Source organism: Novosphingobium sp. YAF33 (assembly GCF_052113265.1).
Classification (GTDB): domain Bacteria; phylum Pseudomonadota; class Alphaproteobacteria; order Sphingomonadales; family Sphingomonadaceae; genus Novosphingobium.
The window spans coordinates 1-115343 of the sequence record NZ_JBFRCW010000012.1 but is presented as its reverse complement, the minus strand read 5'-3'; the positions used below and the strand labels follow the sequence as shown (position 1 = coordinate 115343).

Here is a 115343-nt window from a genome sequence, read left to right as displayed (position 1 = left end):
ACTGACCGCGTTGGCAACGCTACGCAGTCCTCCACCGGGTATGCAGACGATGTCGCGTGTATGCCGTCAGCGCCAATGTTTGGCTTTGTACGGTAGCGCGGCGAACCACATTTCGTTAGGCCGATAACATCGGCACTCGCAGCCTAGATGGAATTTTCTTAGTTGCTCCACTTATTGTGAGCTTCGTGCGCGTCCGAAGTGGCTGCTCGCTTCTATGCTGCCAGCGCCGTGATCCCGCCACGTTGTTGATGCGCATCCCCGCAGACTTCTCATCTTCGTCGTGCTGTCTCCAATGGAGAACTGCTGCTTTTTCCAATTAGAGGAGGCTATGCTTCCCCCGCTTCGGCGCCCTCGAGGGATCGTGTCTCCAGTGGAGACAAACGGCGCGCACGAGGAAATCCTGCAAGATGAGAGCACGAAAATCTGGCCCAACTCGGCTGTCTCCAGTGGAGACGGAATTCGCGCGCGTCCAGATAAAATGGTGAGTCGCCGCAGCGCTGCGTTTTCTGGCCTGAAATCTTTGTCACGATTAGAATTGACCTGAGCGCGCAGGCGTCGCTGTCTCCACTGGAGACGGGCCTTTCTGAACAAGCGCCCGGCACGCGTACTTGCCTCTTGCACTCCCGCCATTTCGCAAAATTCCGTGCAATTTGGCAGTTCGTCGCACCCATCGATGTCAAGGTTTCGAGGCGATCTCCGGAGCGAACACCGGCTCGGCTGCCATTTGCCTAAACCGGGAAAGCAGTCGCACCGCGACGAAGTGCAGTCAGTGGTGACGAGGCTTCCAACCCCATGTTCCATGAATGGGAGAAATTCAGTCGCGGGCGGCGAACTGAATGAAACGGCTTTTTTGCCCGCGCGTCGCGTTTACTCAGCGCCGCAACTGAGAAGCGGAAAGTCGGAACGGATGCGCAGGACCCCCTCAGTGCGCAGTCTCCCGTTTCAGCATTCAATGGTGAAAGGACCTGCTCAGTTTGATTGCAAGATCTTGGAGCGTGAGACCCCTTGCGATGCGGCAGGGTCGCGAAGGATCATGTGACCTCACTTAGGCGTGCAGGTTCAAAACGGCCCCGGTCTAATATGAAGAACCGGAGTGACAAGCGACGCGCCAGTTGTAGACATGGGAGTGGTAATTTGATCCGGAAGACCCATTTGGCGGGCTAAGCGGAGCAGGGTAGGGTAGGGTAGGGTAGGGTAGGGTAGGGTAGGGTAGGGTAGGGTAGGGGTCTAAGCTTGGCCCTTCGACCTTGAGCTAAGCTGGGCTGGGCTGGGCTGGGCTGGGCCCGTTCAACCAGGTTATGCAAACACGCTTCCCTGTTGTGGCGCCAACAAACTATTTTCTTCGGCTCACCATCATACATTCGAAAAGGCGAGGGCGAGATACGAAAAAGGCCCCGATCCAAGATCGGGGCCATTCTAATCCTTACGCCGAACAAGATCGACCTTAGGCTTCGTCTTGCTTCGACGGCCACAGCTTTTTGATATTTAGCTCGAGCTCGCGACCCAGGGTATTAAGCTGGTTGAGGCAGCGGGTCCTGACGGCATGATTGGTCGTCGAGGAGGTCATGTCGAACACCGTTTTCAGTTGACTTGCCGCGTTATTAAACTCAGCCGAGCTCTTCAACTCCTGAGCGAACACACTACGCCCGAAAACGGTATTGGTAATATCGACAATTTGGCGTTGGGATTCGATATTCGCGTCGCTCTTAGATATCACCATGCCGACGAACCCATATTCGGGCTGGATATTGTGCTCATTGAGAGCGCCCATTGTTTCGTCGAGCATGCTCAAGAAAGCCGTAGTCGAGGCAAAATCGACAATGCTGGGCGGTACCGGTATGAGCAAGGCGTTGGCCGCGTACATGACCGAGAGAGAGACCATCCCGAGTGCCGGAGGCGGGTCCATGATGATCACGTCATAATTGTCCGCGATCTTATGGATGTCGCGCGCCAAGGTGGTCAAAACGCTGAACCCGTGAACACTGATCCTCGCGGCGACTTCGTACTCAGCATTATACAACTTCAGATTTGCTGGGATCAAATCGAGGTTGTGGAAATGGGTCTTGCGAATGATTTGCGCGATTCCTCGTTCCGGCTTTCCCTGGAGGAGCGCATAGATGCTGTCGAACTCGTCGAGGTCCTGGTCAGGGATATAGCCAAACTGCATGGTAGCCGAAGCCTGCGCGTCCGCGTCTACAAGTAGAACGCGATACCCGTGAATGGCAAGGTATTGCGCCATGTGAACGGCAATCGTCGATTTTCCCACGCCGCCTTTGAAATTCTGACAAGCAATCACGGCCGGCGGGTCACCATCTCCGCGCCAGGGCCTGGTATCGAAGACCTGACGCATGGTGTCGAGATCCTTTAACGTATAGCCCTTTCGCCGGCCTGCCAGGTTCCGTTCCTGATGAGGAAGGCGCCCTTCCGCTTCTGCAATCCGGATCGCCGACGCGGAACGACCAACCAGACCTGCCGCCTGCGATATAGTAAACATCGGCCCAGTACGCGGCGGCGTATGCTGGATGTTGCGTTCCTGAAGCTTACGCAAAACCATGCTCGCCATCTGATAATAGCGAGTGATCAGGTCCTTGGTGCTGCTGCCAAGATCGGAGGGGAGGGACGCCATGATAGTCCTCGTTTTGTCGAATTTGTACGCGAGGCCGCTCGCTTGTCACTTTTCCTTAGGATGATCCTGGAAATGCGACAATGGAAATCTGGCCGGGCAGGGCTACCTTCGAAGCTCCGCGCTCTTTTCCTGTCGGTTCTACCCTAAGCAGCGAGCCGTTGTCACTTTTTCCGGTCACCGTCAGGCAAAAGTGAGAGCCCTGTCAAGCGCCGATATCGCTGATTAAGGTACGCACGCTCATGTAACCTTCGGCGCAGGTGAAACTTGAGGAAGAGCCCACCCGCCCCGGTCTTAGCAGATATACCGCAATCAGCGAGCGATTTGCGCTTTTCGTCCCTATTGGAGCACAAATATGCCAAGCCTTCCGGAACTCCGACCCCAGCGCTAGCTGCACTAAGAGAGGACGGAACGGGGCGCTGGTTAAAGTACGTTAGATCGCTGGCAACGGTACGATTGGTCGCTGGCAACGGTACGTTTGCTCGCTGTTTAAGGTAGGCGATCTAACCTACTAAAGATCCTACTCCCTCCGGGAGATCCTTCCTCCGGTAAATCTGGAGGTTTGAATTAGAAATTTTTTCAGAAAAGGAGTTGGCGCAATATACCTTAAGCAGCGAGCTCTTGGCACTTCCAACGCCCGAATTGCGAAAAAAGCGCCAATGTCTTGCTTTCCCGACAAAACCCGCCACAATTCGGCATCGATCGAATTTATCAGGGGTGATTCTGTGGCTAGGCGAAAAACAGGAGCGGACGACGCGCAGATCGCGTTGCCTCTTGGCGCCCGTTTTGTCGATGCGCTGACAGCCAGTCCGGCAGACGAAGTTCGAGCGCTCGCGGAAACGCCCGAGGCTAAACGAATTTTTGACGCAGTGCGCTACGTCATGGAAGAAGAATCGCTTCCTAATTTCATGCACTCCGCGCTTTGTGCGATGTCTTTGCCGGTAAAATCTCCCAAAGATCCGACAGCGCCTGTTATTCGCCGCGACGGTAATATTTCTCTCATCATCCAGCCTATGGAGCGACAGGAGCCAAACGGGCCAAATGGCGAGTTTGTCTCTGTGAACCGAGGCGTGCCGTATGGACGACATGCCCGCTTGATCATGATCTACATCATGACGGAGGCTGTTCGCACAAGGACCCGAGAAATCTACCTGGGAAGTTCGTTTTCGAACTGGTTGCGACGAATGGGAATCACAAACACGTCGTCCGGAGGCAAAAGAGGCACTCGCACAAGTGTCCAGGATCAGATCGACAGGATTCTGAACTGCCAGTGGACCATTCGCTGGGACGATGACGTGGTGGCGGCCGGTAAAATTAAGCGCACGGATAGCCGGAAGCTCGCTGTGCCTCAGCAATCCATGCGTGCTTTTGCCGTAAACGACATGCGAATCGTCAATCAGTATGCAGGTTTGAGAACAGGGGAGGGCACCTTCGTGTCCCATTTTGTTCTGTCGGAAGAATTCTACAACGAGTTGTTGAAACATTCAGTCCCGTTCAACGAACGCGCCATTGTCGCGCTGAAGGACAGTGCAACCAAGCTCGATCTATACACATGGCTGGCTTACCGCCTGCCCCGTATTCCCCAAGGTACCGAAGTTCGTCTTAGCTGGCACGACCTGGCAAAGCACCTGGGTAATCAGTCGAGCACGATGACAAAATTCCGGCAATCCGTACGCGCTGCGTGGGAGGAAGTTTCTGGCGTGTACCAACAGGCTCGCCATTCCGTAGATCTGAGCGATCTTATCATCAAGCTTCGACATGCAGAAAAGCCCATCAAGGGTATGCTTCTGGTTCAAGCAAATGAAAAGAAAGCCCGAAACGAGGCAATTAGTCTAGTGGAAGAGGCCGGGATGCTACGCTTGTATAGCTCGGAGAAGCCAGCTCCCGACATCAAGAGTTTGAAATTCCCAAAAAGCGGCTCACTCGAGTTTGCCGAACCTGAGCTGTATCGCATCGGGCGCGATTTCGGATCCAATAATTCGGTGAGTATAATGGCTGATGCCTTCCGCCGAGCTTTGGGAGAGCAAATCGATACGCTTGAGGGTGAAGAATTGAAGGATCGCTGGAAAAAGTACGTTCAGCGATGGAAGGCACCCGCATAGACGGGACGTTAAAAGCGAGTCTCCAGTGGAGATTCGTGCGCTTCCGCATTTTCGTGTCCACCCAAGCGATAACCGGTGTCATCGCCGGTTTGAACAACCGTACCTTTACCAGCGACACCGTTCCGGCCGTTTTGACAGCTATTAGCAGCCAGCGCCTGGTACGAGACGACCGTCCTTCAGCAGCTCGGGCTAATCATTTTCGAGCAGGTATCCCGCATGCTGTCGTCATAGGTCAGTGGATGCATGGCTCTGCGACAACCTCGCTGTTTAAGGTACACTGCAGTAGGCGGTAGCAGCTAGCGAGTTCACCGCATCGCTGCTTGCGGTACTCCTATCAGCCTGATCATACCTTAACCAGCGAGACCAGAGGCAGGCGCTGATTAAGGTACGACGTCCGATCACCGGCGCGAAGCTTGCCATAGCCCGCGGAAGTTCACTGAGCAGAAAGCCGTCGATCGGTCCTCCAAATTTGATAACGAGAACGTCCGAAACTTGCGCTGTGAATGCGGTTGGCGTCCGCCATCCCGATGTCTTGCAAGAGAGCTGCGCAACAGCAGAAACGAGCGGACGGCAGGTTCCCGGGGACACCACAGTCCCCGGCCGGTCCATCACAAGATGGATATCGTGACGAAGGAGCGACTGAATTTCTTGCAGGAAGGTAAGAAACTTGCGACGAGACCGGGAAGGGCGGTTCCACAAGGCGCCGAAGCGGGATCTTAGCTTCACAGCATCGCCCGCTGCCTGCCCGGGCGAGACAATCCCCGCACGGGTCCGACGGTTTCGGGCTATTCCGGTTCTGGGCCGAACCACTCACAAGCGCTTCACCAATCCGGCTGATGGGAACCATTACCCTCTGCAACGTCATTAAGCCTTTATGAAACGAAAATACGCCCACCGCCCACGCGCCATCGTAATCGCCGATACGTTCCGCGATGCCGCCCCCCATCTCGAAGATTTGAAGGAGCGGGGATATGAGGTCGAGCTGTTCCTTGACCCGCTCGATGCTCTAGCGGTGTTCGCTCGCTCAATGCCTAAACTCGCCGTAGTCGCCAAGTCATCAAGTAGCCCGGCTCACGATCTTCTGATGGAAGATATGATGACCTATGAAGTAGCGATCGACTTGGCTCTCGACTCTGAACCTCACGCCAATAGGGCCGGAAGTTGCTGAGCACCGGACCATCAACTTCACGCGCAGCAAGGTCAAATCGTTTATGGGGCAGTAGCGTCGGATGACGGGAACGAGGGATAACGAGCTCCGCTCATCATCCGTCTTTCTCAAGAACCGAACCGCTTTTCAGGAGGCCGAGCGTGCTTCTTTTGCATGGCTTGAAGCTCGATTTGATCATGTGAACAAAAAATATCGACGTTGTGGCCGTGCTCCTGTTTGAGGCTGCGCAAACGCCGCTGGTTAGCAAACCTCAAGTTTCGATCCACTTCCATCAGGTTTTGGTAGAACCGCAGGCCCGGGGTGCATTTGCGACGCTCGATGTCCAGTTCGCCGCGGTAGAAATAGGCATCGCCGGCATTTAAAACCCATCCCTCCTGCGTATCTATGGCAACGCCTGCATGTCCCCATGTATGGCCTGGCAATGGGACCATCAGAATTTCTGGCGGCAGTCCGTCCAAGGCAGAAACCCGTTCAAAGCCGAACCAGCGTTCGCCGCCCTTCGCATATGTGCGCCAGTCTACAACCCTGTCCCACTGAACCGGACGGTAACGCCTGCGGGTTATGAAACCGCGCCGCTTATGCTCAGCTGCGGCTCGTTCAGCTTCCATGACATGAACGCGCGCCTGCGGAAAATCCTCGAGGCCGCCGGCATGGTCGAAATCGAGGTGAGTGAGTATAATGTGGCGAACATCTGACGGGGAGAAACCAAGCGCCCGGATTTGGTGGACAGCAGTCTCCTCCATGCGGAAACGTATATTGAGCAAGCCGTGAAAAAATTTGCTCAGTCTTGGATGGGGGCGACGAACATCTTCGGTACCATAGCCGGTATCGATAAGTACAAGTCCCTCGCTCGTTTCGACAAGCTGAACCGCACACGGAATATTGCCGAAAAGGCTTTTACTGAAGCCATCGAACAGTGGCCCGCCAAGTGGGCAGTCGGTTCCACATTTAAGATAATGAATATGCATTCATGATCAACAGCCAGAAGCATTGCTGGTTCCTGGAACGAGGCGTTTTCTAAGCTACTGGTGATATTCAGAGAAGAAGATGATTGAAGTTAGGTCTCTAAGGTAACGAACTTGGCGCAAAGAACGGGCGGGCTCGAAGCGAAAACAAGTGGATCCCTGCTCTCACCTCAACGCTCGCCGCATGGGGGAAAGGAGAAATTCCATGGCCCGGATCGTTGAAGGCTGGCGATCCGACATCCGCCGAAGAGGAATGCCGCCGAAAATAGCCTGCGATGTAAAACGTCTACGATCCAGATATCAAACGATCCCTATTTGCGCCCGGGCCCGTATGTTCGACAAACGGTTCTCTCTGACTGTGACAGGGGCTGCCCGGTAACTCGACAGGCCATCGTTCATCCGGGCTTTGAGCACTCGCCCCAGATTTGTGTCTTCATCTTCCAAAAATTATAGATCGGCATCAATAAGATTAGTATAAAACGTAATAAGACCCAGTTTAAGGAACTTGCCGGGACCGGAAGGAATTACAGTTTAGAGGCGGGCTGTTTCGGCCAGTGAGCAGGCCGGCGGCGCCTTCAGGTAAAAACGATACCGGATTCCAGGAGAGACTGATGTCCTTCATTGACCGAATAGCCGCCGCCGTAGCACCTGCCGCCAGTGATGAGGCCCGCGCGGATGCGCGCCGAAAAATCTGGCTGATCGCTGATGAGGAACCTTGGATCGCCGCAATAGTAGAGCAGCATCAGCTCATTGAGAACTTGATCACAGAGGCGCTTAACGCGTCGGATGTGGCTGCTCGCGAAACTTGCACACGTGATCTCGTTCTACTGCTTACTGCGCACAGTAGCGCAGAAGAGACAGTCGTTTATCCTGATGTTTCTCAATTAGATTCAAAGAGCCATGCCGCGTTGGCCTATGAAGAGCATGCGATGACGAAAATACAGCTTTCTGCGTTGGAAAAGTTGAATCCGGCTGAAAACGAGTGGCGTGAAAAGCTCCTGCATATCAAAAGCGCGCTTCAGCAGCATATTCATCAAGAGGAAAACAGCTGGCTGCCTCGCCTCAGCGAGGTAATGTCCCCTGACGAAAAGCACCGAGTGACAAGCCGCTTCTACGAGGAGTTCGAGCGTTATCATGGCGGGGCAAGGCGGGCCAAGGATGATGAAGAACGATATTCGGAAAATTCCGATGACGCAGACCAGCAGCCGAATACAATGAAGCTGCAAGCCATGCCTAGAGACGGCAGGCCGGGGGCCGCTGATGGCGTGAATACACAGGCAGAATGGGGAACCAGCGGAGGTAGCGACGCTGCCGCGCCTTATCCAAACCCTCACACCGGCAAGGCTGACTCCGAAAAGGACAATATCGCTAGCGGACTTATGGGGCATGGAGGACAGTCCGGCATGGAATACCATGGGGGCGGGCAGCTCGGAAAACGCAACGTCAAGCGCGGCGGCAACATAAACTCCGGCAGCCAAGGCAGCTAAGCACGCCGGCATCGCTGCTAAGTCACTTCGCAAGGCGTAGACACGGGTCGGCTCGCGTGCTTCCGAAGCGTTACGGTAAGGCTTGGCAGTCAATAAACCACCTTGTTTTCTGCTTCGCAAAAGGAAACGTAAGTTTGCTCACGCGGCAAAACCGGCTCGAATTAGGAGGACATAATGGAGCGAGACAAAAATCCCAGCGCCGCAGGGGCGGGGCGGCATGAAGATGAGGAAGATCGCGACGAAAGGCTTAATCCTGGCCAAAACGCTGCGGGTACCAGCGGCGTGGGTGGGACCGCCGGCACACACGGGGGCGAGGCGGCGAAGAAATATCCGCTAACCCGACAAGATAAGGTGCAAGCCGGTTCATGGCGCGACCCGAAATTCGCTCCGCAGGTTCAGGTGGGGCGGGACGATCAAACCCCTCCTGATCCAAGGAACAGCGACCAGAACTAGGGTAGCTAACGGCTAGATTCGGCAACCAGCACGCTGACGGTTTGTGCGCGGTTGTGGGCGGAAAGGCCTAGCTGGGCTTTTCGAAAGCTAAGGACATACCCGGAGCCGATGCGAATGCGAAACCCGGCGAACTGAGAGTTCTTTACCGCGAATGCCGTGCCGGCTCCCATCGCGCCTCTGGTTGCCGATAAGGGCACTCCCGGCTACCATTTCAATATCCGTCTTCGATATCGCCGCCCTGAGCCCGGATAAACCGGGGTCGATCCGACACCGCGAAAAGCAGAGGCGCTTGTGCGCAGCCTCACTGATAGGATTGGCCTGCCGAATCTGGAAGATCCACAAAAAGGTAACTTGCGTCAAAATTAGCATGCGATGCCAAACGGTTCCAATCTTGGATGCCCACTCGGCCCTTTTCGATCAAAAGTCCGCAAGCGACTCTCAGGGCGGCGATGGTCCGGTTGATGTGAACTGTCGTTAAGCCGAGCGCATCGGCGAGTTGCGCCTGTGTGAATGCAACGGGGAAGTTCGTCCTGCTCGCAAGGCCTTGAGCTTCCATCCGAACTCCAAGCTCGCATAAAAGGTGGGCGGTCCGCGTCATAGCATCGGCCCGGCCGATGTTGGCGGTCCATTTAGCCAGCACGGATGCATCGACCACGGTGTCGCGCCAAAACGCCAATGTGAGGTTGGGAAAGGCAGATAACAGTCGTTCAAGACTCGAATGCGGGACCTGGAGAACGGTCGAGGGTACAAGTGCTTGAATGCCCCATGCAGGCATGGGGCTAGGAAGCGAATGCAGATCGGCCATGTCGCCTGGGATGTGAAGAGCTGTGATCTGACGTTTGCCGTCGGCCATTTGATCGAAACGGGCAAGCAATCCGCGAACGACAAGCGTGGAATATGTGACGGCGTGCCCTGGTAAAACCAAGTCGTCCCCACGCGGCGCCACGACCATGCGGCCGCTGAGTGTCGATAAGGCATCGATTTCTTGCTCGGTGAGCAAGGATCTCGAGCATATTCGACGTATGAACAGTTCGACGGCGGATTGTGTCTGCATGTGCGGTCCCGGGCTGGAGTGTTGTCAGCCTAGCAGGGGCCCGGCCGGACCCTTAAAGCGGTTAAGAAGTATCAACGAGGAGACTAATGAGCTGTTTTCTCTCTATGCAACGTTGGTGCAGCTTTCCTCCTTTATGATAAGCCGCCTGCTGCAAAAAAGATCCTCATCGAGGAGCCGAACGGCGGGCACGGACCTGTGCAACTCCACATCCTCGGCGCACCGAAAGTAGCCGCCAATCCCGGTGCCCGTTGAAAAAAAGCGCTGCAGCATACGCAAATTTTTGTCCTTGCAAACAAAGCAAGGCTTCCCACCCGAAGCTGATACACGGGTATCTCGCGGATAAGGTTCACGCAAAGAATCAGACCAGCGAACGGGGGCGGTGCCCGCTGATCTGATCCACCTTGGCAGGCTTGGACACGATGTGCGATTGGTAGACAGAAGAGCAAAGGCAAAATCGGCCAGGTAAGACGATCTTGCTGTGATAAGATGAGTAGGCCTACCTCGGACGAGATGGTGCGTTCTCTTCAAGATTACGCCGTTTCGTTCGTAAAACGACTGCTGGGAGAGCGGCGCTGCTATAAGCTCGACGCGAAAATATGAAGATCGGTGGGCGGCTTCGACATTTCCAGACAATTTCTACGGACAGCATGTCGAGAAGTGGGGCTTGCTCGTTCGGCTTGCGAGCGGCACGGGTTTTGATGAAATAAAACCTAATCTGCGCGAGGGCGAAGTGGCGATCATCCTGGGAAGATGTAGGCTAAGAACGGGAACAATTCCGGTGACGGCAACAAACACGGTGCAGCACTCCATGCCGCCTCCAAGCCAACTTTGCTGACAGCGCGGGATTGCTTCGTAAAGATATGCAAGCGGCCATACCGCAAACCGCAGCAATTGATGCTTGTGAAGGTCCTAACCGTCACGTGCCCGCGCCGCACTGCCTATATACCAACCGCGGGAGCTTTTCCTTGGCAGAGGAATCCGACCTTCATTGGCCGCATTCGCGGTTCCTCGCAGTAGAGTTTCACAGTGGCTGATATGTACTGTTCCGATGTATAGCGGGGTTGCGTGCGTGATTGCGGCCAACACGTTGGCTGCATCATTTAAGTTAATGCACGTCCAGCTATCTTGACCCATGATACTGGATGGTAATGTTGATCAAGCTGATCCTAGTTGGTAAAATCACCCTGATCTGCCGGCCGGTGGTTAGCGCCATAAAGGATGATGCGCATGGTGCAGCAAAAAGACCAGCGAAGCGGCAGCGGGGCGGCTCTGCTCATCATCGACATGGTCAATAAGTTCGATTTTGAAGGGGCCGAAGCGATAATACCGAAGGCGCAGAAAGCCGCGGAAGTCATTACTGTCATTAAAAAGGAGGTGTCCGCCGCAAATTCTCCGGTGATCTACGTGAACGACAATTTCGGGGAATGGCACTCCGACCGCGACCGGCTGATTAGGCATGCCTACGAAGGCGCCAACCCGCTTCATGGAATGATCAGGCCAGAAAAAGACGATTTTTTCATTATCAAGCCGCAGTTCTCAGGCTTCTATGCAACCAACTTGCCAGTTATTCTACCGAAATTGGGCGTTCGAAGGTTGATTTTGGCCGGGGTTGCTACCGATATCTGCATCTTGTTCACTGCTGCAGATGCTCATATGCGAGGTTACGATCTGTGGATACCCGCCAATGCCGTCGCAGCAGAGAATGACCGTAGATCTTGCTGGGCTCTCGACATCATGGCGAACAGCATGGGCGCCGCGATAAACGCTGCCACAGATCGGACAGTTCGTGATTGGATTGCATCCGAGAGAAGCTGATTGAGCCTTTGAAACTCCGCGAGAGACGCAGGTTATATGGAAGGCTCGTTGCTTGAGTAAGCGCTAACTCTCAGTAATACCGGCTAACCGCCCGCACTGATCAGTATTCGCACAAGCATCAGCTGCGATGAGCGCCTCTAATTTGGGAAATATCAACAGTCGCGGGTCTCAGGCTTTCCCTGTCTTCCTCGGCGACCCGGGCGTGTCGATCAGGTCGAAAATGGTCTTCTGCACGAGTCTTGCCATCAGGATGTTCATCTCCGTTCAGGTCCGTTGTCAGATGTCCCGGTAACGAAACGGTCCTGGCGCCGCCTGGGCTGCCGGACAAAGCTCGGGATCGTGAGAATGCCCGTGCCACGAACACAACAAACCCTACTAACGCTAGCTTTTTGAGCATTGCCAAAACCTTTCTAGAGTGCCGTTGCACAGCCCAGCATCAACGCAGCGCAAGTGCTAAGTCTTGAATGCACTCGTGCACTGTGGTGTTTCCATCGATCAGCCGGTTTCGACAAGGACGCAAACTGGGCCATCGGCTAAAGGGCCCGCTGAATATGTAGGCAGGCACGCATGGAACTTACGAACCATCACGAGGCAGGCGGCCGCAGGAGCGGACGGGATGTCTGGATTTTCCGGCCTGAATAAGGAGGCGCAGTGCTGGACAGCGCTGGAAACTGCACAAATCTCCTGCGTCGGGCGGTTCCCTCCTCTTCATGTCAAAGCCATCGGGCCGCCAAACTATCTTGAACAACGCGGATGCGGCGATGGGCAGCAAAAGCGTGCTCTAGCAAGCCGGTGGGCGACATCATAACAGGCACGCCTTCCCGAACTTTTGCTGTATTCAGATGCGCTGCGCTGAGGAGCACGCTGCCGCCGCGCAGCGCATTCCAGCGCCCTTGTTCTCATGGTCTTTGGTTCTCGTATCATATGAACCGGTGAATTGCTGATTGGCGCCCCGAGGCTACAAGCGGCGCCGGAAATTTGTTTGCTTCTCCTTTGCCCCGCCGCCGTCTGATCCTCATCGATAACTCCCGCACGCAGGTCGCCGCCTCCCCATCAGACATCGTGTTACTGCTGTAGGCGACACGCACGCTTGCGCAGCGTCGAGGAGATCAAAATACTGCGTCAGCTCCGGAAGCTTCTAATCACCTTGTCCGTTCGCCAAACCGATCATGCCACTAATTGCGCCGCCGCATCTGATCGCGTTGGAGGTTGTAGGTGATCAGGCTTTGCACCTTGGCGAGTGACGAGTGTCGGGATGCAGAAGAAGCACCTTCGCCGGCGTTCGGCCAAAAGTACGGCGAGGCGCGGCGCTGCCGGGGCACGGCGCACGAGTTACCGGCCATGACTAGTCAGGTCGACGTCCATTCGACAGGACTGCGCCGCGTAGTGGTTCGACAAGAATGTTTGTGACTGAGAGCAAGCAAGATCGGTGGAGAATCGGCGCCGCCTGGAACGCCGCGCCGCTGGGCAGGGCGCCGATCGCGTTTCGCGGTCTGCCGATCAGATCCGCGGCAACCGAAAGCGTCTTTTCGCTGTTACGATCGCAAAGATTTAGAGGATAGACAATGGCGACCCGTTTCAAGCAGTATACCGATGTATCCCAGTTTCTTTCCGACAGTTTTCAGAGGGGGCTCGCCCACTGGAACAAAGAACGCCTTGCCCCTGGACTCGGCCAAGGCGATTGGCAGCGCACGCTTGAGCGTGATCACCGGATGCTACGGCTCGAGGCGGCTTTTCTGGAGGAGTTGCGCTCTGAGATCTGCGCAGAAGCCGCCGCAGTGCCAACCGACCCCGCGGCCTTTCTGAACTGGTTCGAAGAACTTAAAATATCAGGACCGGGTCAGAACGACGATCTATTCCCGTGGCTTGCTCAGCATGCTTCTCCAGACCAGCTAAAGTGGTTCTTTGAACAGGAAGCAGCAGGCGAAGCTGGCTTCGACGACCTTGTCGCCATGACACAGGTCAAGCTACCTGTTGGCCCGAAACTCGAACTTGCACGAAACTACTGGGACGAGATGGGGCGGGGTAACGTTCGCGGAATGCACGGCCCGATGTTGATCGCCCTTTCCGAGACTTTGGAAGTCGAGCCGCTTATCGAAAATACGGTTTGGGAAAGCTTGGCCTTGGCGAACGCTATGACAGCGATGGCGTCGTCTAGACGTCTGGCATGGCATTCGGTCGGGGCGTTGGGTGTTGTCGAACTCACTGCGCCGGGTCGATCGGCAATGGTGGCGCAAGGGCTTAGAAGAATTGGGCTTTCCGATCGGGAACGCCGATATTTCGACCTGCACGCGGTTTTGGACGTAAAGCACAGCGAGGACTGGAACCGGGAGGCACTCTTGCCAGCGGTCGTAGAGGATCCCCGACGTGCCACTGCAATTGCCGAAGGCGCGCTGATTCGTCTGCGCTGCGGCGAGCGATGCTTCGAACGTTACCGCGCCCGCCTTTGGTAGTAACCGCGGGTAGCTACTGGAATTCATCATGCTCATATCGCTGGCAAGGAGCGAGTTCCACAGAGCTGGCTCCTGGTGCCCCGGCGTTCTGTCGCCATGGCCACTGCGAGCAATCAGCGACGACAATCAATGGCATATCCTGACACGCGTTTGTGGGTCCCGATGGGTCGCTCGGGAAAAAATTTGGAGCTTCGCGCTCCTGACAGGCGAAACGAAGGGATTTCGCCGGGCTGACTTGCGCACCCTGTGAGACCCGATCGGTACGAACGGAAAAATATCAATTCGCGCGAGGAAGATCACCGCCAATCCCAGGAGACCCGCGCAAGGGGGACTGGGCTGTCGTTAGCGGCGGCATTGCTCAGCTACAGAGTGGATAGGCAAGGTGTTTCGCGTCAGGCGCCGGCTTCGCAGGCGGCGCTTTGCGGACTGAACAGGATCGCCTCGCTACGCCTCTCCTTTGTCTCTTGCGAGCTTATATCCGCGATCGCAGGACCTAACTGTGCTTCAAAGCCATTTTCACGCAGGCAGCAAACTTCGATCTGGCCCTGTATCGCCGTTTTTTTTCTAAGCCGATCAGCTCGCGGGCGAACTGACCTACGGCCGCAGAGCTGATGGTTTAGGGCGTACGGCCAGCCCGTATATGATCTCGATCGAACAGGCTCGCTGTGAAGGATTGTTGAGCGCGGTCCTTAATCTCGTCAGGGTACCTTTTCCGTCGCGGCGCGTTCACTTTGATAGAAGGAGACGAACCATGTCCAACCCCGATGCACCGAAACAGCCTCCCGCAAACAATCCCGTGGATTCGGCTGACGAAAATAACGGGAATATCCGTAAGACACAGGTTACCGAGCGCAACATGCGAGAAAAGGATCTGCCGCGCGGCAGCGAACCGGAAACCCGGGGATCGAGTGGCGCGCGCTGATCAAATTCATTCGTTTTGTTGCTTGCCATTGGCAAAGAGCTTGCCGGCCGCGGCACATAACCCAGCCCCCTGCTCCCCAGGATGCGGTGAGATGCTCAGATCTCCTGAGGAGCAGGGCCAGGTCCCGATGCTAGATCGCTCCGGGCAGGTTGTCGTGGGCTGATCAGAAGTGCATGATTACACCCGCCATCGGGCGAATGCTGTCGAAATCATAAGTGTCGACTTCGAGGCGTAGCCGAACGCCGCTGTTGCCGGTGACCCCGCCAAGGCCGATGTCCTTCGGACCGACCTCCACGCCGACGCCGTAGATCCAGTCACTGTGGTCAGCATAGGCGCGACGTCCGTTTACCCATTCGTAGCCTGCGGAGGCGTAGACCATTCCGCTATCACCGGCGCGCGCTCCTAGGCGCCCCTTGACTCCGTATTCCCAGTCTATGTCGCTGAAGCCCTTGGCAACATTACCTTCTGCGCCGACGAAAACCGGACCAAGAGGTATGTTGACGCCTGCAACGCCTTGGATCAGCCCGCCGTTCATTTTACCTCCCCGGGGTGAGCCAAATTCGCTACGCCGATCATAGCTGTCGTATCCGCCCATAACCCCAATGTATGGTTCGATGCCAAATGCGGGCGTCCCATCAGGGGCAGTGGCAGTATCCGAGGCTGCGCCAGTGTCTTGAGCATTGACAGTCGCGGGAAGGGCTGCCGCAATAACAGCGGCGAGAAATGCTGCTTTGATCATACTCTACTCCTCGAGGTCCTAGAAGCCGGTTTAAAAATTGACGCGCACAGATTTGATATCCACCAGCGATAGGCTCATCATCGCTTGACGACTGCTGAGAAACTCGCTCGCTTGCTGGATCTGTCTATCGATGAGAGGAAGCGATTTGCTCGCTCTATAGTTCCGGGGGTGTTGCTCATGCCTTCTTCACTGTGGCATTGATGTGACATAGCCGCGCAGAGCTGGCGAGAGCTTCTAAACAGTAGCAGAACGCGGCCGCGGATAATGTCGAGCGCTGTAACCACCTCCGCCGAGCGAGGTAGCAGCGTTCCTGAAGAATGAATAAGGCTTGCCGGACAAAACGGCGTTTAGGGTTAAACCCTCTTTGCTTGGCTCCGCGCTTGAAGCGCTCCTAACGGCCCGAAGTCATATTCCTCGGGAAATTCTGGCAGAGACAGAAAGCGAGGAAGGGGCCGCCTGAGGGTTAGGGAGCTCCGACAACCCCTTCCTTGCTTAGCCGAGAGGCGATGCTGGGCAACCGTTACCTCGTCAACGTTCCTTTGCAAATGCAATAAGCCAGAGAAGGGTTCCAGTACCTGATGCAGGTTATCGAAGATATCCCCAAAGCATTTGACCGAGAAATTCAGTACGACTTTTGTCGGGAAGGTTCCGACTAAATACTTTCCGATGAAACGACCGGCTCAACGAAAACAGCCGGCGATTGCGAAGCAGGCATCAATTTGTATCTAGCGAGATATACGTCGCGTGTCCCGCAAGTTATCTGATGCCCCTCGGTATATGGCATGGATCCGGCGCCGGCTGCGCGGATCACAAGAGAATACGTGAGCCGCCGGCGAATGGTTGTTCGCCGCTACGGTCTCGCCATTTAGAGTTTCATGCCGATTAATCGGCGGCAAATTCATGCAGGGCCTGCCCTCAAAGCAATGCAGCGCAAGTGCCTTTCGAGCTGCGTCGGGGCGTCTTCCGACTTGCCACGTCAGATCCGTCGTATTTCAATCACCGTTCAGGCCTTTGCGCTGTGCCACGCCAGTCTTTTCATTGTCCATTTCATTTACGTGGGATACGTTGTAACCAACAAATATGGCCACTATGATCGCGATGATTGCAGCGGCGACGAATATCCCAGCCTTTCCTTTGCGCTTGGAGCTGGGCTCGTCCGGTCCTTTTCTCCTGTTCGACATTGTATTTCCTTTTGAGTAAATAATTCCGGCCACGACAATTTATCGGGTCCGCCTATCCTGAAGTTTGCGCTGTGGCGATGGTTCCCCGCTGGAGAGCATAACGAGGGTAAACCGCGGTGGAACTGGAGCGGGCCGATCCCCGCCTGCCTAGCGAGCAGGTATGTTTAGATTGTCCAGCTGCGTGCTGAAAAGCGCGGGCAAGGGCGAGGTGAGCCTCAGGAGCCTATCGTTCAGAAAGGAACGCGAGACGTTGGGCAATTGCATCATAGAGGCTGTAGGTTCTCGGCCGCTGGCATGAGCGATGCAAGATCCTATAATCGCTCGTTCGTAACGAGACATTAACCTGGAATCTGTTAATGCCTGATGATCCGCACTACGGACCACGTTTGCTTGTAAGTAGAAGTAATACCGATGATTGAACTGGAAGAACTATCCCGACCCGCCTGTGTTATCGGCCCGGTCGGCGAACCTCTTACGCTCGAGACCCTTCCTCCGCAAAATACGCGCTGGGTTGCCCGTCGCAAGGCGGAAGTGGTCGCTGCTGTGGATGGGGRACTTCTCACAATTGCGGAGGCGTGCGAACGATACCTTCTGACCGCAGAGGAGTTTTCATCCTGGCAGCGCGACGTGGGCCGATCAGGTTTGAAAGGTCTGCACGTTTCGCGCATCCAGTTCTATCGGCAAAAATATGAAAGCGCGGGCAGGGCGGTCGCCAAGCCTGCTGGACGAAATCGTCCGCTGCGAACAGATTGAAGAGCCCCGCCTATCTCTTCAGCTGCGCATCAGCGAGCCAGTCAATTCGCTCTATTCGCAGCAGTAGGTCTGTAAGAGAAAGCTGGCCGCCCGAAATGTGAGGGATGTCGCTGCTCTTTACGAAGCAGCGACATCGATTGGCTAACGCGACAGCGAAGACGTCGCGGTTCAACTTAAGCGCGCTGATCTTCCACATTCTCAGCCCCCGGCATGTCAGGCGACGGGCGCGGCTGCGCTGCATCGATTAGATTGTCCTTCATTTCACGCGCAGCATTCTTTGCATGGTCGACCTGGTCAGACGCGGCAGACCGGGCCTTCTCTCCTATTTGCCCGAGCGCGCGCTGTTCGGCCTCTGTTTCGGGCAGCAGGCTGCCTAGGATTGCTCCGGCAGCAGCTGCTATCAGGCCCCCGATGAGCGGATTGCTGTTGTAGAGGTCTTGGCTCTTGCGAACCGCCGATCCCACCGCTTCGCGGCTGCCACTTACAACCGCGTCGCTGGCTTGGCGGGTGCTATCGGCCCAAGCGCGGCGGCGGCTTCGAAATGCTTCAGCCGCTTCATCAAGCTTTTGTTGAAAGCTGTGCTCGTCCTCGTCATGGCGCCGTTCGAGCATGAAGTAATTGGCCCGCGCAGCGTCGCGCCGTCGTTGATAGTCCAGAGGATTTTCGCCATCGCGCATTTCGATGCGTTCCATATGGGAAATGTAGTCGCGGTGATGCAGGTCGGGGTTATCTGCCGGGTCTGCTGGATTTCCGGAGCGCCGCGACCCAGGGATCTTGGCATCGTTGTCGCTTACAAGCCAAATTGCACCGCCTGCTATCATCGCCAGCGCCAGCGGGTTGCGCCGAGCACCGTCCAATAGCATTCGTGCATCGACATCATTGCTCTCGGCTTTGTCCAGCAAGGCGTTTAAAAAATTTCTTGGGGTGAGCTGATCTCCGATCGCATCGACTGTTCGGCTCATTTCTTCTTGAGTACGGCGAATGTCGCGCTCAATTTCTGCCGGCTCCTGGTGTGTGTGTTCGTTCATGGTCTATGCTCCGGGAGTAAGGTCGCCGCGCAGCGCGTCGGGTGTGCGCCCAAGCGTCCTTTGACTGCGTTCGGGTGACAGGCTCGCCGCATTCATCTTCTTGCGGGCAAGTAGATAGAGAATAGCGGCCAGAACGAGGGTCACGGCGCCAACAATCAGTGTAGCCAAAGCTTGATTGTGGATCGCGTCCGCCAGTAGATAGGCAAGCCCCATCAGTAGTACGCCAAGGCCGGCGACGCCGACTACGGCTGCGCCCAGCATGCCGGCGACCGCAACCTTAAGCTCGGTGACAGATTCCCGCACTTCAGCAAGGATAAGTTGCAATTGTTGTTCTGCGAGGTGAGAACCCTGGCTGGTGAGCCGGCGAACCAGATCCACGATGTTATTCGAACCTTGTGCTGAGCTCTCAGGCACCGCGTCACTCGCGATTGTGGCTGAATTGTCTGTCATAGGGAGGTCCCCACGGCTTGCGGCGATACCGCGCTGGGCGTGCCTCCCCCGTCGGTAACACTCATCAGCGGCGCGGCATTGGTACCCTCATAGAAAGACGGGTTGGGTCGTCCGGCCGCTAAACGGTCTCCCATTCCAGGACTTGGGGAGCCAGATGACCGACCAGCTCCGGCCTTAAAAACGCGCGACGCGGCAAAACCCAGAAGCGCACAGCCGGCAAGAAATCCTTCCGGACTCTGCCGGGCAAAGCGCTGCACATCGCGGAGCAGTTCGGCGGTATCCTTTTGCTCGGCAGCGCTCGCCAGATCGCCGACGGCTTTTGCCCCCTGCTCCAGAGCGGACTTCAACCAGGTCGGTGCGCGTTCTGGCAGCCCCCTGGCCGCGCCCTCAAGTGCGCCGGACGCCTCATGGGCCTGATCGACTAGCTCATCCTTGCGAATATCAGCTTCGGACTGTAATCGCTCGGTTGCCGCTTCGGCCACATGCTCGGCGCCCGCCCGGAGTTCGCCGCGCAAGTTGGCCGTGCCTCGCACATCTGGATCTTGCATGGTCGGTCCTCCTCATAAGTGTTACGGCACAAGATCAGCGCCAAGGCGTTTGTTCCGCCGCATTAACACGCATCAATTTGAGCCGATGCTGGCAGCTTCCGGAAGTTTGATAATTCGACGAGGCTTCGGTCGGGCTATCGGGATCGCTGACAGGCTTTATCCTGGGTCATGCATGCTTCCTCACGTTAAAAAGTAATTTTTTTGCTCATCCTCTGTAGGGCGCTTCATTGGTTGTGAGTTAGCCTTCGTGCGCCGCTTGCTGATGCGCTGGCTAATAGGCTGTCGGCCGGTCCGGGGCGCAGCGGTTCAGTTTCGTCCGGAGGTCAATTCACTGCATTCGCGAACGTCAAAGCCTTCCCGCACGTTGTCGGTGGACCACGCTGCCGGAGCTCAGGTCTCGGACGTTAAGGCTCTCTAGGCCATTTGGGCAAAACAGTAGCCCTCCCTGCAGGTCATCGTCGCTCATAACGTTCGTGCCATATTGTTTGCTAAAGCTTCAGAATACATCGCCCGCGGTTCGCGGGCCTTCCCGATCAGCGAATTGTCGGGAAGCACATTCTTTGGCTCGATCCACCGCATCCTGCTCGTCGCTGCGATCACAAGAGGGTTGAGGAATGTCCCTTTGATCCATTTTTGCTCATGGATCCGAGCAGCGCATTTCCTGGATAACGTGGTTGCCACAGCATCGAGCTGGGGGTGCCGCGAAGTTTCCGCCTTGGCAACCATCCGCATATATATGGGGCGTCGATGATGGTGCTTGGGCGCTTGGCACTGTGCAATGGCTACAAAGTTCAGTGCTGACCTTCATGGCGTTTTGCCGCTTGAGTGGAAGCTCGCCGGTTCGTTGCGCGCGGCTTGCCGATATGCTCGAGATAGGGATTTAATTCCCCGGATATGGGCGAGTACGCTGATAGTCTTGGACGATGACCGCGCGGATATTTATCCCACGAGGAACGCCTTGAAGGAAGACTAGGCCAAGCTCAGCCATTGGCCCGTGATGGACTTATAGTCTCGGGCACTGACAGTGCGGCATTCGCCCTATCAACCACCCGGGGATGATCCTCCGGACTGCAGGAAACGGTACTTGATCCGGATTGAAGAGCGCAAATGGGGGCCGGAACGAGCATACAAAGCAAGCCGAGCGAGCCTTGCGATTCCCTAGAGCGAACGGCCGAAGAAAAGTCTGGCATTTTCTGTTAGGAGATCGCGCCTATCGTTCCGGAGAACATTCATATGCATAACATGACCTATGGCGAACTGATCGAGCACGCGCGCCGTTTGCACGTCCTTGCATCTTCCAGAGCAGGCACTCACAATGATCTGGTGCAACTACGAGACCTCGTGCCGCGCTTGATTGAAGCAGTCCGCGAGCTGAGCGAGGATGACCAGGATGAAAAGGGATTTACCCCCCCAAGTGAGCCTGGCTGATTTTTTCACAGCCGAGAGGCACTTGATACATAAACGGGGCCGTGGCCGGTGGCGGAGATGGGCCCGCCGCCACCGGCARCTGAGCATAGCGGCATGCTCAGCTTCCACCCCCGTGGTATTAAAAAGTGTAACTATCAAATTGGCGCTTGCAAGTACCCAAAAGGATGATGCTTTGCAAGCGGCAGCAGGCCGGCAGATCTGCTGCTACCGCTTCAAGATATTCCCATGACGCTCGGTGATGTTCGCGGTGGCGCAAGCGGTTCTAGTCGCGCCCGCTGCCGCCGGACGCCTGCACCATTTGCTTAGTTCGAGCCGGGCCTAGCGCATTGGCTGGACGGGTTTGGTCGGTGATTTTAGTGTAATTGCGTCAGGCGCGCCCCGTATCGGGCGCAAAGCACGCTCCGTGGGCCTGACGCTTGGACCGGCAGAGACATCGCTGATAAAGGTACAGCTACTGGTTTCTGGGGTCGCGGTAAGGACATTGCCATGCCGGGCTTACGGAACGGCCGCTGTATTGCGCGGCTTCGCTGGTTTCTCCGTGACGCGCCAGCATGGGGTTCATGGATCCAGCAAGCTTTAAATCGCGATCAAGGATCGCAGCGCGCATCTTCTCGTACTTACCTTGCTCGCGCAGTTTGACGAATTGATCATGAAGATTGAACACCAGCACGGGGCAGTCGAAACGGCGAGCCGGACGACTAGCACCGGGGTGCATGCCGACAATGAAGAAGGCTTCGCCGCCGAAGCTGAGAGAAAAGTGTGGATTTTCCGGATCGCTGCTGACGCTTTCGTCATGCTGGACACCTAACCACGCGTCCTTATCAGCAAGCGATTGCACGCGCTCCCAAAGATGCTTCTCGAACTCTCGTTCAGCGAACACTTCCTTGTCCTGGAAAATGAAAGCGAGACTTCGGAATAGCGAGGGCTCCTCGCGGTAATCCTGCGACCAATCGAGCAGTCGCTCGTAGATTACCAGATCATCCCAGCTACTGGCTATCGACCGGCACACGGCAGTCGCCAGACTGCCTTTGGCCAAAGCAGACTTCGCTCCGACGCAGGGAAATTGGGGAGATTCGATAAAGGAACGGAAGCGCCGCTCAACGTCGCTGTCCTCTTCGGATTTGAACGCCACGCCATCCTCTCGCTTTTGTTATTCCGTATAAAAACATTGGCGAGCAAAGAGTTTCCACAAGTCAGCGTAAGTGAGGGTTCTATGATTGCAGRCATGTCGCAAAATGTCGGCGGCAGAAGGCGGCAGCAAAGCCGCTGCCCGGCGCGGCGGAAGGCGGCCTCTGTTCCGGGACTCTCTAAGGGCAAATGCGACGCCGTTCACTCGGATGACAGGCGCTCTGAAAGTACGAGGCAGTTGCTTGTTCGGTGGGAAGATGGCGTTGTGTCAAGTTGACAACGGCGGACGTGTAAACATAGATTAGCGAATCGACGCGCTACTGCCGCCGCGGCGGACTGCATACTGCTTTTACAGGTTTCATCGAACAGGGTGACGCCGGATTAAAGCTATATACAAAGCGGAACCAGTAGCGCGTGCGCTTTGATGATGCGAAGAGGATGCCGGACACTTTGCCAAAGGCCGCTTTTTGGCCGCTCGAAGCCGAGCGGCTGGGCTAAGGGGAACGTGACTCGCCTCGCGCTCTACTTAATTTAACGCGTTCTGCGATCATGCTCCGACATGTCCGGCGAAACGCATATTTTGCTTTCGGAGCGATGATGTATTTGATAACGAGACCAAGAGTACGGCGGGTCTTTTCAACGTTTTTGCGACCGTTTGCGGAACATCGCCGTACTCACATCATCGCGAACTCGTTGCAACGGCCGGTAAAGAGGGCTCGGTTAGCGATTTTCTCTATGATCTTATTGCGATATAGTCTTCGAGAGAGAGACGGCCGATCCAGTGTGCGCGTGAAGAAAAACGCAACGCTACAACGACGCTGTTCATGGGTCGCGTCGGCATTCCAGCTTCGCGTCGCTGGACCTGAAAACGGTGTAGGTCTTCCGTAGTCCCGCTGTTGGGAGGCCGCCCAAGCCAGGCTACGAAGCCTACGACGTCGCCGATATAATTGCGCTTTGTCTCGATTGAGAAGTGGCGCAGTTCCATCTCTTCGATCAGACGCTGGCGCAGCGGGATGATGAGGACGGCGCAGATAGACTCGGTCATCGTTCAACTCCTTGCTTGAAAGGAGCCGAACTGCTCGACCAACCGCCCGCGAAGCTCGGTTCCCAAACGACCCACGATCCGCGCAGGACCTCGCCGATTACGCTTTCCAGGAAGCGGTTCGTGAAACGGGCAGCGAAAAATTCCAGCCGAACGGCAAAGAGCCCAGTTTGGCCTGGCTGTATAGCGACAGATCGGTGCCTTCAGGGAAATACTGTCGAAGCAGGCGATTGGTGTTTTCGTTGGAGCCTCGTTGCCAAGGCGATTGTGGATCGCAGAAATAGACTTGGACATCGGTGGCGAGGGTAAGGCGCGGATGATCGGCCAGCTCCTTGCCGCGATCCCACGTGAGCGACTGGTAGAGTTCGCGCGGCAGGCGCTGCGTCTGCCGGATCGGTGCCGACACGACTCTCCTGGTGTCTTTGTTGGCAACTTTGACCAGCATCACGTCGCGCGAATGGCGTTCGACCAGCGTCGCGATGTAGCTGTTCTTCGTGCCTCCGATCAGATCGCCTTCCCGATGGCCGGGAACGGCGCGATCCTCGACCGACCCGGGGCGTTCGCTGATCGACACGGCATTCTTGATCTGGCCGAGGCCATCGCGCTTGAGGCCAGCGTGCCAGGATCTGCGGATGGCACGCCGGGCGCGCAGATGCTCCAGCAGTTCCTTCTTCAGAAACCCGCGAGCCTGAATGTACAGGCTTCTGTAGATGGTCTCGTGCGACGCCTGCCGATGCGGCTCCTCGGGAAAGCTGCGCCTGAGCCACCCCGCTATCTGTTCCGGAGACCATTTACGGCGCAGCTTGTCCGATACTGCCTGCGCCAGTTGCGGCGAACAAGCCAGCTTGCAGGGTTTGGGCCGCAAGGCACGATCCCATGCCCCCTGATCGAACACCGTGGCACCATACCGCGTGAAGCCGCCATTGCGACTGACTTCACGACCGATTGTGGAAGGTGCCCGGCCCAATCTCCGTGCTATTGCCCGCAAAGGCTCGCTGACACTCAGACCGCGCGATATTTCTTCCCCCTCCGGAAGGCTCAGGGTGCAACTGCCGCGCTTGCGATCGGCAGGCCGGATACCGCCGGTCGGCGAGATCACCGAGAATACCGACGATGAGACACCGCTCCGCTTAAGAGGGGGGCAAGTCAATGGCCGCTATTTGCAGAAGCGTCATCCAAGAGCAAAGGCGAACTACGTAGGTTGGTCGATAGCTTCGGAAAGCTGCCTTTCCGAACCTCGGGAACGAGGTGTCGCGGCTGAGTGGAGGCAAAGGGTCGTTATAGAGCGCTTGACGTCGCCCAGCGAGCGTCTCTTCCAAGTCGCCTAATTGCCGGCACCGTTCATTCAGGTCTATGCAAGGGAGCATGACCATTGATTGCAATTCAACAACCGCAACATGCCCCGCGTAGTAGACCATGACGAGCGACGTCTGCAGATCGCCCAGGTCGTGGACCAGCTGGTCTATGAACAGGGGGTTCAGGCCGTCACGATCCGCGAAGTCGCTTCCCGCGTCGGATACAGCACCACGGTCGTTTCCCACTACTTCAGCAGCAAGCTAGAAATGCTGGTCTTCACCCATCAGGTCGCGCGCCGGATGGCCGAAAAGCTGATCGACGAGGCCGTCCGGACCAATCGTCCCCTGATCGAAACGCTGGAAGAGCTGCTGCCAACCACGGAAGAGCGCTGGCGCAACTGGCACACCTGGTTCGCCTTCTGGGGCATGGCACCGGCCGAACCTAACGTGACGCGCGAATGGCGCGAAGGCACCAGCAATGCGCACTATCTATTCCTGCGTCTCATCGAGAGCGCTCAAGACGCCGGGCAATTCCCCGAAGCCGTCGATTGCGTACTGGCAGCGACCCGCATCCAGATTTTCGTCAACGGGATAGCCTCGCTCGTGTCGCAGGACCGTACCGGATGGCCGCCCGAGCGCCAGAAGCAAACGCTGCGCGACCTGCTCCAGAGCGTTTTCCCGCTCCACTGACGCCGCCTCTCTACAATCCGGTCTGAGCGCATTGCCGCGGCCGCCCCACCGTGCGTGGCCTCGCTAAAGTGCGAGGTGTCGACCGGCGATTCTTTATGCACATTCGTTGTACAACAAACCGACATAAAAATGCCTGCCATGTTTCGGTAGGGAAATGTGGAGAATTGAGGCGCGGCAAGAAGGCTCGAAAATCGGGAGCGCTTCAAAAGAGGGGGAGAGAATGGTCAGTTTCCTGTACACCTGCGCCGCTGCGCGCGCGACTGCCGTCTGCTTGGTCACTACCGTTGTGCTCACCGCCTCTCCCGCCGGTGCGCAGGACAGTTCCGCTGAAATTGCATCCCGCCAAGAACTTCAGGAGATCGTCGTGACCGCGCAGAAGCGGTCCGAGAATTTGCAGTCAGTGCCGATCGCGGTCACAGCCGTGACCGGCGAGGCGATCGAGAACCTCAAGGCGGTCGACCTCAAGGGCCTGCAGGGGACCATCCCGAACCTCCAGATCAACAATTTCACCAACACGCCCAACAGCGCGGTCTTCACGATCCGCGGCATCGGCGTGGTCGAGCCGGACCCGTTCGCGGGCAACACCGTCTCGATCGTGCAGGACGGCGTTCCGCAATACTTCTCGATGGGCGCCCTGCTCGATCTGTTCGACGTCGACCGGATCGAGGTGCTGCGCGGCCCGCAGGGCACGCTGTTCGGGGCGAACACCACAGGCGGCGTCGTCAACGTGATGACGCGCCAGCCTACCGGCGAATTCGGCGTTCGCGGCGAGGTGACATATGGCAACTGGAACCGGATGGACATCAAGGCCGCCGTGGATGCGCCGCTCATCGACGGCATCCTGGCGGGCAAGATTTCCGCGATGCACACGCAGCGCGACGGCTTCTACACCAACATCGTCGATGGCTCGGACATGGGGCACCGCAACGTCACCGTGCTGCGTGCATACTTGCGCTACACGCCCACCGGCGACGTCGACGTGACGCTCAGCGGCGAGTATGGGCGCGCGCGCAACGGGTCGCCAATCATTGTCAACGGCTCGACCGGGCCGGGCTATGCCATCTTCGTTCCCGCCGGGACGATGACGACCAACCAGGTCCTGCCGATGTACGCATCTCCCTGCGCATCGGATACCAAGCCGTGCAAGGCGCCCGTTAAGTACTATAGCGCGCGGGACTTTGGCCCGGACCTCAGCAACATGGACAATTACCGCGCCACGCTGACCGGCAACATCAGCAACACGCCGCTGGGCGATATCACCGCGATCACCGGCTACAAGAGCTTCCACCTTGAGGAGTTCACGGACAACGACGCCGTCGTGGGACTCGGCATCGATACCTTCCGGGGCACGCGGGGCTGGCAGTTCAGCCAGGAGCTGCGCACGGCGGCCGATCTCTCGGCCGCAATCAAGCTCCAGGCGGGCGGCTTCTACATGAAGACGCACTACGACCACTTCAACAGCGTCCGGCTCGAAGCCTTCGCGCCGGGGCTGCGCCAGAACCTGCCGCAGGATCAGGACAATTGGTCGGGCTCCCTGTTCGCGCAGACTTATGTGGACCTGACCAACCGGCTGCGCGTGCAGGCTGGCATCCGCTACACCCACGAGACGACCGAAATGGTCGCCGGCACGGACAACTACTTCAACCCCAACGGCATCGGTCTTTACTGCACGCACGAAGGCAGCTGCGGCGACGTCCTGCTCGGCGGCTTCCGCGCGCGCGGCAAGCGTTCGTGGGATAACATCGGCTGGAAGTTGGGCGTCGATTACAACGCCGCGCCCGACACACTGCTCTACGCCTCGTGGGCGCGTGGGTTCAAATCGGGCGGCTTCGTGGGCCGTCTGGGCCAGGCGTCGGACCTCGGCCCGTTCAACCCAGAAAAGGTCGATACGTTCGAAGCGGGCGTAAAGACCGACCTGTTCGATCGCCGTCTGCGGTTCAATCTGGCGGCCTTTTATACCAACTACCGCGACATGCAGGTGGCGCAGAACTACATCCTGCCCGATGGCAGGACGATTGGCACTTCGATCTTCAACGCCGCCAAGGCCGAGATCAAGGGCTTCGAACTGGAAGCGACCGCCCTGCCGGTCGATGGTCTCACCCTCACCGGCTCGCTCGCCTACCTCGACGCCAAGTACAAGTCGTTCGACTTCCTCGATCCCGCCGGCGCGATCGTTGATCTCAGCGGGCGACCGCTGCAAAACTCGCCCAAGTGGTCCGCGTCGGCCGGGGCAACGTACGAGACCGCCGTCGCCGGGGGCAAAGCGCGCGCCAACGTGCTGTACACCTACACCGACACCAAGCTGCTGCAGGGCCTGCAGGGGCAGCCACTCGTCCAGATCCAACCTACGCACTTCGCCAACGCGACACTGGGCTGGTCGCCCGACAACGGCGGCTGGATGCTGGAGCTGTGGGTGCGCAATCTGGCCAACAACCACTACATCGAGGCGGTCACGAACAACGTCGGACTGTTCAACCAGGTCTCGTACACCGCGCCGCGCGAATACGGCGTGACGTTCAAGTTCGACCTGTGATGCACCGGGCGATAAAGAAGGGCCTAACATGACGGTGTCCGCGCAATGGGACAACGTCATCGTCGGCGCCGGCTCGGCGGTTTCCGTGCGCCTGAACCGCAATCCCGCCGACCGGGTGCTTCTCGTGGAGGCCGGCGGCAAGAACGCGTCGCTGCTTTTCGACATGCCCACGGGCATCGCCAAGCTGGTCGACAGCCCCGACCATATCTGGGCCTACCGGATGCCCGACCGCCGCTACCCGGAAAGCCCAATGCCCGGAGCGTGGATTCGGGGCCGCGGCCTCGGCGGGTCGTCGGCGATCAACGGCATGATCTGGACCCGGGGCGAAGCCCATGACTACGACGACTGGGCCGACATGGGCTGCACAGCTTGGAACGCCGTTAGCATGACCGAGGCGTATCGGGCGCCGGAGGGCCACGCGCTGGGCGGCAGCGATCTGCGGGGCGCGGGCGGTCCGGTGCGGATTACGCCGCGCGACATGCGCACTCCGCTGACTGACGCGATCATCGCCGCCGGCTGGGCGATCAGCTCGACCGAAACCGAAGACCTCGCCGCAACGCCCGGCAACCGGATCGGCTACTACAGCCATAACATCCGCAAGGGCCGTCACGAAAGCCGCAGGCGCGCGTTTGTTTCACAGGCGCGCAAGCGCGAGAATTTCAAGCACAAGTTGCACACGCTGGTCCGGCGGGTGATTATCGAGAACGGCCGGGTAACGGGCGTAAAGCTGCAGCAAGACGGCCGACCGCGCTGGGTGGGGCCAGTCTGTGGCGAGGTCATCGTGTGCTCTGGCACGATTGAAAGCCCGCTGCTTCTCGAGCGTTCTGACATCGGCGGCGGCGCCCGCCCCACGCCCGCTGGCATCGCGCCGCTGCTCGAGAGTTCGGCTGTGGGCGAGAAGATGCGCGATCACCCGTCCTACGCGATGCCCTACCAGATGACGAAGCTGGGCGGTATCAGCCAGCGCTACCACGATCTCGGTTTGGTTGGCTCGGTGCTGCGCTATTTCTTCAGCCGCAGCGGTGTGATGGTGAACGGTCCGTGGGAACTGGGCGCGTACTGCAACGTGGCGCACCCACATGGGCGGACTGACCTGCAGCTCTACCTTGGCAGCTACGCTTTCGCGCTTTTCGAAGACAACCACCCCGTTCCTCTGGGCAAGGTCGATAGCCATCCTGAGATTCCGGTCAACGGCCAGGTGTTGCAGCCGACAAGCGAGGGCAGCGTCCACGCCATATCCGCCTATCCGCAGGGCAGCCCGGTGATCCACGCCAACTGGCTCAATGCCGATCACGACCACAAGGCCGCGATCGCCAGCGTGCGTCACATGGGCCGCTTCATGGCGCGGCCCGCCCTGTCCGGCAAGACGGACGCCGAACTGCTCCACGGAGACCACGTCCAGAGCGAGAAAGCCAATCTGGAAAGCTTCTGCCCCCCGTCCACTGGCAGCCTTCACGGCACTAGCACCGGCACCTGCCACATGGCGGCGACGCGGTTTCCGTTGGCGAAGCGCAAGCTGAGGGTGCGCTGCGTCGATGGCCTGCGCATCGCCGACTGCTCGATCATGCCCGCGCTCCTATCGTTCAACACCAATGCGCCGGCCATGGCGGAGGACTGGCGGGCAGCCGACAGCGTGTTTGCACAAAGACTAAGCCTCACGCCTGACAAGGAGAGACGAGATGATTGATGGCATCGAATACCTGATCGAGAAGAACGCTCTGGAGGAGGTTGTCACGAACTACTGCGTGGCGGTTGACAAGCTCGACGACCTCGACTTCATGATGACCAACTTCACTGAGGACGCAGTGCTCGATCTCACCGGCCTGCAGCTGCCGCGCTTCGAAGGCCATGAGCAGATCCGCGGCTTCTACGCTCAAGTTTTCGCGGACATGTCGCATCACATGCACGTTCTGACCAACTTCCGCGTCGTGGCGCTGAACGGGAACGACGCTACGATCTACGCCTACATCAACGGCCTTGGTCGCTCTAAGTCCGGCATCGATGTGCAGGTCTACGTCTATTACGATCTCGACTTGCGCAAGGAGAACGGCGCCTGGCGTATCAGCCGGTTTTACGAGGCGCCGCAGATGCCGATGTCGGACTCCGTCACGCAGGTTCACAAGAAGAACTGAGGAAGCGGCGAAGCGCCCTGCCCGGTGATCCTGGCACGGCGCCTCGCAAAGGCCGGAAAAAACGGCCGATAGAGGAAGCCTGGAGACGATCGATGGCAGATGTTTCGGAAGTGAAGACCAGTCTGGGCGAACGCGACGGATTTGCGGAGCGGTTCTTCCGCGACGGCCTCCTGATCGTGGAGAACGCCTTCTCGGAAGCGGACATGGCCCTGATCGAGGCTGCCTGGCAGGGCAACTTCGACAACCCCAGCGCGCTCGCACAGCACCTTTATGCCGAGAGCGGCGGCACATTCATCCAGTCGGTCGAGGATTCGAGCGGCAAACCGGCCTTCGCCGCGATGTTCCGTGATACGCCCGTGATCGACATTGCCCGCGACGCGTTCGGCTCAGGCGGCGTATGGTACTTCCACGATCAGCTGTTCTTCAAGCAGGGCGCCGTCGACAAGCCGGTGCGCCGCACGCCCTGGCACCAGGACACGCCGTACCACCCGATCGACGGCAGCAAGTTCGTGGTGTTCTGGATTCCCCTGCAGGACATCGCCCCGGAATACGCACTCGAAGTGGTGCGCGGCTCGCACACCGAGACGCTCTACAATGGCTCGTACTTCGACCCGAGCGATGACACCCTGCCGGTCTACGACGAGAAGGAAATGCCGCGCCTTCCCGATGTTGAAGCCAATCGCGACGCCTGGGACATCGTGACCTGCGGAATGCGTCGCGGCGACCCTGCTGATCTTCCATCCCAGCTGCCTGCACGGCGGCGGCTACACCGCGGCTGGCGCTACCCGCCGCAGCCTGTCGCTGCGGATGCTGGGCGACGACATCGTCCATGTCGCCCGCCCCGCCCCCGCCGCCGAATCGCCCACCGCGAACAACATCGGCGACGACGAGGAAGAACTGGTCGCCCGCATCAAGAAGTTACCGCTGGGAACCCCGGTAAGCGAGTTTGGGCTGACGCAGCTCGCCTAATACAAGATTCGGGCGAAGCTCTTAAAATAAGCCCTGGAGAGGGCCCGACAAGAAGGATATTTGGACTCCAGCAGTTTTAGAGGAGGGCACTTGTGATACAGCAACTCTGCATTCTGTATCGCAACCCCTTTTCAATAATCGGGCTTTCCCTTCAATTTCGAGTACATTATGATCTTGTCGCGTCTGCTGGGGCCGCACTATTTGCTCTTAGACAACCGGACCCGGCAGCTAAGTGTGCGTCCTATTAGGGTCCTCTGCTGAACGCCAATCGCCGGGTCTTTGGACAGAACCGTCATTTCGCGGTAACCTTACCGAATGGCTGATTATGCCATAACCTGCCGATGGTAGCTTGAGACGGAATCGGCGGGACGAATGTGCGGGCCTAGGTTAGCGATCTGCGCCTTGGGCTGGTCGAGATCAGCGGAAACGGGCCAGTCCGCTCGCGGCAGGCAGTCGTCGGAATCAGACTTGGCGAAGTGTTCATACCTCACTGCTGTGCGTGAGGATAATCAGGCCGCTTATAAGCCTTGCAGCATCATCGCTCACCCGACAGCGCCAAAGAGGCACCGCTCCATTATCTAGAACGAGCAGGAGAGTTGGCGGACGCGCCGCGATAAGCTAAGTCATCCCAAATAGTGTGAGAGAGGACCAAATGCTGGACAGAAGAACCGCATTGGCGGGAATTGCCACCGCCGCGATGGTTGCTGGCATTGATACGCCTGCAAAGGCGCAGAGCGCAGTACCTCCTCGCGCTGACGAGTTGTTACTGGCCACTCCTGCCTTTCGGATTGCCGTGGATCGCAGCACCGGGGCGCTTGGGTCCATCGTTCATCCGGACGATCCAGCCGGCATGAGCTGGATTGGCGGTTCGCACAACGCACCGTGGCAGCCTATCGGTTCCTCGTGGGGCCTCGGCTTTGCCGATCTCGGCACCGATCGCCTTCATCGCGGACGCTGGGGGGAGCCGGTCGCGATCGGTGAGGATGGCGCCGGCGGGATCGTTGTCTCCTACCGGGTTGGCGCGCTGGAGGTGGAGGTATCGCGCAGGCTGATGGGTGAAGTGTTCCAGGAGCTCTACACCTTCCGCAACATCGGCGAGGTTCCCATCCCGATGCGCGAACGCGGAACGGCCTCGTTGGCGATCTATACCCCGTGCAATGATCACTACACCAACGCGGCGGACGTACTGGAGAACCGCGCCCATGCTCATATCTGGGCTGGTGGCTCATCCTCGTGGATCGCGATGTTGCGGATGGGCGGGCGCGGACCACACTTGGGCCTGGTGGTGACGGCCGGTGCGCTGGTTGGCTACAGCATCGAAGATCGTGATCAGACCACCTTGTCCAACACGCGCGGCACGATCTTGGTTCATCCGGCGATCGATGCGCTTGCGCCGGGCCAGAGCGCGTCTCTGGGGTGGACGATGTTCTGGCACACGGGTTGGGACGATTTCTTCGTCAAGGCGCTGCGCTATTCGTCGCAGATGATCCGGGTCAGTGCGTCTGACTGGACCAGCTTTCTTGGCGAGACCACGACCCTGACCTTCGAGGGCCAGCTCGGCACAGCGCCAACGCTGACGATCGGCAAGGACGCCGTTCCGCTCGGCCGAGGTGGCCAGAGCTGGACGGCAAAGCTGCCGGCCGGCGCAGTAGGCGAGCGAACTGCTATCTTGCGCTACGGCGATGGGTGCACCACCCGCGTGGTGCTAAACACGGTGCCGGCGCTGCGCTCTACCCTTGCCGCCCGGACCGACTTCATCGCCCGGCGGCAGCAATGGGAGAAGGAAGGCGATCCATGGGACGGCGGCTTCATCGTATTCGACAACGAAGCGGACGTACCCGCCCGTTGGGAAAAATCGAGTGATCGCAACATCGGGCGCGAGCGGGTCGGGATGGGTGTGCTGCTCGCTCGCTGGCTCGCTACGACGGACGCCCCGGATGTTACGGTCCGTGCATCGCTGGACCGCTACTATCAGTTCGTACGCACTCGTTTGCAGCGCGAAGACGGGTATGTGTTTGACGATGCCGATGAACCGCGCAAGCGCCTCTATAACTGGCCATGGGTAATGCAGTTGCACCTCGCCGTGGCCGCGCTGACCACAGATATCGAACCGCTCCGCCGCTTCACCAGAACGGTCGAAAGCTTTTATCGCGAAGGGGGTACGGACTTCTACCCGATCGGCCTGCCGGTTGCAGATGGCCTTCACGCGCTGCATGCTACGGGGATGCGGAACGAACATGCGCGCGTGCTGTCGCTTTTCGTGCAGCACGGCGAGCGGTTGCTCAGCCGGGGCACGTTCTATCCCGCATCCGAGGTGAATTACGAACAATCGATCGTGGCCCCCGCGGCGCTGATCCTGCTCGAACTGCACGCAGCCACCGGTGACAGTCGCTGGTTACAGGGTGCACAATCACACGTAGAGTTGCTTGACCTGTTCGAGGGCAAGCAGCCCGACCATCATCTGCACGGAATTTCCATCCGGCACTGGGACGGGTACTGGTTCGGCAAGGCGCGGATGTGGGGCGACACCCTCCCACATTACTGGAGCAGCCTCAACGCACTAGCATGGCAGCTGTTCGGCCGGGCGACAGGTAACCGCGAGTGGCAGAAGCGGGCACGCACAACAATTCGCAACAATCTTAGCCTGTTCCGGGAAGAAGGCCGCGCGTCTGCCGCCTTTATCTACCCTACCACAGTCAATGGGCGGCCGGGACATTTCGCAGACGCCTATGCCAACGATCAGGACTGGGCGCTGGTGCACGCCTTGCAGTTGGAGGACAGCCTGCGTTTTTCGAGTTGAATCGGCAATCGTTTGACGAGCAGCTAACCTATACATGTAGCTGCCCGTCGGATATCGTCACCTTGCGCCGGATGGATGATCGATGATGAAGCGCCAGGTGGCGTCCTCCTGCCGCTGCAGGCGCCGTTCCGACGAAGCCCCGTGATCGTCAACACCTCTCCCATTTAGCTCTACCTCGGCTAGGCCCACATGACGATGAGCGCGGCGAAAGTTTGAAAGTTACGGCGTGGTCAACGGTCAGAAAGACGCCAACCAGTGCCAGAACTCGAGCGTTGCAATAGTTACGCCGCTTACAACGCTCCAGACTGGTTGAGGCGAGATATCGCCCTCTTTACCGCTGCTGGAGGTTCTACCTTTCACGAACCGTCGACATTGGCCCACACCAACAGCCGCCATGCAATTTCGCCCTGGCCTGCATTGTGGTGGTGATGGTTCTCCGGAGGGAACGCGTTGCCTTTAGAAAACGCGATTTCCCTTCGACAACCGCAACACCGATAAATTCCCGTCGCTGGAGCAATGGTATTCGGCCTATGTGACGAGCGCCAGATAGCCTCTGAGCCTTCGCACGATCTTACCGAGGATCCGGTGAGGTACCACGCCATTCTTGCTCCTTTGCGGCCACTGCGGCCAACTCCATTGGAGGCCTAACGCCCGAAACCCAAAATCGTTAGCGACGAAGAAGCAAGCCCGAGGGCCTGGCATCGGATATCAGTCATGGACCGCCCCGCACGGGGCGAATGAACCGTCCTACCGATTTCCGAAGCGGTTGCATCCATTAGCAACTGCAGCACAACTGCACTGAGCTTCGACGTAGAGAGCATCTGCTGAAAAGCGGAGCGGCGATTGGAGCGTGGCCGCCGCAACCGGCGCAGTGGAACCCTGAAGCGCGCCGCCTGGGCTGCCGTTTCAATGGCGCTGACAACCAACAGATCGCGGCAAGCGGGCGACATTATCGTCCCGAACCGCAATCCCGGCGTTTGCAGGGCATGATCAGGCTGATCAAACCGGGACGCGGCCGAAAGCCTAAAACTCCTCGCTTGGGTCCTTCATCTCGATCTGAAATTGCCAACCTTCGAAAGCCATCAGCATCGTTCCGGCCTCTTGCCAGCTTATCCTACGGCCATCGATGACCAACATCGGAAGCGGGCAGGGCGATTCCGCGTCGAAATCTATCCTCCCTCGCAGCTTCTGATCCGCAACCGTCCATCGTCCATTCGTCTGGACCAGATATTGCTGGGAAAGACCGCGCTTGATGCGCTCGATAAGCTTGGCCATCAGCTCGAAGGGATCGGCCTGCCAGTTTCCGACTATCTGGAACTCGTAGCCTCCCGGTATTGCGTTCTCAACTTCGAAGGCTTTCAGTACAGTCCGGTCCCCGAGGTGGATTAACTGAAACGAAAACCTGTGTCTCCTTCCTTCAATGTCCGAGATTTCGAGAGGCTCGAAGCCGACGTGCTCGAAGCCGGTTTTTCCAAGCCGTGCCGCTTCTAAGCTGAAGCAGCGGCTGCACAAATCGATGTACCCCGTTTCCTGCGAGCCGAAGCTGACTGCGTCATAGCTTGCAATGAGAGAACCGCAAATGCCGCATTCAATCTGATCCATCGGTTACCCCTTTTGCATAGCCGGCCTGCCACCTCGCTATATCACAATGCCGTGGAATGTAGCAGCCGCTGGTCGTTTACTCTGCTGCGACAGTTCGCGCAGGAATTGCCGCTACGCTGCGGCTGAAATCGATCGACAGACGTTGAACAATCGGGCGCTGAGCGCGGTACTTTGGCCGACCGTAACAGCCACTGATGCATTGGTATTTGCCGATCAAATACCATGGCGGGGCGCGCAGCGGTCGCTGACGGGTGCAGCGCTTCGTCTGCTAACGGTTCCGCGCAAGCCCCCGCCAGTCGCTGCTAGCCAAAAGCCAACCAGAATGCCGTCGCTTGCGGGTAGAGAGCTGGGAAAGTTTGCGCGTTAGAGCCTCGCAGGCTTCGCATCCAGGCAATCTCTGCGCCTGGGCCGGCGTCGAAGTGAGCTGGTGGAGCAGCGGCTATGGCATGAGCGCTTCCGAGGCCGGCGAGTACAGCAGCCGATAAACTCGCGCGGAAACAGCCAGGCCCCGCTAAGCTGCGATTGGACGGCTCTAGCTCAGCAAAATCTAAGGGTAAACATTAGCGCTCTCTGTGGCAATTAGCGCAGTCTTATAGAGCGTAGGCCTGTGCAGACGCACAAGCATGAACGAAGCCGGCGCCTTCGAGGCGCCCGCTGGTTAAGTTCGAATCGATCGGCGTCCGTCCGGTTGGCGTCGGCGAGCCGTCCGAGGCGTTGCAACGCTTGTTCGATTTCTCGACGAGTGCAGAACGTGCGCAAACCCGCCTCGGGCAGCTAAAGCGCGGGGGTATTCGGCAGTGCCCGCCCTTGGCCTCCAGATAGACGAACGGTCTGTCTTGCAGCCAATTTAGCTCGAAAGCGTAATTAGGATAGGACTCAGCTAAGCGATTTGATTGGCAAAGGTGTTATGACCAAGATCCAGGATGGCTTTACAAGTTCGGCATTGACCGGCGTGTCAGGGCTCGATGACATTCTCGCTGGCGGCTTTACGCGCGGACGGCTTTTCCTCCTCGAGGGCAGCCCTGGAACGGGAAAAACCACAATAGCAACGCAGTTCCTGATGGAAGGCGCCGCGAGGGGCGAGCAATGCCTTTATGTGACTTTGTCAGAAACAGAGGACGAACTTCGGGCAAGCGCGCAATCCCATAGCTGGGATCTCGCCGGCGTGAAATTATTCGAGCTAGTGCCGCCCGAGAGCCTCCTTGATGAGGATCAACAGCAAAGCCTCCTCTATTCGTCCGATCTCGAATTGGGCGAAACAACTCGCCGGATTTTCGATGCATTTGAGCGCGCAAGACCGGAGAGGGTGGTTCTGGACAGCTTGTCTGAAATCAGGTTACTGGCGCAAAGCTCACTGCGTTACAGACGTCAGATCCTGGCATTGAAGCATTTTTTCTCGCGGCAAAATACCACCGTTCTGATGCTCGATGATCTTACTGCGGAAGCGGCGGATAAGACCGTTCACAGCATTGCGCACGGCGTAATTCGCCTCGAAGAATTGGCTCCCGCTTACGGGCCAGAGCGCCGTCGCCTCAGGGTTACAAAATACCGGGGCAGACGATACCGCGGCGGTTTCCACGACTTCAAGATCGAGACAGGGGGCGTGGCCGTGTATCCTCGGCTCGTTTCAGCAGAGCATAAAAACACTTTTTCCCGCAGCGTGTTAACGAGTAGCCTGGCGGAACTAGACGCACTGCTTGGCGGCGGCATCAATCGCGGATCGAGCGTGCTACTGCTTGGACCTGCCGGGACAGGCAAATCGCTTCTAGCCTTGATCTTCCTGGCAGCGGCCGTTTCTCGAGGCGAACGCGCCGCCATGTACGTATTTGATGAAGAGATCGGTTCGCTATGCAATCGAGCTCTGGAGCTTGGTATCGATGTGCAATCGATGATCGACGGCGGCAAACTCTTTCTCGAGCAGGTCGATGCGGCGGAACTTTCGCCCGGAGAATTTTCCCAAAGGGTGCGTGGTAGGGTCGAACAGAACGGCGTCACCGCGGTCGTGATAGACAGTCTCAACGGCTTCCAGGCGGCCATGCCCGAAGAGAACGCGCTGATCCTGCACATGCACGAGCTGCTGCAGTACCTCAACCGCCAAGGCGCTACGACTTTTTTGACAGTCGCCCAGCATGGTCTGGTTGGTGACATGCAAGCACCTGTCGACGTTACATATCTGGCCGATACAGTTATCCTGCTTCGCTACTTTGAGGCATCGGGCCGGGTCCGGCGTGCAATCTCTGTCATAAAGAAGCGGACGGGCTCTCATGAGGACACGATCCGCGAGTACAGGATCGGAGGAAAGGGGTTGAGACTGGGCAAGCCGCTTACCCGCTTCCAAGGTGTATTGCGCGGCGTCCCAACGCTTGCAGACGGCGCAGAGTCCTCTGCTCTTTTGGGGGATGAGCTCGGGTGATGGGCCATCGTTCCGAACGGGGGATCATTCTAGCTCCGCAAGGACGGGATGCTGCGGTAGCAGCGGGCTTATTCAGAGACGCCGGCCTGCAGTCGGCGGAAACGAAGTCGGTAAGCGAGCTTGTAGCAGAGCTTGAGAAGGGCGCCGGTTTCGCCCTGCTGACGGAAGAGGCCTTACGGACCGCGGACCTCAACTCGTTGGCAACGTGGCTGCGAACCCAGCCCGAATGGTCCGACTTCCCCTTCGTACTGCTCACGACGAAGGGTGGTGGTCTGGAGCGAAATCCCCTTGCGAGGCGGCTCCTGGAAGTCCTCGGGAACGTGACCTTCTTGGAGCGCCCGTTTCACCCCACGACACTCATAAGCCTTGCCCGCTCTGCCCTTCGCGGGCGGATGCGGCAATATGATGCCCGCGCCAGGCTGGAAGAACTCAACCGCGGCGCGGAGCGATATCGTTCGTTGTTCGAATCGATCGACGCCGGTTTCTGCATCATAGAGATGATCTTCGATGAGTGCGGCAAGCCTCGTGACTACCGGTTTATCGAAGCGAACCCTGCCTTTGAGAAGCAGACCGGGCTGGTCGGGGTCACTGGCAGGACCATTAGGGAAATGCTTCCCGATCATGAAGAGGAATGGTTCAACATTTTTGGCGCTGTCGCCACGAGTGGAGAACAGGTACGGTTCGAGCAACATGCCGAGGCGCTCGGTAATGTCTGGTACGAAGTCTATGCCTTCCGGGCCGGAGATCCCAAGAGCGCCCGCGTGGCTGTGTTGTTCAACAACATATCGGCTCGCCGGGAAATGGAAGAAGCGCTGCGTGCAAGCGAAGATACGCTGCGCAGGCTAAATGAAACATTGGAAAAGCGTGTCACACAGCGGACGCACGCCCTCGAACAAGCCCAGGAGGCGCTGCGGCAGTCCCAGAAGCTGGAGGCCATGGGCCAGCTCACAGGCGGTGTCGCTCATGACTTCAACAACTTGCTGACACCTATCGTCGGTAGCCTTGATCTTCTTTATCGCAGGGGACTCGGCAATGATCGTGAGCGCAGCCTGATCGAAGGCGCAATCAAGTCAGCCGACCGGGCCCGGACTCTGGTGCAGCGGCTTCTCGCGTTTGCAAGACGGCAGCCGCTTCAGGCAAGAGCCATTGATGTCGATACCCTTGTTCGCGACATGGAGAGTCTGATTTCCAGCACATGCGGCCCGCGGGTGAGGCTGAAGCTGCAAATATCCCAGAACGTTCCTCTAGCCCATGCGGATGCGAACCAGATTGAAATGGCGCTGTTGAACCTGGTGGTAAATGCAAGGGACGCGATGCCTGGTGGCGGGACCCTGACGATCAGCTTGTCGCATGACAGGGTTGGGGCGGGAGAGGTAAGCGGTCTGCAGGGGGGCAACTATGTCCGCCTTGGGGTCGCGGACACCGGTACCGGGATGGACGCCGACACCATCGCTAAAGCTATCGAGCCGTTCTTCACAACGAAGGGCGTGGGGCAGGGCACAGGTCTGGGCCTCTCGATGGTTCATGGTGTCGCGGCACAGCTTGGCGGTGGGTTGCGGATCGAAAGCACGCTCGGCAAGGGAACTTCTATTTGCCTGTGGCTGCCTGTCAGCGAAAGTGCGCTGGCCCCGGAACAGGCAACTGACGATCAAGCAGCTCCAGTCCACCGAGGCACTGTGCTTCTAGTAGACGATGAAGATCTCGTTCGCGCTAGCACGGCCGACATGCTGAGCGAGCTTGGCTACCGTGTATTGGAAGCGGACTCGGGGGAAGACGCCCTTCGCATCCTCGAAGAAGACGGCAATATCGACCTTCTGGTCACGGATCATTTAATGCCTGGTATTTCCGGAACTGATTTGGCTGAGCGCGTCCGCGCGTGGCTGCCGCAAGTGCGCGTACTTGTGGTTTCAGGATACGCAGAAGGTGCAGGTCTTTCGGCGAATGTGCCTCGTTTGACGAAACCTTTCAGACAAAGTGATCTCGCGTCTAGCCTGGCGAAGCTTTGATTAAATGAAGCAGGCATGCGAACGGCGTTTGCGGCGAAGGCGGTGCCATTGCCATGTTCGGTGTCGCCGGCCATCGCTCTGGCGCGTACCGCGCTGACAGCGCCGATTAAGGGGTACCCCTGGTATCTAAAGGGACTGCCGCGATGTTGAGGGCTGCCTGCGAAACCCGATGGTCTTTCGGCGGTTACAACGTCCAAAGTTGTCCGTCTCGGACAGCGCGAGGCAAGCTTCTTTACGGAGACGTACATTGCAGTTCCTGGTGGCTGAAAGCGAAACGCGCGATCAGCGTGAGGCGCGCCGCGAGCGCACGGGCAGGAGTTCTGGCGAGACGTTCGCTGAAACTCTTCGTCAGATTGCGGCGGGGGCGCAGATCACGAGGATCGCTCCGGCCGATAACGACGCCCAGCCACTTTCAGCCGAGCAGATCGCGGCATTTGACGCGGTCTTTATCACTGGCTCGCCCCTGCATGTCTACGAAGACAGCCCTGTAGTCTGCCGCCAGATCGCATTCGTGCGGGCCGTCTTCTCCTCAGGCACGCCGGCCTTTGGATCGTGTGCCGGCCTTCAGCTTGCGGTTGCTGCGGCCGGCGGGAGCATCAGGCCGATGCGGAAGCGGCTGGAAGCCGGCGTCGCGCGCCGGATCGTGCCGACGCTTCAAGGAGCGCAGCACCCACTTCTCGCAGGAAGGCCGCCGGTCTGGGATGCGGCAGCTATCCATAGTGATGAAGTCGAGGCGCTTCCCAAGGGCGCTATCCTGCTGGCTGGAAATGGGGCCACGCATGTGCAGGCTGCCGAGATCCGGTCCGGTCCCGGTGTATTCTGGGGCGTGCAATATCACCCCGAGCTTCGACCAGCCCATCGCCGAATTCCAGAACACCCAGTTCCGGCTTGCCGACATGGCCGCGCGCTAGACGAGGTCGCAACCGCACTGCGCGAACAAGCCGCGTCTCTCGTGGCCAAAGGCATTGCCCGCAATAAAGCGGCCGTGGAGCGCCACGCCTGTTTGCTGGAAGCGCTTCACATGGACGCCGACGATCGTTCTGCGCGCTGGGAGCTCGGCGTCGACGGAGAGTTTGCCCTTGAAGAGTGTCGTCGCCGCGAATTGACGAACTTCATTGCCAATATATCCCGTTTGCGGGGAAGCCCTGTATTCGATTGCGGTAACGGGGCGCCGGCTCGCGATTTCACAATGCTCGTGTAATCACCGATTTATCATTGCCGCTTGTCTTCGTTCCGTGGAGTGGCTCATCTGTCGGACCGTGACCTCGGCGCAGATTTGCTCAAACCGGGCGGGCGAACAGGCTGCGGTATCCAGGGGGTCACAGCCGCTGCAGACGCAGATGGACCATTATGCTCTGGATTGCATCCTTTCAAGGAACGAGCGAAAAGCTCTATCACCTCGTGTCGGATAAAGGCCTTCTTGGCACCAAGAGAGCTTTGGACCGTTGAATATCCGTTGCATGATAGGAGAGGTCCTCGTGGGTTCAACTTTGAGGTTCGTGCTCGCCCTGCCATTTCTCAGCGCAGCAGTGCTTCTATCGGTCCCCTGTTGCCTGTGCATGTATGCGGCCGAGTTTATCATGAAAGAGCAATAAAGGTCAGCACGTCCCTGTGTCTGCGTCGCTTGCAGTTTTGAACAATGGTTGGCTACTCGGCCTGTCAGCGGAGCAGACCTCCATCTGGCCGCTTGCCGAGGAGGGGCAGGAGCTCGGAGGCTGCGCTGAGCGTGGACTTTGATCTTCTACTCTTTGCCGAAAGTGTGACCGGGTGGTTGTCAGTCAGCACGCTTGTCCGCATCTGCGTCCAAGCCGGCTCCTTGCAAAGCGCTCGCAATCATCGCAGCGAGTGTCTCTTCGGCGCGAGTACGGATAGCGAGTTCCTTGGACTCAAGATCATGACGTACCCATTGAGGGGCGCGTTCCAGAATCTGCAGAATTGTCGAGGAGAGATCGGTTACCATTTTCGGGCCTATGGCCCAAGGCCTGTCGCCTGTCCAGACACTCATAGGTATCGGAGCGACATGTAATCATGGCCGTAACGAGCCCATCGGTTGAGACCGTGCTGGGCCGCGACCGATCTGAAGCACGCTCCGTGCGAACTGGATCATTCCGGCGCGCCATAAACAACGACACAATTTCGTCCGGACCGCTTCGCAGAATACAGGGCTTCGTCGGCCTGAGCAACCAGCTCTGCAAGAAAGCGCTTCGGCGGTGCCTCGCCCCTTTTACCGGAGGCAATCCCGACACTGACTGTCACCGGAATTGACAATCCGCCGCTTGCGAACCGCGCCGAGGCGATGCTTTCCCGCATCCGCTCGGCAATGGCAGCGAGTTCGTCAGAGCGCGGTGTCGCGAGAATGGCGACAAACTCCTCGCCGCCGAACCTCGCAAAGAGATCCCGATCGCGCAAAGCGTTGCGGCACCGCACCGCGACCTGCCTCAAAACCTCGTCACCGACGGAGTGGCCGTATGTATCATTGATCGCTTTGAAGTGATCCACATCGATCATGAGAGCCGAGAACAATCTGTCTCGCGATCCAGGCGCCTCGAGGATCCGATGAACCTCGTTTTCCAGATGCCGGCGATTGGGGACGCTTGTCAGTGGGTCCGTATCGGCAAGTCGTCTAAGTTTCTCGGCCATGCGCAGCTCAGCCGTCACATCGGTGAAAAGCCAGATGCGTCCCTGTTCGCCATCACCGCGAACAGGGTGCGTGTCGACTTCATATGTCCGGTCGCCAAGAACCCAATGGGTAGTGAGGGCATAATCCACGTCTCTCATCCGCGTTGAATACATTTCGGCAAGAGCGTCGCGGTTGCTGCAGCGTTCGCGGAGCTTTCGCATGGGAAAGACCAGGCTACTTGCCTGATGGCTACCGGCGCGGATCCCCAGTAACTGCGCGGCGCGTTCGTTGACCATCGCGCCGTGTCCATCGCCATCAAAAACGACAATTCCGGCAGGCACACTTTCGAGCAGGTCGTTGAATTGGTCGCGAATGAGGGTCTGGCGAGCGGCTTGCCGCCGCTGCGTCAGGGCGGAGGCCACGCTGCCGGCAAGCAGAGGGACATGTCTGACGAGCGAAGGCGGGCTCACGGCACTTGTCCACAGCAGCAGCAGGCCGCTGTTAGGAGCATGATCGAGCCGCGCGGGAACGAACAGGATATGGGCGGGAAGTTCCGGCAAGGCATGTATCAGCGCTGTGGGCAAACGGAAGCAGGACGCAGCGGCCGGGACAGGACTCCAGGCTCGGTCGAACAATCGGCTGTGCCGAAGGTTGAAGGGGGGCAGCGGCATGACCGGCGACACGGCAACAGAGTTTGCCTGAAACCCGGCGTCCACCTCCAGCGCGATGACGAGGTCGGCTTCGCAAACAGCACGGGCAAAGCCACATAATTCGTAAAGCGCTTCGCTGATACTCGCGCTCATGAAAGTTCAGCCTGGAGATGCTTTTCCAAAATCCGAAGAACAGCTTGAGGGGCGGTCATGTGAGGCAAGTGACCAGAGGCATCAATAATGTCGAGTGTAGCATTCTTGATCTGGGCGGAGAGCCACTCACCCACCGCAGGGGGTACGGCGACGTCGTTCGCCGTTTGAATGAGATGCACCGGCACAGCGACGCGGGTGGCGGCGCTCCGCATGTCCGAGGTGAAGATGGTTCGCGATGTATGAAGGGCGATGTCCGGTCGCATCTGGAATAGCGTGCGAGAGAATTCCGAAATCGTTTTCTCATCCTGACCGCCAACCACGATGGGAGCAAACCCGGCTACCCAGGCCTGATAATTGGCTGCCATTTCGTCGAAGAGGCCGTTCAGATCTGCCTGATCGAAACCGCCGAAATATCCCGGTTCATTGATATAACGCGGCGATGCGCCGATCATGAACATGCGGGAGAACAGGTCAGGGCGGCCAATCGAGGCGGCTGCGCCGATCATGGCGCTCATCGAGTGGCCCACATATATGCATTCGGTGATGCCCTCACCATCCAGCAGCTCGATTAGCCCGTCTGCGTATCCGTAGATATTGCCATAACGTTCGAAGTCGTAAGTGAGCTCGCCTTGCGGACCGCAGCCTGGAAGGTCGAAAGAGAAAACCTGAAATCGTTCGTCGAGCCAGGGCCGCAGGTCCGACCACGCGTCCTGGTCGGTGCCGAAGCCATGAGACAGAACAACCTTAGGTATTCCGCGTCCGGTGATGCGTCCATGCAAGCTTTTGAAATCCATAACGCTTATCACCCAAATCAAGGCTTTCGCCGTTTCCCGGGTAAATAATATGTGTCAAACAACACGCAACTAAGGGAATGGAAGGCGAAGGCGATTTAGGACGGAACGATGCGGCCGCGCGGTGGGATGCAAAGGAAAGAGCCTGCTGACATCATAGATGGAGGATTCCGGAATCGAGGCGATGCGGCGCCTTCTGAAGGTGGGGGTTCGCCGCTACTCGAGCGCCGCGGCCGGAGATAACACTCTCCAAGGCTAAATATGGCAGTCCATCCAGTCTGATGTGTGACAAGCAGGCAGCGCACATCTTGACCTGAATGAGAGGTATTTGCCAACGGCTGTCATTGAGGCGGGCCATGAAAACGTGCTGGCGCTTCGCTGCGGTGACACGATCTTCCCGCACCCTTGAAGTCGGCTCGGCAAACGTAGCATCGCCGCAAGGTCGATTTCCCACGACGCCGCCAATCCAAAAATCCTTCGAATCCCCTTGATCCTTGGAAATGAGCAACATACCTTTTCCAGGACAGGCTATAGCGATCGTGGCACGATCGCCCTTTATGTTTTGCATTTGGAGGTTTTGCTATGCATTTCCGCCCCTTGCACGACCCTATACGCGCGCCCAGCTTTCCAGGCGATAAAAGGGCCTCCGCCTGTAATCCATTTCGACTGAGACAATTTCGGCCGCCGCGCGCATGGTTATACGGGCTTATCAGCGTGCATAGACGTTTCGGCAGGAGCGCAAATGTCATACGGATGACTTGCCTGCCGCCGCCACGTGAGGCGCTTCGAGCCAGCCTACCGCTGATCCGGACTGCCCCCAAGCACCTCACCCGGCGCGCAATGCAGGCGGCAGGGCGAAGCAGCACCTCATCCGAAAGTCGCGGGGCGCCGGTCACGCGCCGGGTGGGCGCACACCTGTCCTTATTGAGCCAGCCGAAGCTCGCTAGGGTTGAACCTAAATCGGCGACAAGTACTGCAGCGGACAAGTGGCTGCGATGCGGCGGTTCGGCATTTTCAGTTTTGCTTGAGCCGTCCGCCGCCACCACGAGGTTCCTCGCAACAAATGGCAATCCAGGTGTTCAATGCCAGACAGGGCCGCGGCGAAACGACCAGTGTTGCAAGCCGCACATGCCTTACCTTCACGTTCCTTTCAGATCATCTTCAGGCAGGGCGGCTGCAACAAATCTGCGCAGTCTCAGAATGACGTACTCCGCTTCAGGTGGAGATCAAGGATGACACGGATCGATCCTCAAGATCCAACCTTATATTCCCTTTCCGGGGCCGAACTGGCGCGATTATCGCGCGGGGTTGCACTGGGTCTGCTCAAATCTCCCAAATCGATAGAGCATCGATCGCAGGCGACCATTTTGGTAAGGTTTCAGTCTTGTAGCGAGGCTGAGCGGGCAAGGACATGTATCGCCTAGCCGTCCGGCGCGGGGCGAGCCATCCTTTTGCAGATCGTTCCGGGCCGAGGGGCTACGCTCTGGATGGGACAGGAGACGCTGAACAGCCCATTTTCTCTGTTGTCGCCGCCTCGCGCGCCGTCCTCAGGGCGCGCACCGCCTCTTCGTATCGGTGGCCGAAGCAAAGGCGTTCCRCATGTGAGACCCGATCCCCGTTTCCAAACTGAAACAGCTGAGCATCGAGCGATCACTTACAGCTGACAAAGATGCCCAAACGCGGCGAAACGCTCTTAATTCGCCTTAGCGGATATTGAAGATGCCGGATGGCACACCATCTCACGACCGCGAGAAAAAAGGCCAAGGACGCTGACAGGAAATTGAGCTATTCGAAGGGCGTGCGCAGATACGCACAGACTTGGAACCGAAACGGCGGCGTGCGTTCATAGGCGAAGAAGCGGTGCACGAAACCGGAGAGATAAAGATGCGGCGGGATAATGCTAGGTGGTGATGTGAAGCAGGAAAGGGTTAAGCGTTCCAGTCGCTGGGATATGAAGCCTGCTATATTGATTGTCGACGACGCCCCGTTCGTTGCTCTCGATTTGGAAGACGCCGCAGTGGCTGCCGGTTTCCGAGTCATTGGCCCGTGCGGATCTGTTTCGGCAACCCTAGGGGAAGTCAATCGCTGGACGCCTGCTTGCGCCATTCTGGATGTGCAACTTGCCGACGGCCCGGTCTTCCCTGTCGCGGATTTTCTACAAGACGCGGGGGTTCCTCTCATATTTCACTCCGGCACTTCGGCCGGCGACGAGCTGCTGGCCCGCTATCCCGGCGCGCGGTTTTGCGCCAAACCCAGTCAGCCCGCGGATTTGATGAATTTCGTGCGACAAGCTGTCGGTTTATGACCGGGCGGCAAGTCTCGTAGCTCTGGGAGCAACGGCGCGCTCGTGGTTCGGCGCTCCCTCATAACGAGCAGGCGACCGGCGGCTTGGCCGTTTGTTCTTGGCTACAAGTACCTACCCCAACGTCGTGCGTGAGCCTGAGGCGCCATGCGGCTCGCCTGTTAATAGGCACACGCCTTGCTACGGTTCGCCCCTTACCGGCGTACGGCACGGCGTGGTCATGGTCTCAGGCTCAAAAAACCTATCGAAAAGACTGGAGACCGATGCCCCGCCAAACCAGGGGAGGGACGCTCGTGTAACCAAAAAATAGTGCAAGTCTTGCAGGCCCCTTGCCACAGCCCGGCGGGGCATCCTGAACTGACTGTCCGTGATCAATGCGCCTTTTTTCCGTATTTCTGCAGCGCCCTCAGCGCCGCTATCATTTTCTTGCGCGCCGGCCCCGCATCGAGGAATTGCAAACCGTAGTTCTCCATCCAAGCTTATCGAGTTGCGCCTTCAGGTGACCAAACCAGTCACGGCTCAAGGCCTTCGCTTTGGGTCAGGCTATTTTCGAGCCAACCTTCCGTTTCCGGTGATGCAGCAAGCAGTGATGCTCGAAGGCGGGCCGCGGTGCCAGCCGCGGCGATGCAGCAACGAACGCCCGTTGCCCTGCTCGGGCTAAGGCTGATTGCGATTTTAATGCGCGTTGGCGAGCAATGCGCGCCGCCCACGCACCGGGCGATCTGATAGAAGGGGCGACTACGTGCGGGGTGCGGATATATTTTCAGCAGTAGGCATAATCGAAAGGCCGCCCCTTCAGGACGGCCTTTCCATTGCCAGCCCGCTACGGCCCTTAGAGTTGGGAAGCCCCATCGGCGGGGATCGTGCTCATTAGGTGTGCCGTCAGCGGCGTGAGACAATGAGACATTCGATCACCTCCTTTCAGTTGTTGAACATAGACTGGCATATGGCGCCGGAGCCCTTGTTTACAAGACTTGATGCGGAGAATGGCGACGAGAGCGTACAGATCTGGTTTCGGGAACGTCAACGCATCTTGGTATAACAGGTTGACGAAGGATGTTATCACCTTTCGATCGACCTGTCCGGAGTTCCGCCGCAACGATAATCAATGCTAAAAAGCAGTCGTTCGTGCGACCGCACCGGCCCTTTCGGATCGACCTGACTTTGTTTTATAGTGACTCCCATTGCACGGCGGTGGAAAGTTCGGTGATAGCGGGGTCGGTGGCGCCGGCCGTCAATCGGGTCTAAAGTAAGCCAAGCAAAAGCGATTTTGTCCCGTTTGGCAAAGAGCGCAATATCAGCCGGATCAAAGGCTGTTTCCCGTCTTGAACTGCGGACAGGCTATCATGGCAGCTTCAGATATGAGTAACCCCGGCGCTGTCAGGCGAACGTAGGGTTGCAGCCGAAGCTTGCGGGGCACCTTTGGGTAATGCGGCGTGTCTGATCTGGCGACACGTTCCGAGCACAAATTCAGCGCAGCCAGGCATGATCCTGATGTTTGACGCAAGCTGGCGACCTAGAGGGYCGCGCCGCCTGCGCGGGGGGGGGCAAGCGGACTAACTCGCAGCTTAAGACTGGCGTGGGCAAATTGAGGCGATATCTATTGCCACTGCGGGCGGGCTGGCGCGGTCGCCCTGCGCAGCTGCAATTGACTTCCCCTTCTCGGAGATGATCATCTTCATACAGTAGCGCCCTTGGCTGGGCGCGCTCTTGTTGCACAGAGATCAGAGGGCGGATCATACCGATCGGCAGGAGCAGGTCACTGCCGGAAGGGCGCTTTCTTACACTCCGCGCTTCTCGTCATTGTCGTGGCTTTCCAGGTGTAGATCCTAAAAGGCATGTCGGCAGGCAAGCGCGACCGCGTCGCCACCTTCTCGATGGCATCTGCCGTGCTCGATATGACCGAGTAGTCGCGCCATCTTCCCTCGGGAACGATGATCACGCCGCTTCTGGTGCACCTTATGTAAAGTTCGATAGAGTTTGGTTCACTGATCATCAAAACGCCGGTTCTCGTATCCCTTGCGAATTCCTCGTGCGATAAGTCCCACTGGATCGTGCGGTTCAACATCAGGTCGAGCCGTCCCAGGAAATACAAGGTCCGCATGTCATCGACGCCGACAATCTTGTCGTAACCCGAGACAGCGCCTCGAAGCGCTGGAAGCCAGGGGCCCCAGTCAAAATTTCGGCTACGCTTCATCTTCTCGGGTGAAACTATATCGCCCGAGCGCACGAAGGTCGCTATCCTGCCGGGGTTACTGCGAAAATTGTAAGCACTGCCTAGCACCGCAAGCGCCAGGATCGCGGTAAGCAACGGCGCGCGCCAAGCCGGCCAATCCCGCCGCGACGCTTGTTGCCGAACTATATCGAAGACCCAGCCAGCCGCTAGCGCCCAAAGGGCAAGGAAAAACGGGAAGGCCGAGAACACGTAGCGCTCTGCCTTCTGGGGAGCGACAGAGGCGATCAAGAGCGGAACGACGAACAAAACCGAGAGAAAAAGCGCTTTACGCTTGTCAAAAAACCAAGCGCAGATAAGACCAAGAGGAAAGAGGTATGCTAGCAACCCATAAGACCGCATGAACTGCACATAGTACAGATAATTGAACTGCGATTGCCGGGACCAGGGCGCTGCGTTCCAGAACCGCGCATACAGCGATACGAGCAATTTCGGTAGCGGCGACAAAGCCAGGGCTGCGACTAAGATCGCCAGCAGAACTGCTAACAAAGCGGCCATCTTTCGGTTGTCGATACGTATTGGTTTTCCAACAAAGAGCAGGCGATCGAGTACAGCCCACGCAGCCAGAGCCGCTATGCAAATGAGGGTGAGTATTTGCAGCTCCAGGGCGAGGGCAAAAGCGCTCACAACAGCCATAACGAGCATAGCGGCACGTGCCGGCGAATGCTTCTTCGTGACAAGAGTATAGGTCCCCACAGCGCCCAGCCAAACCATCAAGCCATGCAAAGTGTAGAAACGGGCGAAACCAGATAGCTGGATGCCGAAATAATCGAATGCCAGTAGGGTTGCCGCAGCCAAAGCAGCAAACCGGCTGGACCGCTGCAACCATAGTGCCACCGCRGCGACCAGTAGAGTGCCTGAAAGGATGGCTGGGAGTCGCAGCGCAAGCAATCCATCTCCAAAGGCCAGCATCGAAAGAGCGGTAAGGGCGGTATAAGGCGCAGCGCGGACATACTCACCGTTACCGATCGCGAAGGTCCCGCTCTGTCCGAAAGAAAGGCCCGCGAAGTAATGGTAAAATTCGTCGTGCAAGATAACACGTGTCATCCCGCTGCACACGCGAATGGCGAAAGCGGCGAGAACGAGCGTTATCAGGACGACGGTGTAGATTCTGCCGGAAAATTCCCGGTCTTTCGCGAAGGGGGGCGGCTCGTCAGGGCGGCTTTGAGTTTCGGTTTGGCCGTCAATGACAGTTTGCCGCACGGCTTCGCCTTTTGATCACTGAACAAGATGCCTCACTCATCCTTCGAAGAGGGATCATGTCAATGATCTCGTAAGGTCATGTTATGCCTCATCGGCATTAGGCTGCTTCATATGAGTGGTTGAGGTCACTTAAGAGGTACAATAGATGTACTGGTGCAACTCTTTTTCGCAATGCGCTCTTCGGATTCGTATGTTGCTGGAATTTATGTGTTAGTTTACGGCTGGTTTCTTCTGCAAGCTACTGGATGTGGTAATGCATCAAGAGGTAAGGTGCCCTACTATACGCTCTAGTTCGGGCTGGAGTTGTCTGGCAGTGGATGCTCACGCCCATCTCTATGACGGGGTGTCTTCTCTGGAAATCGCTGCAGGAAATATTGTAAAGAACTGCCCCGAGGCACAGATCGGTGTACTGCTGCTTGCTGAACGAATGGATGAGCAGCTCTTCTTGAAATGGCGCAGCGATCCTCCGCGCGGCCTGCACGAGACATCGGAACCGATTGCGCTCTACTATGACGCGGGCGCGCTACCCATGCTCATAATAGCGGGACGCCAGATCGTGACGGCAGAGAGCATCGAATTGCTCTTGCTTGGCACTTTGGATTTCCCTCGCGATAATGACAGTCTGGCAAAAACCCTCGCCGCGCGATCCGGTGGCGGACTTGCAGTCCTGCCATGGGGCTTTGGCAAGTGGATAGGGCAGCGCGGCGCCTCAGTCGCATCTGCTTTAAAAAGCCGTGCTGACCTTTTTGCAGGCGACATCCAAGCGCGACCGTCCTTGTTGCCATCACCGACGCTGCGGCGTGCCGGCCTTTCCGGTCGCCCGGTCCTTGCCGGGACTGATAGCTTGCCGATGGCCGGCGATAATCACCGCATCGGCGGCTTCGGGCAAGTGGTGTGTTCGGCTATAGATCCGCAGAGACCTGCAGCCTCTCTTCTTCAGGCTCTGCAAAACCCTGGTCACCGGACATATGGGCGCAGGGCATCACTCGCGATGGCCATGCGCCAGCAGCTCGCGTGGCACCGCAGCCGAAGACGCGCGGCATGAGAATTCTGTTTCTCGCTCCCCAGCCATTTTTCGTCGAGCGAGGAACTCCGATCGCCGTGAGGCTGGCGGTGGAGGCTCTGTGCCGGGCAGGGCACAAGGTAGATCTGCTTGTCTTCCACGGGGGTGAGGACATCGCTGTCTCCGGCCTGACGATATATCGAGCCGCCAGACCTCCGATGGTCACTTGCGTGCCGATCGGTCTTTCTGCGCCGAAGCTCGCTTGCGATGCGTTCCTTGTAGCGGCGGCAATTGGACACTTGATCAAGCGACGGTACGACATCGTTCATGCCGGCGAAGAAGCTGTTTTTCCGGCATTATTTCTCAAAATGCTGCGCCGCTTCAAGCTGGTTTACGATATGGATTCCTTGCTGAGCGATCAAATTGCCGAAAAGTGGCCGCGCATGGGTGTTTTCCGTCCGCTGCTCGCCCGCTTGGAGCGGTGGCCAATGCGCCGCGCGGACTTGATCTTGCCGGTCTGTGCGGCAATCGCGGAGCGCGTGGCCACGCAAGCCCCTGGTCAGACTATTCATGTGCTTCCCGACGCACCGCCGCCAGTGCCTGCCGCCGGCGAGTCGGCCCAAGTAATGAACTTGCGCGCCTTGGTGGGGGGCCTTCGGCCGATCGCCCTGTATGTTGGCAATTTAGAGCGTTACCAAGGCGTCGATCTGCTACTGGCTGCGATGCAACATGTCCCCGAGCAATGCTGTTCGCTCGTCATTGTGGGCGGCTCGGACCGCGACGTGGCGGCGGCGGCGGGAGCGGTCCGCCGCCTCGCTATCGCAGACCGTGTCCACCTTGCAGGCGCCGCGCCGCTGACCCATCTACCGCAACTGCTGGAACAGGCGGATATTCTTTGTTCGCCGCGCATTAGCGGCGTGAACACCCCCATGAAACTCTATGCCTATATGCAGGCAGGCCGCGCGATCATGGCAACGGCCATTCGTTCGCACACACAAGTGCTATCCGATACGGAAGCGTGCCTCGTTGATCCCGATGACCGTGCCATGGCAGCCGGGCTCGTAAGACTGGCGAGCGACGCTTCCCTCAGGACGAGACTGGGCGAGGCCGCCCGGCGTACCGCGAAAAACTACAGTCTTCCAGCTTATGAGAAGCGACTTCGTGAAGCCTATGCGACGCTGGGCCCTCCCAAACGGGGAAGGGGTCGTTTTCTTCTCGCCGCTTCAGGAGCCGGCAAATGAACACGATGTGTCCCGGCAACAGACTAAGCTTGCCGACCGAACCCGATTTTTCCGTTGTCGTGCCGCTTTACAACGAAGAGGACAACGTCGCTCTGCTGTACCAAGCTGTTTCGCGAGCGTTGGTGCAAGAACCGCGGTCCTACGAGCTCATATTGGTTGATGACGGCAGCCGCGATGGCACGCTTGAACGTGCAGCTGCCCTGGTCAAGGACGATGAACGCGTTCGCGTTATCGAGTTCGCGCGAAACTATGGACAGACCGCGGCAATGGCTGCAGGCATCCATAACGCCCGGGGCCGGATCATCGTGACCATGGATGGCGACCTGCAAAACGATCCGCGCGACATCCCGGCTATGCTGAACTTGCTGGAGAAAGGCCATGACATGGTGGCTGGATGGCGGCGCAAGCGGCAGGATGAGGGTAAGCGGATGCTCGTCTCGAAAGTGGCGAACCGCATCATCAATGGGCTGCTCGGCGTAACCGTCCGTGACAGCGGTTGCTCGCTGAAGTGTTACCGTCGTGAGCTTATCCAGACCCTGCCTTTCCACGGTGAGATGCACCGCTTTATCCCGGCCTTGAGCCAACTGGCAGGAGCGAAGATCGTACAGGTGGAAGTGAGGCATCATGCGCGCCGCTTCGGAACGTCCAAATACGGCTTTTCACGGATCTACAAAGTGGCTTTGGATATCGTGTCCATCCGCTTCCTGCTTCGTTACTCGCTGCGTCCTCGGACGTGGATGCTTCGGCCAACATTGGCAACTTGCCTGCTAGGGCTGGGTATCCTGTTGCTCGTGGAAACAGAGCGGCCAACCGTCATTGTCGAATGGTCAATCGTGTTCCTCTTTGCCCAGCTGGCGCTGTTCCTGGCTGCCTGGTCTACACTGGGCTATATCCTGGCAATCACCGAACCCCGGGTCAGTCAGTTCTCCGCGCTTGCCGCCAAGCTCTACGCCTACAGAAAGCCTCCCCAGGGAGATCCGACATGAACGTGCCGGGAGTAAGACCCTTGCCAGAACTGACTGTCGTCATTTGCGTCACCGACCGCGTTGACGAGCCCAAGCAGCTCCTCGACATCTACCAAAAGGCACTGGAGCCGCTCGGCAAGAGCGTCGAGTACATCTACATTGTTGCAGAGACCCACCCGCGCGTGAGCGATATAACCGCCCTATCCGGCGCCGGCGTCAGAGTCATACATATGCCTCATCTCTGCGGGGAGACATCGATGCTGCGTGAGGCAATCGGTGCGACGAAGAGCGAGCTGGTGATGACGCTCCCCCCGTATCTGCAAGTCGAGCCTGACATTCTTGCCTCTCTTGCGGCCGAACTCGAGGGCAGCGACATGGTTGCCGCCTCTCGGATCCGCGTAAAGGACTCCCTGCTCAACCGGGCGCGAGCGAGTGCTTTCAGAAGCGCGAACCGCCTGACCGGAACCAGGTTCGACGATCTCGGCTGCCGGGTGAGGCTTTTCGCGCGGTCTTTGTTCGATCGTCTTGTACTGCAGGACGAGCAGGCCGGCTATCTTCCGATTTTCGCCGAACATGCCGGTTACCGTGTCAAGCAGGTCAAGGTCCCGCAAGCGGATCTCGATCGCCGGCACCGTTCGTACAATCTCAGAATCTATTTTGCAGGTTTGCTCGACGCAATATCCATCACGTTTCTCATACGGTTCCTTCAAAAACCATTTCGTCTTTTCGGATCCATCGGTGCGGCATTGTTCGCCAGCGGTTCTGTCTTGGCGGCGATCCTCATAATTCAAAGGTTCCTGGGACAAAGTATCGCCGAGCGGCCCGCGCTGCTGCTCAGTGTACTGCTTATAGTTCTCGGCATTCAGGTCGCAGCAGTCGGTCTTATCGCAGAGGTCATTCTCTTCACCCGTCTTCCGGCAAGTTCCATTTACCGTGTGCGAAGAATTATCGAGCATGTAAGCGAGGCTCAGGACAAGGAGATGGCTTCTCATGCCGGTATCCAGCCTTGACGACAGCGCAGCGTACGGCGCTATCATCGTTGGCGGCGGGATCCAGGGATTGATGGTCGCTCTTGCCGCTGCGGAGCGCGGCCTCAAGCCTCTTGTTCTGGAGCGAGCCGGCCTTGGCGCCGGTGCGAGTACCGCCAGTATGGGCATTGTCCACGGCGGGCTGCGCTACCTGCAATCGTTGGATATTCCACGCTGGTACCGCTCGCGTGAGAACCAGCGATGGTTCGGCCAAGAATTCAGCGCCTATTGCAAGCCGCTGCGATGCCGGATGCCGCTTTATCATCGCACGTTTCGCTCGCCCGGAATGTTCCGCGCGGCCTTTGTTATCGAGCGCCTGCTTTCAAATCTTGCCGCTTCGCCTTCTGGGCTCCCCCCGGCCAAGCTCAAGGGCGACGACCATGATTTGCCGTCGCTGGTTCCGCGCCAACGTCTTACAGCGGTTGCTGAGTGGTCAGAGCTTGCCCTCGAGGACGGGGCAGGGCTGCTTGCGCACATAGCGGAGCGGATAGAGGCGATGGGGGGACGCGTCACGTTGCACGAGGAGGCGACAGGCCTGGAGGAGCGGCCGGAAGGCGGTCTGCTTATCAGCACTCGGCGAGAAGACCGCGAAGCGCATTATAACGGCAAGTGCGTAATGCTTTGCGTCGGAGCTGCCTCCCGCTCCTTGGCACGGTGCCTCGACCGTGACATTCCAGCACTTTCCGCGCGCGTCTTGGCGTTCAATCTGCTCCTTGACCGACCTATGGAAGTCGGCACTGCGCTGGCCCTTTCCGCTAACGCCGGGCACGGACGCAGCTATTTCTTGCGCGGGTATGAGGGAAGCATTCTCGCAGGAACGTTCTATCACCCGCTTTCCGAAGATCTCGGCGGCGCGGTAAGACCCGCTGTGCCGCAGGCTCTGATTGAGCGGGCAATGCGGGAAATCGTGCAAGCTGTACCGCAGCTGCAGGGTAGCAAAGTGGTCGAGACATGGTCTGGAGCGCTTCCGGACACGAACGGGCAGGGTGTTAGATTGCGAAACCGCGACCTTCTTTATGATCACGGGCGGCATGGCGGACCACGCGGGCTCTATACCCTGCTCGGCACGAAACTGACGACCTCTCGTTCGCTTGCGCTGAGTGCGCTTGACCTGGAAGGACGAAAAAGCCCCGATCGCCAGCGCTCGGCGCCGCGAAAGGCTGCCGCATGAGGGCCATCACCCCTCCCCAGCTGATTGCGCTTACAGGGGCCAGCGGTCTGCTTGGCGGAGCGATTGCCAAACGCCTGCGGCAGGCAGGCTTTCGAGTCCGCTGCCTTTTGCGGCGACCTGAGCCAACTTGGCAAGGCGAAACTGTCTTGGGCGATCTTGCCGACCGCGCAGCCCTTGGCGAACTTGTGAAAGGCGCGTCCGGTGTCCTCCATGTCGCGGCGATGTACCGGAGTGACGGTCCGCGCGAGGAGTTCATGTCCGTCAACCGCGACGGGACCGAGCGGTTGCTTTGGGCCGCCCAGGAAAGCGGGGTGCGCCGCTTCGTCTATTGCTCGACTATCGGTGTCCACGGTTCAGTTCGCGTCTCCCCGTCGAATGAAGATGCGCCATTTGATCCGCAGGATGCCTATCAGGAGAGCAAGCTGGCGGCTGAGCGCATCTGCGTCGGCGCGGTAGGCAAGGGCCCAATGGAGATCGTGGTTCTGCGTCCTTGCGGGATCTATGGGCCCGGCGACACGCGGCTCCTTAAAATGTTCACGATGTTGCAGAAGCGGATGTTCGTTCAGATTGGCGAGGGATCCGCTAACTTCCATCCCGTTTTCATAGATGATCTTGCCGAAGGTTTCATGCGCGGGCTGACTGTCCCGGGGGTCGACGGAGAAATCTTCATTCTCGGCGCGGCCGATTACACGCCGCTCAAGGCGCTCATCGCCCAGGCAGCTGCATCGCTCGACCGGCCGCCGCCATGGATTCGCTTGCCTTACAAACCTGTCGAACTCATTGCGGATCTTTGCGAAACAACCTGCAGGAAATTTTCTATAGAGCCTCCGCTTCACCGCCGGCGGCTCACATTCTTCAAGCACAACCGCGCTTTCTCTATTGCGCACGCGCGCGAAGGATTGGGTTATGACCCGCAGGTGGACCTTGTCGAAGGTTTCAGACGCACCGTGGCTTGGTACCGCCAGCAAGGGCTTCTGAAATGAGCCCCGAGGCGCCCGATATCGTCACTTCCAGTCTTGCCTACGCTAGGCGTTTCGCCGGGCGAGCTGGTCGGCTTTTTCTCGAAAGACAAGAGGAGGTCATAGCTGATGCTCTTGCCGACAAGCAGGGTGTGACTATTCTCGACGTGGGCGGCGGTCATGCCCAGCTTAGCGGGCCATTGTCTGCATGGGGGCATAAGATCACCGTAGGCGGCAGCTCCGCTGCCTGCGCGGAGCGACTGACGAGCGATTTGCGAAACACGCATGTCACGTTCTGCATCGTCACGCTTGATCGGCTTCCCTTTGAAGCAAGATCGTTCGATACCGTAATATCGATACGACTGATGGCGCATGTCGAGGACTGGCAACACTTTGTTGCCGAATTATGCCGCGTAGCGCGGAACTCCGTGGTGATCGATTACCCTGATCTTGCAAGCGTCAATGCGTTCACTTTTGCAACGTTCGCGCTCAAGCGCTGGACGGAAGGGGATACCCGGAGGTACCGTAATTTCACCGCATCGATGCTGAAGCGTGAATTTGCGCTTCTTGGCTTCGAGGTCAGGTCAGTCGAACGACAGTTCGTACTCCCCATGGCCCTGCACCGCCTTCTTAAGGCTCCTCGTCTGTTGGCCCATGCCGAGCGAATAGCCGTGCGCGTGGGTCTCACGCGGTGGTTCGGAAATCCGGGCGTAATGCGGGCCGATCGTGTTGCGAGGTGAGCGCGGCGCATCGACCGCCGGCGCTCCGGCCAGCGCCAAGCATCCTGGACGACGATGGGGTGTTTTTGCTTTCAAGCTTGCGATATCGGCCAGCCTGCTTGTCCTGCTGTTCCGACATGTACCGTTCGCGCGAGGCGCGTCCCTTTTATTAGCCGCCGACCCATTTGTGGTTATGGCCGGCGGTGGCCTCATGTTCATGCAAACCGGACTGAGCGCTCTTAAATGGCACGTGCTCCTCAGGGCGCAAGGCGTGGCAGTCCCTTATCTGAAGCTGGTTAGAACCTACTTTTTGGCCAATTTCATCAACCTGTTCACCCCCGGGTTTCTCGGCGGCGACGCTTATCGTTCACTCTCCCTGCGCCGCTACACCGGCGGTATTGTCAAATCGCTTCCCTCCGTGATCGTCGACCGGATCACCGGTCTTATCGTGCTGATCGCGCTGGCGGCGACAGGCGCGAGCCTCTATCTAGTCCCTCAGCATCCACTTGCGACCGTATGCTTGATCCTTGTCACCGGGGCGGCCGGCTATGCCGTGCTCTTAATTGTTATAGATCCCTTGCTGCAACGGATCGCCGGTGGCAGCACGCATCCGTTGCTGACCTTGCTCTTGGATCTACTCGCCGCGCTGCGTCCAACATCTTTCCTTGGAAAGGCCTTCGCGGTTGCACTTATTTTCCAGCTCAACATCGTCTTTATCGTCTGCCTCTGGAGCGCGGGGCTTCATCTTTCCGCGACGGTGTCCCAGCTGTTCCTGATCGTACCGACCGTTTACCTCCTTGAGATATTGCCTATTTCAATTAGCGGCGTGGGTCTGCGCGAAGGAACGTATGCGGTTCTCTTCTCGTTCTTCAGCCTACCGCCGGAACAGGGACTGGCCTTGGGACTGCTGACAAGCATCATGCGTTATATCGTGGGGGCAATCGGAGCGTTCGTCTGGTTTATACCGGACGAGACAGGCCGCAACGCCTCATCGGTCCCGAGAGCGACATAAGTGTGCGGTTTTCGAGGCTAGARATAGGTCAGGCAGGTGCAAGGCAGCGGCGCAGCTGTGCCCTTTTTAGCTTGCCACTCTCAGTTCTGGGCAGTTCGGCAACCGTGACGAGACGCACGGGTCTTTCATGCGGTTCCAGAGCGCCGGCGAGTTGCCGCAAATACCTGCGAACTTCGAAGACTTGAGGTTCATCCACGACGAGGAACAGGACCGGGACTTGGCCAGCCAGACCGTTCGGATCGTTCACGCCGATGCAACCTGCATCGCGTGTGCCCGCAATAGCGAGCGCCGCCCGCTCGATCACAAGCGGGTCCACTTTCTTTCCTCCAACATTGATCTGATCATCTGCTCGGCCTATCAGCATCAAATAGCCGTCTTCATCGAGAATGCCGAGATCGTTCGTTTTCAACCAACCGTCATCAGTGCACACGGCTGCAGAGGTCTGTGGATCCAGCCAATAACCAGTCATCCGGGCTGGTGAACGGATTTGAATAATACCCTGCGTTCCAGCGCTCAGGATACGGTCCTCTTCGTCGGCCACTCGAATAGCGACCCCTGGTGCAGGCTTGCCCACGCTCCACAAGTGATCATTATCGGTGTTGAATTCCAAGAAGCAACTACGCGATGCCTCTGTAAGCCCGTAATGCATGCAGATGCGGCTTCGGGGAAGCATCCTCGCGAGAGCTCTCTTGCGCTCTTCCGGCATTGGCGCACTTCCCAGTTCGAGGTAGCGCAAGCGCGCCGCAGCGTCGGCAAATTCCGCTTCGCCGAGGTGTTCGAGCACCGCGATGGTCATAGGTACGCTGGACAAACCTGTGACGTGGGCGTCCGCCATGGCCTCGAGAATGAGCGCAGGGAAGGTCAGACCTGGCACGACATTCATGCTCCCCCCGGAAAGCACGGTACAACGCACCCGGCCAAGGCCGAACGAGTGAGAGAGGGGCACGGTCACTACCTCCCGGTCGCTGGCAACGTTACCTATGAATTCGTTAGTCGCCGCGGCAGCGGACCGAATTGCCGAATGACTAAGTATGACGCCCTTGGGAGATCCGCTCGTGCCGCTTGTGAAGAGGATATCGGCCGTCGTTGCAGGGTCCGGTAATGGGGGATCGAGATCTCCTTTTCCGGCAGCCGCCTGCTTAGCGCATTCTTCAAGAAAAGGAGAGAACGACGCGGTGTCCAGGTGCACCGCGGCGCTGGTGCGCTGCACGATTGCAGCATTCGCCCCGCTACGCGACGCGCTTACAGGAACGGCGATAGCTCCCGCGAGATGTGTTCCGAAGTAAGCCGCGACGAAGCGCCAGGGCTGGGACGGCACTTCAAGAACGACACGGGCTCCCGCGGCCACTCCGCGTCCGAGCAGCGCATGCCGCACCTGGCAAGCAAGCGTCCACATTTCCCCGAAGGTGATCCAGCGCTCGCCATCAGCGATGAACGGGGCACCCGGCTGCGTGAGCGCCCGCTGCCGAAGCGCGGCTATGACGCTTGCGGGCGCGTCATTCACGGTTGAAGACCACTTTGGCGGGATTTCCCGACACGATCGAAAACGGCGCTATCCTGCCTGAAACGACGCTGCCTGCACCAATGACGGCCCCTTGGCCAATGCGGCAACCATCGAGCACGACAGCCCCCGATCCGATCAGAACGTCGTTGCCGATCAAAATGCCACGGTCCCGAAAGCCCTGCTCGGTGATCAGCCGATCTTTTCGACGGTACTCGCGCGTGGTGGCGACAATCGTAACATGCGATCCTAACCGTACATCGTCGCCGATCGTGAGGTCGCCTACACCGGCGATGATGTGATTGAAGCTGCCGATCGCGCAGTTACGACCGATGGCTATTCTGCCGCCGCTGGATTGAATGATGGCCCACCGTTTTACGATTGTTCCCTTTCCAAACCGAATATCCTTGGAGAGCTGAACGCTTGAAGCAGGATGCACCCTGGCCCGGTCGCGCACGTACAGATAAGGAGTGGCAAGGAATGCAGGAATGATATGTCGCTGAAAGGAACGGCGTCTGGCGGAAAGCTTGGCTTCCTTGTCGTCATTGCTGATCACAAGGGGGTGCCGTCTGCCAATCGCCGCGATACGAATTCGCTCATCCCGATCAGCGTATCGAAATTCGAGGGAGTAAGGTCGCGATTTGAAATGATAGTCCCAAAGCGGTTTTCCAATTCCTGCACCAGCTCAATCATCATCAGCGAGTCCAGGACGCCGGCCTCGAACAGGGACTCGTCGTCGGCAACAGTCGCCACGTCGTCGAGGCTCACCTTGGCAAGTACATCGCGAACTTGAGTAACAGTGACTTTTCTCACTGGGCGTTCCTCTAGTGGAGGTGACGAAAAACTGATCGTTTGTCTATGAACGCACCCGCTCGAGGGAAAACCGCTAAAGGTAGCGGAATATCCCGTCAACGAGATCGTTCGCGGCGCTGATAAAAACATCAAGAGCTCTGATGCCAAAAGGGAATTTTGCGCCGGATAGTCAATTTTGAGTAGAGGGTGTGCGCTATTTGGAGCAGATCGAACGTCGATGCTGCGCTTCGGTATCACGGCGCGGCCGATGAACGGCGGCGTTACACCGGCAGCGGCTTCGCTGCTGTGCCCTGAGGCCATAGCTTGGGCTGTCTGTAAGCCCCCCGCCGGTCGCAATGAACTCACTGCGTGGGAAATCGCCTATGAGAAGCAATCGTAAATGGGCAGAGCCCTTGGCTCTAAGGCGGCAGCCTCGTGTGTCAGGTGTCAGAGACTTTTCACGATGGCGGATTAGTCATTTTTGAGAACGCGGCTGGATTTAGCATCGCTCATTTGGAAAAAATTGGAATTGTCGGCCATATTCGGCGGCGCCGACGCAGGGCCACGCTAACGACAAGGCGCCATCGCCGGCAAGCCGCACCAGCCGCCTCTTTCGTTTTCTAAAGATATTAAGCGAAGCCTGATAGCGTCGAGGCATGAAGTTGACGCGTGCCGATGGACAAGGAGAGATATAGTACGATATGGCCGGGCGGCATCAATAATGGACCTGGCTTTGAAGGAGCGTGGCATGGACAAGCGGCAGCTCATTCGCTCGATCCGGATTTCACCAATCGCTTCCATCGTCACGGGGCCGATCGCGGATGACAACCCCATCATTGCAGCGAATAGTCATTTCGAGCGGCTCACCGGATATGCCGAAGATGAGCTCCTGGGCCGCAACTGCCGTATACTTGCCGGTCCCGAAACCCAACCTGCTCGGTCTGCCACTCTTAGAAGAGGAATAGAGACTGCGACGCCTCAAGTCGTTGAGTTGCTCAACTACCGTAAAGACGGAAGCAAATTTCTGAACGCTGTGATGGTAGCTCCCGTGTTCGATGACGACGGCGCGGTTTCCTATTTCGTGGGCAGCCAGATGGAGGTCGACTGCAGCAACCATGTCTTAGCGCAGAGGGATGCCGAACAGCGGATTGGGCAGCTCACTCAGCAGCAGCAGAAAGTTCTTCGCCTCATGGCAAGAGGACTGCGCAACCGTCAGATCGGGCACGAGCTGGGTCTCACCGAAAAGACCATCAAAATGCATCGTAGCGCCTTGGTTCGGCGATTAGGTGTCACCACTGCTGCCGAAGCCTTGCGCCTGGGCATAGAGGCAGGCTTCTGACCGATTTTCCGCCTTGCTGTCGCAATTTGTTTTGCGGAGCGATGAGAATCGGATATGGACTTTAGTCTGGGGTGCTGAACCAGGTAATCAGACCGGAGACGCGTCATGTGTGGGTTCCGGCGCATAGATGAGCGTCTCGCCAAGACGCGCCGCGCGTTAGAGACCGCTAAGCCGGGCGTAGCGCGATAGGCTCGTAGCCAAGGTGGTAGGGCGTGCACCGGGGGCGGCATACCCATCAGCGTTTTTTCAGAAGGACTTTGAAGTTGCTGATCAGAACTGAGAAAATCTGAATAGCGCGCCTCGAAGGCGCTCTGCCGCCTTGATATCGCCAGATAAGTCCCGCTCGCTGCCCGTGTGCGGCGATCGCTGCCGAGGCCGAGCGGTTTTGAAGGCGTACGTAGCAGCGGGTAAGAAGATGCTTGTGTGACAGGGGTGTCAGTCTTTTCGTCGTTCTTGGCAGAAGCAGATGAGGTGCTTCTGCTTCGACGTAGCGAGGAGGTTGCGTTCAGGTAAGCAACTTCCTTCGCCGACTTCAAGCCACGTTGCTCAGCTAGCGACCGCGCGGATTGCGGTGTTCGGCATCATGGGGAGAGTTATGTCTGAAGGTATCATCGAACGTGCTGCCCGCGCGCTTGCGCAGTCCGCAAGTGGACACGACGATTGGGATTTGCTGACCTCCAAGCAGCAGGAAGCCATAATGCATGATGCGCGTGCGGTGTTGCAGGCAATTCGGGAGCCAAGCGCGGAAATGTCGGTTGCAGGCGCAACGGTCATGCGCAACATCAATCCAGAGGCTTGGCACCAGCACGGCCGAGATGCGGCGAGCGCGTGGCGGTTCATGATCTCGGCGGCGTTAAACGAATGATTTGCTGGCGGGCCACATCTTCGGGACGGACTTTCTTAAACCTATCGCCGGCGTGAGGCAGCATACGTAAAAGGACACTTCCCAAAACGCGCATTTGAGCGATGTTGACTGTCCACCGCCGCCTGCACCGGAACTATGGCCTGGCTCAAACCGTTTTTCCGGCAAAGGAGAATGGAAATGGAAGGTCAGATGCCCGGGGGATCCGCAGCGCCCAAATCGCAAGCTGCCGATGGCAACAACGAGTTCGGGAAAGCGGCTGAGGAAGAGCGCGCACGAGGGCCTAGCGGACGGGATGATCGTGAAGACCCCGCCGGCACGAACGGCGGGCCCTTGCCACAAAATTCCAGCACGGAATCCAACCTGCAGGCGAAACCTGCCGAGAAACAGCGCCCAGGCGTAGCAATTTCTTCGCAGCCGCAGGACGATCCCAACCGGACGGACCCCAATGAGCGCAGCGACATGATATCGGAGCGGCGCAACCCAGGCAGTCATGGTGGTGGCGGCGATCCGGGATGGAAGCCTTCGCGCCGCCCGAGCTGATATTCGCCGCGCAAAGATGTCAGCGAAGATTTGAGCGCTTCAGGTCAATCGCGGCAGGGCGCATTGTCAAAAGTGGGCGAGGGGAGCGCGAGAGGCGTAAGCTCGGCCGTGTGTTCGCTCAACCGATCTGCGAAACAGGGCCGGAGTGTGCAGCTAGCGTGCACTACTTAGCGAGTGACGTTACGTCGAAGCGGCGCCGGGCAATCCACCGCCGCTGCCAGGCTCGGCGCTCAAAGGAGGGGCGCCGAGGAGGTGCGCCAGTGGAATGCCGCCTGCCATCCGCTAGGAACAGCAGAGGATGAACGACGAAAGCCTGGCTGACTGAGCGCGAAGGCTATGGAGACACAAGAGCGAATATGAATGGGAGACGGCTCCAGCCGGAACTCACGGCTGGCCGCGTCAGAAGGGTTGCTGTCCCGGATGCGCTTCACGTAGGTCCGGCCGCACCTTGGCTTCCGGAAAACACCATGTCTTGCATCAGAACCTTCATGCGCGACCTTTGACCAGCCCTGCGGCACCATTCCCGCAGCTTCGTCTGCTGGATCGCTTTAGCGGATCCCCTACGCGGCCGGCGTGCGCTGCATGAACAGGCTTTCCATCTGGAGACGCTGAAGGTTGATCGTGGTGGATCAACAGCTGTAGCGATTTTTCGCCGCCGCCCTGATGGCATCACTCGGCGCGACTTGCCTGTTTTTCTTTCCTTTTCTAGCAGCCCACTGTTAGCGCAGCGCCCCCCGCGCATACGTTTGCGCCGCGCACTTGAATGCCTGGCATCCGTGCCAAAGCCCGGGTTCTCTGGCGCTTACGAAAGCAGCGACAATCGACTTGCGGGGTCAGTATCAACGTTGAACAGGAGGAACGAAGCTCACTTGCGCGAGGCGCCAAGACCTCTCTCCTTCGGTCGGCCAGTAGTGACGTGGGTGCCTGTGCTCATGCGGCGGATGAACACCATGAACTTCGGCGCGGATCAGCCGTCCGGTTTCTCGAAGGCGAATGGTGGCTGCCGGGAACTCCCGGCGAAGCCGCTTTTCCAGATCAAGCGCGTCTTGAGAAAGTTCAGGGCTGGACAGGGCTCTGGGAGATCCGTCTACCAACTCGGCGGTCGAAGAGCGAAGTGCTTTTACGCCGTCACTGATGACATCGATCGATATGACAATGGCTGCGACCGAATCTGCCCACCACCATCCAAAGCCTAGACCGATTATACCTGCAAGACCCGCGGCGCCGGTCAGCCAGTTGGCTTTGTTCATAAGCGCGTCGGTATGCAGAAGCTTGTCGTTAAGCTTCTCTGCAAGTGGCAGTTCCTTACGGCCGATTAGCATGGGAGGCACAAGGGAATAGATTTGAGCCGCGATCATTAACCATCCCAGCCAGAGATCATGCCCGAACATGACTATAGAGCCCACGGTCGCATGCTCGGCGCTAGCAAGCGCGACAGCAGCGTTGAAAAGCAGGAGTAAACCGACGGCAGTGAGCGCAACGGCGGCAACGAAAAAGCCGAGACCATTCACTCGCTCGAACCCGAATGGAAACTTTCCCGAGCGCTCTCCTTTTAGCTCGAGATGGGCCGCGATAAGGAAAGCAACCGGCGGAACGATCCCGAGCGTGTCTTCCACCCAGGCGGTTTTCATGGTCTGGCTCTGGCCCAGCACCAAGCCCATGACTAGAATGATTGTCGCTGTCCAGAACAGGTTCCAATACTCGAGCTTTATTGCTGCGTGCATCGTGTCGCGCAATTCGTCCGGTAAGCTGTTGGTCATTGGTCTTTCCTGTCGCGAGAAACCGTACGCGACGCCCGCTCCACGAGCATGATCCACCGGTTCTCCCCGTTGCGCATGGCCCCCTTCACTTCGATGAGGTTCTTTTTGGCACCGAAGGTCCTAACCGCCGGCCCAAAAGCCACCATCGTTTTCCATGGACTGTCTTTGGCAAATGCCCCGACGACGAGATCGACCTTCCCCGTTGAAAGCCTTTGAAGCAAATCCTCAGCCGATCCCTTTGACATCTGCGCATGGGCTATGGCACGCACCTCGATCTCGTTGATGAGCTGCTGTACTTCGGGCACGTTTGGCGTCCCGGCGACCAGTCCGATCTGGATTTGCTTTGTCTTTCCGATGCGATCAAGGGTGCCTTGCGGGTCCTGCGGCAGGGCCCCGCACGCGGATAAAACAAGTAGAAAACCGGCGAGCAGGCATCTCATTTGAGCGAGGCTCATTGTTGTTCCAGCCATACCAGTAAACGGCCGAGTTCTTCTGTTGTTTCGTCGGCACGTTGGGCGACGTGATCCCTCTGCCAAAATCGGCTAACAGGCAGGGCCTCGTCCTTCAAAGCTCAATGCCTTGTGGTGCAGGGCCGGCCGTCGAGTGCCGCTTCGACCATCGCATGCCAGATCGCCTGAACAATCTCCTGATCCGTCGTTTCGCCGGACCGATGTTGCAAGACTGCTTCTGCGGCAGAAATCATTGCGGGAGTTGCTTCGACAATCGCATCGAAAACCGCGCATACATTGCTTCGCACTTCAGTTTGCAGCTCAGGACCCAGACCATCCCAATCATCGTATCCACTTTCGGACTTGACTAAAGCTCTGGCTGCACGATCGATTGGCATCTCTCCAACCTCCAAACGTCGCGACCGGCGTTACGGCCAATAGTGCTCACAGTAGCGCGGTCGCGGCGGCGACGAAAGACGTGTAGGGGGGAGAAGGATCCATCCTGGTTCCATTTAAGAGGCGTTCCAGGTAGCGATAAAAGGATGTGCGCACTGTCACGGGATAAAATCTGACGATGTTGTCAGCGCGGCGATGGATGCTGCGATATGCATCTGAACCGACGTCCTTTTCGGACATCTTGCGGCGCATAGCGTGGTAATGCCGAAGCTTACACTCGCCGCGGAGCGAGCCCCCTTCGGTTGCCGCCGAGCGGCTGGAACAGCGCGGGCTTATGCAAAGGCGGCTCGTACTCGGATCCCGCGCCCACATACAAGGAAGTCAGACTGTGCGTGAGTCGCCGGTCACGTCTTTCCGGATTGCTAGGAGCCTGACGGAACGCGGATGAGCAGTCTATGGAATCCACCAGTCCATCGCAAAGCCCGGGCGTGAGGTCATTGCTCCTGCAATCACAGAAGGGCTCCCGACAAACCCGGAAGCCCTTCATTCTTGCACTGAGGGATATTACTGTTCGCCATTATCCTTCACGCCAACGGTCGGCACGTCTACTTCCGTCTTCTTTGTGCCTACGACGACTTCCTTGGAATCTACATCTACTTTGGGGAGCTCGCCGCCTTTTACGCTGACCTCAGGAACGTCGCCACCTGAAACGTTTGCTTTCCAAAAACCGGTAGCAAAAAGCAGACCAACCACAGCCACGATGATTACCGCGACAATGGCAATGTTTCGTCCGGCGTTGCTGCGCTTCACGACAACGCGATCGGCATAAGGCTCATTACGGATCTCGACCATGGGACCTCTCCTCCTATTTTAAGTACAAAGGTGAACTCCCGCTAAAACGTAATGGTTCCTTCTGAGAGGTGTTCGCAAAACGTAACATCCCGCAGGCACGGGCGAATTCAGGCGGATTGTTGCCTGCGTCATTCCCTTCGCTGGGCTGCCGGCTGCGATACGCCGCGCGGAGAATTAGTCAGCGGCTAGGCAAAGCGGGCAGCAAATTGCCGGCGCCACGGCGAAAGGCAATCCGCGTCGGTTTCTGATGAACCATCCGATCCGACGCTTTGACTCCGAGCCGATCGATGCCTGATCGAGACCCAAGAGCCGCCGTGCAGGACTGAAAACCGAAAGATTCACCGCCGCTTTCGAGCAGGCGCCATGGAAGGCGTTCGCTGCCCATCGCCCCGCTTGAGTGGACCGGCAATTGAACACAGATGTGATCTCCTTGCGCCGCGTGTCTGTGTTTCGACAAGCAGCGGCAGGGGCGACCGCGCTCAAAAAAATAAAGCTGGAAAAATCTCACTTGAACGCTCGTGGCGTCTCCCTAGATTTTTTCTCACCGGACGCTGCTGAGGTCCGGTTGGACATAGAGAGCGCCGGCTCTAAGTCACCGGCGCCTCTCATGCCCGGATCGCTTCATAGGAGGATTTGGAAATGAGAATGCAATCCGATTTCGCGCCATATCGGCGCTCGACGGTAGGTTTCGATCGGCTCTTCAATATGCTCGAGACAACCAGCCGGGATGAGGATGATCATCCCCCCTTTGACATCGTAAAGACCGGCACGGACAGCTACCGGATTACGCTGGCAGTTGCAGGCTTCCGCGCCGAGGATATCGAGGTGATAGCGCAGCAGAACCTGCTGACGGTGTCAGGCAAGCGAACCGAGGAGACGGGGCAGGAAGAATTTCTGCATCGCGGCATTGCTGCACGCCCGTTCGCACGTCGTTTCCAACTAGCAGACTTCGTGGAGGCAGGTGACGCCAGGTTCGAGAATGGACTTCTGAGCATTGCGCTGCACCGTGTCGTGCCCGAAGCCATGAAGCCTCGCCGTATCGAAATAGGTGCGAATAAGTCTGCTCAGGATCAGATTGTGGCGCCGGGCGGAGAGGTCCGCGAAGCGGCCTGATTTGGGAGCACACCGGTCTGCCGGCGCCTCTTATCGACGGGGCCGGCAGACCGCACAAGTCGCCTAAACGCTCCGGCTCAGGCTCTCCTTGAGAGCGGCTCGAACGCTGGCCCGCTCGAGTGCGAGCCGTAAGGCGGTGCATGGACGGGTTTCTGCATACCGAGGCTGGAGGGGAGTTTCTGACCGGACGAGGCGCTCAAATCCTGGACATGTCACTTTGCACGCACGCCCGGATGTGACAACCTGCTTGAAAAGGTATCAGTCGGGAACCTTGGCGTCACCAGTCTGGTTGATCGGCCGACAAACACGACGAAAGACGGGGTGCTTCAGTCGAATGCTGAAATCTGAGCCGGCCAACGAGGGGACTGCCGACTCCCGTCGCATTGAGGCAGAAGTGCTGGGACTGGACAGCGGAACCGATCCCTTTGTGGCGGCCGTACGCGCCACCCGGATGCCGATGATCATCACGAACCCCCGGCTGCACGACAACCCGGTGGTATTTGCAAATGACGCGTTTTGCAGACTCACTGGATACCACCGCGATGAGGTGCTCGGACGCAATTGCCGATTTCTGCAGGGGCCGGAAAGTGACCCCGACGACGTCGGCGCCATCCGCGCAGCGGTGGAGGCCGTGCGCTCCATCGAAATTGACGTTCGCAATCACCGCAAGACAGGCGAGCCATTCTGGAATCGCCTGCTTTTAGCGCCGGTATTCGACGAGGCTGGAAAGCTCGCCTATTTCTTTGCAAGCCAACTCGACGTGACCCTCGAGCGCGAGCATCTCGAAAAGCTGGAAAGCTCGAATGCAGCCTTGATCGCGGAAATCACCAATCGCCAACAGCGGCAGAGCGAGCACGAGCGCGAACTCGATTTCGCGCTTCGGGCTGGCCGCTTTGGCACCTGGAGTATCGATTTCGAGACAGGCGAGCTCACTTGTTCGGCTGCGTGCCGTACACTCTTCGGTATAGATGCAGATCAAGATTTCACATTTGCGGATCGAATGGCGGCTATCCATCCCGACGACCGCGCGGCCAATGTTTCCGCTATCGAGCGTACAAGGACTGAAGGCGCGGACTTTGACGAGACTTATCGTATTGTCACCCCCGCCGGTGAGACGCGCTGGCTCTCTTCGCGCGGTCAGCCATTCCTCAATCTCGAGGGCAAACCCCTCCGCCTCGCGGGGGTGTCATCGGACATTACGGCGCAGCGTCGATCCGATCGCATGCGGACGGCGCTTGTAGAGCTTGGCGATGTCTTCCGGGATATCGAAGATCCTGCCGATATTTCATTTGCCGCTGCGAAAATCCTTGGTGAGGCGCTCGAGGTCAGCCGGGTCGGCTACGGCCTTGTCGACCCTGTTCAGGAGACGATCACAATCGAACGGGACTGGAATGCGCAGGGTATTCGTTCACTTGCAGGGACGCTACATTTTCGCGACTACGGCTCGTATATCGAGGAGTTGCGGCAGGGCGTAGACGTCGTCATCTCCGACGCGCGCCTTGATCCGCGGACAATTGATGGGGCAGAAGCGCTCAAAGCAATCAGCGCCGAGGCGGTTGTCAACATGCAGCTGACTGAAGACGGCGGGCTGGTCGCACTTTTGTATCTGAACAATGCGACTGCTCGTAGCTGGCCCGCTGACGAACTCGCTTTCGTTCGGGAGGTGGCGGAGCGAACGCGCATCGCGACCGAGCGCCGCCGGGCAGAAATCGAGCTCGCGGAGCTCGCCGCTTCCCTTGAAAGGCAGGTTGAAGAGCGAACCAAGGAGTTGATCGCTGCTGAGGAAGCATTGCGGCAATCCCAGAAGATGGAAGCCGTCGGACAGCTCACCGGCGGCCTCGCTCACGATTTCAACAATCTTCTGACGGGAATTACGGGCAGCCTGGAGATGATCCAGACCCGATTGGCACAAGGGCGAGCCGTCGAGGTTGACCGCTATGTCCATGCAGCCCAAGGCGCCGCGCGCCGGGCAGCATCGCTGACGCACAGGTTGCTTGCGTTTTCACGGCGGCAGACACTCGCGCCCAAGTCAACCTGCGTGAAAAATCTCGTAAACGGCATGGCTGACCTGATCGAGCGCACGGTTGGCCCCGCAATCGAGGTCGAGGTTGTCAATGCTGCGGGACTATGGCCGGTTCTGGTGGATCAGAGTCAACTTGAGAACGCTTTGCTGAACCTGTGCATCAACGCGCGCGATGCGATGCCGCACGGCGGCAAGATCATGATAGAAACCGGCAACCGTTGGTTGGATAGACGCGGTGCCGCCGAACGCGACATGGAACCGGGGCAATACGTATCGCTCTGCGTTTCCGATACCGGGACCGGTATGAGCAAGGACACCATATCCAAGGCATTCGATCCGTTTTTCACGACCAAACCTATCGGCATGGGAACCGGACTGGGCCTCTCGATGATATACGGGTTTACGCGGCAGTCAGGCGGCCAGGCTCGTATCTATTCAGAGCTCGGTCAAGGCACTATGGTGTGCCTTTACCTACCGCGGCACACGCGTGAAGCGGACAGCGTGACGAACGAGCTCGATACCGCGGCCGCTCCGGATCGTGAAGCGCGGCAAGGAGAGACGGTTCTCATCATCGACGACGAACCGACAGTTCGGATGCTTGTGGTCGATATCCTTGAAGGGCTTGGCTTTGGCGTTCTGGAAGCCGCAGACGGTCCCTCTGGATTGAAGATCTTGGAATCGGGCACGCGCGTTGATCTATTGATTACAGACGTAGGCTTGCCTAGCGGCATGAACGGTAGACAGGTGGCGGACGCAGCGCGCCTGAAACGTCCAACCCTTAAAGTTCTGTTTATTACAGGTTACGCCGAAAACGCCGTCCTCAGTCACGGTCATCTCGATCCGGGCATGCATGTCCTGACAAAACCATTTTCAATCGACGCGATGAGCCAGCGCATCATGGATTTACTCGCCTAGGGGAGAGGCTGAGGAACGATAGGGGCGACAAGCACCGTGCCACGTTCATCAACATCCGAAGTTGGAGCGGAAATTAGCGCCTTGCCGGGGGTGTACGCGGCCTTTGGCGGGCACGGGCTAGTCGCTGATGGCTTTTTGCCCCTTAGAGAGCTGTCGTGGGCATCCTCGAAGAAAGGCAACGGCGTACCGAAAAAATTAAGTGCCAGTCTTGCTATGCGGCGCCGCGACAGCCTTTGATTCAGGAGATTCCCGCTGACGCAGGAAGATCGACAACACGACCAGCACTGCGGTCGAAAGAAATTCGCTCTGCCAATTCTGAAGGGATTCAAACCAGAGCTGCGGATCGCCGAGATAGGCAATGACGCTTAGTGGCTTCTCGCCATGGGCAATCGCTTCCTGAGCCGCCACTTTCGCGCTCTGGGTCCAGTGGATGACAAAAGAGATCAGGAACAATAGGAACAGTGTCAGGCCCAGGGAACGCGCATATATGGCGCGCCACACCCTGCCGCGCGTTAAAATGCGCGGTGCATCCGGCTTTCGTGCTTCGGCCTCAAGGTTATCATCGCGGGGCTTGGCGTCGGGGTCTTTCGACTCGGCTGATCCGCGCTGAAACAGGAAGGCGGTTAGAACCACATAAGCCGACATCTGGAGAAATTCGCTCTCCCAGTTCTCGAAGACCGACGACAGGAATTCCGAACTAGCCGTGTATGTGAGAAGACTCATCGCGGCTTGGTGATGCCGCTGGGCATCTTCGACCGACACCTGCCAGCCCGCGAGCCACTGGCCGGTAATGCTGCCCGCAAAGAGCAAAAGAAGCGCGATTGTAAGGCCATTATCTCGCAGCACCTTCATATGCGCCTCCCGGTTCATTCTGGCTTTCTAAAACGCTTTAAGTTCGCCCCGGTTCACTTATTTGTCAGTTTATCGCGCTAAAGTGCCAGTTCACGATATCACTCGAGGCGCTGGCGCGGACGGTCCGCGGCATTAGGGTCAGCAAGTGCTCTAAGGCGCTTCCTTCAGCAGTCCTATCGCTATTACTGGACCCCAAGCTGCGAGAGGGAGCAGCTGGCATGGGGATTCCGGCGCGATCTCAGCATCATATTCGCTGTCGCAAAACCCCCAATAGCGAGCATGGTCTTCATGTCATGTTCTTCGACGTCCACCACGTAACATCGGTTGCAGGTTCGCTAGGTCGTTGCGTATTGTAGTCGCAGCTACGCCGGCTTCCCCCATCGCGTGACTGATCTGATCGAGGCCCTTGGCGACGTCTCCGGCTGCATAAAGGCCGGCTATTGAAGTCCGCTGGTGGCTATCCACGCTTAGGCATCCCTCATCGGTCGCGTCAGCGCCAAGGGAAATGGCCAGTTCGGACCTGATCATCGAACCCAGCGCCGGATAGACGCTATCGAAGTCCGCCTCCTGCTGCGGAGTGGGCACTACGATTGAATGCGTTTTCAATTGCAAGGACCCGCATGGGCCGTCAACGAGGGCGACACCAGCTTCCGCGAGCGTTCGGCGTTCTTCCTGGCTGAGATCGTGTTCGGTGTCTTGGGATATCAGGGTTACGGAGGCGGTGTACATCCGCAGGAACATCGCCTCCTTGAAACCATGAGTGCTGGTTCCGATTACTCCAACCCGCTTGTCGGTGACTTCATACCCGTCGCAAATCGGGCAATAACGCAGCAGTCCGCGCGCGAGGGCTGTGTCATGCAGTTCTGGCGAGATATTCGGAGGGCGGTTGACGACGCCGGTCGCGAGGAGAACGGTGCGGGCCCGCCACTCATGGTCGTTGCTTCTGGCTAGGAAGACACCGTCCGCACGTTCAAGGCTCTCAATCACAGCGGGCTGGACCTCCACGCCAAACTCTCCGGCTTGCGCGCGCATGAGGCGCAGGAGATCGCGACCCGGAATGCCCCCCGGGTAGCCGGCATGGTTGTGTGTCCTGGGGATTAAGGCAGCCCGGCTTTTCCCGGCGTCCACCACCGCGATAGTGAGATGGAAGCGCGCAAGATACACCGCGGCTGTCAGACCAGCCGGACCGGCGCCGATGACAAGGCAATCGAGGACATCGTTCATAAGTTGCCCAAAGCCGCGGGCATGTCTGAGTTCCCAAGAGCATTTAGCGGCAGCGCAAAGCCAACGCGATTTCCGAAGTGCGTGATTAGTGATGAGCCTGCAGCTCTCCGAGAAGCAGGCCGCCGTGAAAAGGGAGTCGCAGCTCGGCCTAGAGGCCGCCCCTGTGAAATACGGGGCGACACAAGCTGCTCATCTTGTCTGTTTCGCCGAGGTTGCAAGTCAGCAAGGTCAAGCAGTCGGGAAATAGATAAACTTCAAGCTGGGCTGCCTGCGCTTCGCTGCAAATCATTAATCGAAAGCGGACCCCCTGTTTGATCCTCTCCATGCGCAATGTATCGTCGAGAACTCCAAGGCTTTCGCTATTCTTACTTTGGACGGCACCGTATTGATCACCAGCTTCAGGCAAATGCGGGATAGGCACCTTGTCCGAGCAGACTTGCACGGCAGAAAGCCTCGCGCGCAGGCTGCGCAGCGGCTGCGGGCGCTCGCCTTCCGAGCGCTAAAGCGGACGCATCCGTCGCAATGCCGCGGGCCAATCCGAAGACACATGCCGGCGTAGGCGGTAGAAGCGCGCCGCAGTGGGAATATCAGCTGGATCGACTGGCCTGCTTGCATTTGGCGACGCGGTTCCGCAAGCGGCTCACAACTTCGTCCGTGTGCTGGAAGTAGTAGCCGCTTTCGAAGATCTTGCGACCTCGTCCTGGCTCGGGAGCCGACGGATCAGCGCTTTTGTCCATGACACATCCTCTCTTTGTGAAGATGGAATGCTGTGCAGGTCTGCCAGTTCCAGTTTTCCCGGTACCGCGCGCAGTTGACCCCCATCGCCTCCTTCCAAGCGCTCGAGCGCTGCTAGAGCCAGCGGCTTTGAACCGTCGCCTGGCAATCGTCTTGGTAGCGGCTGAATTCTGCCGCTCGATGATGTCTGCTCTTCGCGCTTCACGGCCAGTTCAGAAACAAACGGGAAACATGCTCGGTCTGGACGCGGGGCTGTCCCTGGAAAGTATGGAATGGATTAATCAGATATCTCCTGTATGTCTTCGCACTAAGTGAAGGGGGCGGTGAAGCGTCCCAGAAAATTCAAGGGCAATATGATGGATCGGTTGTTTAYCGCGATAGCTTCGAAGTCAGCGCAGGTGATGGGCCAGCCTATAACATTTGTTATTTCGACACTCCTTATTGTTGTCTGGGCGCTGAGCGGTCCGCCGCTGCATTATTCGGACACATGGCAGTTGATAGTGAATACGGCGACAACCGTTCTAACCTTCCTCGCTGTTTTCCTGATCCAGAACAGCCAGAACCGGGATGGCGCAGCCATGCAGGCAAAGCTTGATGAGATCATTCGTGCTCTGGACAAGGCGCGCGGAGAGTTTGTGGGGATCGAGCATCTGACCGATGCCCAGATTTGCCAAATCCGCGACGCGTTGGAAGCCGATATCAAGAACGAGGCTGACGGCAAGCAGCGGACGGTCGCGCCAACGGTCGAACGCTTACTTGCGAGATTTTGACCGGGTAAGGCCAGCTGAATGGGCGATAAGACGAGTAATTCTCACCGGATCGCGGACCCGATGATCCGGGAGCTCGTCTGCGCAGCGCAAGACCCCGGAGAAGCGACAGTCGGGAACAACCTGTTTCGCAAAATACGTGTCGAAGGTAGGTTGACGCATAGGGAAGGGTTGCCCAATGTGCCGCCGCTCGAAGAGATAACTTTTTGGGCGGTTTAGCAGTTACTATGATCGAACCTGTCTATTTCGTCGCGGTCGACGATCATCTGCCCAATCTTGTAGCACTCGAAGCGCTGCTTCAGCGCGAAGGTCTCAAGGTTTTGAAAGCGTCATCGGGCGATGAGGCACTGGAGCTGCTCTTGCGCTATGATGTGGCACTCGCGCTGCTCGATGTCCAGATGCCTGACATGGATGGTTTCGAACTTGCCGAACTGATGCGCGGCCGGGAAAAGAGCCGCGCGGTTCCTATCATCTTCGTAACTGCTGAAAGCTCCAATCCGCAGCGGCGTTTCCAGGGCTATGGAGCAGGTGCCGTAGACTTCATACACAAGCCGATTGAGCCAGAGATTTTACGCAGCAAAGCGAACGTTTTCTTTGAACTGGGCCGTCAGCGGCAGGAGATTGCCCAGCAGCGAGACGATCTCGCCGCCGCTGGGAGGGCCTTGCAAGAGGCGGACAGTGCGAAGGATCGCTTTCTGACGATTTTGGGTCATGAGCTGCGGAACCCAGTGGCGTCCATCTCCAGTGCGATCGTTTTGCTCAGACGACCGCGTTCGGCGGAACAAGTAGACGAGATCTACCAGCAAATGGATCGAATGAGCTCCCACCTAGGACGGCTGATCGAAGACCTGCTTGATGTCTCTCGGATCAAGGAAGGCAAGCTGGCGCTGCAAATCGAGCGGGCGGATCTCAGAGCGCCTTTGCTTCTTGCGATTGAGGGGGCAAGCCATGCGATCGCGGCGGCTGGTCATGCTCTGAGGGTCGATCTTCCAAACGAAAATGTATGGATAGATGGCGATACTACTCGGATCGCACAGGCGAGCGCCAACCTTATCGTCAACGCTGCCAGATATACTCCGTCAGGAGGAGAAATCGGTGTGGCACTGACCATCGATGAGGCCGCGGCTCACGTGACAGTCACCGACAACGGTTTGGGAATTCCTCCGGAGATGCTGGACAAGATTTTCGAGGTTTTTGCGCAAGTCGATGGCCATAAAGGGCAAAGTGCCGGGGGGATAGGAATAGGACTATCCCTCGTGAAACATATTTGTGAGCTGCACGGCGGCACTGTCTCGGTTAAAAGTGCGGGGAGCGGAAAGGGAAGCAGCTTTACCATTCGGTTACCCCTCGCTTCAAATGCGAGGGAAGACTTACCGCTGGACAAAGGGGTGGCCGCCTGCTGACAGCTGGCGGCTTCCCCGGACGGTAACCCAAGTTTCAGCGACCTAGTGCCTGTTGCGCATACCGGTTAATGCCGGTGGTCGCCGCAATCACCTGTGAAACTCATCTCTATTCGCCTGTCTGGGCCATGGGGCCAAGCGGGCGGTGCAGCCGAGGGGCGGTAATCCATGACCGGCCCTGTTATACCGCCGCGAAATCCTTCAGAAAGCCCCTACCGATTAACTGAGGGCGCGATTTCAAAGTCTCATCGGACGGTTGAGGCCGTTCCGCCTGGCAAGTGCGCTGCGATATCTACCCGGCGATCAAATTATCTTCGCGTCGAACCCGGATCGGCAACTCGGTCAAGAATAGCGCGGCGGGGATCGAATACCTCCACCGCGCATTCTTATGCTGCATCTTGCCAGGAGCCGAAGCACATGATCCGTTCATTCCTCATAGGGCTTGTCGCCGGACAGCGCGGCATCACGCCGCTGGCTACCATCGCGCTGGCGACCCGGCGTAATGCGATCCCGCCCTCCCTTCCGCTTCAACAGCTTTTGCAAAATCCTGTCATTGCATCGGGCGCCGCGGCTTTGGCAGCCGCCGAGATGGCAGGTGACAAGATGAAGTCTGCGCCCGATCGCATTGTCCCTATCGGTTTGGCGGTGCGCACGATCACCGCGGCCTATGCAGGCGCAGCTCTTGCGCCTCGCGGCGAACGTGCGCTTGGAGCAGCCATCGCCGTTGGATCTGCGCTGGCGTCTTCGTATGTCGGCTGGCGTCTGCGCTGCATGGCGATGCGGCGATACGGGCAAACAGCTACCGGTTTTGTCGAGGACGCACTTGTCTTGAGTACCGGGATAGTCGTGGCAAACCCCGACCTGCTGCCAGATCGACGCCCATCGCTTCGCGAGGTAGCCCTTTAGGCAGCGTTTCGCTCCTGCATAGGGATCTGGGGCAATCGGCATTATGTTGCTTCCCAAGGTGCTGAGATCGGATTCTCTGCGCTTGAAATCGCGGCATGCCGTAAATCCGCTAAGCTGTCGATCGGCAGGCCCGGGCCGGCTCGCGGCCGGCGTTGCCCGTCCGGACGTTCGGCATTGCGCCGTGAAGCGCGTGACGGCGCGGCAGCCCCTACGAAGAGCATCCGGCCCGATACTCGACAAACCGTCTTACAAAGTCTTGAGTGGTGTATCGGACTAGAGGCGCGAGCGTGCGGCGCCCGCTTGAGGCTTGCCGCAATTTATTTGAGCGTTCGAAAGGCCCGAAGTTCGCTTCGGTCTCGTGCCTTAATAAGCATGGTTCCGGTCCGGTTTTCGGCAAGTACGGCCTACCAGAAAACCGCCGGGAAGCTCGCAATCGGGTATATCTGCCGCGCTCTTTCTGTCGCGTCGTGGAAGGGTTCGCATAAGCAAAATCCTGAACGGCCGGGTGAGGCGTCCGGTGAGCTTGGAGGACCGGAGGGCGGGCCCCCCGGTCCGAGGCATTAGCGTTCCATCGAATGCTTGATGTCGCGCATCTCGTCATGGCCTGCCTTGACAGACACGTAGCAGGTTTCGATCAGCTGACGCACTTGCGGGGAAAGTTCGCGGTCAGCGATCGCGTCTTCGAACTTTGCCTTGATATGATCTTCGCCGGCTTCAACTTCGTTGATGATCGCCTTGTCGTCCTGTCCGGTCACGGCRGACTTGAGGTTTAGGAACATCCGGTGGGCACCCGCCAGCACCGTACCGTCGTCTTCCGCCTTGCCGCCAAGCCGGTTGACTTCCTGTTGCAGACGAGATGCGATTTCGCGGCGCTCACTCGCGCGGCTGGTGAAGAGGGATCCGAAACGGGCGCTTTTACTATCCTTGACGGCCTCGCTGTAGCCATCCACGCTGTCGATCGTCGTGGCGATCAGGCTGTTCAGTGTCGAGATGTCATGGCTGTTGTCGGACATTGTCGTTCCTCTCAGAATGCAAGGCTGTAGACCCGAACGATCTTTCGGGATGCAGGCTAAACGACTGACTAGGTGAATAGCTTCCTGCACATTCGTGAATAAGATCGACGAGCATGATTTCGGTCGTCGCCTTATATGGCGAGACCGAATCGCTCACCTTCGAATGCTTTTCGATCAGGGGAGGCGACCAGCGGAGCCGATCGGAAAGGCAAGGGCAGCTTGATGGCGCACCAACCTGGCCGCTATCCACATCAGGCTCGGCGGCCAAGCAAACTTGCCATTCCGCAGAATATCGTTGTCTTCGATAGCCATTCCGCCAAAGCGCCTTGTTAGGTGCTATGGTTGTGGGCCGCCACGATCACCCGGTTCGCTCTCAACAATATTAGGCAGTGTCCGGACGGCCAAAAAATGAAGCGGATTTCGCAAGATGCGCGGAGCCTGGGTGTCGGCAACGACATCGACCCGTCGATTTCTGAGGGCGACGCATAGCACATCGGCCATTCTTAGGGGGAGCGAAGCGCGAATGGATACGGATTTCTACTCACAAACCCGCGAGGATTGGCGATCCTCGATTGCATTTCCTGAACGGGTCGTGAAAAAAATGCAATTGCGTTGCAGCGCAGCAAACAGCAAAAGTACAGCGCCTTTCAGGCATCCTCTCCCAAGACTCTTCGGCCGGCCTGTCAGGGTCGGCTATTTTTTTTGCCGCTTGTTTAGCAGCCATTTTTGCTCGGTTCGGGGCACTGCACTAGGGGAGATGACGCCCTTCGCCCAAAGCAGGCGTCTGTCCATGCTTGGTGGCGAAATTTGAATCGCCGACTCTGTCTGTGGGCGGCACGGGCATCCTCGCCTCCTTGTGGCGGCTTCGACGAGACATCGGAGGAGAGCCAATGGCAGTCCGTCAGATCCATGCCGCCGTACTTTTTGATGGCCGCTACCTCGCGCACCGCGCCGTTGGCTTCATGCGGGCGGCGGTGAGACTTTATTACCTAGCGCATAGCCGTTCTCGACCTGATTGAGCCGGCTGGATGTCGGCACGATTAGGATGTTCTTGCTGACGGCGAGCAGATCAGGGTCTCGGGTATGATGGGTGTTTTCTCGCTCAAACTGATCGCGGCATTGTTCATGACGCCTTTCCCCACTGGTCGGTGGCACTAGAGCCAGCCCGCCTTGGTGGCGACTGCCGCGGAGACGAACATGCAGAATTGCGGGGGCTGAAGCTATTGTTGGCTCTGATGAGCTAGCATCAAAAACTGCCCTTTTGAGAACTTCGCTCTTTTCACGGCGGAGCAAAGCCACGCATTAAGCAAGCGGCTGCCTCTCGCGCGCTATTTGAACTGTCCATTCGCCGTCATGTGAGCGCAAGTGGTGGGGAAGGTTTTGCCATATAGACCAGCTCGCCTTCGTATTCTGATCGGATCACATCGGCGCAACACTCTGGCTCTGCCTGAAAGGAGTTTTCGCGCAAGCGGAGAAATTTTGCCGCTCAAGGGATGGTTTGCCCGCCGCCTTTGCCACCAAGAGGGCGCGTTCGAAGATCGCTGGCCTATCTGAGTTTCAGGGTGGGGCGCGCCTTGACGATGAAAATCGAGACAGTACATCGGTGCGGCTCCGTTGCGCCGACTTGGGGCGATGAGCAGCAGGCCTATCCTTCCAAATGGTTTGAGATAGCGCTCAAGGATGTAGCCGATAACGCGGCTATTCTTTCTAAGGGGATAGCCCGCGCCCCCGTCTCGACGCTGCGGCCACGCCAATTCTGGAACGTTAGTATCGGCACCGACGGGCTACAGATCATCCTCCATAGACGACTGCACTGGCAAGATGTTCAAAGATGTGGTTGCGCCAGTCTTGCAACCCTCCATGTCCGGCTCACGGCTGATGCGTCGCAGTGATGAGCCGGAGCTTCGAGCTCCGGCTCATCTCTTAGCTATGCGGCCTGCATCAACCGCTGTGGATCGTTGCCGTAAAGGTCTCGCATCCAACTGCAGATCTGCTCATTGACGACCCGATGCAACACCTTCAGACGCTTCACTTCCGACGGATGTGCTTTTTCGGCTTCTGCTTTCGCTATCGCGCTTTCCAAACGCTGGCGCTCTTGATGCAGGATTGTGAATAGCCTTTCCGCCATGGTCATACCTCACGAGCATCGAGGCCGCGCATGGCAGGCATTTTGTCGGCCACGCGGCGGGGATCCGATGCCCCAGGCAGTCGCCCGGGATCGGGGCGGTTCTCGCCTGGATGAGCGTGGGAAGCCCAAGACGCGAGAATGGCGTGCTTGACCTCCGGTTCGAGCTGGGGATGTCCCATAGGCTCGAATGGATGATGAAATTTGGAGAGGGACATTGCTTTGCCTCCTTTCTTCCAACTCTCCTCACTGTGGCGGTGATTCCGCCGCCCAATATATTTTGGATTTTTTGTCTCGAGGTCAAGAGCCCGCGTACCCTTTCGGCAAACTTGGCCAAAGCCGTCCCGCTAAGGAAAGTAATTAGTCAGGGCGGATACCCTGATGCAGTGCTAGCCATCCTGATAAACATGACGCTTCTTACAAGAGCAACGATGTTGCGCGGCGTGCTCGTGCGTCCCATCTGACGGCCCCGCACCATTCGGACGCTGAAGCGTGATAAGCCGTACGCCAGGGCAATATTGTCGACTGACCAAGCCTGCCACGGACCGTTCCAGCTTTCTCGCGCAGCGGCGACGCGGAAAGGCGGTGTGAACGCCCGCCAATGCTTTACGTCGATGGTAAAATGTTTCTGTTGCCGGGGGCCGACTACGATTAATCCGCTATATAATTGCAGAACGGTTTGGAGTGACTACGTCTCGCTGCCCCGCGGACGCCGCGGCGTAGCAGCCTCGAGGACACCAATGCGGCCCCGTGATCGCTTGACCTTGCGTCTCGGGACATGAGCCACCCCAAGGGATACTTAGCGGTGCCGGTCGAGATCAATTGCCTCGGCTCCGCGAGCAACGCATCATGGACGGCCGGCTTGAAAGATTGGCGGATGAAAAGAGGCCCCGGGGATCATTGAGACCGGCCCGGGGCGTTAGTTGTCGCATGCGCCGCAGCGCGTTCAGGGAGGGCATGCTTCTGAGAGGGATCAGGAGCGCCTCAAAATCATGATCGCTCATCGGTGCCGCCATTTCCATCGCTTGCAGGAAATTAATTCAAATCCGCGCGGCGCTGATCAAACGAGGCCGTCCCCCGCAAAAGGGACGGCCTCTAGCGATGTGGCCGGGGGAGCGTCCGCAACCGTGGCGCCATCGCGAGATGACGGTGATACAAATCCACCAAGGGCGTAATTGTTCCCGACAGCCGCGTTGCCCGTGCCGGTCGGGCCTTGAACCGACAATCTAAGCCGAAAAATATCTTTACTTCCTCACGAGCGGTTCATCTTGCTCATCCCGATTAAATGGTCTTTGGCAAGGGTCACGACCGTGCTTCCTAGGTGGTCTGCAGCGGCCCCGGTATGATCATCGAGGGAGTTTCGTGCCGCGCTGGCGCTGCAGGGCAATCTCAGTGTCGACTTCGAACCATGGCCATCGGGTGCGAGCAGGGGGCGCTCAGCAAGCTGGCTGAGCCTTGCTATTCGTCTCTCCAGCCTTCGGCATCCAGCCCTTCTGCTGCCATGGCAAGGCGGGACACGTCCTTCGGACAGGCTGCAGAACGCAGGATAGGTCGCTCAAGACTTGGCGGGCGGTGGGCAAGCCTCAACGATGCTGCAGAACGCGCGGGCAACCGCGCGAGGCTCACTGTCGTCAAACCGGTAGGATTGCGCCGGCAGTGCCTTGCACACTCGCCGGCGCCCCCTTGGTGCGACCCGACGGGCTATTTGCCCTATATAGAACCGCTTATGGCGCCTGGAAATGGAATAATTGTATCAGGCGTGTATTTGTGCACACTTCTGTCTGATTGCGCTGCATAAAAAATACCCGGCCTGAATAGGCCGGGTAGTTATCCAGAGAGTCGCTCACGCTCATCTCTTCAGTCGCGATTTAGTGCTGCGCTAAATAGCCGCAGATGACAAGCGATTCCATCGCTTCGTCCGAGCAGATTGATTGTTTGTCAATTCCGGAAATATATAAAACTATAACGATTTTAAAGGTTTGCGCTCGGAAATTTGAAGTAATGCCCGGTTGCCCGGTTGCGAACGGGTTACGCCATCTCCCAGATGCGGCAGTTGCCATGCCAGCAGTCGTCTTTACCCTTTGATCTGCCCGGCTCGGTCCGCCCACTGCGGTCCTGGCGGCATTGCGCAGCTTGGACTGGTCGAACGCAGAGGCCTCGCGCAATCCATTCTTTTTGAGCGCTGCAAGTATGTCGGTTTAAACCGCTCACCGCACGGCGCACGACCGTCAGGTTTTCGGTTCCCGCACCGCGCCGTGATCGAAAGCGAGTTCCTCAAGGTCCCGGTCTCGGATTGTCGTCTCCAACGAAGAAGGCTGCCCGATTAAAGGGGAAGCTTCATGCGGTTGAGGCATTGGAGAGTCTGGCCGAGACAGGGATCAGCGCCGCATTCCTGAGAGCCTTCGAGCGCAGCGTTTAATGGGCACCTGCCGCAGCCAGGATTCATGATGTTCACCGCGGGCGGGATAATTCGCGCTGGCGGTGAACATCAGGCGGTTACCGGTTCGGATCAGGCACGCGGAGTGCCAAGGCGCGCCGCCTGAGCTCACTCCACCGGCCGTCTCGGTAAGAGGCCTTACGTTCTATGAATCGAAACTTCCAGCGCCATCTCTCGTGTTGGAGCAGATTTCATCGTTCCGAGCATCTCGAATGAACTCGTGCCCCGCCCATGTCATCCGACCGTCAAGATAGTTCCCCGCTGATGGGATGACGTGTCGCTGTTTACGACGAAGCCTGCATCTAGCGCAGGTCTAACATGCCTTACCGCGACCTGGTTAGTACCCACCCTGGTTACGGGGAATTTTCAAGATATGGTCTGTACAGTTTCGGCCTCCACAGGAAAGGCCCAGCAAATCCAGCGCGCTTCATCAGCGTTGCACCGTTGCTATTGCTTGGTTCGTCGGACCATCGACCAGTCGTAACCCAGCGTTTTCACTCGCGCCTCTACTGTGGCAAGCAAATCAGCGTCAGGTCGGGCTTGGCGGGTAAGCACCCATAAATAGCGACCCGAAGGCTCACCGACGATCGACCAATCGTAATCATCCCCGTGATCGAGCACCCAATAGTTGCCATAAAACGGGCCGAAGAACGACACTTTTAGCTTGGCACCTGTCACGGTATCGACGATCTTGGCTTTACCCGTTGATTCCTTCCACTTACCGCCYCGGCGGCCTCTGTTGACAATTTTCAGGGTGCCGTCATCTTTCAGCGAATATTCGGCAGTGACGTCGTCCATATCTTTCTGGAACGAGGCTTCGTACCGGTACTGCTCATACCAGCGGCCCATGTAACGCTCTACGTCGACCGCCTTGAAGGGCTGCGGAACTGCAGAATTGCCAACTGGGCCAGGCCTCGGTATTGACGCACACGCGCCGAGCACCAGCGTCGTGCCAGCTAAGGCGATGGCGATCGTCGTTTTCTTCATAGCAGCTCCTGCAAACTCAACTCGGATAAGCTCTCTAAGCCGATGTGGTTGCAGGGCTCACGAAATGGAACCTTCCACCTGTCGACTTTCACCACACCTTAAGACCATCACTGACGGTAAAAGAAAACGGCCAGGCAAATCTTCGGGAGCGGTGTCGGTCTATCCCTGGCGTCACGCATGATATCTGCTGGACCCAAAGAACCGACAGCGCTCCATTATGCGATCRGCGCCAGGTGGCATTCGGTAAACCCTGGCTACCCGCTGACATGGCCCGGATGCCAAGGCGCGCCGCGGCAATTGCCGAGTAAGGTGGAACAACGGCCGGAGGCCTGAAGACATCGATCTTGGGGATCGTCGCCTTGGTCAAACACGTATCCGACATCGCGCGCCAGAAAATCAACGCGCGATGTTCGATGGGCGGCGGAACCACCCGGCAGGATTAAAGGGCGAAGCGGACCGTGCCAAGGACCGTGCGCGGTGCGCCCAGAAGGTTGAGCAGCGGAGACGTGCCATGCCCGGAGACGATGTAGTTCTTGTCGAACAGGTTGTAGACGTTGATCTGTAACCGCGCCGGCGCCGATGCCGAGCTTCTCGCCGAAGCTCTTAGTGATGAAGGCATTGGCGGCGTTCTTCGGGGTCAGCGTGGCGCCCTTGTCCAAGAAGAGGGGGGCGGCCGAGTCCGTCACTTGCGCGCCGAGGTAAGCGTGGTATTCGTGTTGTGGCGGTCCGACCTTGAACCAATCAATGTTGATAGGGCTCTTCAGTATCAACGGCGCAATGATGCCAGTCATGCGCAGAGCCGTACTCAGCGTGACGGGGTCGCGGTGCCCGTGAGGGAAACCATCCGCACTCGCTCACCTATGGCGCAGCGGCCACGGCTACGGTTGATGCTTCTAGCGCCTAGGGTCTCCGATGACGACCAGGCGTTCCGATTCGAGATCGACCTGGCACCCGCTCGGTCATGCCGCTGCTTCAGGCCTGGAAGGTTTCACACGATTACATCGCCAAGTCTTTTTTTGCGCGTCGTGCCCTGAGGCAGGGAGAGACAATGAAGCCCCCTACCAGGACGATCAGGTCAGCTTTAGGCCAGCGCCGCCCGCAATTTCTTCAAGTGAAATGCCCTTCCGCGCCTCCGCCTCGCGGATTGGCGGCAAAAGGCGCCCATGTTACACCGAAGCATGCCAACGGATCGCCGTCGAGGGGCATAATGCCAAGGCCGCCCACAGCTCAATCCGTTATCGATGGCTGCCAAAGACGGGAGCGCATGTCCATCGAAGCCGGTAACCATCTACGCCAGCTTTCCTCACCAGGGAGTTATGAACCAAAAAAATGTCATCCTGAGGAAGCCTGCCGGTTCATACCGGTCAAAATCTGCTCTACGCTCGAGCTTCCTCGATTTCAAAAAAGTGATCGGCGTCCCGCTCACTCGCCAGGAGCTTCATCGTCGTTCTCGGAAAACTTGCCGGCCGCGATCCCAAGCTTTTTCCTGTCTGGACCTTCGCGCATGGTCGCAATACGCGCTTCATCCAAGGGCTCAACATCCCTTGCAGCGACTGCCGCGAGCTTCGCATCCTGCTGTTTAACGCCCTTGCCCTGCCTGCTACCGAGGCCGCTCTGGATTGCTAGCTCCTTGCGGGTTTTGGCATAGTTCGGCGCGACCAAGGGGTAATCGGACCGTAAGTTCCACCGCCTCCGGTACTCATCGGGAGAGAGTTGGTGCTCCGCGCCAAGGTGCCGGCGAAGCGTCTTGAACTTCTTACCGCATTCGAGACAGGCGATGGCGTCAGGCTTGATTGATGCCTGGATTGCGACCGCCGGAGTAAACCCTTGGGCCGATGGCTTGGGATCCTTACCAAGGCTGGCCAAAGTTTTGTAGACTGCGGCGATGAGCTCGGGCAGCTTTTCTGACGCGATTTTGTTACGGCGCGCATGCGCGCAAACAATATCCGTTGTCAGGACTAGCAAGGTTTCGTTGACCATTGTATTCTTACCCGGTTGTTGACCTGAACTCGTGAACCACCATTGGCGATGGCAGGCAAGTGAATGTTGGCTCGATACAGGCGAATTGACGCCGCTAGATCATTCGGCACTTCATACGGGCCGATCAAGAGCGACGTATATTTTCACCATTGTGAAGCCGGCTGCTGCAAATCGCATGTCATGGCAACATTTTGCTAATTCGTGATCCTTGCCGGTGTGGTGTGGTTGCGCTGTTAGACCCAAAGCATGGTTCGCGAAAAAAGCCCGGAATACCTGAGGAATTCCGGGCCGAGTCTTTGGGTCGCTGAGCGCCGTAGCGCTGAGTGGCCGACCAAATAGTGGGTTTAGGCTCTTGGTCGAATCACCGGTAGAGCTTGTCGGATCAATGTGACGCTTTTACGAATGAAAAACTCTGTCAGTTTCTGCATCAGGGATGTTTTTTTCGCGATGCTTGGGCTCCGTTTCGTCGGGTACGCTGTTCGCTATCCTCGCTCGCCTTGGTCGGGCACATTGGAATGCCTGCCTTGAAGGGGTATCTAGATTAAGTCGGGGGGCCTCAACCGGCTTCATCCATATGATCGCTGAATATAAGCAGGTTTGTAAGACCTGCATTGTTAGAAAGTCTATAGCCTCAATGGCGTAGCCTTTTCGATCCAATGACGTAGGAGCCATCAGCTATTTCGCTCGGGGCGCCGAGACGGATTCGCTTGTGCTATTGCTCGCCAAGGGGGATCGGCCTTCGACCGGGCGGCAGCAAGTTTAGCTTGGCGAGACTGCGCCTTACAAGCTCTGGATTGTGGTCCTGAAGCCAGCCGACGGTAAACGTTTCAACGGCACAGTGATCGTCGAGTGGAATATTACTGACGGCCTCGATGTTCCGCTCGAATGGATCAATTCCCATCGCGAGCTTTTTCGTAGTGGTTACGCTTATATTGGCGCTCTATGCAGATCGCGATGACGAACGAAACGTTGCCCGCGTTAATCAAAGACAGTCTGAGTATCGAGAAGGGCGGCATACGGACGCCGTGGGTCGATGCGCCGCTCTCGCACCTAACGGGAGACTTCCGAGGAGCTTCTTTGGATATTACAGGTTTGGTCGAGCGCTCAGGCGAAAATCCTCACGCTTTACCTCGGCGGGAAGGCTGAGTTCCTCGGCAAGGCGACCAAATCTCTCGATGCCGCCACCGGGCAAGGTTTCGTTCTAAATTCCGACCGTGCCGAAATTGTAGGACTGCTCGAGCGGCAGTTCAAAGCTGCGACGAATGTACCATAAATCGGCCTTCGCGTTTTCAGTCTGACTGAATTAGGGTGCGCAGCTCAGCCTGGTCAAGCTGCGCGCCCTTGTCGTTGCCTTCAGAACGATCGCTGACCTTCATGGGATAACCTTGCAGGACTTGATGCCGCCAGCTCGCCTCGGAGCAGTTTTCGAAACAAACTCGAAGCGAACGGCAGCCCAGCCGTGACCGGCTGCGCAAGCGATGGACCGCGTCTCGCGACGCTTCAATTTGCGCCGGTGGTACGTTCGTACCTCAAGGACGGCGCCGCCAGGCTGCGAAACGTGACCGACCAGCGCGGACGTACCATCTCGGCGATACTGTGCTCCCATTCATGCCGGGCAGGTCCGCTGAGATGGTAGGCGCTCCTGGGCGTGAGCGGCACGTTAGTTCGGGCAAAGCCGTTCCCACGCCTTTGCCTGAATCGCATTTCAGCCGGTTCGCCTAGCGAAATCCCCACGACGTGCTCGTAGATGGGGCGATCGCGGTGCCAACCGATCCCCGCCCCCGCGTCATACCGGATCAGCAAAGCCTGAACGAGAAGCGCGGGATCCACAGCGGCGAAATTCGCGGCGCGGTCACGCAGCAGCAAGAGCCAGCCAGGAAAAGGAGGTGCTTGGCGCTGCCGGCCCGTTTCGAAATCGTAGTTCCACCCGAAAGAGGTGGTGAGGCGCTTGCCGGTCCAGCCCTGAAAACGGAACGGTTGCAGATCGCAGGCATTGATGCGACTGATCAGCACGCGTTCCTCGGCATCGTCGATGAGGTCGGCCCGGGTGGCAAGGCCGGGCAGGGCAGGGGTGCCGAACAGGTCGAGCATCAGGCCGCCTGCTCGGCGATAAACATCGGCAGCGCCGTTGCTTGTGCGGGCGAGGGTTCGCCCGGGTTCGGCACCATGATGCGGCCCCGCGTTATACCCTCGGCCGGCGGGAGAACGGGGCGCACGAGATCCTTTGCCGGGCGCAGAAGAAGCTCCTTCGTCATCACCGGCTCGCCCTGGTTGCGGCTACGGGTGATCCGCTGGAAATCGCCATACTTGATTTTCACCGTGATAGTACGGCCGAAGATCTGGCTGGCTTCGCACCAGCGCCAGACATGTTCAGCCATTTTCGCAACGCTGGCCGCGATCTCGTCAGGGTCTGTCAGATCGCGGTCGAGCGTCGTCTCGAATCCGGAAGATCCGCGCACCCGATTGGGATTATCCGGTCGGTAGTCTTCGCCGCACGCAATCGCGAAGTACCAGCTGGCCGAACTGCCAAAACGACGCCCAAAAAATGCGAAGGACTTTGCGCGAAGGTTCCCGCCGATTTCGAAGCAGAGGCGCGTCATCTTCGCTGTCGTCACCGGCCCGATGCCGTGGAAGCAGCTGACGGGGAGCGTGTCCACCCAGTTAGCGCCCATGTCAGGGGTGACGGCAAACTGCCCGCTGAGCTTGGGGTGATCGGACGCGACTTTTGCCAGGAACTTGTTGCAGGAAACGCTTGCCGACGCAGTGAGACTGGTATCTTCGAGGATGCCCGGGCGGATGGCATTGGCCGGGCGCCAAGCGGTCTCGAGACCGCATTTGTCCGTCGTCACGTCGAGGTACGCCTCGCCGGGCGAGAGGGGCTCGACCAGGCCGTCGTAACGCGCGAACACGGCACGGACCTGCCGGGATACCTGCCGGTCGACTTCGAAGCGCGGGGGCACGAACACCAGTTCAGGACAGCGCAGCAGCGATGGGGCCGAAGGTAGCGCGGAGCGGACGCCGAGCTGTCGCGCCTTGTAACTTTTCGCTGCAACCCCGCTCCGCGCTGCCGCATGGCCTGCGGCGACGGGGCGGCCTCGCAGCGACGCTTCATCGCAGTGTTCCGCCGCAGCGAAGAAGGCGTCCACGCCGGCCCGGATAATTTTTCTTATGATGAAGTCGACCATGGCGCGGGCATACCATGACAGGAACAAATATCGAACAAAAATGAATGATTGGTCGTCTCAGGGCGAGGGCTTTCCCCCGTCCTGCACAGACTGTCCACAGGGTTGTCCCGAGAGGTGTCTCTTGCCCGCGTCGCAAATGCCTTGACCCGGCACCCCGGCCAATGGGAACATAAGTGGAACAAGGCGAGTCTCGAGTTATCATGCAGCTGCTATCACCTATCTCGACGATCGAGCATCTGCGCACCCTGGCGTCTCCGCTCGCTGAGTTTCGCACAAGCCCGTTTGGCGCCGAGGCGCTGGATGATCGCTTGAGCGGCGGAGGCCTCCGTACAGGCGCGCTGCACGAGGCGGCCGCGCTGACCTGCTCGCTGGTCGATGATGCCGCCGCGACCTTGTTTCTGGCGGGGATAGCCGCGCGTGAAGCCAGATCGCTCAAGGCCCCGGTACTGTGGGTAAGCTGCCGCAATGACCTCTACGCTCCCGGCTTGGAACAGGCCGGACTTGGTTCTTCCGATGTCATTCATGCGCAGCCGCGTAATGAAGGAGCGCTTCTTGCCGTCGTCGAGGACGCTGTCCGCGATGGGACGCCGGCTGCGGTCGTCGCCGAGGCAAGCAAGGTGTCGATGGTGGCGACCCGCCGCCTTCAGCTTGCTGCGGCAGAGGCCGATATTCCCGTTCTGCTGCTTCGGCGTCACCGCGGACGCGACCTGGATCCGCTCAGCGAGCCTTCGGCGGCCTGGACCCGCTGGCGCATTGCCAGCGCCCCCTCCGCCCGCCTCGGGGTTGCCAGTGTCGGTCGGCCCCGCTGGCTGGTTGAACTTGCCCGGCAACGCGGCGGCGAAGGTTTTTCCCTGATCGTGGAGGGATGCGATGAGACGGGTCGTCTCGCTGTTCCTGCCCTATCTGCCGATCGAACGGCTGAGAAGGCAGGACCGGTTCGCCGCTCCGCGGCCTGAACCCCGCGCGCTCCAGCTTCCCGTCTACGACGATCCTGGCGCTTGCTCGGTCCCGCGTGGTGGCGGGTGGCGGCCTGGTGCGCGCTGGGCACAGGCACAGACACAAAGCGAAGATCGCGGCAGGGCACGTACGCGTGTCGATGTCGAACGCGAGATTGTCTCGTTGCCGCTACACGCGCAGCCCCCTATGCGCGAGCTTGGCCGGCGCTCGGAAGCCGCCAAGCATCCTTTCAAGCGCCCGCACGGCGCGCCGCCGCGCGCCGTGCGGGGCGTCCCCGAGTTTGCCGTTGTCCCGATGGCGCTTATTGGCAAAGTCCGGCGCCGCGACGAGATCGTTGCTGTGTGCCCAGCAGCGCGGGCGCTTGGAATCCATGTTGGGATGGCGGCAACTCATGCCCGCGCCCTGGTGTCCGATCTCGATTTTCGGCCCGCCGAGCCTGAGGCCGATGCCGGTTTGCTGGACCGCCTGGCTCTGTTTGGAATTCGGCGCTGGTCACCGATCGTCGCGGTTTGTCCGCCTGACGGTATCTGGCTCGATCTCACCGGCGCTGCGCATCTGCACGGCGGAGAAGAGCGCTTCTGTCAGCGGCTTCAGGCATTCTGCCACCGCGCGGGGTTCACCGTGCGGATCGCGATCGCCGATACCCCCGGTGCGGCCCATGCGCTTGCGCGCTACGGCCGCGAGGATATTGGCATCACCCCGCCGGGGGGCGTGCTGCGCGCTCTGTCGCCGCTGCCGGTGGCGGCCCTCCGGCTCGACGAAACGGCAATCGGCGCGGCGCGCAAGTTCGGGTTCGAGACGATCGCTGACCTGCTTCCCGTCGCGCGTGCGCCCCTTGCGCGCCGTCTCGGCATGGCCGCGATCGATCGGCTCGATCAGGCGCTCGGCGGTAAGGCGGAGCCGATCACCTCGCGCGAGGATATCGTGGTCCCGCTGGTCGAACGGCGGCTCTTGGAGCCGATTGGCACCGCCGAGGCCATTGCGCAGGTCATGCAGGATCTTCTGCAGGACATGGCAGAGCTCTTGCAAAGCATGGGTCTCGGTGCGCGCTCGCTGCGCCTGATCGGTTTGCGGATCGACGGCGGCGAACAGGTGGTGGCCATTGGCACCTCGCGCCCGACCCGGGAGGTCGCGCATCTGCTGCGGCTGTTGAAGCTCAGGATCGATCGCATCGATCCTGGCCTCGGCCTCGAGCAGTTCCGGCTGCTGGCTCCGCACACAGAGGCGCTAGATGCCGAGAACCTCGGCGCCATTCTCGCCGGGGAGACCGCAGTTCGCGATCCCGCGCGGCTTGTTGACGTGGTGGCAGGGCGGATCGGGCAGGGGGCCGTTTACCGGTTCGCCGCGGTCGAGAGCCATGTTCCCGAGCGGGCGGTGCGAGCGGCGAGCCCGATCGGAGCGCCGGGAACCTGGCCAGCCTGGCAGCGGCCGGTGCGCCTTTTCGCACGGCCTGAGCCCTTGCACGGCGTGATGGCGCTGATGCCCGATCAGCCGCCACGCCGGTTTGAGTGGCGGGGGCGCGCGCACCGGGTCGTGGCGGGTGACGGGCCCGAGCGGATCCACGGTGAGTGGTGGCGCCGCGATGCCGAAGTCTGGGCGGTGCGTGACTACTACCGTGTCGAGGACGAGCAAGGCGGGCGCTACTGGGTATTCCGCCGCGGGGACGGCGTGACGAGCGACACCGGCGACCTTACCTGGTGGATGCACGGCGTTTTCGCATGACCGTCTACGTCGAACTCCAGGTGCTCACGCATTTCTCGTTCCTGCGCGGCGCTTCGAGCCCTGACGAATTGTTCGGGGCTGCTGCAATGCTTGGCTACCCGGCGCTCGGCATCGCCGATCTCGGCAGCGTGGCCGGTGTCGTGCGCGCCTGGGAAGCCGAGAAGGTTACCGGCGTGCGGCTGATACCCGGCACGCGGATTGATCTCGCCTGCGGGCGCCGCCTGCTGCTCTACCCAACTGACAAACCCGCCTGGTCACGGATCACGCGCCTGCTCACGATCGGCAAGCGCCGGGCCGGGAAAGGCGGCTGTCTGCTGCACTGGCACGAGCTTGCGGTCTGGTCCGAAGGCGTGATCGCCATCCTGCTTCCCCATGAAGCGGATGATGAGAACGCCTCTGCCCTCGCTGAGCTGCGCCAAATCTATGGCAAGCGCGGCTACATGGCGCTGTTCCAGCGCCGCCGGCCCGATGACGCGCTGCGCATCGCGGCGCTTGAGCGGCAAGCGGCGGAAGCGGATGTGCGCGCCGTCGTCACCGGCGATGTGCTCTACCATGCGCCGGATGCCCGCCTCCTCCAGGATGTGGTCACCGCGATACGCCATGGCTGCACGGTCGACGAACTCGGCTATCGGCGTGAGGTCAACGCGGACCGGGCGCTCAAGTCTCCGGAAGAAATGGCCCGCCGCTTTGCCGCCTATCCCGATGCCCTGCGCGCAAGCGTCGAGATCGCCGAGGCCTGCACCTTCGCGCTCAGTGACCTCACCTATCACTATCCCGAGGAGCGAATGATCGACGGCCTCACCGCGCAGCAGGCGCTGGAGAAAATGGCTTACGAAGCGCTTGCCGCCATGTTCAGCAGCGCGCCGCCTCAGGATTACCAGGACCAGATCGCTCATGAGCTGAAGCTCATCGCCGACTTGAACTATGCGCCCTATTTCCTGACCGTTCATGCGATTGTCAGTGAGGCGCGGCGGCGCGGCATTCTGTGCCAGGGTCGCGGCTCTGCTGCCAACTCCTGCGTCTGCTTCGTTCTTGGCGTAACCTCGATCGATCCCGTCAAGCACGAGCTACTGTTCGAGCGTTTCGTTTCAGGCGAGCGGCGCGAGCCGCCTGACATTGACGTCGATTTCGAGCACGAGCGGCGCGAGGAGATCATCCAGTGGATCTTCGAGACCTATGGCCGCGACCGTGCAGCGCTGACTGCCGTCGTCACTCGCTTTCGCGCGCGCGGCGCTGTTCGCGATGTCGGCAAGGCCATGGGGCTGCCTGAGGACCTGACCGCCTCTTTGGCAGGGTTGGTCTGGGGCTGGTCAGCCGAAGGCGTCGGTGAGAAGCAGGCAGCGGAACTCAATCTCGACATGTCGGATCGCCGCCTGCGCTTGACGCTCGATCTTGCGCGCCAGCTCATCGGCGTCCCCCGTCAGTTCAGTCAGCATCCCGGCGGTTTCGTGCTCACGCACGACCGCCTCGACGACCTGGTGCCGATCGAGCCGGCCGCCATGGTCGATCGCCAGATCATCGAGTGGGACAAGGACGACATCGATGCCTTGAAGATGATGAAGGTGGATGTTCTGGGCCTCGGCATGCTGGGCTGCATGAACCGCGCCTTCGATCTGCTCAATGAAGCCAAAGGCATTCGCATCGGCCTTGCCGATCTGCAAAGTGATGACCCGGACGTCTATGCCATGATCCAGAAGGCCGATACGCTCGGTACCTTCCAGATCGAGAGCCGCGCGCAGATGTCGATGCTGCCGCGCATGAAGCCACGCCGCTTCTACGACCTCGTCATTCAGGTGGCGATTGTGCGGCCGGGACCTATCCAGGGGGACATGGTCCATCCCTATCTGCGGCGGCGCGAGGGGTTGGAGAAGCCGGAGTATCCCCGTCCCGAGCTGCGCGCGGTCCTTGAGAAGACTCTGGGTGTGCCGTTGTTCCAGGAACAGGCGATGAAAGTCGCCATCGTCGGGGCCGGGTTCACGCCCGCCGAAGCCGACCAATTGCGCCGCGCCATGGCGACTTTCAAGCTCACTGGCGGCGTGTCCCATTTTTCCGAGAAGCTGATCGAGGGTATGGTCGGCCGGGGCTATCCGCGCGACTTTGCCGAGCGCACGTTCCGTCAGCTCGAGGGCTTCGGCTCCTACGGTTTTCCCGAGAGCCACGCAGCCAGCTTCGCCAAGATCTCCTATGCGTCAAGCTGGATGAAGCATCATCATCCCGACGTATTCTGCGCAGCGCTGATGAACGCGCAGCCCATGGGGTTCTATGCCCCGGCCCAGATCGTCGGCGATGCGCGGCAGCACGGCGTGGAGGTACGCCCCGTTTGCGCCAACGCAAGCCGGTGGGACTGTTCGCTCGAACCTACGCGAGGGCCATATCATGCCGTGCGGCTTGGCTTGCGGCAGGTGCGCGGGCTCTCGAATGCTGATGGTGCGGCGATCATCACGGCGCGCGGGTTTACTCCATTCGAGTCCGTCGATGACCTGTGGCGGCGCTCAGGCGTACCGCGCGCCGCGATCGAGAAGCTGGCCGATGCCGATGCATTTCACGAGTTCGGCGCCGATCGCCGCCAGGGCCTGTGGAAGGCGAGGGGGCTTGGCGAAGCGCCCTTGCCGCTGTTCGCGGCTGTGGATCGGGCCGCGCAGGCGATCAGCGCCGAAGGCGTCGAGCCGGTGGTCGCGCTGCGGCCCCTGACCGATGGACGCGAGGTCATCGAGGACTATCGCTCGCTGCAGCTGTCGCTGCGGGCACATCCCCTGACGTTCGTGCGGGACGAGCTCTCGCGGCGCGGTGTCACCCGCTGCGCCGACCTCACCAACATTCGCGACGGCCGCAATATCGAGGTTGCAGGGATCATCCTCGTTCGCCAGAAGCCGGGCTCGGCCAAAGGCGTGCTGTTCATCACCATTGAGGACGAGACGGGCATCGCCAATGGCATCCTCTGGCCCGATCGCTTCGAAGCGCAGCGCCGTACGGTGATGTCCGCCTCGATGGTGGGGCTCAAAGGCCGGGTGCAGAAGGAAGGCGAGGTGATCCACGTCATCTGCGACAGGATCATCGATCATGGCGACCTTCTGCACCGCGTCGGCGAGATGTCGTTCCCGCACCGTACCGGGCGGGGTGACGGCGCCCGCCAGGGCGGCGCCCCCGACCGAGGCGACCAAAGCTGGAGCCCGAAGCCGACGAACAGCTACTGGCCCCCGCACGCCGATGGCCGCGATCCCGAGGAGATTGTGCGGTTCAGGTCGCACGATTTTCATTGACCGGTGGCCCCGCTTCCCAAACATCAGCGCGTGATCATCACGCTCTCGCTGCATATCTTGCGCGGCGGTGTCACACGCTGTAGCGAAAGCCGCATCGACACCGTCGAGGTTCGCCTTGCCCTGAGATGTCTGCTCCCACATTGCCGGGAGCGCTGGCCGCTCGAACTTTACTGGGATGCCGCCTCTCAGGACAACGAGATCGGCAGGGCGCAAGGGGTGACGGCTGCCTTTAACGGGATCGTGCGGCAGCTGAGACTTGCGGGCAGGTATGAGGAAGGCGGGCCATCATAGGCCCCGGTGGGAGCAATTCTCTCGCAGCTCCGTTCTCATGCATGCGATATGCTATCGCGCAGTGTGCTCCCTACAAGGGGCAGGGTAGCGATCAGGAGCAATGCCATGTGCAACCGTGCCCGCTTCATGGGAGAGCCGGAAACTCTTTTTGGCTCGATCGCCGAACTCTTCCACGAACGGCCGCGCGACAACCGCTTCGACCCGCAGGAGCTGAGGCCTAAGGGCAGGGCCTATGTGGTGCGCGAGCAGGACGGCGTTCGGGGCTGGGACGTAATGAGCTGGGACGTGCTGGGCGGGAAAGGCGCCTGGCCGATGACGAACGTGCGAAACCTTGGCTTGCCGCAATGGCGGGCGCTTGCCGAGGATACGAAGAACCGCTGCATCGTGCCACTGACAGAGTTCTGCGAATTTACACCAGAAAGGCATGATCTTGGGGACGGTAAACCGCCGCTCAAAGGCGAGATGTGGTTTTCCCTGGAGGATCAGCCGGTGTTCGCGGTGGCAGGTTTCTGGCAGCGTACGGAAATCGGCGACGCCTTCACCATGGTGACTTGCGATGCCAATGAATTGATCAGGCCGATCCATCCAAAGGCGATGATCACGATCCTCGAGCGCGACGATATCGATCAATGGTTATCCGGTTCATATACCGAGATTATCGCTCTTCAGCGGCCATATGATCAGGCTCGAATGCGCATGCGCGGACCCGTGTTCCCGACCCGAAGGAACGAGAAATGATGGAAAGCTGCGATTTCTGCCGCAATTGGCGTAGTGCTTGGGATTTCGCCGGGTGCGTTGACCCCGAACTTGGCGCAACCCAAGGGCCAAGCAGCAGGGACGCGCCGCATGCGGATTGCTAGCTTTTCGAAATAACAGGTCCCGATTCGGGCTCTTTTGCTTCAGGCGCCTTCCTGATTTGCATCTCTGTCGGTCGTGCGAGGCAGCCGATCAATCATGCCTGGCACCGAACAGGCGTGACCTGCGCCTTAAAACCAGACCGGAGTTGGCAAAGCCTCAGGACAGACGCCAATATCGGGGAGATAGCAGCGATTCCGGTTCAGTTGAGCAGCCTGGTAGGTTTACGTGCCGGTCTTAGCCAGACCCGGCGAAAACCCGGCAGGAGCGGAATCTGATTGAGGGGAACCGGGGTTTCCTGGATTATGGTGAGCCATATGCCGTCCTCTTCTCGTAAAAGAGCCACCTGAACATCGGCGGCGCCGGAGTAGGCACTCAAGTCCAGCCGTTCTATTTCGCTGGGCTCCGTTGAAAGGACGCGCTTGCGCTGGACGTGGATCCGCATCTGCATCACTGCATTGTATCTGTTTGTTTCGGTACTGCAACGGCGCCCATGGGCTGGAGGCCACTTTGGATGCGGCCGGATGAGATCGCTCGAAAAAACTTTGATTTTGCAGCCGTCGCTTCAAATCGCACTTCCGCAAGCAATCCCATGCATGCCCAATCGGCCCGCACCGTCCGGTAGTGTCCACGGGCGACTACCTTTTCAAGATATCAAACACTTTTAAACATCCAGGCAGGCCGTCGTGCGTTCGCTGTGTCCCGCTCTGTGTGCCCAAAGCCATTTGGATTGGGGTAGTTTTGGCGTACCATTCTGGCAATACCCCTAGATCGACAAAGCCGAAGGCGCTCACCGACCTCGAGATCACCCGAAGTGGTCGCGGACTATCTCAATGCGCGGGCCAGCAAGGGAGCAAGCCGGCTTCACTGTTAAAAGGCATCGATCGCTAGTCCCGATAAGTTGCTTGGCGTCGCCGACCCGACTGCAGCGCCGCTGGTCAGGCTGCGGCTCGCGGTGATCCGTAAGGCGCGGGCCCACGCGTGGCCGCTGTGATTCAAAGGGGCAGGTGCGCGATGTCGCAAGTGAAGCGCCGCGCGGGCTCAACATCCTCGCACTGCTCGACAGCGGTCCCGAGGATCTGCCGGGTCTGCGCGATCAGGCTCAACTGTCGACGGCCTATAACACCGAGCTGCGCGCGTCCGAACTCTGCGGGTTGGCGATCGAGCACCTCGCCGAAGCGATCGATCCTGAGCCCGCGCAGCGTCGCCGCGATCTTGGCGTGGGCAGCGGCGGCCGAGATTACTGAGGGCGCGCCGTTCCGGCGCGTCCAGGCGCGACGCTACAAGGCGCACTCGGCGGTCAAGGGCCGCCGGATCGAGATCATCTCCGGCGGCCAAGCCTCAGATCTTCGTAAAACTCTGTACATGCCGGCAGTGCCGGCGCGGGTGGCATACGATATCGGCGTGAAGCCGCTGCATCCGCGCTCGATCGGTCCGCTCTTCCTGACGATCATCCAGCGCGCCTTCGATCGCGGCGGTCTGCGGGATCTGACCGGGCACGATCCGGCGCGACTGCTCCCGGGATTATCGGCGCACTCGACACGGGCTGGGCTGAACCAGGACCTGTTTGCCAGGGGTGAAGACCTCACCTGCATCATGGACGCGCTGCGCTGGAAGAGCCCGCAAATGCCGCTCGCCTAGGGCCGCAACCTCGCGGACGAGCATGGAGCTGCCGGAAGGCTGATCAATAAGCTCGGGTAACCTAGCGTGTAGCGCTTTGGTTCAGGCTTCGGCGCTGCGGCGCGTTGCGAACAAGGCCTCTCCTCCAGTGACGCGCCGGATGCAGAGTTGCGTGCCGGTGCAGCCCACGAGCATCAAGGATCATGAAGGCAGACAAGCTTGCAATGTAGAGGGGAGCCACGTGGCTCCCCTCAGATGGTCTCAAAGACTCTTGGCCATCAAATGCTCAAGACGGTTCACGAATGCCCGCGGGTCGGGCGGCACTTCGCCTTCGGCGATCCGTGCCTGATCGAGTAGAAGCAACGAAATGTCGCGCCGCTCATCGTCGCTGGCGCTGCTCTGCGCCAGCTTGCCGATGAGTGCGTGTCCGGCGTTGACCTCCAAAATGGGCTTCGCCCGCTCCGGCGCCCTGCCGGCAGAAGCCATCACCTTCTCGAGCTGGAGGTCCATCGCGTCATCCGGGGCGACAATGCAAACGGCACTCGTGGTCAGGCGGTCGGAGATCCGAACATCGGACACGTAGTCCGCCAGCGCTACCTTTGCGAAATCGACGAATTCCGTCACATTTTCGGGGGTGGTGGTGTTGGCTGGCTCATGGCCGTCTGCCAAAGGAATAAGGCTGAGATCGGCCGCACCCTGCGTAACAGATTTGAAGGGCTTACCTTCGTAGTCCGCGCCCATCGATGTCCAGAAATTGTCGATTTGGTCGGGCAGCAGCAGGACCTCAAGACCGCGTGCCTTGAAACCTTCAAGCTGCGCAGAATCGGTGATCCGGTCGAGATCAGTTCCCGTCGCGTAATAGATCGCAGTCTGGTTTTCCTTCAGCGAGGCGACGTATTCCTTGAGCGAGCGCCACTTGCCGCTCGAGGTGGTTGTCTTGAAGCGCGCAAGGCCGAGCAGGGTCTCCCGCCGGGCATAGTCCTCATAAAGCCCTTCTTTCAGCACGGCCCCGAAGTTTTCCCAGATCGCCGCGTAGCGTTCGGGCTCGGCGTCCGCCAGCTTTTCCAGCTCGGAGAGAACGCGGTTGCTGACGCCCTTCTGAATTGCGGAAAGGACGGGGCTGTTCTGGATCATCTCGCGCGACATGTTGAGGGGAAGGTCCGCGGAATCGACGAGACCGCGTACGAAGCGCAAGTAGCGCGGCAGGATTTCCGCTTCGTCGGTGATGAACACGCGGCGGACATAGAGTTTGATGCGCCCGTTGCGATCGGGATCGAACAGATCGAACGGCTTGCTCTCCGGAATGAAGGTCAGCACCGAATATTCGTGGCGTCCTTCTGCCCGGTAGTGAAGCGTGAGGGCGGGCTTATCGAACTGGCCCGCCACGCTGCGGTAGAAGTCGGTGTAATCGTCTTCGCTGATTTCGGACTTGGGCTTGGTCCACAGCGCCGCGCCGTCGGCGACCTGCCGAGCTTCGTCGTCGCTTCCGGCTTCCTCGATAAAGATCGGAACCGGCACATGGCCGGACTGTGCCTTGACGATGCGCTCGACATTGTAGCGCTCTGCATAGCTCTTCGCATCATCGAGAAGATGGAGAGTGACCTTGGTCCCGCGTGCCGGCGCCTGGTCCGGATCGACGGGCGCGATGGTGTAGGTGCCAAGGCCATCGGAAGACCAGCTGGCCGCGTCACTTTGACCGGCACGGCGCGATACGACATCGACTCTGTCCGCCACCATGAACGCCGAGTAGAACCCGACGCCGAACTGACCGATGAGTTGCTGGCCTTCTCCGTTCTTATCCGCGGAGAGCTTGTCCATGAAAGCCTTGGTTCCGGAGCGGGCGATAGTGCCGAGTGTCTCGCCCATGTCGGCAGCTGTCATGCCAATGCCGTTGTCCGCGATGCTCAGCGTTCCGGCGTCTTTGTCCAGCGTGATAGTGATCTGCGGTTGCGGTTCCTCTCCCAGGAGCGACGGGTCGGCGATCGCTTCATAGCGCAGCTTCTCACAAGCGTCGGCGGCATTCGAGATGAGCTCTCGCAGGAACACGTCCCGGTCCGAGTAGACGGAGTGGACCATCATGTGCAGCAGCTTGGAGACATCCGCCTCGAAGGCACGGGTTTCAGGGGCGATAGCGGAATCTGTCGTCATCGTATCCTTGGCTCGCATGTTTCAGGTTTGCCCCGGTGAGATGGATTGATGCCGCGGACTCTTCAAGGCATCTGATGAAATGCAAACGTTTCTCGCCGCTTGCCGCTTTCCAGCCGCGCCAGCGTGCCGAACCATCCTCTTCCCGCGGAACCGCGAAACCGCTTCGGCCGTCGAAGCGCTGACGGCTATCTCAATCGGCTCTCAAGCCTCTCAAAGCCAGAACGCCCGATAGAGGTAGACGATCAGGATCGCGACCATAATCGCGGTGCTTACCGGACTCAGATAATGGTGAATCCATTCGAACTTTCGGCCGAAATCTTAGCCGGTAGCGCCGGGCGCGCTCCGAATGTCGGCGCCGAGCAAGGTAGGAACAGGAAGCAGTCGATCCGCATCTGAAAGATCCCCGCTGGTATGGAAATCAATGCCCGAATGCCGGAAATGAGGTGGCCAAGCGGAGCCGCCCCGCGGGTTTGGTGCTTAAAGAGCTAAACCAACTTGCCAACCTGTTTGGAGGCAGCGTCATACAATGTCCAGGCTGACTGGCCCAGCGTTTCGGCCTCTCGCCTCCGAGGCTGCGTCCCGCGACGTACCAGAAGCCAAGAGTACCGGCCGTTCCAGGACAGCTGCGGATCGACATGGCCGATGGGGTCTGTCACCGTCGATCCGCAGGACTTCGCAATCTACAGGAGCGCACAGGCGTTTTCCTCCACGAACGGGGCGATGAGAGCGTCAGGTTCACGCGCGTCGTCGTCTGCTGAAATGAATATATGAGCTGATGGGGGCGGTCAGTCGTCTGCGATGCCGCTTGCCGTCCCCCTGCCAAACGCCTTGGCCTGGGCGCGCACGGCATCGGCGTATCGTGTCCGATAACGGCGGTACAGGATCGTCCAGAGCATCAAACCTCCGATCATGACATAGCCGAGGATCGGACCGGCCACGATATATTGCTCGATCGAGAGTATGTAGATCATCGCCGCCGATAGGGCAAAATCCAATAATAGGCCGATACCCCAGACCCATGTCATCATCATCACGGTGTGCCGCACGAGCGCGTCGTTGCCCTTGGCGTCGAAATCGGCGAGCGCCTGTTGCGATTGACGCGCGATCGTCGCGCGGGCCAGTGGATAGATCAGCGGCTTGCCGATCGCCGCCGATGCCAGGAAGGCAAGGCCAATGATCAGCGTCACCAGCTTCTCGCGCAATTGCAGCATCTGCGCCGATCCGCCGCCGATAAAGGCCACCGTCGACAGGCCGATGCCGACGACGGCAAGCACCGAAAGCGCGTCGATGCGCCGGGTGCGCAGAAAGCTGCCGATACCCCAAAGAAGCGGCGGTATCGAGGAAGCCAGCAAGGCGTTGAGCTCTCCCCAGCGCCCCTGCGTATGATGGTAGATCGCCAGCGGAGCCGCGATATTGATGGCGCAATCCAGCGCGAAGGCAGGCCCGCGGCGCCGGAGCCAGTCGAGAGGGCGGATGGTGTTCATCGTGCTCTGGCCAGTCGGTTCTAGGGGAGGGGCGGCCGTCACCGCGCGCCGCCTGCGGGAAACCAGTTGCCGTGAAAGCCCGGTGGGATCCGGTGCGGAAGGTGGATTGTGGCGACCGGTTCCTCGGCGAAGCGGCGGGCATCAAGGATCACGAGATCGGTAGCATCGTTGGGAAGATCGACCACGAGACCAATCAGCCAGCCGTGCCCCTCAGGCGCGTCGTGGCTTTCCGGGACGAAGACGAATTCGCCTGGAAAGCGTCCCGGTCCGAAATCGTGAACGGTGCGGGCGCCGGTTGTTGTTTCGTGCGCGAAGATCGCGGTTGCGCCAATGAACTGCTCGCTTGGCACCTCGGGCGTGGCGATGCTCCAAACGAAGCGATGAGGCTGGCCGAAGAAGCGCTCGTCGATGCGGGGAAACTCCTGAGCCGCGCTATCGATTGTCTCGATCTCCACCGATTGGCGCACCGGATCGATGGTCCAGCGCTCCAAGCCGCGACACCGCGAATTCGGGCCGGCAACGGCATCGTCGAACATCGTGTGATAGACGCAAAGGTCGAGGACGACCTGGCCGTCCGGCGCGTCATAGGCGTTGGCGACATGGAACGCGTAGCCTGGCGGCACCGAGCACCACACTATGTCATCCTCGGTGCCGTGCCGGGGCAATAGTCCGACGCGGGCCGGGTGCTCTGGATTCCATCGATAGGGAAAACCGTGGCCTTCGATCAGCGTCTTCATCGAAAAGGTCACTGGCAGGTCGAGGATCACCACGAAGCGCTCGGTGATCGCGCAGTCATGGATCATCGGTCCATGACGCACTGAAACAGGCTCCTCTCGGACGACCTGACCACCGACATCGACCACGACGTGACGGATGATGCCGGGATCGCGGCCGTCGTAGCAGATCGCGTGGTTCTCGCCCGTTTGGCGATCGAGATGCGGATGCGCGGTGAAACTGCCGTGCAACGATCCGTCGAAGGGATCGTAGGCCTGATCGGCCAAATCCTCGCCCAGTTCGACGGGATAGCTGCCGCCTTCGACCAGCGCGAAAGTGCGCCCGGCGATGCCGACCACATTGGTGTTCACCGTATCGAACCGATGGCGAGGGCCGGGCGCAGGTTCCTTGCCCAGCGCCTTGGCAACAGCGTTGGAGCGGATCCAGCGGTTGCGATACCACAGTGCCTTGCCGGCCTCGATGGCCAGGCCATGGACCATGCCGTCGCCGATGAACCAGTGATAGGAGGCGGGATCGGCGTTCACCGGGTTGGGCCCAATCCGCAGGTATCGTCCGCCCAACCCCATAGGGATGGTGCCGGTTACGGAAAGCTCGAACAGCGTCAGCTCTTCATCCATCGGCGTATGAATGCCGGTGAGGAAAGGGTTTCCGCCGACTGGCGCGGCCAACCGTTTCCGGTTGAATCCCGCCAGCGCTTCCACACCCTTGCCAACGGTGTCCCGGATCATGTTTTCGACTAGGCTTCCCATACGCGCCTCCAATGTTTACGGTGTTACTATGAGTGCAGAAGCTAACAGTGTCAACATAAAGAAAAAGCCCTATCATCATGGAGATCTGCGCCAGAGTCTGATCTCCGAAGGCCTGCGGATGCTAGGCGAGCGAGAGGCCGATTCGCTGTCGCTGCGCGAAATCGCCCGATCGGTGGGCGTGAGCGCCACGTCGGTCTATCGCCACTTTCCGGACAAGGAGGCGCTAATGACGGCGCTCGCCCTCGAAGGGCTGGCGCAGCTTGGCGCGGCGCAACGGGCGGCCTCCGAGGCTGTCGGCGGCGGAAAAGCGGGCTTCAAGGAAACGGGCCGGGCCTATGTCCGTTTCGCACTGGCAAACCCGGCGCTATTTCGCCTCATCTTCGCATCGCCGGCGCTGTCTCAGGGCAAAGTGCAAGGCGATATCCACTCGGAAGCGCATAGCCTTTTGCAGGCCAATGCGGCGGCGGCCGCCGCGCGGGGAGGCGGCGAGCAGGCCGTTCACGCGGTTCAGGCCTGGGCGCTCGTCCACGGCTTGGCGATGCTCATGCTCGATGGACAGGTAGCGGTCGATCACGACCTTATCGACCGAGCAATCTGCTGACGGAGGTATGGCGAAGACGGGCCATTGTTCGGCCGTGGCAGCGAGACGTCAGTGCGGATCGCATTGGCGCGCTATTTTGGCGGTTCTGTCTGCGTTATGCCCCCGCTTTGCCGGTCAGGCCTGGCAAAGTGCAGTTGACTGCAGCCTATGCATGTCGTTCCTCGTCTGCTCGAAGGTGCGCGTTATACGTTGAAGTGACCATTCGTCCTCCCAAGCATAGCGAGAAGGGCGAAAAAAGGGGGAGGGCGTTCAGCGCTGCGTGACATAGCGCGACGGTGCCGTGCCCGAGGCCTTTTTGAACGTCGTGATGAATGCCGTCACAGAAGCGTAGCCCGACATCCCGGAAACCTGCTGCACGTTTTCGCCGCCTGCCGGCGTACGGATCGTGAGCAGCAGGCGAAGTGGCTGACGCCATTGCCCATAAGTGAGGCCTGTTTCCTGAACGACCGGACGACGCAGCGATCGTTCGCTCGCCAACGACTGGCTTGGCTCGAGAGATGAATTGCGCCCGCGTGACGCCGAACATCCCAGTATAGACGGATTCGATCTGGAAATCAGCGGATCAGCACAAAAAATTGAGGCTCAAAATCCCGCTCGCGCGCCTCCTCCCTGCCATCATCCGAAATGAGACGGTTCTTCGTGGTGCCCGGCTGAGCACCCATGAAGGATGCCATGTCTCGCGGGAGACGTACCAAGACTCTCAGGACCCTTTTCGCTCATCGTCGCCTTCCCGCTAAACTCCAAGTGCGATCTTGCGATACTTCAAAAATTTAATTCTGCGTTCGTCAGCATCGATAGCATGATCCTGTGGATCGTGGCGGCGATCCAAACTCGTTGGTATCGAGATCGTTTGGCGTCCTGTGAGGGGACAGCGTAAGTCAACATCACAGAGACTGACGGGCCTAAGCGACAAGAATTGGCCGGGCGGCTGAGACGTATGTTCAGGTCTGCGACTAAAGGTCTCGGCCCAGCCTCAAGGCATGGTATCCTCACGCCCGGCATTTTTTTCAACCTGCTGCTTGCCTTGACAGCTTCCATCCGTAAGACTGCCACTGCGCCAGCAAACGGCGCGAAGGCGAACCAACCGCCTTTCAGGAAAAATCGCTCGGTGCGTGCATCCGGGCCGCTGGCGTGAATGTCCAGGCCGCTCGGCTAAAGACGTCGGTAAACGATTCCTACTGTTGGCCCCGGTCGGCACTTGCCGTGCGGGTTCCTGATGGAGAGCTGCCCATGGCTTTGGGCAAGCAGAATGCGCGCTCTATGCGCGTCTTCGAAATCTGTTCGGCTAAGCATGGGGCAATGTCATGCGCCTGAACATTGACGACGGGTGTCTTGATTACCAAGGGATTGCCGAAGGTGCCCCATTGCCACCGGAAGATCAGGTTCGACTTGCGAAAGGGGATTGGCTCGATCGCCTTTACCGGTCCCACCGCGATAAGTTGGTGCGATTTGCCGTCCGGCACATCCACACCGATCATGCAACCGATATCGTCCAGCAGTTGTTCTCTCGGCTTGCTGTGAGAGGCAGGGGAAATCCGCTCGAAGTGGAAGCGCCCGATGCGTATTTGCGGCAGGCCACAGTCAACCTGATCCGGAGCGAGGCACGTTATGACCGGCGTCGCTGCAAGAACCTCCACATCTGTTCGGACGATGTTCCGATCGTCGGCGTCGATGCTGTTGCGGCTTCCGAGGCACGCGACATGCTTGTCAGGCTAGAGGCGATCATGGCAGAACTTTCGCCGAGAACCCGCGAAATCTTCCTGGCTCATCGTTTTGATGGTTTTACCTATGCAGAAATTGCTACCCGGACGGGACTTAGTGTTAAGACGATCGAAAAGCACATGAGCCGCGCGATCGGTCACGTGACCCGGCGTCTGGAACCCATGATGGAGGATATCAAACTCGTGGAAACCGAATGAGTCTCGATCAGGATGCCGACGGCTGGTTTATCCGGATGCGCGGGCCCGATGCTGCAGACGTTCGCGGGCAATTCGAGGAGTGGCGCTCCGTCCCCGCTCACGCGCGGGCCTATGAGCGGCGGGTGAGATCCTTCGACACATTGATGTTCCTCGCCAGTACCGGCACCGTACGGAACAGGAACCTCGAAGTCGCCAAGCCCTGGGTGCTGCGAACTGCATTTCGCAAGTATGCTGCGGCAGCGGTAGGTCTCATGCTCACGGGTGCGCTCCTTCTCATCGTTGCGCAGCGCAGTTTTGGCGAGCCCCAATCGCTTTCTCGAATAGAAGTGGCTTCCCTGGACGAGGTCCCTCGGCACATTTCCCTTCCAGACGGGTCGAAGTTGATCCTGGACCGCGGTTCGCGGGTGCAGATCTCCTACGGTCCCAGCGAGCGGCGCCTGCGTCTGCTGGTGGGACGGGCACGCTTTTCTGTTGCCCATGAAGAGAGGCGGCCGTTCATCGTCGAAGCAGGGGCGGGCAGAGTGATTGCCCATGGCACCCTCTTCGATGTGGAATTAACGCTGAACACCGTAAGGATCGCTTTGCTGCAGGGGGCTGTCGAAGTGCGCGATGCGAGCGGTGGGAATGGCCGCAAACGCTTGGAACTTGCGGCTGGCGAGCGGACTGCGATCGAACGCGGATCCGTAGCAAAACCCACCTCGATCGCAGCTGCTGACAGGCAGTGGCCGAACGACATGCTGGCTCTCGACAGTGTGGATATCGGCGAAGCCGTTGCAGCCTTCAACCGAACAGCCCCAACCCCTGTCCTTTTCGAACTGCGTTCTGCGCAGCCGATGAAAGTCACCGGTGCGTTCAGGCGCTCGGACCCGGAAAGCTTCGCCCGCCAACTGGCCGCAACGTTCGGCCTTCGTGTCGAGGCGCGCGAGGATGGCAGCTTTGCGATCTTGGATGGTTCTCGATCGGGAACGTGAAGTGTGGGATAAGGGCTTGCGATCGGCGCGTGGTTTTGCGTGAGCGAGCGGGGGCGATCGGTTTCGGGCAGCGAGGGCCACGCGATAGGCTTCCACGAATGTGTTGTCCTGCGGCTGAATTTCTCTAGAATCAGATTGTTATGAAGACCGATCTCGAGCACCTCCCGGAGAAGAAGCGCGCGGAATTGAAACGCGTGCTCGAGATCCTCTTTGCTGAGTTCGAGGACCTTTTGGCTCTGGCGACGCAGGGCTGGAAGAAGCAGGGGCGGATCATGAAAGTGATCCTCTATGGTTCGCATGCGCGCGGCGACTGGGTGGCGGATCCAATCGGAGGCTATTTCTCCGACTTCGACATCCTTGTCGTCGTCAATGACGAGCGCCTCGCCGACGAAGCGGAATATTGGGGTAAGGCAAAAGACCATCTCAATCGCGCGCACGACGTGTCCAAATTGCTGTCGGCGCCGGTAGGTCTCACCGTCCATTCGATGGCAGATGTGAACTTCCAGCTGTCGCGAGGAAGGCCGTTCTTTGTCGATGTCGTGCGAGAGGGAGTTGTCCTCTACGAACTCGAGGCCCAACAGTTCGAATTGCCAAGGCCAGTCGATACCGGACTGGCGCACCTTGAGGCAAAGAAGCACTTCGACAAGTGGTTCGCAACCGCCAGCCGTCACCTGGCGGGCGCGAAATTCTATATTTCGCAGGGTTGGAGCAACGAGGCTGCATTTCTGCTGCACCAATCGACTGAGAGCTTTTACCACACCGTACTTCTGGTTCTCAAGCTCTACAGCCCGAAATCACATAATCTCAAATTCCTGCGGGGGCGAGCCGAGGATATTGCGCGCGATCTCATCCCCGTATGGCCGCGCGATACCAAGTTTGGGAACCGGTGCTGGGAATTGCTTTATCAGGCCTACGTCAAGGGGCGATATTCCCCGCACTACGTCATCCGCGATGTCGAGCTGGAGTGGCTGGTACAGCGGATTGAGATGCTCGAGGCCCAAGTGAGAGCAATTTGCGAGACGCATTTGAATATGCCCGGGAGCAAATAAAGACCGCCTCCGGAACCCAAATTGCGAGCGTTTGCGGTGACGCGGTGCGTTCGAAGGATTATTTCATTTCCGGGGTAGGGTGTTTTTTGAAGGGCGGYGATCCGGCTTCTGAAGGGTTCTGCTGAGAGCGGATCCCCGGGGACGGAGGTTCAAAAGTGCGTTACCATTTACTGGCGGGCTGCAGCATCGCTGCCGCCGCGACGATGACCTGTGTGCCGGTCTCAGCGAAAGCCGATACGAGGATCCAGGTGCACCTTCCCGCGCAACCATTACCCGCATCACTGCGCGACATCGGGCGGCTTTTCACTCGCAATGTCAGCGTTGACGAAGCGGTAGTCCGTGACCTGATGGCCCCGCCCGTCGATGGCAAGCTGACTTTCGAGGAAGCAATCGATTCTGTCCTTACCGGGACACGGCTGAAATCGACTCGCTCGGCCGGCGGCGTGGTCGTCAGCAAGCGTGCGGAAAGCGATGCCGAAGAGGGGGGTATCGTCGTGACCGGGTCGCGCATTCGCGGCGCGCCGGTCGCCTCGACACAGCTGACTTATGGGCGCGAGGAGATGCGCAACGCGGGGCAGTCGAGCGCAGCTGACGTCATCCGCGCCATCCCGCAGAACTTTTCGGGCGGCCAGAACCCAGGGGTCGGCGCCAATGTCACGGGCGGCAAAAGCGTCGACATGGGAGGCGGCTCGTCGATCAACTTGCGCGGGCTCGGCAGCGACGCCACGCTTACACTGCTCGACGGACGCCGCCTGAGCTTCGACGCGGCGATTCAGAGCGTCGATGTTTCTGCCATTCCGTTCGGCGCGATCGAGCGCATCGATGTCGTTCCCGACGGCTCCTCGGCGCTGTTCGGATCGGATGCTGTGGCGGGTGTCGCCAATATCATTCTTCGCCGGAATTTCGATGGGCTCGAAACGACAGCGCGGATCGGTAGCTCGACCGACGGAGGCTATTTCCAGCAGCAGTATGGCGCGACGTTCGGAAATGTCTGGTCCTCCGGGAGTGCCCTCGTCTCCGCCGAATACGGGAGCAATTCGGGTATCTGGTCGAGCCAGCGGTCTTATCTCGAGGATCGCACACCGGGAGTCGAGGTCTACCCTTCCATGCGCCATCACAACGCCGCTGTTACCGTCAGGCAGGGACTGGCGCCCGGCCTGACCCTCGATCTCGATGGCATCTACAACAAGCGGCGCCGGGAACAGACGCTTCCGCTCAATGCCGCAGGCGATCTGTCGGTAAGCCGGTACGACTCGTTTCAACGATCCGAATCCTGGGCGTTCGCACCATCGCTGACGCTCGACCTACCCGCCAACTGGCAGGTTTCTCTGGCTGGCAGCTATGGCTGGAACAAGGTCTATTACAGTGTGGGCACCACATACGGCGCGGTAGCGACGAATGCCGGATACGGTTTCTACCGCAATGAGACCGCGAATGTGGAACTGAGCGGCAATGGCAAGCTCATCGACCTGCCGGCCGGTGCGGCCAAGGTCGCCGTCGGCGCTGGATTACGACGCGACATGTTCAATCGGCAAACCTACCGCGGCCTCACAGAATTTGTCGATCGGACGAGGGACAGCCTTTACGCTTTCGGCGAGCTCAGCGTGCCGGTGATCTCACCGGACCAGGGATCGCCGCTCGGCAAGAGCCTCGATCTCAGCCTGGCCGCGCGCTACGAACATTATTCGAATGTGGGGTCGGTGACGACGCCCAAGTTCGGGCTCATCTACGCGCCCGTTTCCGATGTCACGCTGAAGGCAAGCTGGGGCAAGTCGTTCCGGGCGCCGACCTTCTACGAACAGTACATGCCGATGCCCGGCTACCTCTACAACGCGACCACCTTCGGCGGCACGACGGGCACGATCATCTATGTCGTCGGCGGCAATCCGGAGTTGAAGCCTGAACGATCAACCAACTGGTCGGCAACCATGGCATTCCATCCGGCGGCGCTGGCAGGCGCCGAACTCGAGGTCAGCTATTTCAACATCCGCTACCGGGACCGCATTGTCACGCCGATGGCCTATCCCCGTCAGGCACTGACCAATCTCGCCTACGCGGACTACGTCACTCTCGATCCCGCCGAAGCTAACCAGAATTCAGTCATCGATCGGATGGTGTCGTTCACCAATCTGACGACCACCGCCTACGATCCGAGCAGCGTGGTTGCGATCGTCGACAACTCCAACATCAATGCCGGCCGGCAGAACATCTACGGCATCGACGTGCTTGGCCGTTACAGCGTCGACTTTGCCAATGGACGTCTGAGCGCCGGACTCAACGGCAGCTATCTCCACAGCGAGCAGCAACTGCAGTCGGGGCAGGCATTCACGCAGCTTGCGGGCACATTGTTCAATCCGCCCCATTTTCGCGGACGGGGAGAGCTCGGCTGGGCAAGAGGCGGCGTGACTCTCACTGCCGCGGTTAACTACATCGGTTCGGTCGAGGACAAGCGCACGGCGGTCCCGGTGAAAGTCGCGAGCATGGCGCCCGTTGATTTCACGATCCGATACCGGCCGGACGAAAAACGGGGCGTGCTCGCCGGCATCGACGTGATCTTTTCGCTGCAGAACCTATTCAATGACCAGCCCGATACGATCGCGACGAACGCTTATACCGACACCGCCTATGACAGCACGAACTATTCACCGTTTGGCCGTGTGGTCAGTCTCTCGGTAACCAAGAAATGGTAAGGAGGATATCTAGCGGGATTGCGGTCGCTTTCGCGAGCCTCGTAGCTCAGCCTGCGCTTGCTGCCTGTGACGACATTCTGCCAAGGTTTGGTCCGCCTGCGGCGCGAGAGCATCGCGATATGGCGGCTGGGGATCTTGTTCGCTTTCGCGATATCGGTTTTTCGGAGGTCGTGCCCGGCAAGTTCTCGCCCTTCGCCGTTTCACCCAACGGGCGTCTTCTCGCGTTTGTTGTCAGGCGCGGCGAGCCCACTGCAAATACGATCTGCAGTGCGCTCGTGATTGTGCCACTTGATCGGAAAGGCGCCGATGGGGGGGCGGCGTCGCGCGTTCTTGATATTGGCGGCGCGCCCCCATTGTCGAGAGGCGTCTACCGCGGTCTTTTCATCACCTCCGGCGTTCCGCAGTTGATAACGCCAGCCTGGTCGCCTGACGGCGAAAGCATTGCCTATCGCAAGAAGATCGATGGAGTAGTGCAGATCTATCTGGTCCGATTGGATGGCAGCGAGGGTCATGCTGCCACTCATTCCGATATCGATATCGAAGATTTCTCCTGGTCGCCCGACGGGTCGCACATAACTTACCTCGCCAGGCCAGGAGAGCTCGAGTCTAGACGCCGAACCGAGGCCTCCGGGCGTACCGGTTGGCTCTATGACTCGAGCGTTCTACCTAATGAGGCTTGGTCTCCCGCAGCTTGGGCCCGGGATGTTCCTCCGAAGGCGTTCACCGTCGAGCTGTCATCTGGTGTGACCAGAATAGCGACCGAGGATGAGCGCTTGCGGGTAACCCCTTCCCCTTCCACGGGAAGCCTCCACGAGCTGAAGGTTCGTTCCGGTGAGGGCGGAGCGGCGTGGAGGGAGCCTCTGGGCGCTAATCCGGAGAGTGGGCACAGACTTTGGGCCATGTTTCCTGGCAAGGAGAAGCAGGCGTGCTTGCACGCTGCATGCGCCGGCCGGATCGTTCAGGCCTGGTGGGATCGTGCCGGGACGTCTGTCCTGTTTCTGCGCCGGCAAGGATGGAACAACGAGGAATGGGGGCTCTATCGATGGAGCCCGGCGAATAATAGCGTGGCGTTGATTTCCCGTACTCTGGATGCTCTCACAGGGTGCCTGCCGGCCGCCAATGAACTGGTTTGCGGGCGGGAAAATGCCGTCACGCCGAGGCGTGTGGTTGCAATCAACCTCACCTCGGGGAAAAGCCGCACCGTGTTCGATCCCAATCCGGAATTCGCGGAGTTCAGGCTGGGCAAGGTCCAGAGGCTGCGCTGGACCAACGATCGGGGCCTTCCTGCCTGGGCCGACCTTGTGCTTCCGCCCGGCTTTGATGGGAAGACGCGCCTGCCTCTCGTCATCACGCAGTACCACAGCTTGGGATTCCTGCGCGGAGGCACGGGCGATGATTATCCGATCTTTCCGCTCGCTGCGAAAGGCTTTGCTGTCCTGAGCTTCGAGCGTCCACAGACGGTGTCATCCATTGCACCGTATGTGACCGGATGGGACCAGGCCCTGGCCGTGCAATTCAAGGCCTGGGCTGAGCGGCGAAGCATTTTTTCCTCGCTGAATCGCGGTATCGACAAGGCCATCGCGACAGGGTTCGTCGATCCTCAGCGCATCGGCATCACCGGTCTGAGCGACGGAGCTTCGACCACCGAATTCGCGCTCGTAAATTCGGATCGCTTTGCCGCCGCCGCCATGAGTACGTGCTGCGACGACATGCTGAGTTCGCTGGTGCTCGGCGGCTTCGCCTGGGGCGAGCACAACATCAAAATCGGACTGCCGCCTTCGGCCGACAATGATCGCGAATACTGGCGGCCGGTTTCGCTTTCGGTGAACGCCCACAAGATCAATACACCGGTCCTCTTGCAACTTGCCGACCGCGAGAGCTTGCTGGCTCTCCCGTCGTTCGGAGCGCTTAGGGAAGCAGGCAAGCCGGCTGAAATGTTCGTCTATCCCGACGAGTATCACAACAAATGGCAGCCTGCACACCGGCTGGCGACCTATCAGCGCAGCATCGAATGGTTCGAATTCTGGCTGCAGGGCAAGCGCGATCCCGGCCCGGAGAAACGCGGCCAATATGCTCGGTGGGAAAGGCTGCGCGAACTGCGGGACAAGGCGCTGACCGCTAGCCGGCCATGATCCCCCGTGCCCACGATTCCGTATCGACCAGCTGCAGTATCCTTCCGTAAGTCGTTCCCTTCAGGCGCTCTGTGTCCCTGAGCGCCCTGGCGAGTGCGGCCTTGTCGATCACACCCGCACTCGCCAAAACGCCGTCCATCAGATGCGAGGTCATGGCTTCCCGGTTCCGCTCGAGAAGTGAGAACAGGAAGCTTTCGGGATTACCTTTCCCGCGCCGCCAGGCGATGTCAGGCGGCAGGCAAGCCTCGAAGGCAATGCGCGCCGCGGCCCGGTTGTTACCCCGCGCGAACCAGTGCCAGCTCGGAATGGCGAGGCAATGCTCGACCAGAGGCTGGGTGACGAGCGGTGCTGTGCAGTTGAGCTTGGCACCGTGCGGACCGTCCTCGACGTATCCTTGCGCCGCGATAAGCATCGCTATGTGCGCGCCGCGACCAGGAAGGCCTAACTCGGCCGGCTCCAGCCAAGGGTGTCCGGCATTGTTCTGCCACGGTGCCTGCACATCCGGCGAGAGCAGGCGGCGATCCTCCTGCAACTTGTACGGGCAGGCTTTTTGCCACGCGCGCCGCCGCGCTTTCCAGGCCACGCGCCATCGGGATGCCTCCGCCAGTTGAGCGAGCTCGCCGCAAACCCTGCGGAAATGCTGTGTGCCGTCCCCATCGAGGAGACAGTCGGCGGCAAAGGCTACGGAGCGCAGAGAGCAGAATACATTGTCGCCGCCGCCCCCGTCGATGATCCCGTCGCAGCCCAGTTCGCCTGACGCGCGGGCTGCGGCTTCGAATACAAGTTGCTGGTAGCCCCTCGCTACCGGCCGCGGCGTGCGAACCGCGCCTATTCGCGCGAAGTCATATTCCATGACCGCCATGGCCCGCTCGTGAAGGGGACGTCCGACATGAGAAGCCACCCGCCGCGCGTAGCTCGCTTCGTCGCCGGCATGATCCCTGGTCGCCATGTTGAGGCAGGAAAACATACGGTCACGGGCGGAGAGGCTCGCGGCCAGAATGGATGAGTCCAAGCCCCCGGAAAGCATCAGCAGCGGATGGCGTAAGGTCGACGTCCTTGCGGCGACGGCAGCGATGCATTCGTGGCGAAGCCGACGAGCAGCATCTTCGAGATCGTCGATAGCCCGCCTTGCATCGGCAAAGGTCCACGGCGACCAGATGTCTTCGACGCGGACCTCGGATGGCCCCACGAGCAACCGGGATCCGCCCCGGAGTTCCTCGATCCCGCGCAGCGACGTGGTCGCAAGGCGAACGTCGCCAAGGATCAGCTGCCGCCCGATCGCTTCGAAATCGAGGCTGAAAGGTGTACCGCTTGCGGGCCGGAGAAGATCGATGTCGGAGCCTGTGACGATGCCGGAACCCAGGCGCTGAAACAGGCACGGCAAGCTGCCGAATGGTGCGCGCACAAGGCTTGTGCCGGTCCCGCTTCTCACTATGCCGACATAGTCGCCCCAAAAGGCCTCGAACAAACGGGTCCCTGCCGATTTGACGATGGCCCGCTGGACAGAGTCAGAGACTGAGGTCAGTGCTTCGCGCGTGCCGGACTGGTAAAGCGGGCCAATGATGACGCCGTCCTCGCCGAGATCAATCGTGGAAGCTACATCGTCGCAGGCGGCGACAACGTCAGGTCGGTCTAGCACGACCGTGAGGCTTTGATTTCGCGCGGCTGCCAGCAACCGAGCGCGGTCTGGCTCGGCAAGGGCCACGCCAGCGATAAATCTACGCTTCGTCATACGACCAGGATCGGCGTGAACATGTCCGTCCTCTCACGCCGCTCGCCAATGAGTGTACTGTCCACTTGAACCCAGGCATGCGCCGCAAAAGGCGTGAGCCGGACTCCCAGAACCAATAGCGGACTGATCCGCTGCGAGACCAATCGATGCGCGATAGCGAGCGACCACGGCAGGCAGCGCTTATGGGTACCAATGAAGTGGGACGCTACGTGGAACGAGCCGGCGACGCGCGCGAGTGTCGGGTCACTTTCATGGCGTGCAGGTATTGTTGGGGCATCGTTGCCGGCGGCCGCCTTTCGATCGATCAGATACTGAATTGTCCTTGCCAGGCCGCGCACCTTCAGTTGCGCTCTGCATCTCAGGATCCATCCGCCAGCGGACAGGCTGTCGAGCGCTGTCACTCTTTCCGGCTCCCCATGTGTTTCGCCGGTAACCGCCGGGGCGTCGCGTTGCGAAATGCCGTGCTGCCATTCGTGTGGGAGGACCAAGTTTGTGGGCAGCAGTCGCTCCAACGCGGCTCCATCGGCGGCAGGTGTATCTACCAGCCTGCGGAATTCAGTCTCGATTGCAGGAGAAAGACAGAAGTAGCGATCCGAAGGCAGATCGAGGAAAACCAGCCTGTCCTCCACGGCGCAGTAAGAAAGGCCGTTTCGCAGCAAGTAGGCCATGGGCAATTTCCCGACATCGAGGGGAAGACGAAAGGGATGCGCGACGAGATCGCGCATCCCTCTTGCTCAGTCGTCGGAGAGGCCAGCGACATCCTGACCGATAGCCACATCGGGGTTCTGGCCGCCAAGGCCCTGGGTTTCGATACTGGCGGTACCCAGCTCGATCACATCGTCATTGCGTTCCATGACAACTTCCTCGTTAAACACCGCGGCATTGCGGTAACGAGGATTTTACAGCTTTGAGTTGATTACTTTAAATGTATATTGGAATTATAGTACGAATGTTATCTGATGGTCTGGGTGTCTTGAAAAATCAGCTCTATTATCGTCGGAACAATCGCAAGTCTTGACTTGTGATATTGTTGTATAAGCATTCTGGTCGATATGGAGCGTTGCCAGAAGGCCGTGGCGATGTCACCAATTTCGTCGGCCGTGTCTTCTATTATGCTCGATTCGACGTGGCGCACGTAGGCTAGCCGCGCGTTAGCCGACGCGACCTGGCTGACGATTTCGCCGCTACCCGAGGACGCCGCGATAAATCCAAACAGGTCGGCGGCGTCGATCGGTGCGATATGGTGCCCGCCTGTGGGCTCCGATTTGCGGCTCATGCGCAGGGCAGTTCGCGCCAATACCTCGTTCCAGCGGTAAAGATCGCGCAGACCGATCTCGTTAAGCCTCGGGATGTGAAAGCCATCGCTGGGCCGCATTTCTATCAGGCGTTCCCCTGCCAGTCGGTTCAAGGCATCGCGGATCGGCGTGGCGCTGCTGCTCAGTTCCTGGGCGAGCCGAGCGGGCTCCAGCCTCGCGCCAGGTGCGAAGGAGCCGTTCGCCAGCGTGCGTTTGAGGCTGTCGTAAACCCGTTCTGCCGTGGTGCCGGCGTTCATGACCGTAGCTTTCGGCCGGCGGGCATGCTGATAGATTTGCCGGAGCATGCCCGGTCGCGGATAGCGAACCCGGCCGCCTTTTGAGGATCGAGCAGGACGGAAGGGCATTGCCCTTCGAAACTGCCGAGCGAGGTAAGCTGCCGCCGGTAGCCGACAAGTGCTGCAAGTTCGGGCGCGAAAGAGCGAGCCACCTCCGGCGGATACGCAAGCCAGGGATTTTCCGCGGGCTTCAGCCAATCAAGGCAATAGCCGATCGTTATGGACCGGCTAACTGCTTCCGAGCCATTGGCGCCGGCGCTGTGAAGTGTCGAGCCAAGGTAAAGCAGCGCGTCGCCGGGCTCCAGTTGGATGCTGATGCCACTTGATCGCGTGGCAGGCTCAAGGTCATCGCTGCAATGACTTCCGGGCCAGATCCGCATTGCGCCGTTTTCCGCGCGGCTCGGCGTCAGCGGCCAGAGTACGTTAACGCCGTATTCGAAGCTGTTGTCGCAGCCCCTCCATATGAGCTGATCGCGAAACGGAATTCCGGCCCGTTCCCCAGGATGTCTGGCAACGCCTTCCGCAAGGCTCAGCTGTACCGTGCGCGATCCACGAATCAGAATATCCTCGACGGCTTTGAGGATTACCCCATGTCTTACGAGCTGCTCGGTCGCCGGTGCCCGGATCAGCAAGCGCCAGATCCTCTGAACCCGGCTGAGTTCGGGGTCTTGGTGTCAACGCCGGTATAAAATGGGGCCAGGCACCGGTTTAAAAAGGGGCCAGTTGGTTCAGTCAAACAGCCTCGGATTGAGGCTGGGCACTATCGGCAGCGGGGAAGCGGCTGTAGCGGAGCTATCGGCAGCGGGGAAGCGGCTGTAGCGGAGCGGAAGCCGATTTCCCGCTGCCGATAGC

At 59.0% G+C, this 115343-nt stretch carries 88 protein-coding genes and 2 pseudogenes; 47 read left to right on the top strand and 43 right to left on the bottom strand.

Annotated elements, in window-relative coordinates:
- Positions 1–1444 precede the first annotated feature (1444 nt).
- Positions 1445–2626, bottom strand: coding sequence for an AAA family ATPase (locus tag AB4Z00_RS21520; protein ID WP_442047171.1), 1182 nt, complete (start codon positions 2624–2626; stop codon positions 1445–1447).
- Positions 2627–3282: 656 nt separating this feature from the next.
- On the opposite strand from AB4Z00_RS21520, the gene AB4Z00_RS21515 reads away from it, so the two are divergent.
- Both AB4Z00_RS21515 and AB4Z00_RS21510 read left to right on the top strand, forming a co-directional pair.
- Complete coding sequence (locus tag AB4Z00_RS21515) at positions 3283–4725, top strand: replication protein RepA (protein WP_442047170.1); 1443 nt, start codon at positions 3283–3285, stop codon at positions 4723–4725.
- 874 nt (positions 4726–5599) lie between these two features.
- The gene (locus AB4Z00_RS21510) at positions 5600–5893 is read left to right on the top strand and encodes a hypothetical protein (protein ID WP_442047169.1); all 294 of its coding nucleotides are present in this window, start codon (positions 5600–5602) and stop codon (positions 5891–5893) included.
- Positions 5894–6000: 107 nt separating this feature from the next.
- Here AB4Z00_RS21510 and AB4Z00_RS21505 read toward each other — a convergent pair whose 3' ends face one another.
- Entirely contained in the window at positions 6001–6861 is an 861-nt protein-coding gene (locus AB4Z00_RS21505; protein WP_442047168.1) for an MBL fold metallo-hydrolase, read from the bottom strand.
- Between the two features lie 608 nt (positions 6862–7469).
- Here AB4Z00_RS21505 and AB4Z00_RS21500 point away from each other — a divergent pair.
- Positions 7470–8345 (top strand): hemerythrin domain-containing protein, encoded by an 876-nt coding sequence (locus AB4Z00_RS21500; RefSeq protein WP_442047167.1) that lies wholly within the window; start codon positions 7470–7472, stop codon positions 8343–8345.
- Positions 8346–9099: 754 nt separating this feature from the next.
- Here the strand turns inward: AB4Z00_RS21500 and AB4Z00_RS21495 are convergent.
- Positions 9100–9852: a Crp/Fnr family transcriptional regulator gene (locus AB4Z00_RS21495; protein WP_442047166.1), complete on the bottom strand. Its 753-nt coding sequence runs from the start codon at positions 9850–9852 to the stop codon at positions 9100–9102.
- 1227 nt (positions 9853–11079) lie between these two features.
- Between AB4Z00_RS21495 and AB4Z00_RS21490 the strand changes: the two genes are divergently transcribed.
- The 3 genes from AB4Z00_RS21490 (at position 11080) to AB4Z00_RS21480 (ending at position 15042) form a co-directional block, all read left to right on the top strand.
- Positions 11080–11667, top strand: a complete 588-nt coding sequence (locus AB4Z00_RS21490; protein ID WP_442047165.1) for a cysteine hydrolase family protein — start codon at positions 11080–11082, stop codon at positions 11665–11667.
- 1565 nt (positions 11668–13232) lie between these two features.
- The gene (locus AB4Z00_RS21485) at positions 13233–14120 is read left to right on the top strand and encodes an iron-containing redox enzyme family protein (protein WP_442047164.1); all 888 of its coding nucleotides are present in this window, start codon (positions 13233–13235) and stop codon (positions 14118–14120) included.
- A 751-nt stretch (positions 14121–14871) separates the two neighbouring features.
- Complete coding sequence (locus tag AB4Z00_RS21480; RefSeq protein WP_442047163.1) at positions 14872–15042, top strand: hypothetical protein; 171 nt, start codon at positions 14872–14874, stop codon at positions 15040–15042.
- Between the two features lie 163 nt (positions 15043–15205).
- Here AB4Z00_RS21480 and AB4Z00_RS21475 read toward each other — a convergent pair whose 3' ends face one another.
- Positions 15206–15778, bottom strand: coding sequence for an opacity protein (locus AB4Z00_RS21475; RefSeq protein ID WP_442047185.1), 573 nt, complete (start codon positions 15776–15778; stop codon positions 15206–15208).
- 995 nt (positions 15779–16773) lie between these two features.
- Positions 16774–16962, bottom strand: a complete 189-nt coding sequence (locus AB4Z00_RS21470) for a hypothetical protein (protein WP_442047162.1) — start codon at positions 16960–16962, stop codon at positions 16774–16776.
- 411 nt (positions 16963–17373) lie between these two features.
- Here AB4Z00_RS21470 and sciP point away from each other — a divergent pair, with 411 nt between their 5' ends.
- On the top strand, positions 17374–17715 hold the full coding sequence (gene sciP, locus AB4Z00_RS21465; protein ID WP_442047161.1) for a CtrA inhibitor SciP: 342 nt from the start codon (positions 17374–17376) through the stop codon (positions 17713–17715).
- A gap of 173 nt (positions 17716–17888) precedes the next feature.
- Here sciP and AB4Z00_RS21460 read toward each other — a convergent pair whose 3' ends face one another.
- The 3 genes from AB4Z00_RS21460 to AB4Z00_RS21450 are packed head-to-tail and all read right to left on the bottom strand — an operon-like array spanning position 17889 to position 19741.
- Positions 17889–18743, bottom strand: a complete 855-nt coding sequence (locus AB4Z00_RS21460; RefSeq protein WP_442047160.1) for a DUF3618 domain-containing protein — start codon at positions 18741–18743, stop codon at positions 17889–17891.
- Positions 18744–18746: 3 nt separating this feature from the next.
- Positions 18747–19193 carry a phage holin family protein gene (locus AB4Z00_RS21455; protein WP_442047159.1) on the bottom strand — a complete coding sequence of 149 codons (447 nt, stop codon included), beginning with the start codon at positions 19191–19193 and terminating at the stop codon, positions 18747–18749.
- Positions 19190–19741 carry a hypothetical protein gene (locus AB4Z00_RS21450; RefSeq protein ID WP_442047158.1) on the bottom strand — a complete coding sequence of 184 codons (552 nt, stop codon included), beginning with the start codon at positions 19739–19741 and terminating at the stop codon, positions 19190–19192. The genes AB4Z00_RS21455 and AB4Z00_RS21450 overlap by 4 nt, the downstream gene beginning before the upstream one ends.
- Positions 19742–20974: 1233 nt before the next feature.
- Here AB4Z00_RS21450 and AB4Z00_RS21445 point away from each other — a divergent pair.
- Positions 20975–21169 carry a hypothetical protein gene (locus AB4Z00_RS21445; RefSeq protein WP_442047157.1) on the top strand — a complete coding sequence of 65 codons (195 nt, stop codon included), beginning with the start codon at positions 20975–20977 and terminating at the stop codon, positions 21167–21169.
- A 451-nt stretch (positions 21170–21620) separates the two neighbouring features.
- Here AB4Z00_RS21445 and gntA read toward each other — a convergent pair whose 3' ends face one another.
- The 3 genes and pseudogenes from gntA to AB4Z00_RS21430 form a co-directional block, all read right to left on the bottom strand.
- Positions 21621–22301, bottom strand: coding sequence for a guanitoxin biosynthesis heme-dependent pre-guanitoxin N-hydroxylase GntA (gntA, locus tag AB4Z00_RS21440; protein WP_442047156.1), 681 nt, complete (start codon positions 22299–22301; stop codon positions 21621–21623).
- Between the two features lie 729 nt (positions 22302–23030).
- Positions 23031–23342: a phage integrase N-terminal SAM-like domain-containing protein gene (locus AB4Z00_RS21435; RefSeq protein WP_442047155.1), complete on the bottom strand. Its 312-nt coding sequence runs from the start codon at positions 23340–23342 to the stop codon at positions 23031–23033.
- Positions 23343–23496: 154 nt separating this feature from the next.
- Positions 23497–24453: pseudogene (locus AB4Z00_RS21430) on the bottom strand (IS30 family transposase); the annotation flags it as partial.
- A gap of 262 nt (positions 24454–24715) precedes the next feature.
- On the opposite strand from AB4Z00_RS21430, the gene AB4Z00_RS21425 reads away from it, so the two are divergent.
- The 6 genes from AB4Z00_RS21425 to AB4Z00_RS21400 all read left to right on the top strand — a co-directional run bounded on the left by AB4Z00_RS21425 (position 24716) and on the right by AB4Z00_RS21400 (position 33758).
- The gene (locus AB4Z00_RS21425) at positions 24716–25324 is read left to right on the top strand and encodes a TetR/AcrR family transcriptional regulator (protein WP_442047154.1); all 609 of its coding nucleotides are present in this window, start codon (positions 24716–24718) and stop codon (positions 25322–25324) included.
- A gap of 364 nt (positions 25325–25688) precedes the next feature.
- Positions 25689–27857, top strand: coding sequence for a TonB-dependent receptor (locus tag AB4Z00_RS21420; protein ID WP_442047153.1), 2169 nt, complete (start codon positions 25689–25691; stop codon positions 27855–27857).
- Positions 27858–27885: 28 nt separating this feature from the next.
- Positions 27886–29544, top strand: coding sequence for a GMC family oxidoreductase (locus AB4Z00_RS21415; RefSeq protein ID WP_442047152.1), 1659 nt, complete (start codon positions 27886–27888; stop codon positions 29542–29544).
- Entirely contained in the window at positions 29537–29989 is a 453-nt protein-coding gene (locus AB4Z00_RS21410) for a nuclear transport factor 2 family protein (RefSeq protein WP_442047151.1), read from the top strand. Before AB4Z00_RS21415 ends, AB4Z00_RS21410 begins: the two co-directional genes overlap by 8 nt.
- 92 nt (positions 29990–30081) lie before the next feature.
- A complete protein-coding gene (locus AB4Z00_RS21405) occupies positions 30082–31038 on the top strand; it encodes a phytanoyl-CoA dioxygenase family protein (RefSeq protein WP_442047150.1) in 957 nt (318 codons plus the stop codon).
- 572 nt (positions 31039–31610) lie between these two features.
- Positions 31611–33758, top strand: coding sequence for a hypothetical protein (locus AB4Z00_RS21400; protein WP_442047149.1), 2148 nt, complete (start codon positions 31611–31613; stop codon positions 33756–33758).
- A gap of 1023 nt (positions 33759–34781) precedes the next feature.
- On the opposite strand, the gene AB4Z00_RS21395 is transcribed toward AB4Z00_RS21400, so the two are convergent.
- A complete protein-coding gene (locus AB4Z00_RS21395; RefSeq protein ID WP_442047148.1) occupies positions 34782–35360 on the bottom strand; it encodes a DUF7713 domain-containing protein in 579 nt (192 codons plus the stop codon).
- A gap of 907 nt (positions 35361–36267) precedes the next feature.
- Here AB4Z00_RS21395 and AB4Z00_RS21390 point away from each other — a divergent pair.
- The 3 genes from AB4Z00_RS21390 to AB4Z00_RS21380 all read left to right on the top strand — a co-directional run bounded on the left by AB4Z00_RS21390 (position 36268) and on the right by AB4Z00_RS21380 (position 40980).
- Positions 36268–37773 carry an ATPase domain-containing protein gene (locus tag AB4Z00_RS21390; protein ID WP_442047147.1) on the top strand — a complete coding sequence of 502 codons (1506 nt, stop codon included), beginning with the start codon at positions 36268–36270 and terminating at the stop codon, positions 37771–37773.
- Positions 37770–39779: an ATP-binding protein gene (locus tag AB4Z00_RS21385; RefSeq protein WP_442047146.1), complete on the top strand. Its 2010-nt coding sequence runs from the start codon at positions 37770–37772 to the stop codon at positions 39777–39779. Before AB4Z00_RS21390 ends, AB4Z00_RS21385 begins: the two co-directional genes overlap by 4 nt.
- Positions 39780–40026: 247 nt before the next feature.
- Positions 40027–40980: a type 1 glutamine amidotransferase gene (locus tag AB4Z00_RS21380; RefSeq protein WP_442047145.1), complete on the top strand. Its 954-nt coding sequence runs from the start codon at positions 40027–40029 to the stop codon at positions 40978–40980.
- Positions 40981–41553: 573 nt separating this feature from the next.
- On the opposite strand, the gene AB4Z00_RS21375 is transcribed toward AB4Z00_RS21380, so the two are convergent.
- The 3 genes from AB4Z00_RS21375 to AB4Z00_RS21365 form a co-directional block, all read right to left on the bottom strand.
- Entirely contained in the window at positions 41554–41739 is a 186-nt protein-coding gene (locus AB4Z00_RS21375) for a DUF6771 family protein (protein WP_442047144.1), read from the bottom strand.
- 143 nt (positions 41740–41882) lie between these two features.
- Entirely contained in the window at positions 41883–43202 is a 1320-nt protein-coding gene (locus AB4Z00_RS21370; RefSeq protein ID WP_442047143.1) for a diguanylate cyclase, read from the bottom strand.
- A complete protein-coding gene (locus tag AB4Z00_RS21365; protein ID WP_442047142.1) occupies positions 43199–43996 on the bottom strand; it encodes an alpha/beta fold hydrolase in 798 nt (265 codons plus the stop codon). Before AB4Z00_RS21365 ends, AB4Z00_RS21370 begins: the two co-directional genes overlap by 4 nt.
- 1894 nt (positions 43997–45890) lie before the next feature.
- On the opposite strand from AB4Z00_RS21365, the gene AB4Z00_RS21360 reads away from it, so the two are divergent.
- The gene (locus AB4Z00_RS21360) at positions 45891–46298 is read left to right on the top strand and encodes a response regulator (protein WP_442047141.1); all 408 of its coding nucleotides are present in this window, start codon (positions 45891–45893) and stop codon (positions 46296–46298) included.
- Positions 46299–48054: 1756 nt separating this feature from the next.
- Here the strand turns inward: AB4Z00_RS21360 and AB4Z00_RS21355 are convergent.
- On the bottom strand, positions 48055–49731 hold the full coding sequence (locus tag AB4Z00_RS21355) for a hypothetical protein (RefSeq protein ID WP_442047140.1): 1677 nt from the start codon (positions 49729–49731) through the stop codon (positions 48055–48057).
- 313 nt (positions 49732–50044) lie between these two features.
- Here AB4Z00_RS21355 and AB4Z00_RS21350 point away from each other — a divergent pair, with 313 nt between their 5' ends.
- From AB4Z00_RS21350 to AB4Z00_RS21315, 8 genes are read left to right on the top strand one after another with little or no spacing between them, the layout of a single operon-like run.
- Positions 50045–50776: a hypothetical protein gene (locus AB4Z00_RS21350; protein ID WP_442047139.1), complete on the top strand. Its 732-nt coding sequence runs from the start codon at positions 50045–50047 to the stop codon at positions 50774–50776.
- Positions 50773–51975, top strand: a complete 1203-nt coding sequence (locus AB4Z00_RS21345) for a glycosyltransferase family 4 protein (protein ID WP_442047138.1) — start codon at positions 50773–50775, stop codon at positions 51973–51975. Before AB4Z00_RS21350 ends, AB4Z00_RS21345 begins: the two co-directional genes overlap by 4 nt.
- Positions 51972–52961, top strand: coding sequence for a glycosyltransferase family 2 protein (locus AB4Z00_RS21340; protein ID WP_442047137.1), 990 nt, complete (start codon positions 51972–51974; stop codon positions 52959–52961). Before AB4Z00_RS21345 ends, AB4Z00_RS21340 begins: the two co-directional genes overlap by 4 nt.
- Complete coding sequence (locus AB4Z00_RS21335; RefSeq protein ID WP_442047136.1) at positions 52958–53950, top strand: dolichol-phosphate mannosyltransferase; 993 nt, start codon at positions 52958–52960, stop codon at positions 53948–53950. Before AB4Z00_RS21340 ends, AB4Z00_RS21335 begins: the two co-directional genes overlap by 4 nt.
- The gene (locus tag AB4Z00_RS21330; RefSeq protein WP_442047135.1) at positions 53931–55139 is read left to right on the top strand and encodes an NAD(P)/FAD-dependent oxidoreductase; all 1209 of its coding nucleotides are present in this window, start codon (positions 53931–53933) and stop codon (positions 55137–55139) included. The genes AB4Z00_RS21335 and AB4Z00_RS21330 overlap by 20 nt, the downstream gene beginning before the upstream one ends.
- Positions 55136–56122 carry an NAD-dependent epimerase/dehydratase family protein gene (locus tag AB4Z00_RS21325; protein ID WP_442047134.1) on the top strand — a complete coding sequence of 329 codons (987 nt, stop codon included), beginning with the start codon at positions 55136–55138 and terminating at the stop codon, positions 56120–56122. Before AB4Z00_RS21330 ends, AB4Z00_RS21325 begins: the two co-directional genes overlap by 4 nt.
- Positions 56119–56838, top strand: coding sequence for a class I SAM-dependent methyltransferase (locus AB4Z00_RS21320; RefSeq protein WP_442047133.1), 720 nt, complete (start codon positions 56119–56121; stop codon positions 56836–56838). The genes AB4Z00_RS21325 and AB4Z00_RS21320 overlap by 4 nt, the downstream gene beginning before the upstream one ends.
- Entirely contained in the window at positions 56825–57829 is a 1005-nt protein-coding gene (locus AB4Z00_RS21315) for a lysylphosphatidylglycerol synthase transmembrane domain-containing protein (RefSeq protein ID WP_442047132.1), read from the top strand. Before AB4Z00_RS21320 ends, AB4Z00_RS21315 begins: the two co-directional genes overlap by 14 nt.
- A 28-nt stretch (positions 57830–57857) precedes the next feature.
- Here the strand turns inward: AB4Z00_RS21315 and AB4Z00_RS21310 are convergent, their stop codons facing one another.
- Genes AB4Z00_RS21310 through AB4Z00_RS21300 form a run of 3 tightly spaced genes read right to left on the bottom strand, consistent with a single transcriptional unit; the run spans position 57858 to position 60143 of the window.
- Entirely contained in the window at positions 57858–59333 is a 1476-nt protein-coding gene (locus AB4Z00_RS21310; protein WP_442047131.1) for a class I adenylate-forming enzyme family protein, read from the bottom strand.
- Positions 59326–59886: an acyltransferase gene (locus AB4Z00_RS21305; protein WP_442047130.1), complete on the bottom strand. Its 561-nt coding sequence runs from the start codon at positions 59884–59886 to the stop codon at positions 59326–59328. The genes AB4Z00_RS21310 and AB4Z00_RS21305 overlap by 8 nt, the downstream gene beginning before the upstream one ends.
- Positions 59883–60143, bottom strand: a complete 261-nt coding sequence (locus AB4Z00_RS21300; protein WP_442047129.1) for an acyl carrier protein — start codon at positions 60141–60143, stop codon at positions 59883–59885. Before AB4Z00_RS21300 ends, AB4Z00_RS21305 begins: the two co-directional genes overlap by 4 nt.
- A 727-nt stretch (positions 60144–60870) precedes the next feature.
- Here AB4Z00_RS21300 and AB4Z00_RS21295 point away from each other — a divergent pair.
- The 3 genes from AB4Z00_RS21295 (at position 60871) to AB4Z00_RS21285 (ending at position 62866) form a co-directional block, all read left to right on the top strand.
- On the top strand, positions 60871–61461 hold the full coding sequence (locus AB4Z00_RS21295; protein WP_442047128.1) for a PAS domain-containing protein: 591 nt from the start codon (positions 60871–60873) through the stop codon (positions 61459–61461).
- Positions 61462–62056: 595 nt separating this feature from the next.
- Complete coding sequence (locus AB4Z00_RS21290) at positions 62057–62326, top strand: hypothetical protein (protein ID WP_442047127.1); 270 nt, start codon at positions 62057–62059, stop codon at positions 62324–62326.
- Between the two features lie 135 nt (positions 62327–62461).
- On the top strand, positions 62462–62866 hold the full coding sequence (locus AB4Z00_RS21285; protein WP_442047126.1) for a hypothetical protein: 405 nt from the start codon (positions 62462–62464) through the stop codon (positions 62864–62866).
- Between the two features lie 839 nt (positions 62867–63705).
- Here the strand turns inward: AB4Z00_RS21285 and AB4Z00_RS21280 are convergent.
- The 4 genes from AB4Z00_RS21280 to AB4Z00_RS21265 all read right to left on the bottom strand — a co-directional run bounded on the left by AB4Z00_RS21280 (position 63706) and on the right by AB4Z00_RS21265 (position 66323).
- A complete protein-coding gene (locus AB4Z00_RS21280) occupies positions 63706–64626 on the bottom strand; it encodes a cation transporter (RefSeq protein ID WP_442047125.1) in 921 nt (306 codons plus the stop codon).
- Positions 64623–65081 (bottom strand): hypothetical protein, encoded by a 459-nt coding sequence (locus AB4Z00_RS21275; protein ID WP_442047124.1) that lies wholly within the window; start codon positions 65079–65081, stop codon positions 64623–64625. The genes AB4Z00_RS21280 and AB4Z00_RS21275 overlap by 4 nt, the downstream gene beginning before the upstream one ends.
- Positions 65082–65197: 116 nt before the next feature.
- On the bottom strand, positions 65198–65473 hold the full coding sequence (locus AB4Z00_RS21270; RefSeq protein WP_442047123.1) for a hypothetical protein: 276 nt from the start codon (positions 65471–65473) through the stop codon (positions 65198–65200).
- Positions 65474–66035: 562 nt separating this feature from the next.
- Positions 66036–66323 carry a hypothetical protein gene (locus AB4Z00_RS21265; protein WP_442047122.1) on the bottom strand — a complete coding sequence of 96 codons (288 nt, stop codon included), beginning with the start codon at positions 66321–66323 and terminating at the stop codon, positions 66036–66038.
- 639 nt (positions 66324–66962) lie between these two features.
- Between AB4Z00_RS21265 and AB4Z00_RS21260 the strand changes: the two genes are divergently transcribed.
- Positions 66963–67436 carry an Hsp20 family protein gene (locus AB4Z00_RS21260; RefSeq protein ID WP_442047121.1) on the top strand — a complete coding sequence of 158 codons (474 nt, stop codon included), beginning with the start codon at positions 66963–66965 and terminating at the stop codon, positions 67434–67436.
- Between the two features lie 334 nt (positions 67437–67770).
- Positions 67771–70374 (top strand): PAS domain-containing protein, encoded by a 2604-nt coding sequence (locus AB4Z00_RS21255; protein ID WP_442047120.1) that lies wholly within the window; start codon positions 67771–67773, stop codon positions 70372–70374.
- A 195-nt stretch (positions 70375–70569) separates the two neighbouring features.
- On the opposite strand, the gene AB4Z00_RS21250 is transcribed toward AB4Z00_RS21255, so the two are convergent.
- Both AB4Z00_RS21250 and AB4Z00_RS21245 read right to left on the bottom strand, forming a co-directional pair.
- Entirely contained in the window at positions 70570–71226 is a 657-nt protein-coding gene (locus tag AB4Z00_RS21250; RefSeq protein ID WP_442047119.1) for a DUF6766 family protein, read from the bottom strand.
- 291 nt (positions 71227–71517) lie between these two features.
- Positions 71518–72450 (bottom strand): NAD(P)/FAD-dependent oxidoreductase, encoded by a 933-nt coding sequence (locus AB4Z00_RS21245; RefSeq protein WP_442047118.1) that lies wholly within the window; start codon positions 72448–72450, stop codon positions 71518–71520.
- Between the two features lie 1091 nt (positions 72451–73541).
- Here AB4Z00_RS21245 and AB4Z00_RS21240 point away from each other — a divergent pair.
- The 3 genes from AB4Z00_RS21240 to AB4Z00_RS21230 all read left to right on the top strand — a co-directional run bounded on the left by AB4Z00_RS21240 (position 73542) and on the right by AB4Z00_RS21230 (position 76258).
- The gene (locus AB4Z00_RS21240) at positions 73542–73955 is read left to right on the top strand and encodes a low affinity iron permease family protein (protein ID WP_442047184.1); all 414 of its coding nucleotides are present in this window, start codon (positions 73542–73544) and stop codon (positions 73953–73955) included.
- Between the two features lie 224 nt (positions 73956–74179).
- Positions 74180–75355 (top strand): hybrid sensor histidine kinase/response regulator, encoded by a 1176-nt coding sequence (locus tag AB4Z00_RS21235; RefSeq protein ID WP_442047117.1) that lies wholly within the window; start codon positions 74180–74182, stop codon positions 75353–75355.
- A gap of 414 nt (positions 75356–75769) precedes the next feature.
- Positions 75770–76258, top strand: a complete 489-nt coding sequence (locus AB4Z00_RS21230) for a DUF4126 domain-containing protein (protein ID WP_442047116.1) — start codon at positions 75770–75772, stop codon at positions 76256–76258.
- A gap of 560 nt (positions 76259–76818) precedes the next feature.
- Here the strand turns inward: AB4Z00_RS21230 and AB4Z00_RS21225 are convergent.
- The 6 genes from AB4Z00_RS21225 to AB4Z00_RS21200 form a co-directional block, all read right to left on the bottom strand.
- Entirely contained in the window at positions 76819–77271 is a 453-nt protein-coding gene (locus AB4Z00_RS21225; RefSeq protein ID WP_442047115.1) for a PA2169 family four-helix-bundle protein, read from the bottom strand.
- Positions 77272–77445: 174 nt separating this feature from the next.
- Positions 77446–77583: a hypothetical protein gene (locus tag AB4Z00_RS21220; RefSeq protein WP_442047114.1), complete on the bottom strand. Its 138-nt coding sequence runs from the start codon at positions 77581–77583 to the stop codon at positions 77446–77448.
- A gap of 1615 nt (positions 77584–79198) precedes the next feature.
- Positions 79199–79405 (bottom strand): hypothetical protein, encoded by a 207-nt coding sequence (locus AB4Z00_RS21215; RefSeq protein ID WP_442047113.1) that lies wholly within the window; start codon positions 79403–79405, stop codon positions 79199–79201.
- Positions 79406–82280: 2875 nt separating this feature from the next.
- Positions 82281–82820 carry a lipocalin family protein gene (locus tag AB4Z00_RS21210; RefSeq protein ID WP_442047112.1) on the bottom strand — a complete coding sequence of 180 codons (540 nt, stop codon included), beginning with the start codon at positions 82818–82820 and terminating at the stop codon, positions 82281–82283.
- Between the two features lie 254 nt (positions 82821–83074).
- A complete protein-coding gene (locus tag AB4Z00_RS21205) occupies positions 83075–83611 on the bottom strand; it encodes a hypothetical protein (RefSeq protein WP_442047111.1) in 537 nt (178 codons plus the stop codon).
- A 631-nt stretch (positions 83612–84242) separates the two neighbouring features.
- Entirely contained in the window at positions 84243–84800 is a 558-nt protein-coding gene (locus AB4Z00_RS21200) for a MucR family transcriptional regulator (RefSeq protein WP_442047110.1), read from the bottom strand.
- 781 nt (positions 84801–85581) lie between these two features.
- Between AB4Z00_RS21200 and AB4Z00_RS21195 the strand changes: the two are divergent.
- Positions 85582–85758 (top strand): annotated as a pseudogene (locus tag AB4Z00_RS21195) (alpha/beta hydrolase domain-containing protein); the annotation flags it as partial.
- Positions 85759–86300: 542 nt separating this feature from the next.
- Here the strand turns inward: AB4Z00_RS21195 and AB4Z00_RS21190 are convergent.
- Entirely contained in the window at positions 86301–86891 is a 591-nt protein-coding gene (locus AB4Z00_RS21190) for an alpha-ketoglutarate-dependent dioxygenase AlkB (protein ID WP_442047109.1), read from the bottom strand.
- A complete protein-coding gene (dinB, locus tag AB4Z00_RS21185; protein ID WP_442047108.1) occupies positions 86891–87985 on the bottom strand; it encodes a DNA polymerase IV in 1095 nt (364 codons plus the stop codon). The genes AB4Z00_RS21190 and dinB overlap by 1 nt, the downstream gene beginning before the upstream one ends.
- A gap of 200 nt (positions 87986–88185) precedes the next feature.
- Here dinB and AB4Z00_RS21180 point away from each other — a divergent pair, with 200 nt between their 5' ends.
- The 4 genes from AB4Z00_RS21180 to AB4Z00_RS21165 all read left to right on the top strand — a co-directional run bounded on the left by AB4Z00_RS21180 (position 88186) and on the right by AB4Z00_RS21165 (position 94953).
- Complete coding sequence (locus tag AB4Z00_RS21180; RefSeq protein ID WP_442047183.1) at positions 88186–88941, top strand: ImuA family protein; 756 nt, start codon at positions 88186–88188, stop codon at positions 88939–88941.
- Positions 88856–90664, top strand: a complete 1809-nt coding sequence (locus AB4Z00_RS21175) for a Y-family DNA polymerase (RefSeq protein ID WP_442047107.1) — start codon at positions 88856–88858, stop codon at positions 90662–90664. The genes AB4Z00_RS21180 and AB4Z00_RS21175 overlap by 86 nt, the downstream gene beginning before the upstream one ends.
- Positions 90661–93924, top strand: coding sequence for an error-prone DNA polymerase (locus tag AB4Z00_RS21170; protein ID WP_442047106.1), 3264 nt, complete (start codon positions 90661–90663; stop codon positions 93922–93924). The genes AB4Z00_RS21175 and AB4Z00_RS21170 overlap by 4 nt, the downstream gene beginning before the upstream one ends.
- Before the next feature lie 396 nt (positions 93925–94320).
- The gene (locus AB4Z00_RS21165) at positions 94321–94953 is read left to right on the top strand and encodes an SOS response-associated peptidase family protein (RefSeq protein WP_442047105.1); all 633 of its coding nucleotides are present in this window, start codon (positions 94321–94323) and stop codon (positions 94951–94953) included.
- 319 nt (positions 94954–95272) lie between these two features.
- Here AB4Z00_RS21165 and AB4Z00_RS21160 read toward each other — a convergent pair whose 3' ends face one another.
- On the bottom strand, positions 95273–95521 hold the full coding sequence (locus AB4Z00_RS21160; RefSeq protein ID WP_442047104.1) for a hypothetical protein: 249 nt from the start codon (positions 95519–95521) through the stop codon (positions 95273–95275).
- A gap of 556 nt (positions 95522–96077) precedes the next feature.
- On the opposite strand from AB4Z00_RS21160, the gene AB4Z00_RS21155 reads away from it, so the two are divergent.
- Together AB4Z00_RS21155 and AB4Z00_RS21150 are read left to right on the top strand one after the other, a co-directional pair.
- Positions 96078–96317 carry a hypothetical protein gene (locus AB4Z00_RS21155; RefSeq protein ID WP_442047103.1) on the top strand — a complete coding sequence of 80 codons (240 nt, stop codon included), beginning with the start codon at positions 96078–96080 and terminating at the stop codon, positions 96315–96317.
- Complete coding sequence (locus AB4Z00_RS21150) at positions 96286–96711, top strand: hypothetical protein (RefSeq protein WP_442047102.1); 426 nt, start codon at positions 96286–96288, stop codon at positions 96709–96711. The genes AB4Z00_RS21155 and AB4Z00_RS21150 overlap by 32 nt, the downstream gene beginning before the upstream one ends.
- 240 nt (positions 96712–96951) lie before the next feature.
- Here AB4Z00_RS21150 and htpG read toward each other — a convergent pair whose 3' ends face one another.
- The 3 genes from htpG to AB4Z00_RS21135 all read right to left on the bottom strand — a co-directional run bounded on the left by htpG (position 96952) and on the right by AB4Z00_RS21135 (position 101758).
- Positions 96952–98838, bottom strand: a complete 1887-nt coding sequence (htpG, locus tag AB4Z00_RS21145; RefSeq protein ID WP_442047101.1) for a molecular chaperone HtpG — start codon at positions 98836–98838, stop codon at positions 96952–96954.
- A gap of 785 nt (positions 98839–99623) precedes the next feature.
- Complete coding sequence (locus tag AB4Z00_RS21140; RefSeq protein ID WP_442047100.1) at positions 99624–100322, bottom strand: VC0807 family protein; 699 nt, start codon at positions 100320–100322, stop codon at positions 99624–99626.
- A 38-nt stretch (positions 100323–100360) separates the two neighbouring features.
- Positions 100361–101758, bottom strand: a complete 1398-nt coding sequence (locus AB4Z00_RS21135) for an 8'-apo-carotenoid 13,14-cleaving dioxygenase (RefSeq protein WP_442047099.1) — start codon at positions 101756–101758, stop codon at positions 100361–100363.
- Positions 101759–101783: 25 nt separating this feature from the next.
- Here AB4Z00_RS21135 and AB4Z00_RS21130 point away from each other — a divergent pair, with 25 nt between their 5' ends.
- The gene (locus AB4Z00_RS21130) at positions 101784–102407 is read left to right on the top strand and encodes a TetR/AcrR family transcriptional regulator (protein ID WP_442047098.1); all 624 of its coding nucleotides are present in this window, start codon (positions 101784–101786) and stop codon (positions 102405–102407) included.
- 249 nt (positions 102408–102656) lie between these two features.
- Here AB4Z00_RS21130 and AB4Z00_RS21125 read toward each other — a convergent pair whose 3' ends face one another.
- Positions 102657–102884, bottom strand: coding sequence for a helix-turn-helix domain-containing protein (locus tag AB4Z00_RS21125; RefSeq protein ID WP_442047097.1), 228 nt, complete (start codon positions 102882–102884; stop codon positions 102657–102659).
- Between the two features lie 827 nt (positions 102885–103711).
- Between AB4Z00_RS21125 and AB4Z00_RS21120 the strand changes: the two genes are divergently transcribed.
- The 5 genes from AB4Z00_RS21120 to AB4Z00_RS21100 all read left to right on the top strand — a co-directional run bounded on the left by AB4Z00_RS21120 (position 103712) and on the right by AB4Z00_RS21100 (position 111168).
- Positions 103712–104326 (top strand): RNA polymerase sigma factor, encoded by a 615-nt coding sequence (locus AB4Z00_RS21120; RefSeq protein ID WP_442047096.1) that lies wholly within the window; start codon positions 103712–103714, stop codon positions 104324–104326.
- On the top strand, positions 104323–105297 hold the full coding sequence (locus AB4Z00_RS21115; RefSeq protein ID WP_442047095.1) for a FecR family protein: 975 nt from the start codon (positions 104323–104325) through the stop codon (positions 105295–105297). The genes AB4Z00_RS21120 and AB4Z00_RS21115 overlap by 4 nt, the downstream gene beginning before the upstream one ends.
- A 140-nt stretch (positions 105298–105437) precedes the next feature.
- A complete protein-coding gene (locus AB4Z00_RS21110; RefSeq protein WP_442047094.1) occupies positions 105438–106346 on the top strand; it encodes a HEPN domain-containing protein in 909 nt (302 codons plus the stop codon).
- 155 nt (positions 106347–106501) lie between these two features.
- On the top strand, positions 106502–109036 hold the full coding sequence (locus tag AB4Z00_RS21105; RefSeq protein WP_442047093.1) for a TonB-dependent receptor plug domain-containing protein: 2535 nt from the start codon (positions 106502–106504) through the stop codon (positions 109034–109036).
- The gene (locus AB4Z00_RS21100; RefSeq protein WP_442047092.1) at positions 109030–111168 is read left to right on the top strand and encodes an Atxe2 family lasso peptide isopeptidase; all 2139 of its coding nucleotides are present in this window, start codon (positions 109030–109032) and stop codon (positions 111166–111168) included. The genes AB4Z00_RS21105 and AB4Z00_RS21100 overlap by 7 nt, the downstream gene beginning before the upstream one ends.
- Here AB4Z00_RS21100 and AB4Z00_RS21095 read toward each other — a convergent pair.
- The 5 genes from AB4Z00_RS21095 to AB4Z00_RS21075 form a co-directional block, all read right to left on the bottom strand.
- Entirely contained in the window at positions 111155–112873 is a 1719-nt protein-coding gene (locus AB4Z00_RS21095; RefSeq protein WP_442047091.1) for an asparagine synthase-related protein, read from the bottom strand. The genes AB4Z00_RS21100 and AB4Z00_RS21095 overlap by 14 nt on opposite strands.
- Before the next feature lie 23 nt (positions 112874–112896).
- Positions 112897–113625: a lasso peptide biosynthesis B2 protein gene (locus AB4Z00_RS21090; protein ID WP_442047090.1), complete on the bottom strand. Its 729-nt coding sequence runs from the start codon at positions 113623–113625 to the stop codon at positions 112897–112899.
- Positions 113626–113634: 9 nt separating this feature from the next.
- Positions 113635–113754 carry a benenodin family lasso peptide gene (locus AB4Z00_RS21085; RefSeq protein ID WP_442047089.1) on the bottom strand — a complete coding sequence of 40 codons (120 nt, stop codon included), beginning with the start codon at positions 113752–113754 and terminating at the stop codon, positions 113635–113637.
- A 98-nt stretch (positions 113755–113852) separates the two neighbouring features.
- Positions 113853–114452 carry a GntR family transcriptional regulator gene (locus AB4Z00_RS21080; protein WP_442047088.1) on the bottom strand — a complete coding sequence of 200 codons (600 nt, stop codon included), beginning with the start codon at positions 114450–114452 and terminating at the stop codon, positions 113853–113855.
- Positions 114449–115123 (bottom strand): phytanoyl-CoA dioxygenase family protein, encoded by a 675-nt coding sequence (locus tag AB4Z00_RS21075; protein WP_442047087.1) that lies wholly within the window; start codon positions 115121–115123, stop codon positions 114449–114451. The genes AB4Z00_RS21080 and AB4Z00_RS21075 overlap by 4 nt, the downstream gene beginning before the upstream one ends.
- Positions 115124–115343: the final 220 nt, after the last annotated feature.

Excerpts from the sequence above, each read along its gene's own strand:
- AB4Z00_RS21520 (WP_442047171.1), bottom strand. The coding sequence starts at position 2,626 with ATGGCGTCCCTCCCCTCCGATCTTGGCAGCAGCACCAAGGACCTGATC.
- AB4Z00_RS21515 (WP_442047170.1), top strand. The coding sequence starts at position 3,283 with ATGTCTTGCTTTCCCGACAAAACCCGCCACAATTCGGCATCGATCGAA.
- AB4Z00_RS21510 (WP_442047169.1), top strand. The coding sequence starts at position 5,600 with ATGAAACGAAAATACGCCCACCGCCCACGCGCCATCGTAATCGCCGAT.
- AB4Z00_RS21505 (WP_442047168.1), bottom strand. The coding sequence starts at position 6,861 with ATGCATATTCATTATCTTAAATGTGGAACCGACTGCCCACTTGGCGGG.
- AB4Z00_RS21500 (WP_442047167.1), top strand. The coding sequence starts at position 7,470 with ATGTCCTTCATTGACCGAATAGCCGCCGCCGTAGCACCTGCCGCCAGT.
- AB4Z00_RS21495 (WP_442047166.1), bottom strand. The coding sequence starts at position 9,852 with ATGCAGACACAATCCGCCGTCGAACTGTTCATACGTCGAATATGCTCG.
- AB4Z00_RS21490 (WP_442047165.1), top strand. The coding sequence starts at position 11,080 with ATGGTGCAGCAAAAAGACCAGCGAAGCGGCAGCGGGGCGGCTCTGCTC.
- AB4Z00_RS21485 (WP_442047164.1), top strand. The coding sequence starts at position 13,233 with ATGGCGACCCGTTTCAAGCAGTATACCGATGTATCCCAGTTTCTTTCC.
- AB4Z00_RS21480 (WP_442047163.1), top strand. The coding sequence starts at position 14,872 with ATGTCCAACCCCGATGCACCGAAACAGCCTCCCGCAAACAATCCCGTG.
- AB4Z00_RS21470 (WP_442047162.1), bottom strand. The coding sequence starts at position 16,962 with ATGTCGAACAGGAGAAAAGGACCGGACGAGCCCAGCTCCAAGCGCAAA.
- AB4Z00_RS21460 (WP_442047160.1), bottom strand. The coding sequence starts at position 18,743 with ATGAACGAACACACACACCAGGAGCCGGCAGAAATTGAGCGCGACATT.
- AB4Z00_RS21455 (WP_442047159.1), bottom strand. The coding sequence starts at position 19,193 with ATGACAGACAATTCAGCCACAATCGCGAGTGACGCGGTGCCTGAGAGC.
- AB4Z00_RS21450 (WP_442047158.1), bottom strand. The coding sequence starts at position 19,741 with ATGCAAGATCCAGATGTGCGAGGCACGGCCAACTTGCGCGGCGAACTC.
- AB4Z00_RS21445 (WP_442047157.1), top strand. The coding sequence starts at position 20,975 with ATGCATAACATGACCTATGGCGAACTGATCGAGCACGCGCGCCGTTTG.
- AB4Z00_RS21435 (WP_442047155.1), bottom strand. The coding sequence starts at position 23,342 with ATGACCGAGTCTATCTGCGCCGTCCTCATCATCCCGCTGCGCCAGCGT.
- AB4Z00_RS21415 (WP_442047152.1), top strand. The coding sequence starts at position 27,886 with ATGACGGTGTCCGCGCAATGGGACAACGTCATCGTCGGCGCCGGCTCG.
- AB4Z00_RS21410 (WP_442047151.1), top strand. The coding sequence starts at position 29,537 with ATGATTGATGGCATCGAATACCTGATCGAGAAGAACGCTCTGGAGGAG.
- AB4Z00_RS21405 (WP_442047150.1), top strand. The coding sequence starts at position 30,082 with ATGGCAGATGTTTCGGAAGTGAAGACCAGTCTGGGCGAACGCGACGGA.
- AB4Z00_RS21400 (WP_442047149.1), top strand. The coding sequence starts at position 31,611 with ATGCTGGACAGAAGAACCGCATTGGCGGGAATTGCCACCGCCGCGATG.
- AB4Z00_RS21395 (WP_442047148.1), bottom strand. The coding sequence starts at position 35,360 with ATGGATCAGATTGAATGCGGCATTTGCGGTTCTCTCATTGCAAGCTAT.
- AB4Z00_RS21390 (WP_442047147.1), top strand. The coding sequence starts at position 36,268 with ATGACCAAGATCCAGGATGGCTTTACAAGTTCGGCATTGACCGGCGTG.
- AB4Z00_RS21375 (WP_442047144.1), bottom strand. The coding sequence starts at position 41,739 with ATGGTAACCGATCTCTCCTCGACAATTCTGCAGATTCTGGAACGCGCC.
- AB4Z00_RS21370 (WP_442047143.1), bottom strand. The coding sequence starts at position 43,202 with ATGAGCGCGAGTATCAGCGAAGCGCTTTACGAATTATGTGGCTTTGCC.
- AB4Z00_RS21365 (WP_442047142.1), bottom strand. The coding sequence starts at position 43,996 with ATGGATTTCAAAAGCTTGCATGGACGCATCACCGGACGCGGAATACCT.
- AB4Z00_RS21360 (WP_442047141.1), top strand. The coding sequence starts at position 45,891 with ATGCTAGGTGGTGATGTGAAGCAGGAAAGGGTTAAGCGTTCCAGTCGC.
- AB4Z00_RS21345 (WP_442047138.1), top strand. The coding sequence starts at position 50,773 with ATGAGAATTCTGTTTCTCGCTCCCCAGCCATTTTTCGTCGAGCGAGGA.
- AB4Z00_RS21340 (WP_442047137.1), top strand. The coding sequence starts at position 51,972 with ATGAACACGATGTGTCCCGGCAACAGACTAAGCTTGCCGACCGAACCC.
- AB4Z00_RS21335 (WP_442047136.1), top strand. The coding sequence starts at position 52,958 with ATGAACGTGCCGGGAGTAAGACCCTTGCCAGAACTGACTGTCGTCATT.
- AB4Z00_RS21330 (WP_442047135.1), top strand. The coding sequence starts at position 53,931 with ATGCCGGTATCCAGCCTTGACGACAGCGCAGCGTACGGCGCTATCATC.
- AB4Z00_RS21325 (WP_442047134.1), top strand. The coding sequence starts at position 55,136 with ATGAGGGCCATCACCCCTCCCCAGCTGATTGCGCTTACAGGGGCCAGC.
- AB4Z00_RS21320 (WP_442047133.1), top strand. The coding sequence starts at position 56,119 with ATGAGCCCCGAGGCGCCCGATATCGTCACTTCCAGTCTTGCCTACGCT.
- AB4Z00_RS21295 (WP_442047128.1), top strand. The coding sequence starts at position 60,871 with ATGGACAAGCGGCAGCTCATTCGCTCGATCCGGATTTCACCAATCGCT.
- AB4Z00_RS21290 (WP_442047127.1), top strand. The coding sequence starts at position 62,057 with ATGTCTGAAGGTATCATCGAACGTGCTGCCCGCGCGCTTGCGCAGTCC.
- AB4Z00_RS21285 (WP_442047126.1), top strand. The coding sequence starts at position 62,462 with ATGGCCTGGCTCAAACCGTTTTTCCGGCAAAGGAGAATGGAAATGGAA.
- AB4Z00_RS21280 (WP_442047125.1), bottom strand. The coding sequence starts at position 64,626 with ATGACCAACAGCTTACCGGACGAATTGCGCGACACGATGCACGCAGCA.
- AB4Z00_RS21275 (WP_442047124.1), bottom strand. The coding sequence starts at position 65,081 with ATGAGCCTCGCTCAAATGAGATGCCTGCTCGCCGGTTTTCTACTTGTT.
- AB4Z00_RS21270 (WP_442047123.1), bottom strand. The coding sequence starts at position 65,473 with ATGCCAATCGATCGTGCAGCCAGAGCTTTAGTCAAGTCCGAAAGTGGA.
- AB4Z00_RS21265 (WP_442047122.1), bottom strand. The coding sequence starts at position 66,323 with ATGGTCGAGATCCGTAATGAGCCTTATGCCGATCGCGTTGTCGTGAAG.
- AB4Z00_RS21260 (WP_442047121.1), top strand. The coding sequence starts at position 66,963 with ATGAGAATGCAATCCGATTTCGCGCCATATCGGCGCTCGACGGTAGGT.
- AB4Z00_RS21255 (WP_442047120.1), top strand. The coding sequence starts at position 67,771 with ATGCTGAAATCTGAGCCGGCCAACGAGGGGACTGCCGACTCCCGTCGC.
- AB4Z00_RS21250 (WP_442047119.1), bottom strand. The coding sequence starts at position 71,226 with ATGAAGGTGCTGCGAGATAATGGCCTTACAATCGCGCTTCTTTTGCTC.
- AB4Z00_RS21245 (WP_442047118.1), bottom strand. The coding sequence starts at position 72,450 with ATGAACGATGTCCTCGATTGCCTTGTCATCGGCGCCGGTCCGGCTGGT.
- AB4Z00_RS21235 (WP_442047117.1), top strand. The coding sequence starts at position 74,180 with ATGATCGAACCTGTCTATTTCGTCGCGGTCGACGATCATCTGCCCAAT.
- AB4Z00_RS21230 (WP_442047116.1), top strand. The coding sequence starts at position 75,770 with ATGATCCGTTCATTCCTCATAGGGCTTGTCGCCGGACAGCGCGGCATC.
- AB4Z00_RS21220 (WP_442047114.1), bottom strand. The coding sequence starts at position 77,583 with ATGGCTATCGAAGACAACGATATTCTGCGGAATGGCAAGTTTGCTTGG.
- AB4Z00_RS21215 (WP_442047113.1), bottom strand. The coding sequence starts at position 79,405 with ATGACCATGGCGGAAAGGCTATTCACAATCCTGCATCAAGAGCGCCAG.
- AB4Z00_RS21205 (WP_442047111.1), bottom strand. The coding sequence starts at position 83,611 with ATGACTGGCATCATTGCGCCGTTGATACTGAAGAGCCCTATCAACATT.
- AB4Z00_RS21200 (WP_442047110.1), bottom strand. The coding sequence starts at position 84,800 with ATGGTCAACGAAACCTTGCTAGTCCTGACAACGGATATTGTTTGCGCG.
- AB4Z00_RS21190 (WP_442047109.1), bottom strand. The coding sequence starts at position 86,891 with ATGCTCGACCTGTTCGGCACCCCTGCCCTGCCCGGCCTTGCCACCCGG.
- dinB (WP_442047108.1), bottom strand. The coding sequence starts at position 87,985 with ATGGTCGACTTCATCATAAGAAAAATTATCCGGGCCGGCGTGGACGCC.
- AB4Z00_RS21180 (WP_442047183.1), top strand. The coding sequence starts at position 88,186 with ATGCAGCTGCTATCACCTATCTCGACGATCGAGCATCTGCGCACCCTG.
- AB4Z00_RS21175 (WP_442047107.1), top strand. The coding sequence starts at position 88,856 with ATGAGACGGGTCGTCTCGCTGTTCCTGCCCTATCTGCCGATCGAACGG.
- AB4Z00_RS21170 (WP_442047106.1), top strand. The coding sequence starts at position 90,661 with ATGACCGTCTACGTCGAACTCCAGGTGCTCACGCATTTCTCGTTCCTG.
- AB4Z00_RS21165 (WP_442047105.1), top strand. The coding sequence starts at position 94,321 with ATGTGCAACCGTGCCCGCTTCATGGGAGAGCCGGAAACTCTTTTTGGC.
- AB4Z00_RS21160 (WP_442047104.1), bottom strand. The coding sequence starts at position 95,521 with ATGCAGATGCGGATCCACGTCCAGCGCAAGCGCGTCCTTTCAACGGAG.
- htpG (WP_442047101.1), bottom strand. The coding sequence starts at position 98,838 with ATGACGACAGATTCCGCTATCGCCCCTGAAACCCGTGCCTTCGAGGCG.
- AB4Z00_RS21140 (WP_442047100.1), bottom strand. The coding sequence starts at position 100,322 with ATGAACACCATCCGCCCTCTCGACTGGCTCCGGCGCCGCGGGCCTGCC.
- AB4Z00_RS21130 (WP_442047098.1), top strand. The coding sequence starts at position 101,784 with ATGTTTTCGACTAGGCTTCCCATACGCGCCTCCAATGTTTACGGTGTT.
- AB4Z00_RS21120 (WP_442047096.1), top strand. The coding sequence starts at position 103,712 with ATGCGCCTGAACATTGACGACGGGTGTCTTGATTACCAAGGGATTGCC.
- AB4Z00_RS21115 (WP_442047095.1), top strand. The coding sequence starts at position 104,323 with ATGAGTCTCGATCAGGATGCCGACGGCTGGTTTATCCGGATGCGCGGG.
- AB4Z00_RS21110 (WP_442047094.1), top strand. The coding sequence starts at position 105,438 with ATGAAGACCGATCTCGAGCACCTCCCGGAGAAGAAGCGCGCGGAATTG.
- AB4Z00_RS21100 (WP_442047092.1), top strand. The coding sequence starts at position 109,030 with ATGGTAAGGAGGATATCTAGCGGGATTGCGGTCGCTTTCGCGAGCCTC.
- AB4Z00_RS21090 (WP_442047090.1), bottom strand. The coding sequence starts at position 113,625 with ATGCGCGATCTCGTCGCGCATCCCTTTCGTCTTCCCCTCGATGTCGGG.
- AB4Z00_RS21085 (WP_442047089.1), bottom strand. The coding sequence starts at position 113,754 with ATGGAACGCAATGACGATGTGATCGAGCTGGGTACCGCCAGTATCGAA.
- AB4Z00_RS21080 (WP_442047088.1), bottom strand. The coding sequence starts at position 114,452 with ATGAACGCCGGCACCACGGCAGAACGGGTTTACGACAGCCTCAAACGC.